Consider the following 113,491-nt stretch of genomic DNA (forward strand, 5'->3'; position numbering starts at 1 on the left):
GTGTGGCCAGGGGATCAGACAAGTCTGATCACTGTCCCCTTTTGGGGCCAATCGGGAACCCCTCCACAAGTGCGGCGCTATAGTAGCAAAGCTTTCGTATGTGTAAAGCCTTTAGACTAACTTTTTCCTAAAGTTTTATGTCGTTAGGCCGATAAAGAGACTGAACTCATGATTTCTGGATGTTTTCTATGCAGGCTGAGGCCATATTGGTCAATGAGTGGCAGCTCGGAGATTCCCTGAGTCAAGCCATTCAAACAGAGAGACGTAGCGACTTTGGCTTAATGTTAGCCATGTTGTCGCAAGACGTCCGGCTGCATGCGGAATTTCAACTGCCAAAACCCGCTGGAGAACAGGAACAGGATCTGCGAGAGCGTTTTGCTCTGCCAGAACCTGAGCAGGCCAAAGCTCAATACAAAGATGCGCAGCGCAGCTGTCGTATCGCCAGTGCCTTCCATCAATCCGGCCTGCCCCAAAGTCGTCTGCAACATTGTCTTGATCCCGACGCCCTGGTGTATGAGGGGAGTCACAGCGCTGCCATGCAACAGGCTCTGGCGAACTGCTCTCCAAGCGTAAAGCGCGAAGATGCTCAGGTTCAGGCAGCAAGGCAGCCTGGTCAGTGGCGTCTCGAGCAGCTGCTGGCGGCTCAGCGTCTGCAGGCGGGAGCATTGGTATAACCAATCAACTCAATCGGTAAATTGGTTATACCAATGTGATCTCCATCAAATCAGCGGCCCACTCTTGAAGGCTATACTCTAGTTTGAATCCCCATCAGTTTTCAGAGGTAACAGATGAGCATTACGAATAAGGGCGCTGGTTGCGATACCTGTGGTTGCTATATGGATATTGGCGCCATCATTGCGGAAGAGGACAACATCCTGACTCTGCCGGTTCAAGGGTCCGATGAGCAGTCTGCAATGGGCTTTTTCGACGACTATGTTCAAAAGGCTAAAGCTCGTTTCGCCGAGGTCGGCACCGACACTCAGTGGGATGCCGAAAATAATGTCCTGACTGGAAAGCTTATCTTCAGCTGCGCGGCGGAGCGCATCATCTTCGAGATGACTCTGGCTGGTTAACAGAGCTCAGAATTGAAAAAGGAGTGCATTGGCACTCCTTTTTTTGTCACAAACCTGCTTAAAGGCAGCACTTCTTGGCTTTCTTACCGCTTCCGCAGGGGCAGAGATCATTTCGTCCCAATTTTACTGCTGGCTGGATCTCCCCACTGTGGTAATACCATCTGGATTCCAGACGGCGGAATCGGGATCGCTCCCACAGCGCCAGGATCTCCTTACCTTGTCGGTACCAGGCTCGAAACTCCACCACCCCTTCATCCTGTTCACAGGGCGGAACATCGGTAATCTGTAAGCCCACAAAGTCACTCTCTTCGCAGCTCTGTTTGAGCACCTGTTCGGTCAGCCCCTGGCGGGTTTCCGGATCATGAGTGGTCAACAGATAACTGGCTTGTGCCGTGACGAAGGCAGAGTAACGGGAACGCATCAACTGTTCAGGGGTTGTGGCGAGTGCCTTACCGAGATGAAAAGGTTGGCAGCAGCGCTCGAAGGGGAGGGGGCCGCCGCAGTGACAAAGGCTCATCGGCTGCGCTTCTCCTGGTCCTGAGTGGTGGCAGGGCGGTACTCTTCGTAGAAAAGCCCCTCCTTGCGCTTGGCGTCCAGGAATCGGTTTACCTTGGTGCGATTGGCAGAATCGCTGATGATGCGCCACTGATCCAAATTGTCTTTCTGGAAGCTCATAATGAATTTGCCGACAAATTCGCTGGCAGGCTGTTCGGTGCTGCGGTCAGGGGTATACACCACCAGATAATAGCCCGCATCAGTCACCGTGCCGTCGGAGACCCGGCGGTTGACCACCCGGTAGTGGACTTTGAGTTCCGCACCACGTTTTTTGATCTTCTTGAACCAGTGTCCGAATCCCTTGGCAATCTGATCCCGGCCGGAGAGCAGGCCCTCCTCTTTGGACGCACTGATCAAGCAGGCACCGTCGCTGTAGAACTGCACCAGGCGATCGGTGTCCAACTCGTTGTAGGCCTGACTGATGTTGTCGTAGACCTGATTAATCTCTTTATTGATGTCGGCCGCGAAGACGGGCAGAGCCGTCACTAGGGTCAACATCAGGGCTAGAATGCGCACGTATCGTGCTCCACCTTTAATACACACCTTTACTATCGCCGTAGGGGGCAAAATCTGTAAAGGTTGAAACCATTACAAAGTTTGACACGAGAGCTCAGACTCACGTGGGCAAATGGTGAGCGGTCAGACCGTCAGTCACTCAACGCCAATTTTGGATTGGGTATACTAACAGAGTTATCACCTTAGCGGAGGCTAATATGCAATCAAACGAGATGGACGAGTTTCTGGATGCTATGGCCGACGTCAAACCCATTGGGAAGCAGGACAAGCACACTCCTTTGCAATCTATGCAGGGACCCACGGAAGCCCAGTTGGCACGAAGGTTTGCAGCCCAAACCGATGGCAGTGGCAACCGCGACGGCGTCAGTGATGAGGGGGTAGAACCTGTCGAACCAGAGGACCCAATTGGCTTTGCACGGGACGGAGTCCAGCACGGCGTCTACAAGAACCTGAGGCTGGGAAAATACCAGGTGGATGCCAGATTGGATCTCCATGGCCTGAGTGTCCCCCAGGCCAAACAGACTTTGTTACAGTTCATCAAGGATTGCCAAAAGGTTGAGGTCAGAACTGCTCTGGTTCTTCACGGAAAAGGATTGCACACCCGTCCTTTTAAAGGTCTGCTCAAGAGCTATGTCGCCCATTGGCTTCCACAGATGCCGGAAGTGCTGGCGTTCCATTCGGCGCTGAGACAGCATGGCGGAAACGGGGCTATCTATCTGCTGCTTAAGAAAGGGGACCGCCAGAAGACGGAAAACCGTGAGCGGCATCAGAAACGCTGAATTGGGTTTATCCATGGCCATGCTATAGTGGCTAACACCGACAGTCAGCAAGCCGCTGAACAGAAAAGAATACCTATGATTTGCGCGATTTATAAAAGTACAAAGAAGCTCGACACCTACCTCTTTATCAACAAGCGGGATGATTTTTCTCAGGTGCCAGAGGCGCTTATGGAGATGTTCGGCAGGCCCGAGTTTGTGATGATTTTGCCTCTGTCCAAACTCGGAAAGTTGGCTCAGGCGGATATTGAGAAGGTACGAGACGGCCTGAGTGACAAGGGATTTTATCTGCAACTGCCTCCTCCGCAGGAGGATTTGTTGAAATCTCACAAAGAGTGGCTTAAGTCACAACAGGAAGAGTGAACCCAAGGTTAGGGAGCGACAATGAAACTCAAATGGCTAGCGACACTGGGTCTGGCGATGGCTTTGCCTCTGCAGGCCGCCGACAAGATGAGCTTCGAGGAGTATGTGGGGCAGTTGAAGAAAGAAGCCGCAGAGCGCAACTTCAGCCAGGGCACCATAGATTCTGCGTTTGCCGGCATCAAGCTGCATAAGCGGGCAATCAAGGCAGACCGCAATCAACCTGAGTTCAAGAAAACCCTGGATACTTACCTGCCACAGGCCGTGCCTGACTGGAAGGTTGCGAAAGCACGAAAGCTGATGAAGCAACACAATGAGCTGTTGCAAAAAGTGGGTAAAGCCTACGGTGTGCAACCCAGGTTCATTGTTGCCCTGTGGGGCATCGAGACCAATTTCGGCAACTACACCGGTAACTTCTCGGTGGTGGGGGCCACGACCTCTCTGGCTTATGAGGGGAGGCGAGAAGCGTTTTTCAAAGACCAGCTGTTTGCCGCACTGACCATTCTCGAAGAGGGGCACATCAGCGCCGATCAGATGAAGGGCTCCTGGGCAGGCGCCATGGGACAATGCCAGTTTATGCCCACCTCATTCCTGGCTTATGCGGTTGATTTTGATGGTGATGGTAAGAAGGATATCTGGAACAACAAGGCCGATGTCTTTGCGTCTGCTGCCAACTACCTGAAACAGGTTGGCTGGCGTGATGATCTGACCTGGGCCAGGCAGGTAACTCTCACTCAGCCGGTGAAGAAGGAGCAGACAGGCCTAAACGTTAAACTGTCCCTGTCTCAATGGCAGGAGCTGGGTGTCCGCCGCTTCGATGGGTCGGACTTGCCGTCCCGGGAGATTCAGGCTTCTCTGGTTCAACCCGATGATGCCGAAGGACGTAGCTACCTGGCCTATGCCAATTACGATGCCCTAATGCGTTGGAACCGAAGTCATTACTTTGTTGCTGCCGTGGGCCACCTGGCAGACAGAATCAAGTTCTCTCAGTAACACCAGAGGGGGCGATGGCCCCCTTTGTTGAGTGCGAACCACTATCTCCGCAGTGGTACCTCTTGGTTGCTCGGGTCATTGCCGGTCAAAATCTGATCTTCATAGATAAACACGCCCTAGTGATATTTTCTGCCATGATCGCTATAATGCCGCGCCCAGTGGGGCGAGGTTGATGAGTAACAGAGGTAGAACGGTGAGCGCAGAGCAACCTTTTTGGCAAAAGCCCTTAACCCAAATGAATGAACAGGAGTGGGAGGCACTCTGTGACGGCTGTGGTAAGTGCTGCCTGAATAAGCTGATCGATGACGATACCGAAGAGGTATACTTCACCAATATCGCCTGCCAGCTGTTGAACGACAAAACCTGTCAATGCAGTCGCTACGATACCCGATTTAATTATGTGCCGGATTGCTACAAGGTCACCCCTGAGAACGTGGGCACCATTGCCTGGTTGCCCACCAGCTGTGCCTACCGCCGTCTCCACGAGGGGCGCGGCTTGCCCAGCTGGCACCCTCTGATCACCGGCAACAAATCCAAGATGCATCAGCAGGGAATGTCGGTGCGTCGCAAGGTGCTCAGTGAGCTGGATGTCGGTCCTGACCCGGATCTTTTTGGTTTCATCGTGGTGTGGCCGCTGGATGATGTGGACTGACAACAACATGAAAAGAAAGGCGTGCTTGGCACGCCTTTTTTGTTTGTGCTCATAGGTAATTCGTTAACTACAAGAACAATTGGCAAAGTCGAAATTGCAAAATTAATTTAATTGAACTTGGTTATTGAATCTCTTTAATATTGCGATCAGTAAAACAGATTTAAATTGCCGCTATTGATCAATTAAATAGATCGGTGTGATTTATTCACTTTGTGATTGTCAGGTAAAGTAAATATGCAAATTATTTCCTTGCCACTGAAATAGATGTATGGCAGGGCGAATACAATATTAATCCCTTCGTTAAATAGTCCATTAATCAGGTTCAATAAGTCACACTTTTTAAGTGCACTCTCTATTATGAGTGTGATATTACTATGCCGCCTAGGTGAGAACAGGGTGATCGCTGTCGCATGTGACTGATACATAAGGGTGTGCCAGTCATGTTGCATGGGTATTTCTCAGTTTTAACATCTCCTGTGCCGTGACAACTTTGTGCCCGGACAGTTTGCCTAGAGCATGTTCAATACTGGTTCTAATCGCGCCAAAAAAATGCCATGAGCAAAAAAATGACACTGGTTGAGTTTCAATCTCGACCGGTGTCGAAATTGAGCTTTGTAGGTTTATTCCAAGAGTGCGAATGAAGTCTTAATTGGGGTTGGAAGTAAATTAATCCAAACGGATGGATCTATGAAAGGAATGAGCTTTAAAGCCAGTTTAATGGCGATGTCTTTGGGTTTGCTGGTTCTGGCTTTGGCGGTCACCAGTGTAATTTCAGCGAGAAATATGAGCCATGCCATCAGCGAGGAGGTTAAGTTCTCCATGGAGCAGGCGGTGAGTCACGAGAGTTCGGCGCTCAAAGAACTGGTGGAGAGAGGGCACCGGGCGGTGGATGGTCTGGCTGAGCTGTTTGATGGCCATCAGAGCTGGGATGAGAATCAGTACCTGTCTGCCTTAAAGGAGGCCGAGCTGGTCACCGGGCTCCCCGGAATGATGCTGGGACTGGAGAGCGGGGAAGGCTACGCATCTCGTGCCTTTAAGGGTTGGCCCCAGGGAGTGTTGCAGCCCAGTCAGGATGTTACCGGCCGCCGCTGGTACCAGGTGGGCCGGTCAGGCAATGACACCCAGGTGACCGATGTCTACTTTGTGCCTGGTGATACTACGCCCTATCTGTCCATAGTGAAGCCGGCCTCTAAAGGAGTGGTGGCCGCCAGCCTGGCGATGAGTGAGTTGGACAAGGTCTTGAGCCAGGTGGAGCTTGCTCCCGGCACCATTGCCATTCTTGCCGAACAGAGCGGCAACATCATTGCCACGACCTCCAAATTTGCTCCGGTACAGACCTCTTTGTCTGCGGTACCCGGTTTGGGTGAGCAGGCAAACCGAGTGTTGGTCAGTGACAGCCTTTATTCCGAATATGTACTTAACGACACCGACAAGCTGGTGATCTCCAATCGGATTCCGCTTCCCGGAGGCAACTCCTGGTATTTCCTGATTGCCGTGGAGAAGGATGTGGTCTACGCATCGGTCTCCGAAGCGAATCAGACGGTGGTACTCACCGGCGTCATCAGCACACTGATCTCCGCTTTGGTGTTGGTGGTGATGCTGAACTACCTCTATCGGCCCATCGTGGCACTGAAAGAGCGGGTGCAGGACTTGGCTGAAGGGGAGGGGGACCTGACCCAGAGGCTGGAGGTGCGCTCCGACGACGATCTAGGAAAGATCTCCAACGGCATCAATACCGTAGTCAGTTCTCTGCAGACCATGATGTTGGAAGTTCGTCAGGTGACTGGCGAGCTGGCCCATGGTGTGGATGTGCTGAAGACCCAGGCGGAAGAGAATGAGGCGATCCTGGCCAGCCACATGTCTGAGACGGATCAGGTGGCGACGGCCATGGAGGAGCTCAATGCCACCGCAGAGACTGTGGCCAGCAGCGCAGCAGAAGCGGCCCAATACACCCGAGAGGCCAACCAGACGGGCGAGCAGTCCAAGGTGATTGTGGCCCAGGCCCAGAGTTCGGTGATCTCTCTGGTGGAAGAGGTGGAAGTGACCGCCGGGAATATTCAGAGCATGAGCGATGAAACTCACAGCATCAACTCCATACTCAAAGTGATTGGTGAGATAGCCGATCAGACCAACTTGCTAGCGCTGAACGCCGCCATTGAGGCGGCCCGGGCTGGCGCACAGGGGCGTGGATTTGCCGTGGTGGCGGAGGAGGTTCGGGCCCTGGCTGGACGGACCCAGCAGAGTACGGCAGAGATCGAAAAAGCTCTGGAGGTGCTACTTCAGGGCTCCAGCAGAGTGGTCACGGCGATGGCTGGAACCAAGAAGACCTGCGAAGAGACCGCCAGTGGTGCCCAGGAGGTGTCTGGCAGCCTTGAGACCATGAGCAGCTTTGTGTCGGACATCAACGATTTGAGTTCTCAAATCGCCACTGCCGCAGAGGAGCAGAGTAGCGTGTCTCAGGAGATCAGCCGTAACATGACCGCCATACGTGAGATGGTGCTCAAGCTGGCCGACAGCGGAAATCAGACCCTGGATGAGGCCAATAGCCTGGCCGCGGTCAACACCCAGCTTCTGGGCATAGTGAGCCGGTTTAAGCTGGACTAGTATTGCTTAGTTTGAGAAAGGGCTGCCCTGAGGCAGCCCTTTTTTTGTTCAGAGGCTAGTGACAACTGCCTCCGCAGCACTCGCCGCCCTTTTTCTTCTCATTCAGCGTAGTCAGCCAGAACAGCAGACAGAGAACCAGATGCACCGCAAAGAGTCCGATGAGCCACTGGGCCATGGAGAGGCCCAGAAAGGACCAGGGTGAGTCACTGCAGTCTCCCGTGGGCATAAACACACTGGGAATCCACTCATGCAGAGGGGCCCAAAGAGGGAAGTTGGGGATGGCGTCACAGGTAGAACCGAACAGAGTCGGGGGAGCGGTCTGCTTGGCATGCAGCGTCAGATTCAGAGACAGGGCCCAGGCTGAGCTGCCTGCCCAACCGAGAAACCCCAAGGTGCGTAGGGGTTTATAGTCGGGACGGATGGCGGTGATCAGAGCCACCAGCATCAGGGCAAACACCGCCAGCCTCACATAGATACAGTAGACGCAGGGCTTGAGATCCATGCCGTACTGGAACACCAGGGCGATCAGCTCCAATGCCAGGGCCGAGGCGGCCAGCAGCAACCAGCTGCGTCGCTCAGAGGTGAATTGTCGGGCTTGGTCCAGCATGGTGACTCCTGAAAAACTTACAAAAAAACGCCCTCAGATTGTGAGGGCGTTTCTATCAGAAGGCAATATGCAGTTCTAAATCATTATCATTTAGTGATGGCCGGCACTGATGGCGCCCGCGGCTGCTTCTGCGACTGAGTGGTGGTTGATCCAATGCATCTCATAGAAGTACTGAGTCAGGTTATCCAGCAAACCGAATTCGATGGTCGCCAGGCCCACAAAGGACATCACTATGGTGTAGGGCAGGGCCAGAATCACCATGCGACCGTAAGACAGGCGGATAAGCGGGGCCAGGGCCGAGGTCAGCAGGAACAGGAAGGCAGCCTGGCCGTTGGGGGTAGCAACGGAGGGCAGGTTGGTACCTGTATTGATGGCCACAGCCAGCATGTCGAACTGGTCTCGGGTGATCTTGCCTTCCAGCAAAGCGGTCTTCACTTCGTTAATGTACACGGTACCCACAAACACGTTGTCGGACACCATGGACAGCAGACCGTTGGCGATAAAGAACATCACCGCCTGAGTCTTACCGGAGTAGGAGAGTACCCAGGTGATCACTGGAGCAAACAGACCCTGCTCGATGATGACGCCTACAATGGCGAAGAATACGGCCAGCAGGGCGGTAAAGGGCAGAGCCTCTTCAAATGCCTTACCCAAGGAGTGCTCATCGATAATGCCATTGAAGGAGGTGGTCAGAATGATCACAGACAGACCAATCAGACCTACGGCCGCCAGGTGCAGTGCCAGGCCAGCCACCAGCCACAGGCCTACCAGACCCTGAATGATCAGCATGGCACGGTCCTTGTTGGTACGGCGCTTATCTTCATACTCGGCGTAATCAACCAGGATCTTGCGAACAGACTCGGGCAGCTCTTCACCGTAACCCACGATCTTGAACTTCTCGACCAGCACACAGGTCAGCAGGCCGGCGGCCAGTACAGGTATGGTCACCGGGGACATGCGCACGAAGAATTCGGCGAAGTTCCAGTTGGACTGGGCGGCGATGATCAGGTTCTGAGGTTCACCGACCATGGTGCATACGCCACCGAGGGCGGTACCCACACCGGCGTGCATCATCAGGTTGCGCAGGAAGCCACGGAACTGTTCCAGGTCGTCCTTGCACAGGTCGTCCTGTTCGTCGTTGTTGTGGTCGTGATCCTGAGTGAAATCCTTACCCGACGCGACCTTGTGGTAGATGGTGTAGAAACCAATGGCTACCGCAATGATTACCGCGATAACGGTCAGGGCATCGAGGAAGGCAGACAGGAAGGCAGAGAAGAAACAGAAGGCTAGAGACAACAAGGCCTTGGAACGGACCTTGGTGACCAGCTTGGTAAAGATGAACAGCAGCAGCTGCTTCATAAAGAAGATACCCGCCACCATAAAGATAAGCAGCAGAATCACTTCCAGGTTGGCTTCCAGCTCATGGAGCACGGTTGCCGGTGAGGTCATGCCTATGGCCACAGCTTCGATGGCCAGTAGGCCGCCGGGCTGAAGCGGGTAGCACTTCAAGGCCATGGCCAGGGTAAAGATGAACTCAATCACCAGCAGCCAGCCGGCGATAAAGGGGTCGATCGCGAAGACAATCGGGTTGATCACCAAAAAGGCGATGATTGCCAATTTGTACCACTTAGGCGCCTGGCCTAAGAAGTTGTGAAAAAAGGCTTGGCGTAGACTTAGTGCCATAGCTCCCTTCCTTACTATTTTATCGATTTTATTGTGGTGTCGCAGACAGATGGGCGATCATACTCGGATTTGTGGTTAACGTTAACTGACACCGAATATCAAAAATCCTTATCATTATTTGATAATGCTAAGGTTCGACCACTTTTTTACAGTTAATCTGGCTGCGAATCCACCGAATAGCATGTTAAAGTTGTGAACGAACTCAATTTAGTTAAATATTTGGGGAGCGGATCGCATTTTTGCATTTGTTCTTTATTTGCTAAGATAATTCAATTACACCTTGTTCAAGAGTCGTAAGGCCCCCGTGACTATGATAATAAAAGCGCAGAGTCCAGCAGGATTTGCCGAAGAGTACATCGTAAAATCCATATGGAACAATAAGTTCGCACCTGGAACCATACTGCCAGCGGAGCGCGAACTGTCCGAGCTGATCGGGGTAACCCGAACCACTTTGAGGGAAGTTTTGCAGCGTCTGGCCAGAGATGGCTGGCTGACGATTCAGCACGGTAAACCGACCCGGGTGAACAATTTCTGGGAGACCTCCGGGCTTAATATCCTGGAAACCATTGCCCGCCTGGACCAGGATGGCGTGCCGGAGCTGATGGATCAACTGCTCTCCGCCCGCACTAATATCAGCGCCATCTATATCCGCTCTGCGGTGCGCTATAACCCGGTGCGTGCTCAGGAAGTCTTGTCTCAGTGGAGCGACATCCATGATGATCCCAGTGCATTCTCCGATTACGACTACAACCTGAACCACTCCCTGGCTATGGCCTCGGACAACCCCATCTACGCCCTGATCCTCAACGGCTTCAAGGGTCTCTACAGCCGGGTTGGCCGATACTACTTCAGTCAGGAAGCGGCCCGGGATCTGGCTCGTAACTACTATAAGGACCTGCTGAAATGCGCCGAGCAGGGGGATGCCGACGAGGTGCCTCACATCGTTCGCAAATATGGCATTGAGTCCGGTAAGTTGTGGATGAGAATTCGCTCCGATATGCCCAAGGATATCGCCGAGTAAGACCGTCGTGGTCTGCCATACAGAAAAAAGCCCGCTTCAGCGGGCTTTTTTGTGGTCAGTCGAACGGTGAATATGGCCTGCAGGCTCCGGTGGGGCTCTGCCGTTACTCTTCGGCTTTGGCCAGGCTTCGGGCAATGATCTCCGTATTGCCGTTCTCCTTCTCCTCCTCCAGGTAGACATCGAACCCCCACAGGCGGTGCAGGTGCTTCATCACCTCCTCCTTGCTGTCAGCCAGGGGGATGCGACTGTGGGGCTGATAGCGGAGAATCAGTGAGCGGTCCCCTCTGACCTTGACGTTCCACACCTGGATATTGGGCTCCAGATTGGAAAGGTTGTACTGGGCGGACAGGTTCTGTCTTAATTCCCGATAGCCCTCATCGTTGTGGATGGCGCCCACCTCCAGGTAACTCTTGCGGTCGTCGTCCTGAACGGTGAAGAACTTGAACTGACGCATTATCTTGGGTGATAGGTATTGAGAGATAAAACTCTCATCCTTGAAGTTATTCATGGCGAAATGCAGGGTGTCCAGCCAGTTGGAGCCGGCGATATCCGGGAACCAGCGTTTGTCCTCCTCGTCCGGGTCCTCGCAGATTCGACGGATGTCCTGGAACATGGCAAAGCCCAGGGCGTAAGGATTGATACCGCTGTAGTAGGGGCTGTTGTATTCCGGCTGCATCACCACATTGGTGTGGCTGTGGAGAAACTCCATGATGAAGCGGTCTGTCACCAGGCCTTCGTCATAGAGGTGATTCATGATGGTGTAGTGCCAGAAGGTGGCCCAGCCCTCGTTCATCACCTGGGTCTGTTTCTGGGGGTAGAAGTACTGGGAGATCTTGCGAACGATGCGCACCACCTCACGTTGCCAGGGCTCCAGAAGCGGCGCATTCTTTTCGATGAAGTAAAGCAGGTTCTCCTGAGGATCGGATGGGAAGCGGGGGGCCTGCTTGTCCTCCTCCTCACTCTGGGTAGCCGGCAGGGTGCGCCACAGATCGTTGACCTGAGACTGCAGGTAGGCTTCCCGCTCTTTGAGACGCGTCTTCTCCTCACGTAAGGAGATCTCGGCGGGGCGCTTGTACCTGTCCACACCCAGGTTCATCAGGGCGTGACAGGAATCCAGCAGTTCCTCAACGGCGTCGATGCCATGGGCCTCTTCGCACTCGGCAATGAAGTTCTTGGCGAATACCAGGTAGTCGATGATGGAGTCAGCATCGGTCCAGGTCTGGAACAGATAATTGCCCTTGAAGAAGCTGTTGTGGCCGTAACAGGCGTGGGCCATCACCAGGGCTTGCATGGTGATGGTGTTCTCCTCCATCAGGTAGGCGATACAGGGGTTGGAGTTGATCACGATCTCGTAGGCCAGGCCCATTTGACCGCGCTTATAATGACGTTCAGTTTCAATGAACTTCTTGCCGAAGGTCCAGTGGGAGTAGCCGATGGGCATGCCGACACTGGCGTAGGCATCCATCATCTGCTCGGCGGAGATCACCTCTATCTGATTGGGGTAGGTGTCCAGCCGGTACAGCGTGGCTACCCGCTCAATCTCTTTGTGATACTGATCCAGAAGGTCAAAGGTCCAGTCTGGTCCGTCTGACAGGGTACGTTTCTCGGTCATCGGTTTCCCCCCAAATGGAATCAGGCCGTCTGTTTTTTAAACAGCTCTTTGAATACCGGGAAGATGTCTTCCACGGAGCGGATGTGTTGCATGGCGAAGTGAGAGTGAACCTGGGCCAGGGTCTCATACTCGCGCCACAGAGTCTGATGGGCCCGGTTGGTGATCTCTATGTAGGTGAAGTAGCGGCAAGTCGGCAGCAGCGACTGATCTAGCAGCTGTCGACACAGGGGCGAATCGTCGGCCCAGTTGTCGCCATCCGAGGCTTGGGCTGCGTAGATGTTCCATTCGTTGGAGGGGTAGCGCTCCTGCTGAATCTCATGCATCAGTTTCAATGCGCTGGAGACTATGGTCCCGCCGGTTTCCTGGCTGTAGAAAAACTCCTGCTCATCCACCTCCTTCGCTTGGGTATGGTGGCGGATGAACACCACGTCCAGCTCTTTATAGGTCCGGGTCAGGAACAGGTAGAGCAGGATGTAGAAGCGTTTGGCGATATCCTTGGTGGCCTGGTCCATGGAGCCGGAGACATCCATCAGGCAGAACATCACCGCCTTGGAGGTGGGCACCGCCTGCTTGGCGAAGTTGGTGTATTTAAGGTCATAGGTGTCCAGGAAAGGCACCGCCTTGATCCGCTTGCGCAGCTCCTCAATCTCCTCCTTAAGCGCCTGGATCTCTTCACTGCTGGAGCCTGGGGTGTTGGTCAGTGCGTCCAGCTTGGCCTCCGCTTCATGCAGGGCACGGCGTTTTCCTGCAGTCATGGCGGTCCGCCTGGCCAGAGACTCCCGCAATGAGCGAACGATGTGAATGTTGGCAGGCTGGCCTTCTGAGGTGATGCCGGCCCTAACGGTTTTGAACTCCACCAGTTTATCCAGAGCGGTCTTCTGCAGGTTAGGAAGCTCAAGATCGTCGAACAGGATATCCAGGTACTCATCCTTGGAGATCTCGAACACGAAGTCGTCGCTGCCTTCCCCGCTGTCAGAGGCCTGGCCCTGACCCGCGCCACCCCCCCCCCCCTGAGGAGGGCGATCGATGCGGTCTCCCCGGTGGAACTGATCGTTACCCGGGTGAACCGTTTGGCGAACCCCTCCGCGACCGGTGTGAAACACCGGTTCGGAGATGTTCTTGGTGGGCAGGGTAATCTTCTCGCCGCTCTCCACATCGGTGACGCTGCGGTTGGTGGCGGCATCGGAGACCGCCTGCTTAATCTGCTTCTTATAGCGACGCAGAAAACGCTGGCGGTTGACCGTGCTTTTGCCCTTGGTGTTGAGGCGCTTGTCGATAAAATGCGTCATAGGCACTCTCCCACCGCATCAGGATGACTTGCGTACCCTCAGGTACCACTCGGAGAGCAGGCGAACCTGCTTGCGGGTGTATCCCTTCTCCATCATGCGGTCGACGAAGTCATCATGCTTCTGCTGTTCGTCCGCAGAGGTTTTGGTGTTGAAGGAGATCACCGGCAACAGATCCTCGGTGTTGGAGAACATCTTCTTCTCGATCACCGTGCGCAGTTTCTCGTAGCTGACCCAGTTAGGGTTCTTACCGGCGTTGTTGGCCCGGGCACGCAGTACAAAGTTGACGATCTCGTTCCGGAAATCCTTGGGATTGCTGATCCCCGCCGGCTTCTCGATCTTCTCAAGTTCCGCATTCAGGGCTGCCCGGTCAAACAGCTGGCCGGTCTCCGGATCGCGGTATTCCTGATCTTGAATCCAGAAGTCGGCATAGGTGACGTAGCGATCGAAGATGTTCTGACCGTACTCGGAGTAGGACTCCAGATAGGCGGTCTGAATCTCCTTGCCGATAAACTCCACATACTTGGGGATCAAGTAGCCTTTCAGGTGTTCCAGATAGCGTTCAGCCATCTCCTGGGGAAACTGCTCGCGCTCGATCTGCTTCTCCAGCACGTAGAACAGGTGCACCGGATTGGCCGCCACCTCGCTGTGGTCGAAGTTGAACACCCGGGAGAGAATCTTGAAGGCGAATCGGGTAGACAGTCCGTTCATCCCCTCATCCACACCAGCGTAGTCTTTGTACTCCTGGTGGGATTTGGCTTTGGGGTCGGTATCCTTGAGGGTTTCGCCGTCGTACACCCGCATCTTGGAGAAGACGGAGGAGTTTTCCGGGTCTTTCAGGCGAGACAGGACACTGAACTGGGCCAAAATATCCAGCACACCCGGGGCGCATTGGGCTTGGCTCAGATCTGAGCTGTCCAGCAGTTTTTCGTAGATCTTCTTCTCTTCCGAGACGCGCAGGCAGTAGGGCACCTTGACGATGTAGACCCGGTCCAGGAAGGCTTCGTTGTTCTTGTTGTTGCGGAAGGTCTGCCACTCCGACTCATTGGAGTGGGCCAGGATGATGCCGGCGAAGGGCAGGGCGGACAGGCCCTCAGTACTGTTGTAGTTGCCCTCTTGGGTGGCGGTCAGCAGTGGGTGCAGCACCTTGATGGGCGCCTTGAACATCTCCACAAACTCCATGATCCCCTGGTTGGCCCGGCACAGGGCGCCGGAATAGGCGTAAGCATCGGCATCGTTCTGGGCGAAATGTTCCAGCTGACGAATGTCGACTTTACCCACCAGAGAGGAGATATCCTGGTTGTTCTCATCGCCAGGCTCGGTCTTGGCGATGGCGATCTGGTCCAGGATGGACGGGTACACCTTGGCCACTTTGAATTTGCTGATGTCACCGCCAAACTCGTGCAGTCGTTTTGCGGCCCAGGGCGACATGATGCTGCGCAGGTAGCGCTTGCTGATGTTGTACTCCTCATCCAGCAGTTTGCCATCCTCTTCCAGGTCAAACAGGCACAGGGGCGAGTCGTTCACCGGGCTGCGCTCACCATTGGCGCTCAGTACATAGATGGGCACCTTGGACATCAATTTCTTCAGCTTTTCTGCCAGAGAGGATTTACCGCCGCCTACGGGCCCCAGCAGGTAGAGAATCTGCTTGGACTCCTCCAGACCCTGTGCCGAGTGCTTGAGGTAGGCGACGATCTGCTCGATCGCCTCTTCCATGCCGTAAAACTCGGAAAAGGCCGGGTATCTGGCCACAACCCGGTTCGAGAAGATGCGTGACAGCCTGGGATCCTTGGCTGTGTCCACCATCTCCGGCTTACCAATGGCTTCCAGCAGGCGCTCGGCGGCGCTGCTGAAGGCGCTGTGATCGGTTTTGCACAGTTCCAGATAGTCCTGGATGCTCATCTCTTCGTCACGGGTACGTTCATAACGTTGCTGATAGTGCTGGAAAATGGTCATCGGTCACCCCCTGAAATCAGTTTTGCCGCGCCGTTGGCTGGGCAGTCATCTCCAACCCTTAGCATTAAGCGTAGACCCAATATTTCTAAATAGGACAGCAAACCATAGATTTTTAAGACGAAATATTTCATGGGTTTAATGGGAAAGGGTCGAAAACTCTCCTCACTTAAGAGTTAGACCCCGGCATGTGAGCAGGGGTTTCAACTGTATACGGCCCAGGTAACGGAATTGCTCAGAAAATTTGTCTGCAGTTGCGCAGAGAATCCCCGCAGAAGCTGCTGTGGGCCTGCTCTGGGCGGGGGACGCCGAGCGCTGGAGTCTGTCATGCAAATGTCATAATTAACCATTAGCAGGTACGTTTGAGCTTTTGTTAAAGTGTCCTCGGTTGGTTACACAGGAAGTAGCGATATGTCGGTGACTCAACACGATCATGTTTCGATAGAGATGATTTCAACCTACGCCAGATGGTGCGGCATTCACAGCAAAGAGCAGTGGCGCGAATACCATCAGCAGAACAGCCGTCCAAGCTGGGTGCCGGATGACCCTGAGAGGTTTTTCTCTCAGTCTGGCGAATGGCAGGGTTGGGACAAGCTCACCTCAGAGCAATGATGGGGAAGAGCGGTTAGCAGAGTAGGGAGCCCGCCGGCTCCTTTGTTGATCTCCAGGCTCAAAAAAGGGAGCCGATTGGCTCCCTCATTGCAATGTTCAGCTGATTAACCAGCGAAGTTCTGGTTGGCAAACTCCCAGTTTACCAGGGCCCAGAAACCCTTCATGTAATCGGGGCGAACGTTGCGGTAGTCGATGTAGTAGGCGTGCTCCCACAGGTCGACGGTCAGCAGAGGAGTCACCCCCTCGTCGGTCAGCGGAGTACCGGCATTGCTGGTGTTGACGATATCCAGGCTGCCATCAGCTTTTTTCACCAACCAGGTCCAGCTGGAGCCGAAGTTGTTGATCGCCATGTCAGTGAACTTGGCCTTGAACGCGTCAAAAGAGCCAAAGGCCGCATTGATGGCGTCAGCAATGGCGCCAGTCGCTTCGCCGCCACCGTTAGGGGACAGGCAGTGCCAGTAGAAAGTGTGATTCCAAATTTGGGCCGCGTTGTTGAATACACCGCCGCTGGAGCTCTTGATGATCTCTTCCAGAGATTTACCGGCGAACTCGGTGCCCTCGATCAGGCCATTCAGCTTAACCACATAGGTGTTGTGGTGCTTGCCATGGTGAAAGTCCAGGGTCTCGGCTGAGATGTGGGGCTCCAGTGCATCCTTAGCGTAAGGCAGTGCAGGTAGTTCGAAAGCCATTTGCGTTCTCCATTTAGCTGATTTAGCTGTTGGTTTTGTTCCGTTTTGACAACATTGTACTCGCTTAACCTGTGACGTGCATCATGATCCCAATTGAATGTTCTAACTGACTTCATCGAAAAAATACATTGGGGTTTGGTTGCACTTTTAATAGAATGAGAATCAAGATCACTACCAGATGTGGTACTCATGGAAACTGTAGAGAAGATTAAGTCACAAATCGCGGAAAATCCCATCATCCTGTATATGAAGGGTTCTCCCAAGCTGCCTAGCTGTGGATTTTCCGCTCAGGCATCCCAGATGCTGGTGAACTGCGGTGAAGCGTTTGCCTACGTGGATATCCTGCAAAACCCCGATATTCGTGCCGAGCTGCCGAAGTACGCCAACTGGCCCACCTTCCCTCAGCTGTGGGTGGAAGGTGAGCTGATCGGTGGCTGTGACATCATCCTTGAGATGGCACGTACCGGTGAGCTGCAAAGCCTGGTTACCGAGACTGCCGCCAAATACAAGGAGCAGGAGGCGGAGTAATCCTCTCCTCAGAACTGCAATAAAAGGGGCGCCATCGGGCGCCCCTTTTGTTGTTTTTAAACGGCTTCCTAGAGAACCATGGCGGCCACCCAGCCAGAGGCGAGCAGCGGCAGGTTGTAGTGCAGGAAGGTGGGGACCACAGAGTCCCAGATATGGTCGTGCTGACCGTCGGCATTAAGGCCGGCAGTGGGCCCCAGGGTGGAGTCTGAAGCCGGGGAACCTGCGTCACCCAGGGCGGCTGCGGTGCCCACCAGGGCGATGATCGCCGGGGTAGAGAAGCCAAAGCCCATAGCCAGGGGCACATAGATGGCGGCGATGATGGGAATGGTGGAGAAGGAGGAGCCAATCCCCATGGTGATGAACAGGCCTACCAGCAGCATCAGGAAGGCGGCCAGAGCCTTGTCTGTGCCAATCATCGCCTGGATGGAGTCTACCAGGGCGGGCACTTCACCGGTGGCCTTAATCACTGCGGCAAAGCCCGCAGCGGCGATCATGATGAACCCGACGGTGGCCATCATTCTGACCCCCTGAGTAAAGAGATCCTGGCTGGAGATCCCCTTGTCCATGCCGCCGAGATTCAGGACCACAAAGCCTGCCAGGGCACCGAAGATCATGGAGTCGGTATAGAGCTGAATGCCCAAAGTGGCGGCGATGGCCACCATTACCACGGCGATACGCAGGCTGCTCAGGGGCTGGTGCTCCACATGTTCACTGCCGTCCAGCTCCTTATCCTGATAGATCCGGGGGGTGCGATAGCTGACGAACATGGCGGTCAGCAACCCAAATACCATCCCCAGTGCCGGAATGAACATGGCGCCCATCAGTTCATCGGCCTGCATCTCCAGGCCGTTGCTGACCAGGTTGGCCATCAGGATGTCCTTGAGGAAGATGCCGCCGAAGCCCACGGGCAAAACCATGTAGGTGGTGACCAGGCCAAAGGTCAGCACACAGGCGATCAGACGGCGATCCAGGTTCAGCTTGTTGAACACGCCCAACAGAGGTGGGATCAGGATGGGAATAAAAGCGATATGAATAGGTACCGCATTTTGTGACGCCACAGACATCAGCAGGATTGCCACCAGCAGGGCGTATTTTACCCCGGTGACCGCCTGATTGTCCGGTTGGCCCCCCAATCGGCCGATGATTCCCCGGGAGAGGCTGTCGGTAATGCCGGTGTGGCTCAGGGCCACGGCGAAGGCGCCCAGCAGGGCGTAACCCAGAGCGATGGTGGCACCGCCACCCAGGCCCGTATTAAAGGCGTCAATAGTCTCTGCCAGACTCATGTTGCCAAGTAGGCCGGCAACCAGGGCGCTGACGGTGAGCGCGATGATCACGTTGACTCTGGCCAGGCTGAGCACCAGGACCAGGAGTACCGCAATGACGACGGCGTTCATTATATTTATTACCTATGGTTGATTGCTGTTTTAAGAGGGAAACGAACCATTTTCAGGTTCACAGGGGAAGTGTCCAGATAAATATGCAGTTCGGGTGCAATTGTGTGACGGAAATCGGGCACCCGGACCGGTGTCAGCCGGCCCGCTTGAGAGATTGCTTGTTCTGGTACATCTGACGGTCCGCTTCGGCGATTAGCTGCTCGGCACTTTTGTCTTCGGCCGGTTCCCAAAGGGCCAGACCTATGCTGGCCACCACGTCCACCTGCTCCACACTGAGCTGATGCTGCAGTTCGTTCATCAGCCTGGAGTGGATGGCTTCGGAACAGGTGTCCTGCTGCAGAGGGCATAGCAGCACAAACTCATCTCCGCCAAGCCGGCCAACCACATCCATGTCACGACTGATGCTGCGCAGCCTCTCGGCCACCTTAATCAACACCCTGTCCCCGAATGAGTGGCCAAAGTTGTCGTTAAAGCGTTTGAAGTTATTGATGTCAATAAAGTAGAGCGCCAATGGAGCGCCGGTGCGGTGCGCGGCAGCCATCAATTGGTCCAGGCGGGCACAGAACTGATGGCGGTTGGCGACGCCGGTGAGGGAGTCGTGGGTGGCCGCATAATAGAGCTCCTTCTCCACCTCATCTTTCTCTATGGCGACGGCGGCCACCGAGCTCATCAGCGACATGAACTCCTGGTCAAACTCGCTGGGCAGGGCGGGTGTATCCAGATAGAGGGCGAAGGTGCCCAGCAGGTTGCCCCGGCTGGAGACCACAGGCAGCGACCAGCAGGCACGAATGCCTGCCATCTTCGCCAGAGGCAGGAACGCTTCCCAGTTGGGGTCGTCGTAGATATCCGGGGTGAACACCTCTTGCTTGAAGAAGGCGGCTTTGCCACAGGACCCCACAGTGGGACCGACGGCGACGCCATCGATGGCGTTGTTGTATTCCTTGGGCAGACTGGGCGCACTCAGAGTGCTGAGGGTTTGGCTGTCCGAATCGTAGGAGAGTACCGACACCCGCACTTCAGGCGTGATCTCCTCTGCCAATCCGATCAGACTGTCCAGGGTCTGCTTGACGCCGCAACCCAGTGCCAGCTGTCGCAAAGCCTGGTTCAGCCCCTGGTGAGCCTTTAAAAGTAGTTGGGCACTCATAGGCAATCGATGTTGCTCTTTTGATAATTATGAGCGCATTGTATCGAAAAATTGTCAAAATTGTTACGGGTGGCAAAAATTTGACGCCGGCTGGTGCTCAGATGGATTGGAAATGGTAGAAGGCGGGAGCAGGGGCGCAATATACGCCCCTGATTTAATTACTCTTCTTTGTCAGACTCTTTGGGTTCGCCACTTTTGATGTTCTCCTCGGGCACCTGCCATCCACCCAGGGACTTCCACTTGTTGACGATGTGACAGAACAACTCGGCGGTACGCTCGGTGTCGTACAGGGCGGAGTGAGCCTGCTTATTGTCAAACTCGACGCCGGCGGTGCGGCACGCCTTGGCCAGTACCGTCTGACCCAGGGCCAGGCCGGAAAGCGTGGCGGTGTCGAAGGTGGCGAAGGGGTGGAAGGGCACCCGCTTGATCTTGGCCCGTTCGATGGCGGCATTGAGGAAGCCGTGATCAAACGCAGCGTTGTGGGCTACGACGATAGAGCGGTGACACCCCGCGGCCTTCTGGGCTTTACGAATTGCCTTGAAGATCTCCTGCAATGCTTCCTTTTCGGAAACGGCCCCGCGAAGCGGGTTGTGGGGATCGATGCCATTGAACTCCAGGGCAGCCGGCTCCAGATTGGCGCCTTCGAAGGGCTCAATATGGAAGTGCAGGGTCTGGGCAGGCTTCAGCCAGCCATCGCTGTCCATTTCAAGGGTGACGGCGGCGATCTCCAGCACAGCGTCGGTGGCGGCATTGAAGCCGGCGGTTTCGATGTCGATCACCACGGGAAAATAGCCGCGGAAGCGGTTAACAAGCAGATTTTCTGGTTTAATAGGGGTCATGCCGCCAGCTTTGTTTCTCTTGGGGGGCGCAATTATCGCAAAGCCCCGGGATAATGCAAAAAAATTGGTTGGCGAAGATTTAATCTAAAGCTTTCTGCCGCGACGCCGATACAGGCGGTAACAGACAACCTCAGGGTAGCCTAAATGCGATTGAGATATGGTGCAGTGATTGTGAGTGCGATGCTCTCCTGTTCCGCCTATGGCGGTGTCAGGAACTATGTGGCATCCATCGATCAGTCGCATTGGAACCTGGAGACGGCCAATCCGCTTCAGTGTACCCTGACCCATACCATTCCCCATTATGGTACCGCCGTGTTTAACAGCAGGGCGGGGCGCTCCACCGATCTCAACTTTATCCTTGAGATGCGGCGAAAGCCTGAGCGAGCCACCCGAGCCAGTTTGCGCTCGGTTGCCCCCTCCTGGCGACCTGGGGTGCCAGCCCGCGCCATTGTGGATGTGACCTATCAGGCTCAGTTCGATGCCGAGGTGCCCAAGCACGCTGCCTGGGTGATGCTCACCGAGCTGGAGCAGGGGATGCAGCCCACTTTTTACTACCAGGACTGGTACAATCCGGTGAATCAGGTGGCGGTGGGTCTGAGCTCGGCCAATTTTCAGAACAGCTATTTTCAGTTTGTTGCCTGCATCGACAGTCTGCTGCCCTACAGCTTCGAAGATATCGCCTATACGGTGCTGAACTTCAGGGACAAGAACGGAGACCTGACCACCGAGTCCCGCCGTAAGCTGGAGCGCATCCGGGAGTACCTCTCCTATGATCCCACCCTGGAACTGGTGCTGATCGATTCCTATACCGACAGCTTCGGCTCCGAGGCATCCAACCTCAAGCTCAGTCATGAGCAGGCGGATAAGCTGAAGCAGTTCTTTGTGGAAGCCGGCATCGAAGCCAACCGCATCGTCAGCCAGGGTCACGGTGAGAAGCGCCATATCGCCAGCAACACCAGTAACCGGGGACGGGCTCAGAACCGCCGGGTGGTGATTCGCATGGAGCGTTAGCGACTTGCGTGTGAAGAAAAAAAGGGCCTGATGGCCCTTTTTTTGTTGGTGTTTTTTTGGGCTTTATGGAGAGAAAAACCCCGGCGAAGTGCCGGGGTTTTGGTTCAGGCGGCCTGGGGACTTAGGCGGCCTGTACGGGCTTGGTGGGTTCCGCTTCTACCGGGTTGGCCTTGAGCTCTTCGGGATCGAAGTCATCCACGTTGATGGTTTCGAGGCGACCGGTTTCGGCGTCGCGAAGCAGCTGAGCCTCATCGGCGGTCAGCACACCCAGCTCCAGTCCCTTGTCGGCCACTTCATGCAGTTTCCAGAAGGGCAGCTTGGTGCCGGCGGCTTTGCACACCTTGTCGAACAGAGGCTCGGCGGCCAGGATGTTGCGCAGAGTCTGCTCCTGGCGGCCCACAGGGTTGTTTTCATGGGCTTCCAGCCACTGGCCGGCAATCAGGCGATCGCGGGCGGCGCAGGGGGTTTGCAGAATCTTGGCCACTTGATGATCCAGCTTGTCGGAGGTGCGCTTCATGGGCAGACCCAGAGGGAACATCAGGAACTTCAGCAGGCCGCCGAAGGCGGGGAAGTTATCCAGCAGTTCCACCAGTGAGGTCTGCAGCTTGAACAGGCTGTCTTCAACGGCCCACTGCATCAGTGGGATGTCGTCGGTCTGACGGCCGTCATCCTGATAACGCTTGAGGGTAGCGGAGGTCAGGTAGAGCTGACTCAGCAGGTCGCCCAGGCGAGCAGAGGTGCGCTCTTTACGCTTGAGGCTGCCACCCAGCATCGCCATGGCCAGATCAGAGAGCAGGGCCAGGTTGGCGCTGAAGCGGTTCATGTGTTGGTAGTAGCGCTTGGTGACATCAGAGTAGGGAGCACTGCTGAATCGGGCGCTGGTCAGGCCGAACCAGATGCTGCGCACCAAGTTGCTGAACACGAAGCCCACATGGCCCCAAACGGCGTTGTCGAAGCTCTCCAGGCTGCGGTCAGCATCCTTATCGAAAGCCGCGTCCATCTCCTTAAGTACATAAGGGTGACAGCGGATGGCGCCCTGACCATAAATCACCAGTGAGCGGGTCAGAATGTTGGCACCCTCTACGGTGATGGCGATGGGAGCGCCTTGATAGCCGCGGCCCAGGTAGTTGTTGGGGCCCAGGCACACGCCCTTACCGCCGTGGATATCCATGGCGTCGATGACACATCTCTGCATGCGGTCGGTCAGGTGCATCTTCACGATGGCGGAGATCACCGAAGGCTTCTCGCCCAGACCCAGGGCAGTGGTGGTCATGGCGTTCACCGCTTCCATCAGGTAGGCATTACCGCCGATGCGCGCCATCGGCTCCTCAATCCCTTCCATCTTACCGATGGGGGTCTTGAACTGGCGACGGATGCGCGAGTAGGAGCCTGTGGCTGCCGCAGCGGTCTTGATGCCACCGGCGGAGTTGGAAGGCAGGGTGATGCCACGGCCGACGGAGAGACACTCAACCAGCATGCGCCAGCCTTTGCCGGCCATTTCGGGGCCGCCGATGATGAAGTCCAGAGGCACGAACACGTCGTTACCCTGGGTCGGACCGTTCTGGAACATGGTGTTGAGCGGGAAGTGGCGGCGGCCGATGATCACACCGTCGATGTTGGTGGGGACCAGGGCGCAGGTGATGCCAATCTCCTCCTCATCGCCGATCAGGCCATCAGGATCACGCAGTTTGAAGGCCAGGCCCAGCACGGTGGCCACAGGGGCCAGGGTGATGTAGCGCTTGTTCCAGGTCAGGCGCATACCCAGCACCTCTTTGCCTTCCCACTCGCCTTTGCAGACGATGCCGTAATCTGGGATGGCACCGGCATCAGAGCCGGCCTCAGGGCTGGTCAGGGCGAAACAGGGCACCTCTTTGCCAACCGCCAGGCGGGGCAGGTAGTGGTCCTTCTGCTCTTCGGTGCCATAGTGTTGCAGCAGCTCACCTGGGCCCAGGGAGTTGGGTACGCCCACGGTGGAGGCCAGTACAGAATCTACGCCGGCCAGCTTCTGCAGAATCTGGGACTGGGCGTAGGGACTGAACTCCAGACCGCCATACTTCTTTTTGATGATCATGGCGAAGAACTTGTTGTCCTTCAGGTATTGCCAAACTTCTGGGGTCAGGTCGGCGTCCTGGTGAGACACGCGGAAGGCGTTCACCATGCGGGACACCTCTTCTACCGGGCCATCCAGGAAAGCTTGTTCCTCGGCACTCAGGCGAGGCATGGGCAATTGATGCATCTTCTTCCAGTCAGGTGCTCCGGAGAACAGGTCCGCGTCCCACCAGGTGGTGCCCGCTTCGATGGCATCCTTTTCGGTCTGGGACATCTCGGGCATCACGGAACGGAACGCCTTCAAAGCGGGCTTGGTCAGCAAGCTCTTACGCAGGGAGGCGACGTTGAACGGGATGGCGATGATGGCGAAGAGGATCCAGGCCAGGGTGCCCACGATGCCAAGGCCGCTGCCAATGGCCAGGGCCGCGGCGGCCACCAGGGTAAACAGGGTCAGTGAGGCGCGCTTGTAGATCAGGCCTCCTAACACCAGGATAGAGGCAATGCTCCAAATTAGGGTAGTCACGTTATTTCTCCTTGTGTCACCTGCCGGGGTACGGACTACCGACAGGTTTGCTCTCTGTCACAGTATATGGTCTGGTCGGACCTCTGTCACATAAAAACTAAACGCATGTTTGAACTTCTTCAAGATCTAATTGCGATTATTTGCGGCAAGGTATAGGGAAAAGAACAGGCTCAGGTGGTGAGCCTTTGAGCAAACGCCGGCCGGGCGGGGTGCGCGAACGTTAAAATCTGGTTATTCTTCGTTGTAATAGAGAATGATACGGGTAAAGCCATGTGTGAATTGCTGGCGATGAGCGCCAATGTACCCACGGACATCGTCTTCAGCTTTACCGGACTGGTGGAGCGGGGCGGTGTCACTGGTCCCCACACCGACGGATGGGGCATCACCTTCTATGAGGGGATGGGCAACCGCACCTTCCGCGATTGTCAGCCCAGCTGTCAGTCTGAGGTGGCCAGCCTGATCAAGGAGTACCCCATCAAGAGCAAGGCGGTGATCAGTCATATCCGCCAGGCGAACCGCGGTCGGGTGTCACTGGAGAATACCCACCCATTCTGCCGGGAGCTGTGGGGGCGTTACTGGACCTTTGCCCACAACGGCCAGCTCAGTGGTTACACCGATAAGATGAAACCCAAACGGTTTCAGCCCGTGGGCAACACCGACAGTGAGCTGGCCTTCTGTTACCTGATGGACAAGCTGGCGGAGCGTTTCCCGGAAAAGCCCAAGGATATGCGGCAGGCATTTCGTTTTATGGCCCAGGAGGCGGCCAAGCTGAGGGAACTGGGGGTGTTCAATATGTTGATCACCGATGGCCGTTATCTGCTGGCCCTGTGCAGCAACAACCTGTGCTGGATCACCCGGCGGGCGCCCTTTGGTGAAGCCAAGCTGATCGATACCGACATGGTGATCGACTTTAAGCAGGAAACCACCGAGAAGGACATAGTGACGGTGATCGCCACCCGGCCCCTGACTCACAATGAGCAGTGGCACACCATGGAGGGGGGTGAGTGGCAGCTGTTTAAGGATGGTTTGCCTGTAGCATCGGGTCGTCCTTGAACTCCAGGGCGGTGAGTTTCAGCTCCGCCTGCACATCTCCATCCTTATACTGAATCAGGCGCGCCATCACCAGGTGGTGCGCCTTGGCCAGCCACAGGTAGGTCTGGCGGCTGCTGCCTTCCCCCCGATCCCGCTCCAGCTTGATGGTTTCCAGGGTGCCGAAGGGCAGGATCAGGGTCTCCTCTCCCAGCACCTTATAGCGGTACTCCTTCTCTATGGCTTTATAGATGATGGGATAGGCCATCTCGGTCTTCCCGGCGGCCACATCCAGCCTCAACTGCTGCTGATAGCTCAGGGGGTCAAACTTGGGCTCGCTCCAGGGCAGCGTCGCTTTCTCATCCCGGTACTGGGCCTGGATGGGGCCCTTATCCGGATTGAAGCGGATCCAGGACTTGAAGTCCGGTCCGGTGCCGGAGCGCTTCATCCGGTACAGGGTCGGGCGCACCAACTCTGACACCATCCTGAATTCGCTGGTTTCGGTGCGGGTATCGGAGAGAAACAGCAGGCCCACCTTACTCTGGTAACCCAGGCGATATTGGCCATCGGTCAACTGCTCCAACTGGTAATAGCCCTCGCCCAGTTCGGAGTCGCCGCGCCACACCTGATAGTCCGCCCGATAGGGCAGCAGGGGATTGGCCTGAACAGCCAGCGCCTGCAGCAGCAGGAAGAGGGGGACTAGGGCTCGCATGGGCACTCCTTATTGGCTCAGTCAGGTTGTGTTGGCGGCTGGTACTAAACGCATTATTTAAAAGGGTAGTTGCCAAAGCAGTTCGGCGAGATCCGGTTGCCACTGGTAGCGATTCATATTGATGCGGCTGCCGTTGACCTCGACCCCCTCCTCCCGCAGACGGTACTGCTGTTCCCGATATCCAGGGGAGTCCTTGGGCAGGGAGATCTTGCCTCCGGCGCCCAGGACCCGGTACCAGGGCAGAGCCATCTCCCTGGGAGCGGTGCGCATCGCCCGGCCCGCCAGTCGGGCCCGGCCGGGCAGCCCCGCCAGATCCGCCAGTTGACCATAGCTGACCACCTTGCCTGCGGGGATCATCAGGCACACCTGCCAGATCCTCTGCTCACCGGTCAGGGGCTTGGGTTCACTCATCTGTCTGCATCCTTCGACGTTGGGGAGAGTCAGTGGCCCAGTTTACTGAATTCATAGACGCTTTTCTTTAAGAGTGCCTGACGGGGCTGCGGGTTCCCCAAGGATCCCTTGGATCTGAGCCCAAGATGGTTATACTGTATATGCGTACAGTATTTTGTTTGGTGCTGAAAATGTTGAAACCCGTTGACTCCCTGCTTAAGCGTGATGACCTGTGGCTGGCCAGCCAGTGGCAGCAGGACAGCTGTGGCATCGCCACAGGTTTTCCCGGCCTGGAACACCGCCTGGCTCGCCAGGGCTGGCCGGACAGAGGCGTGGTGGAGGTGCTGGTGGCTCATCCCGGCAGTGGTGAGGCCCTGCTGCTGCAGAGTCTGGTGACTCCGGCGGAGGATCAGTGGTTGCTGATGATCTGCCCGCCCTTTGTGCCTTATGCGCCGGCCTGGAGCCGGGAGCTGGATCTCTCCCGCCTGCTGTGTCTGACCGACCTGGACCGTAAGGAGCAGCTGTGGGCCGCAGAGCAGGCCCTGGCCAGCGGCAGCTGTCAGCGGGTACTGCTGTGGCTCGATGCCTTGTCGGTGAGTGAGTCACGGCGGCTGCAACTGGCGGCGGAAAAGGGGGAGAGTGTGGCCCTGGTATTTTTGCCATTGGTGCTGGAGCAGGAGAGTCACCCGGTCAGTTTGCGTCTTCAGTTGTCGGTGGCCTCTGGGGGGCACAGCCTGCAGATCCTCAAGCAGCGCGGGGGCTGGCCTCAATCCCCTCAGCCTGTGACTCTGGCCCCCTCAGGTTGGGGGCCACTCCCCGGTAAGGGGAGGGCGACTCTGGTGCAGGGACCCTGGTAATGCTGTGGCTGGGTCTGCACTTTATCGATCTGCAGCTGCACCATCAGGCCAGAACCCTGGAAACGCTGCCCCCCCTGGCCCTGGTGGGCGGCCAGCCCATACAGGTGCTGCAGCTCAATCAGCTGGCCCGGGATGCCGGAGTGGCCCGGGGGCAGAGCCTGGCCACGGCCACCTCCCTGTGTCCGGAGCTGAGGTTGCTGGAACCCATGGGCAATGAGGTGCCTCTCCTGGAGGAGCTGGGGGCCTGGGCTTATGGTTTCAGTGGCCGGGTGGTGCTGGTGCCGCCGGATCGCTTGTTGCTGGAGGCGGGCAGTATGCTGCGGCTCTTTGGCGGCCTGGCTCAGTGGCGTGCGGCCCTTGATCTGAGCCTGGAGACCCTGGGGTTACCTTGCCGTCAGGGGTTGGGACACACGCCTCAGGCGGCGGCCCTGCTGGCCCGCAGTGGAGAGGATGCCAACACGTTGGAGGAGGAGGCGCTCAGGGCTAGCCTGCTGGCTCTGCCTGTGGCTGCCCTGGAGCTGCCCGGGGAGAGCGGAGAGCGGCTGCTGGGGATGGGGATTCGTCAGGCTGAGCAGCTGTACAGGCTGCCCAGGCAGGAGCTGGGACAGCGATTTGGCAGTGAACTGCTGCTCTATCTCTCCCGGCTGTGGGGGGAGTTGCCCGACCCTCGCCGGGAGTATCAGCCCCCACCCGGATTTCGTCAGAAGCTGGTGCTGATGGAGGAGGTGGAGTTGGCTCAGGTGCTGCTGTTTCCCTTGAAGCGAATGCTGGCGGCCCTGGGTGAGTTTCTGCGTCATCGCCAGCTCGCCTGTGACGCCTTTACCCTGACTCTGGTGCACCGTCAGGGGCCGGATCAGACCATAGTGCTGCGTCCGGGGTTTGCAGAGCATCGCAGTGAGCAGCTGTTTAAGTTGGTGCAGCTGAGGTTTGAGCGCCTGACCCTGTATCAGCCTGTGGTGGAGCTGGCACTGAGTGCAGAGCGTTTCAGTGAGCTGGACCCCGATCCCCGGGCCCTGAATGCCCAGGTGCTGACCGGTGGCGATCACAACCCGGCCCGGGAACTGGTGTCTCAGCTGATTGCCCGCCTGGGAGAGTCCAGGGTCAAAGGGGTCGGTTGCGTGGATGAGATTCGTCCGGAGCGGGCCTGGTGCTGGGGCGAGCCGGGGGCACTGGGCTCGGCGGCTCCCCAGAAACCTCGGCCGCCCTGGTTGCTGGAGTCGCCGCAGGAGATTGAACGACGCCGGCTGTGTCTGCGTCAGGGACCGGAGCGGCTGGAGAGTGGCTGGTGGGACGACGCCCCCGTCGCCCGGGACTACTATCTGGCCCAGATCGACGATGGTCGCTGGTGTTGGGTATTTCGGGACGAGTTGGGGTGGTTTATTCATGGCTGGTTCTGAACTGGGCTACGCCGAGCTGCACAGCCTGAGCAACTACAGTTTCCTGCAGGGGGCATCCCATCCTGCAGAGCTGGTGGCTCAGGCGGCCAGCCTGGGTTACAGCGCCATCGCCCTTACCGACGAGTGCTCCCTGGCGGGGATCGTGAAAGGGTGGGAAGCGGCCCGGGAGCACGGCATCAGGCTGATCACCGGCAGTGAGTTTCGTTTTGAGGAGGCCACCCTGGTGGTGCTGGCCCAGAGCCGCCGGGGCTATGGCCAGCTCTCCGCCCTGATCAGCCGGGCCCGTAGACGCAGCCCCAAGGGGGAATACGCTGTCCACTGGGACGACCTGGAGTCCAATCTGGAGGAGTGTTTGCTGCTGGTTAAGCCGGTGGTGGCCACAGAGCGGACGGCCCTGGATTCGGTGATCGCCAGATTGATGCCTCTCTATAAGGGACGGCTGTGGTTGTTGGTGGAGCGCCACTTTACCCCGGATGATGCCGCCGCACTGGCCCTGACAGAGGCCCTGGGGCGCCACTGGTCATTGCCTCTGGTCTGCGCCGGGGGCGTACGGATGCATCGGTCTGACCGTCAGCCTCTGCTGGATCTGCTCTGCTGTGTGCGCCATGGCTGCACCCTGGCCCAGGCTGGTTGGCGGCTGCAGGGCAACCGGGAGGCCCACCTTAAATCCTTGCCGGCCCTGGCGCGCCGCTATCGCCCTCAGTGGCTGGTACAGACCCAGGTGATCGCCAGCCTGTGCCAGTTCGAGTTGGAGGAGCTGCGTTATCAGTATCCGGCCGAGGTGGTGCCCCCGGGGCTCAGTGCCTCCCAGTATCTGCGTCAGCAAACCGAAGAGGGGGCTCGCTGGCGTTATCCCAATGGCGTCCCGGAGCCGGTCTCGGCGCAGATCCAGCGGGAGCTGCAACTCATCGATGAGCTGGAGTATCACTACTTCTTTCTGACCATCTACGACATCGTCCGTTTTGCCCGTTCTCGCAAGATCCTCTATCAGGGGCGGGGCTCGGCGGCCAACTCCGTGGTGTGCTATTGCCTGGGGATCACCGAGGTGGACCCCACTCAGGTCAGCCTGCTGTTCGAGCGCTTTATCTCTAGAGAGCGTAATGAGCCGCCGGACATCGATGTGGACTTTGAGCATCAGCGCCGGGAGGAGGTGATTCAGTATATCTACGGCAAGTATGGCCGGGAGCGGGCTGCCCTGGCCGCCACGGTGATCAGTTACCGCTTCAAGAGCGCGGTGCGGGATGTAGGCAAGGCCCTGGGGTTGGATGAGAGCTATCAGGAGCGGCTGATCAGGCAGGTGGACCGCCGTGATAAGGAGAACTCCTGGCAGAATCAGACTCAGGCGCTGATGAGTGAGGAGGGGCTGCCCAGTGGCGCCGCCGCCCATCTGGTGCCGCTGGTGCAGGCTCTTATCGGCTTTCCCCGTCACCTCTCCCAGCATGTAGGCGGCTTTATCATCTCCCAGGGGCCTCTGGCAGAGATGGTGCCGGTGGAGAACGCTGCCATGGCCGATCGGACGGTGATTCAGTGGGATAAGGACGACCTGGAAGCCCTGGGGCTGCTTAAGGTGGATGTGCTGGCCCTGGGGATGCTTACCGCCATCCGTCGCTGCTTCGACCTGATTGGCCAGTGGCGTGGCCAGCCCTATGGCATGGAGGATGTGCAGCGGGAGCAGCCTCAGGTGTATGACATGCTGTGCCAGGCGGACAGCATAGGGGTATTTCAGATTGAGTCCCGGGCCCAGAGCAATATGCTGCCCAGGTTGCGGCCCAGGAGCTATTACGATCTGGTGATTCAGATCGCCATCGTCCGTCCCGGCCCCATCCAGGGAGATATGGTCCACCCCTATCTGCGCCGCCGTCACGGCCTGGAGCCGGTGAGTTACCCAAGCGAAGCGGTGCGTGAGGTGCTGGAGCGCACTCTGGGGGTACCGATCTTCCAGGAGCAGGTGATCAAGCTGGCCATGGTGGCTGCCGGCTTCTCCGGCGGCGAGGCGGACCGTTTGCGCCGGGCCATGGCCAGTTGGAAACGTCATGGAGAGCTGGACAAGTTTGAAACCAAGCTGTTGTCGGGGATGGCCGAGCGGGGTTACAGCCAGGATTTTGCCCGCCAGGTGTTTAACCAGATCCGCGGCTTTGGCGAGTACGGCTTCCCCGAATCCCACTCCGCCAGTTTCGCTCTGCTGGCCTATGTGTCCGCCTATCTCAAATACCACTACCCGGCGGCTTTCTGCTGCGCCCTGCTCAACAGTCAGCCCATGGGATTCTATACCCCCTCTCAGTTGGTACAGGATGTCAGTCGTCACGGGGTCAGTGTGCTGCCGGTGTCGGTAAACCACAGCAGTTGGGACCACACTCTGGAGTCTGTGGCCGGGGAGGCCGGGCTGCGCCTGGGGTTGAGGCTGATAAAGGGGCTCAACGAGGAGGCGGGGCGCCGGGTGGCCTCACGCCGCCCGTCAGGTGGTTTTCGCGACAGCCAGCAACTGGCTTCACTGACTGGACTGGGACGCCAGGAGCTGGAGCGGCTGGCGGCGGCGGACGCCCTGAAGAGCCTGGCGGGCCACCGCCATCAGGCGCGCTGGCAGCTGGCGGCGGTGGCGGAGCAGTTGCCCCTGTTTGGCGATACCCCGCTGGAGAGCCAGGTAACCCTCTCCCAACCTGAAGCGGAGGAGGAGATGCTCACCGATTTTGCTCAGTTGGGGCTGACCCTGGGGGAGCACCCGATGTCGATGTTGCGCCGCCGTGGTCTGATGAAGGGGCAGGTGAACGCCGAGCAACTGATGGCCTGTCGTCATGGCCAGTTGGTGACCCTGACCGGGGTGGTGGTGGGGCGTCAGCGTCCGGGGACCGCCAGTGGGGTAACCTTCATTACCCTGGAGGATGAAACCGGCAACGCCAATGTTGTGGTGTGGAGTCGGACCGCCCAGGCTCAGCGTCAGCCCTACCTCACGGCAAAACTGATGCAAGTGAGTGGAAAAGTCGAGAAAGGGGAGGGTGTGGTGCACCTGATGGCGGGGCATTTAAGGGACAGAAGTGAGCTCTTTGACAATTTCAGGGTTCAATCTCGAAATTTTCGTTAACAAAATGGGATCATTTTTGATCAGAGCACATTAACTGATAAAAAATTCACCAGAAGGTTTGTAAACGGCGGCAACCTGCGTATACTTGAACTCGATAACGGGCGGTAAGGACCGTCCGTAGGATTGATTGAAAAAGAGTTAGATATGTCTGAACAAGTTACTGGAACAGTTAAGTGGTTTAACGACGAAAAAGGATTTGGCTTCATCTCCCGTGAAGATGGCAAGGATGTGTTCGTACACTTCTCTGCTATCCAGGGCAGTGGACGCCGTACCCTGGTTGAGGGTCAGCAAGTGACCATGACCGTCATTCAAGGCCAGAAAGGTCCTCAAGCTGAGAACGTAAGCGTTATCTAACACTTACCCAAGCAGATTTTCAGGGCCCTTGCCGTTAGGCGAGGGCCTTTTTATTGCCCGAAATTTTTGCAGGCTCCTGCGCCTTTGGGGGCTCCCCCCTATTTGAACCACACTTAATCTCATGCCGGGCCGCATGGGAGTGTGCGATGAGGTGGTTGTTCTATCTTCTGACCCTGGTGTTGGTCAGCCTTTTGGGGGTGTTGGGTTACTTCCAGTATCAGCGCTGGACCCACCCCTATCACGAGATGCAGGTCAACAAGCTGGCTCCCACGCTTGCCCGAACTCTTATCGATTATCAGCCACACCTGGCCCTTGTCTCCCGCCCCGAAGAGACCTACCCGTTTCCCATTCCTCTGGGACAAGTGGGTCCGGCAGAGACCTTGTATGCCGGGCAGAGTCAATATCCCTTCTTCTGCATGACCCAACTGGCGGGGTTGGGCCAGCCGGTGGTGGATAACCACAAAGGCCATGGCGTTCCGGTCTACGAAGAGCGGGGCGGCGTTCAGGGTAGCCGCATCCTTGGCTACAGCCGGGACTGCGGCTTGCCCAGTCAACTCAATTACTACTTTGTCGACATCAGAGGCAAGGTACGCCGTTACGACAGTCAGTTTCCTCCTCCCCCTGAGGCGGTGGCCACCACTGAGATCGAAGGCCAGCGGGTCCCGGAGATCTACCGGGTGGAAAGTGGCACCATCAACAGATACATCTACCATCTCGCCATGCTGGCGACCCCGGATCTTGCTCGTACCGATGCCCCCTGGTGGAACCGCAAGCTTATCTATCAGTTTCATGGCGGCAGCGGCATCGGCTTTCGTCAGGGGCGGGTCAAGCCCTTCAGGCTGGTGAGCAAGCGCCGGGACCAGTTGCGCTCCGGCTATGCGGTGATCACCTCCAGCGGCAACAAAACCAGTTACACCTATAACATGATTCGGGCGGAAGACACCGCTCGTCGGGTAAAGCGTCAGTTCACCAGCCTCTACGGTGAGCCCAGGTACACCATAGGCATCGGCGGCTCAGGAGGTGGCCTGGCTCAGTACCTGATGGCCCAGAATCGTGCACAGGTGTTCGACGGCGCCTTGGCACTCTACGCCTACCCGGACATGGTCACCCAGACACTCTATGGCCTGGATTGCGACCTGCTCAACACCTACTACGCCTTTCGGGCAAACAAGAACCATCGATGGCAGGATTTTGATAACCGGGTTTCCCTGGAAGGGATGAACGCCAAGGCCGGCTTCGACCACAAGGCCCCTTTTCTGGAGCCTTTGAATCAGCTGCTGCACGGACGATGGCCCCGTTGGCCCAAGGGCTCCAGCGAGTGCATCAATGGCTGGTTTGGCCTGGCGGCCCTCATCCACAACCCACATCAGGGGTATATCCGGCCCATGTTCTCAGAACAGGTTCAAATCCAGGGCCACTGGAGTTACTGGGAAGACCTGGTTCAGATCTATGGCCGGGATCCTCAGGGGTACGCCCGCAGTGCCTGGGGTAACATGGGGGTGCAGTATGGATTGCGCTCTCTGGTGAGCGGCGAGATCACTCCGGCCGAGTTCCTCCACCTGAATCGCTACATCGGCAGTTGGCGCCCGCCGCACCGGATGGAAGCGGAATCCATCTGGCTGCCTTTAGGTCACAAGCTACCCCTGTGGCTCTCCCTCTGGGGTAACCACAACATCACCGAAGGCGCCCCGGCCGCCCGGCGTCAGCCAGACCCACTTGCGGTAGAGCGGGCTTACCGCAGTGGCCAGGTGTTCGTGGGCAGCAACCCCCTGCCAGTCATCGATTTGCGTCATTATCTGGAGCCTGAGCTGGATATGCATCACCTGTCTGCGTCCTTCGAGGCCCGGGCACGGATACTGGCCTGGGAGGGACACAGCCGGAACCAGTTGATCTGGGTTTCCCATCAGGATTACACGCCTCTTGCCGAAGCCTTCGAGGCGATGGAGGCCTGGCTCGAGGCCAGGGCCCGGGGGGACTCCAGGCCAGAGTCGCTGAATGATCTCTGTTTTGATGAGAAGGGGGAGGTGATCTATGGTGGCGAAGATGCCTGGAATGGCCCCTGGAATGGCAGGGCTGCCGGGGTGTGCAGCCAGCACTACCCTCACTTCAGCAACTCCAGGGTTCAGGCTGGTGGCCCCTGGCAGGGCAGCGTATTCCAGTGCCAGTTGATTCCGGTGGCTGAGGCCATACATCAAGGGCAGTATGGGGAGCGGGATATGTCCCCCTACTTGGGGAACCTCGAGACGATATTTCCCTCAGGGGTGTGCGATCTGAGCGCAGTGGATGCGCTCAGGCCGTCGGATCTTACTCCGCAGATGGGGTTTTAGTGTCGCAGCTAGCTGGGGATCACGAAGACCGCGATGGCGACACAGTGGCACACGGCGCCGCCCAGGACGCACAGGTGCCAGATGGCATGGGTGTAGGGGGTGCGCTTGGCCACGTAGAAGGCGACGCCGCCGCTGTAACAGAGCCCGCCTATCCACAGCAGATTGAAACCGGCATTGGGCATGGCCTGATACAGTGGGTAGATCACCAGCAGGCACAGCCAGCCCATCACCAGGTAGGTGGTCAGGGCCAGTTTCTTGTAACGATGCACAAAAAACGCCTTGAACAGGATCCCCGCCACGGCCATCCCCCAGATGGTAGCCAGCACCAGGTCCGCCTTCCAGTCGTTCAGGCTGATCACCATCATCGGGGTGTAGGTTCCGGCAATCAGCAGGTAGATGGCACAATGGTCCAGGCGCTTGAACACCTGTTTGGCACCGGGATGGCTGATGGCGTGGTAAAGGGTAGAGAAGAGAAACAGCAGGATCAGGCTGGCACCATAGATGCTGACGCTGGCAATCTCCCAGCCACTGAGGACCGGGATCCCCTTGGTCAGCATCAGGGTCAGGCCGACGATGGCGGCGGCGACACCCAGCCCGTGGGTTACGGCATTGGCGATCTCCTCGCCAGCGGAGTAGGGGTGGACTTGGGTGCTCATCGGGCTCTCTCTGTGACACAGGTCAAACCAGAATATTAACAGTCTGAAGTTGAGCTAACAAGTGTTAGCTCAACTTCATAGGTGGCTGTTTACTCCCACCTAAATCTTACTGAATCACGTTGGCTTGTTGCAGCAAACTGATCAGTTGAGCTTCATCCAGCTCCAGCTCAGGCATGATGCTTTCGATGGTGGTCAGCGCCGCATCGAAGTCTCCCTGCTGATGGATCAGGTAGGCGGCCAGGCCGGCGGCGGTGCGCTGTCCGCCGTTACAATGGACCGCAACGGCTCCTTCAAAACGCTCGATGAAGCGAACCATCTGCTCCAGCTGCACTCGGCTCGGGACCTGGCCACAGGCCACAGGCAGCCAGAGGAAGGGCAGTTTCCAGTCCTGGTAGAGTTGATGATTGTCCTGATCGTCACACAATGAGATCACGGCTTGAAAACGAGCCTTGGCCAGAGCACCCAGTTCATGGGCCCTGGGCTTGCGGATGCCGGCCAGTTTGCCGGGGTGTACCCATCTCGGGGTCAGGTGTACCTCTTGGTTCATGACGCTCTCCCATTCACTTGTGAGATCAGTTTAGGGGGCGTTAGCTGAACAGAAATTAAACGGGGGAGTCGGCTTGAGTACTTACCGGCCCGTCGGTTCAGGAAGAGTTCAGACAGTAACAGTTTGCCGCCAATTTTGTCTCATTTGACTTCAAACTGGGTAAAGTTGGCGACAACTTCGGCGATAGGGGGTTACCGGCGGCGCAGTGCCGCCGGTTTGGGGTTATCCGCGTACTTTCTGTACCAGGTGGAGGCCGCCCACCAGCACGAAGCCGGCCAACAACCCGGTCAGGCCGTTGAGCAGAGTGGGGACAACGGCGGAGACGATCTGGCCGATGGCGGGGATCAGGGCAGTCTCGGCGGCGGCTTCAGAGATCCACTCACTGATCAGGTGCACGCCATGAGTGAGGATGCCGCCGCCCACCAGGAACATGGCGATGGTGCCCACCAAAGAGAGTGACTTCATCAGCTTGGGGGCCGCAGCCAGCAGCAGCCGGCCAGTGCTCTGGCTGACCGAGGAGGGGCGCTGGCTCAGATAGAGGCCGGCATCGTCGATCTTAACGATCACCGCCACCAGGCCGTAGACGCCGATGGTCATCAGCACGGCGATGGTGGCCAGGGTTGACAGTTGGGTGATGAAGGGCGCCGTGGCGACGACGCCCAGGGTGAGCACGATGATCTCCGCCGACAGGATAAAGTCGGTGCGGATGGCGCCTTTGATCTTGGTCTGTTCATACTGGTGCTGATCTTCACCACTGAGATCCTTGGGGGTCTGATGCCCCTCCTTGGAGAGCATCTCCAACACCTTTTCCGCCCCTTCGAAGCAGAGGAACAGGCCCCCCAGCATCAGCAGGGGGGTGATCAACCAGGGGATAAAGGCGCTGATGGCCAGGGCGGCGGGCACCAGTATCCCCTTGTTCATCATTGACCCTTTGGCGACCGCCCATACCACGGGCAGTTCCCGGTCGGCCTTGACGCCGGAGACCTGCTCGGCGTTCACCGCCAGGTCGTCTCCCAGAACGCCGGCGGTTTTCTTGGCGGCGACCTTGCTCATCAGGGCCACATCATCTAGAAGGGTGGCGATATCATCGAGAAGGGTTAGAAGGCTGGCTCCTGCCATGTTGTTGATTTCCTGTTACAAAGTGCAAAGATTCTAAGGCGCCAAGAGTAGTCCTCCTGGCTGTTTTCGGCAAGAGTTCGGCCGGGAATAATTACTCGAATTTGACCTGGCAGACGGCCACGTCGGCCCCTTGATCCTCCAGAAAGCGCATCCAACGCGTCTGGTTGTCCTGCAGTCGGTCTCCCGGTCCCTTGACCTCCAGCCAGCGTGCCTGGTTCTCCCTGGCCATAAACAGGTCGGGGTGGCCGCTGCGATTGCCGCGTAAATCAAACAGCAGCCTCTGGAAACAGGCGTCGAGCAGCGATCTTGGCAGCGTGGCCAGGGCCAGCTCGGCCAGCTCAATGGGGAACCAGTCCCACTGCACCAAGGGGTTGAGTATTCCCTGCTTGTCATCATAGCGCTCCAGCAGCCGTTCAGGCTGCCAATGGCGCAACTCGTTGTCGAGTACTTTGCGGCGGCGCTTTGAAAACTGGGGACGGTACAGGTCTCTGGGTCCCACCTGGTAGGGATTGAGGAAAGCGCCGGGCACCGGCTCAAACAGGGCAGGCCAGATGGCCAGCCCCAGAAGGCCGTTGAGCAGGCTGTTTTCGCAGTAATAGACCTGCCAGCCCTGGGCCTGATGGTGCCTTGCTACCTGAATTTCCACTCGTTCGCCGCTGTTGGCCAGGGTTAACGCCTGTTGCCGTACCTTGTGGGTCGGCAGCGGTGACCAGTGCCAGACCCCCTGGCGCGCCAGTTGCTTGCCCAGTCTGGCACCGACGGTACTCTCCTGTTCATCCTGAGGGGCCTCCAGCATGCGGGTGACCCGATTCAGGGCCTGTTCGGGCTGTTCCCGCTTGAGGGCGATGCGAGCCTGGCGTTCGCGGCTTGGGGGCAGGTCGGTCTGTCCATAGAGGGCCAACGCCCGGGCAAACTGCTCCCTGCGTTCCCACTCCCGGGCGAACAGCAGAACCAGCTTCTGACGTTTGCGCTCAATCTCCGTCCAGGGCAGAGGTTCTGGCAGCTTGGGGGCCAGTTGCAGCAGGGCGTCAGAGTCTCGCTTTTCCAGGTAGTGGTGGCACTCTCTGGCCAGTTCGCCCAGCGAGAGCCAGGCCTCCAGCGCCTCGCGGGAGTCCACCTCCACTCCCTCTGTGGTGATCGAGTAGGTTTCGAAGCGCTGAATACCCAGATCGCTCACCACAAACTGGGCCAGATCCTGATGCAGGTTGCCAAAGTAGAGCAGCTTCAGAGTGTCCAGAATCGCTCGATCCTCCAGAGCCAGCACCCGCAGGCCATGGTTGGGAAGAGGGCGATTCAGAAGGCTGGTCAGCAGCTCGGGTTTGCGCAGTTTAGGGTCAGCATCTGGCATCATCGCCAGCAGCTCCGCTTTTGTGCACAGGCTGGCCAGCTGTGGCCAGGTATCCATTTTGTGCCAGGAAGCGAGTTTGGCCTGAACCAGGGCCTCGGCGCAGTTGCTCAGGTTGGGAATTTCGGCGTAGCTGAGTTTGTCCAGACGGAACAGGGGGCCTTTACGGGAGAGCAGTCTCACCAGCAGGCACTGCTCGGTTGGCTCAAGGGAGTCGAAGCGTTTCAGCCACCGAGTTTCATCAGGGCTGAGCAGGTGTGCGCTGCGACGGCGAACCTCCTCGGTCAGAGTCTGAAAGTTGGTCAGGTAGTAATCGGGCGCCAACTCGGCGCCCGCGGGGGTAACCGGCTTCTCCATGGAGCAAGCTTAGCGGGAAACTAAGGCTGTACAAAGTCTGCGGCGACGAACACCGCTTCGCCGCCCAGATAGGTGGCCAGCACCCGGGTCTGCCAGATCTGAGCGGCAGGTATCTTAAAGTAGTCCCTGTCCACCAGGATGAAATCGGCGGCCTTGCCGGGTTCCAGAGAACCCAGCCGCGTCTCCTGGAAGGCGGCATAGGCGGCGCCCAGGGTAAAGGCGTGCAGCGCTTGCTCCCGGCTCAGGGCCTGCTCCGGGTACCAGCCTGTTGCCGGTTGTCCGTGATGATCTTGACGGGCCACGGCCGCATAGAGCCCCCAGAAGGGGTTGGCTGACTCAATGGGGAAGTCGGAGCCGGCGGCCAGGGGAATGCCTTTTTCCAGCACGGTACGCCAGGCGTAGGCGCCGTGAATCCGCTCTGAGCCCAGGCGGTCCTCCGCCATGTTCATGTCTGAAGTGGCGTGAGTGGGCTGCATGGAGGCGATGATGCCGGCGGATTTGATGGCATCGAAGTCCTCGGGGGCCACCACCTGCAGGTGTTCGATGCGGTTGCGCTGGGACGGGTCGCCAAACTGAGCCATTGCCCTGAGCACCTGCCGGTTACCCCGGTCGCCGATGGCGTGGACGTTGGCCTGGAAGCCTCGGTCGATGACCGCTTTGATGCGTCTTTTCAGCTCAGGCACCGGGTGGATCAGCAGGCCTCGATGTCCCTTCAGGTCGCTGTAGTCATCCAGAAGAGCGGCGCCGCGGCTGCCCAGGGCACCATCCGCGTAGAGTTTGACGGAGCGGGCAATCAGATGATCGCCCTCATAGGGGCCGGCGACCCGGTTTAGGGTTTCCATGTCCGAGAGCATGGCGTAGATCCTCAGGGGCAGGGTGCCGTCGGCATCTTTGGCCTGATACAGGGCCAGGGTGTCATAGCCCACGCCGGCATCGTGGACGCCGGTCAGCCCCAGGCTGGAGAGCTGCTTCAGGGCCACATCCAGGGCGACCCGCTTCTCCTGCTCGGTTCGGGCGGGGATCTTCTCCTCCACCAGGGACATGGCGTTGTCCACCAGAATGCCATCCGCCTTCCCTTTGCTGTTGCGACTGATCTGGCCGCCGTCGGGATCCTTGGTGTTGTCCTTGATCCCCGCAAGGCTGAGGGCCTTGGAGTTGCCCCAACCTGCATGACCATCGACCCGGCGCAGCCATACTGGTTTGTCCTTGATTATGGCGTCCAGATCCTCGGCAGTTGGGAAGGCTCTGTCGGGCCACAGTTCCTGGTTCCAGCCTCGGCCCCGAATCCATTGGGCCTGAGGGTTGGCTTCGGCATAGGCTTTGATCCTGGCCAGGGCGTCGACTTTGCTGGTGGTGCCGGTCAGATTCAGGTCGGATTGCAGGTAGCCCTGGCCCATGATGTGGCCATGGGCGTCGGTAAGACCGGGCAGCAGGGTCATACCTTGTCCGTCCAGTCGGCGGTCCGCCTGGGTGAACGCGCCCCGGGCACCGGTGTCCACCACCTTGCCGTCTTTGACCAACAGGGCACCAAATTGGGTAAGGCCTTTCTGAGTCAGGGTATAGCCGTTGACATTGTCCACCAGCAGGGTGTCGGCACTGGTGGGCAGAGCGAAACATAAGGCCAGGGCTGCTATCAGGGGGCGCATGGCAATTCCTTTTGAATTTAATTACTTATTATGTCTGCGGACAGGGAGACACCCTAGCAGCTTCCTCTGGGCCAACGCAATCTGTCAGAGAGTGCGACCAGAGACCGAATCACGAAAAGCTGTGCTCGCAATTGTTACCTAATTGACGCATATCCATGACTTTTATGTGACAAATGGCCATGTTAACGTAAGGGGCAATATTCTCGAGGGACGGGTGTACATGGACGGTGAAGGACAGGTTTCTGAGGTGAGCAAACTGACCGGCTCGCTTACCGAAACCAAACTGCTGGAGTACTTGGAGGTGATTCGGGTGCTCTTCGCCAACTCCACCGACATGATGTGGGTGCTCTTTGGTGACCGCTTTATTTGGAGTAACGCGGAATCGGCCCGGCAACTGGGCTTCGATGCCCCTGAAGATTTGCTGGGCTTGAGTCCGGCGGACATCTCTCCAGAGCAGCAGCCTGGCGGTATGCCCTCCGGCGAACGAGCCCTGGAGGAGATTCATAGTGCCATCGACCTGGGTCACCACAGGTTTGAGTGGTTCCATCAGCACTGCAACGGCGATCTCATTCCCTGTGAAATCATCCTCACTGCCATCCCTCTGGTAAACGATGTCGCGCTGTTGGCCATCGGCCGCAACCTCAGCCTGGTGAAAGAGGTGGAGCAGAGGCTGAAACGCTCCCAGTTCGTCGATGTGCTTACCGGCCTACCCAACAGACGGGCTTTGGTCAAGTCCCTGGAAACCCAGTTGTCCGAGCGAACCGCGCCACTCAGCCTGGTCTGCATCGGCCTGGATCAGTTCAAACGAATCAACGAGGAGTTTGGTTTCAGAACCGGAGACAAGGTGCTCAAACTGGTAAGCCGGCGCCTGGCAGGCCGAGTGGGAGAGCAGGGGGCGCTCGGCCGGTTCCACGGCGATACCTTTGTGGTTGTCTTGCCGGGAAAAACCCAGGCTGAGGCGCTGCAATGGTCAGAGGCACTGCTGGAGTATCTGTGCGAACCCATCTCCCTGGCCAGTTTTACCCTTGGATTGCAGTGCAGCCTGGGTGTGGCTCATTTCAAGGAGTCGGAGGATGCCCGTACCCTGTTGCAACACGCCGAAAGTGCCATGTTCCAGGCGAAGCACAGTAGTGGACCGAAGCTCTGTTGCTACAGTGCCAGACTGGCGGCGGAGCAGGCCCAGGAGCGAAACCTGGTCAATGAGATCCGAGATGCCCTGGAGCGTAAGGAGTTTTTCCTGGTCTATCAGCCGGTGTTTCATCTGGACAGCGGCCTGATCACCGGTGCCGAAGCCCTGCTCAGGTGGCGCCACCCCCTACGGGGCGTGCTCTCTCCAGATGCCTTCATCGAGCAGGCCGAGCAGAGTGGCCAGATTGTGGAGATGGGTCGTCAGGTGCTGGAGATGGCCAGTGTCCAGATGCGCCGCTGGCTGGATCAGGGGCTGCCTCTTAAGCAGGTGAGCGTCAACATCTCCGTACGTCAGATAGAGCACGGCGATCTGGTGGAATCGATGCTGGATACCCTGGCGCGGCATCGAATCCCTCCAGAGTGCATGGAGGTGGAGGTCACCGAGTCCATGCTGTTGCAGCAGGGGAAGACGATGGCGGCCCAGTTGTGGAAGTTGCGTCAGGCCGGGGTGGCGATTGCCATCGATGACTTCGGTACCGGCTACTCCTCATTTGGTCGCCTGAAAACCCTGCCGGTAGACAGGGTGAAGATCGATCGCAGCTTTGTCCGTGAGCTGGAAAACGATGAGCGGAACGCTTCCATCATTCAGGCGATCATCGCCCTGGCTCACAACCTGGAGATGGTGGTCACGGCCGAGGGGATAGAGACCCAATACCAGTATCAGTTCCTGCGCAGTCAGCGCTGTGAAGCGGGGCAGGGCTACCTCATCAGTCCACCGGTGGCGCCGGTCCGCTTCGAACATCTGGTGCGCCAGCGTTGGCAGCAGTTCTGCCGCACGCCAGTGAAGAGCGATTAAGGGTTCAGCAGGGGCTCGAGGGTGTCGATAACGTGCCTGATCCGGGTGGGGAGGGGCTGGTGACGCCGGTAGACCAGAAAGATCGGTTCACTCACCGGGTTGTCCAGGGTATGGATGTTGACCTTATCCAGCTCGTCATAGGCTTCCACCGCATATTTGGGCAGCACGGTAAAGCTCAGGCCTCGGGCAACCGGTGCCATCAACAATCCAATGTGGTTGCAGAACCCCCTCCTGGGAAACTGGCTTGTCTGCTGAAACTCCTTAAAGTTGGCGCCCAGCAGCATGCTGATGTGGTGATCGCCGTCAGGATGACCGTTGTAGCCAAGGTGCATCAGATCCTCCCAGTGAGGTGTCTCTATCTCCTTGGGCGTGATCAGGTAAAGCGGCTCTTCACCAAAGGGACGGTAGGCCAGATCCGGTTTGTTCCCCTGATGGGTGATCAGCCCAAGGTCGATGTTTCGGTTGAGTATCTCCCGTTCAACTCCCTCGTTAGGCGCGAACATAAACTCGATGGTGAGCTGAGGGTGGGTTTGCTGCATTGAGAGCAGTTCCGGGTAGAGTTTCAGGCCCAAACTGCCCGGGGCGGAGATGCGTATGGGTCCAGAGAAGGGGTTGTCGGTGGCAAGGTGTTGTTCCAGCTCAGACAATTCAGCCAGGGTGCGTTGAGCCTGTTGGTATACATCCCTTCCAGAGCGGGTCAGTTGGAAGCTTTTTCCCTCGCGCTGAAGCAGTGTCTTACCGAAGTGGGACTCCAGTTTACGGATGTGTTGGCTGACTCCGGGTTGGGTCATCGCCAGCTTTTCGGCGGTGCGGGTAAAGTGACCGGTTTCTACCAGGGTGACATAGGTTCGCAGCCAGAGAAGATTCAACATGCTGAGGCGCCTGAATAATTAACTGGCGTTATCATAATGGCTCATAAGTATAACGACAACATTGATGCCGGTTTGCCTAATCGTTGCAATGGGCTCGCTGAGGAGGGAGACGCAACCCCAGGTTGCGGTTTGTCACAGGGGCTAAGAGAGGTGGCGACCCGGGGCACGAAGGAGCCCCCAGGCGTGAAACAGCCGGACACAGGCTCCCTGCGGCCGGCTAAAAAACGATCGCTTATTCGTACTCTGAGGAGTAGGTCTGGGCATAGGAGTGAGAGTACAGCTCAAACAGGTTGCCGAAGGGGTCTTCCAGGTACACCATCTTGTAGGGCTTGCTGTCGTCTTCAGGGTGGTAGCGCATGATGTCCATGTGGACCTTTCCACCAAACTCAAGGGTGCGCTCTATCACGCCTTCAAAGTCATCGGTTTCAAGGCAGAAGTGGAAGATGCCGATGCGAGAGAAATTGACCTCATGCTGCTCCTCTCGGTTTTTCATCTCAAACAGCTCAACACCAATGCCGTCTTTGGTCAGCAGATGGGCAATGTTGAAACCCTCGAAGCCTTCGCCGAACACGGCAATGCACATTCTGCCGATGGCGGTATCACGTTCCTCTATCACTGGGGTGTTGTCCATGACAACTTCCAGTCCGAGAGCCTTGGTGTAGAACTCTACAGCCTTGTTCATTTCCCCGACCATGATGCCGATATGGTTCATTTTCATAACTCTCTCCAACAGGGGGATTGATGCGTCATTTGTTTTGATGGACAGAGTATAAGGAGCTTATTTGAGAACAATAAATTATCCATTATTATGTTTTTAATTATTTCTTGTAATGTTGCCGTTTCCTGTTGGAGGACGATGTCTTCGGGAGCTCCGTCAGATCATTGTTCTACAGAGGTGGGATTATCCTGGCCTTCCGGAGTTTGCCTGACTGACCATCCGCCGCTCCAGCCGGAAGAGTGCTTGGAGCGTCTTCTCAGGGTTTCACCATCCGTTATTCAGCTGGGTATCCGGGGAAACCAGCCCATTTGAGGCCTTGGTCTTGGCGCCAGCCAAGATATGGCGAGTGTTTGAGAGCTCTATCTTATTGTCTGTTAGGCTGTTGGGATAGAGGCTATGGCCTATAGTCATAGCCGCTTGTGGAGAGGTATTTACAGCAGAGGGGCAAAGGTATAGAAGAACTGCTCCACCAGCTTCTTCCACATCGGGCGCTCGGCCCAGCGCACTCCATCGAGGCGATGGCTCTGGTCCAGGTAGCGTTGCAGCAGGTCGCCGAGGTTGCGGCAAAACTCCGGGTCATCCACCGCCAGAGACACCTCGGAATTGAGCAGCAGGCTGCGAATGTCCAGGTTCACCGTGCCGATGATGCAGTGGTCATCATCAATCAGCATCGACTTGGTGTGCAGCAGGCCGCCATTGAAACGGTAGATCACCACCCCGGAGCGCAGCAGCTCGGAGAAGAAGGCGCGGCTGGCCCATTCCACCATAAAGGAGTCGTTTTTGTCCGGGATGATCAGTTTGACCTCGACGCCACTCTGGGCGGCGGTGCGCAGGGCGTCAACCAACTGCTCGCTGGGCACGAAGTAGGGGGAGGTCAGCACGATGCTCTTGCGGGCATGGTAGATGGAGAGCAGCAGCACCTGCTGAATCAAGTTGTCCGGCAGCCCCTGGCCTGAGGGGATCACCTGCACCGAGTGACTGGCGTGGCTGTGATCCGGTTTGGCCTGCAGCCGCTCCGGGTCCATCTCCTCCAGGGTGCGCAGCCCGGTTTCATACTCCCAGTCCCAGGCCTGCAGCGCTTTGAGCGACAGCACCGACGGGCCGGTGATGCGCACCATGATGTCGATCCACTCCCCCACACCGGAGGACTGCTTGAAGTAGCGGCTGTCCACCAGATTCATGGAGCCGGTGTAGGCGATCTCCTGATCGATCACCACAATTTTGCGGTGTTGGCGCAGGTCCATTCTGCGCAAGAACATCCGCAGCGGGTTCACACCCAGGGCTTTGACGATCTCGATGCCGGCGGACTCCATCTTGTAGGCCCACAGGCTGTTGAAAAAATCGCGGCTGCCGGCACCGTCCAGCAACACCCTGACCTGCACCCCTCGTTGGCGGGCTTCGATCAGGGCATCGGCCACCTCGTTGGCCAGGCCGCCGGGATGCCAGATATAGAACTCCAGATGCACCGAGTGTTTGGCCTCGCGGATGTCGACGATGATGCGGCGCAAAATCTCCTGGCAGTTCTCAATCAGTTCCAGATCGTTGCCCATCAGGGCGGGAATCCCCAAGCGGCGCAAACTGAGTTCGTGCAGGGGGCGGGCGTGGGGGCCTTTGGTTTTGCCGACTTCTGCGGCCCGCTGCAGCTTCTGGTACCACTGCTGGAAGGGGATGGTCATGGCGCCGACCCGCCGTTGGCGGTTTTTGCCTATGTTCATCTCGCCGAACAGCAGATAGACGATGACGCCGAACAGGGGAATGATGTAGACGAGCAGCATCCAGGCCAGGGAGACGCCGAAGGGGCGGCGCTTGAGAACGATGCGCAGGGTGACACCAGCCACCAGAATCCAGTAGCCGGCAACCAGGGCCAGGGTTACGAACTGATAAAACTGACTCACATCGTCTGCTAAGTGGCGGTTATGTGTAGCAAATATACACCGAAACTGCGCGGGAAACAGGGGTTTGATTCAGATTTGTGTTTTGTCAGCCGCACACCGGGCTGTACTCGAACTCCACCAGCAGCGGAGTGTGATCCGAACTGGTGAACTCGCTGAGCACCTTGCTGCTGTCGGCAACCGGGGTCAGTTGGCAGCTATAAAGGATGTGATCCAGTGGCTGGCCGAGAAACTGCTTTATCTCAGACTTTTCCTTGTCACTGAACTGCACCTGCTTCAGACCCTGGCGACCGGCCAGGGCGGTCAGCAGCTTCTGCCTCTGGGATGACCAGGTGTTGAAGTCGCCGGCGAAGATCACCGGCCCCTGATGCGCGGCGATGCGCTTCTCCAGATTATCCAGCTGCTGGCGGTAGTCGCTGTTGGTGACAAAGTTGATGCCGTGGATGTTCACCAGCATCAGGCTCTGCTGCTCGTCCATGGCCACCTGGGTCAGCAGTGCAGCCTTGGGGGTGTGGGTAATGGGCTCCGCCGGGGTGGTCAGCTTCAGCCTGGCGCTCAAAATGGGGCTGCCGGTCAGGCTCATCACCCCGGACTGGCTGCCGTCCCGCTTTTGCAGGTTGGCACCGAAGGCGTAGTGAAAGGGCGACAGCACCGGGGCCTGGCTCGGGTCGACGTTCACCTCCTGCAGCGCCAGCAGATCCGGCGTGTACTCATGCTGCATCCGGGCAAACTCCTGTTGCCACTGGTGCTCACCCAGCTGCTTATGGATGTTCCAGGAGATCAGAGAGAAGCGGTGGGGCAGGGGCGCGGGCGCATGGGTGGCGGCGGTGGCCGCAGGCATCACCCAGGCCTGGGTGCCCGGTGGCGGCGCCGACGGGCAGCCGCTGAGTCCCAAGGAGAGCAGGGCCGCTGTGGTCAGTGACAGTGCAATGTGTTTCACCCCAAACCCTCCAGAAGCGTTGACGACGAAAGCACTAATGATCGCCTCTGGTGAGGATTTGGTCAATAGGGCAGCAGCGGATGGTCGGCGTCACAGTTTGCCACCAGCTCTTGCCACTTGGGCTCGCAGCAATGTTCCTTGGGAAAGATGGCGTGGATCATCAACTTGGGCTCCGACACAAAACTGGTGGCCCCCACGGTGTGAAACACGTGCATCCATTGTTCCACCCCGCGCCCGGGAAATTCGGTGGTGGTTACAAAGCCTGTCACATTCATCTGCTTGGAGCCACGCTTGCGCCAATCCTTGGGCACCGATTTTTCCGCCAGTACCCGTTGCAGCAGCTGGCTGGCCCAGGGATCCTGGTACATCAAGATGTCCTGCTGCAGGGTCATCAGCAGGGCACACACCGTGTCTTCCCAGCCAATCAAAAAGGGTTTGAACCCCTGCTCGGTGAAGATGAGATCCACCAGGTTGAAGCTGTCTTTGGCGGCGGTGGCGGGGGCAAAGCGCTTGATCAGGGTCAGCATGCCGCGATTGATCATCCTGGCGTTGCCGTATTGGTCGATGATCATCGCCGGAAAGGGGTCGAAGCCGCGCAGGGTGGCAATCAGGGACTGGCGCAGCCAGTGGTGTTCGTGGGAATCGGGTTTGAGGGTAAAGCTGGTGGGGGCGTATCCGGCGGAGGCAAGCAGGTTGTTGGTTTCTCTGACGTTGAGCTCCAGCAGCTCTGCCAGCTTCTCCACCAGCTCCTGGCCGGGCAGGGATTTGCCCGTTTCCAAAAAGCTGATGTGCCTGAGCGACGAACCCACCTTATGGGCCAGGGTCTCCTGACTCAGGCCGCGGGTTTTCCGCCAAAATTTCAGTAGTCTCCCAAAGGCACCTTTGGGCATGGTCAGTCCTGCTTCATGCATCATCAATCCTTTTTATCCATTGATGCAAAAACCATCACATTTTCTACGGTCAATATTACCTCGGAGGTAATAGATAGACCACTAACTTACCGCCATTATTAAAAAAGTCATTATCTACGGATGGAGATAGGCGGGTATGAGTTACTTTGTTACTGGCGGTACGGGTTTCATTGGCAAGTACATTTTGGCCAACCTGGCCAAGCGGGAAGGGGAGATTTTTATCCTGGTGCGGGAGGGCACTGAGGACAAGTTTCATGAGAACTGCGAACTGCTGAATCTCGACCCCGGCAGGTTCACCATCATCATGGGCGAACTGGCCGAACCCATGCTCGGCGTCAGCGACGTCGACAAAGAAAAGATCCACGGTAAGGTCACCGAATTTATCCACTGCGCGGCGATGTACAACATCACCGCCACAGCCCAGCTCAACCACGACATCAACGTGGGCGGCACCAGAGAGGCCTTGGCCCTGGCCAAGTTTGCCGGCGCCAAGTGTTTTAACCACTTAAGTTCCATCGCCGTTGCCGGCTTCTACCACGGCGTGTTCAACGAACATATGTTCGAGCAGGGCGTGGGCCTGGATGTGAACCCCTACCTCAAGACCAAGTATGACTCCGAAGCCCTGGTGCGGGAGCAGGAGGAGATGGAGTATCGCATCTTCCGCCCCTCGATGGTGATCGGTCACTCCAGGACCGGTGAGATCGATAAGATCGACGGCCCCTACTACCTGTTCAAGACCCTGCAGAAGCTGCGCAACATCCTGCCCAGCTGGATTCCGGCCATCGGCATCAAGGGGGGCGAATTCAACATGGTGCCGGTGGATTACGTGGCCAACGCCATCGACCACATCGTCAATACTCCTGAGACTCAGGGTCAGTGCTACCACCTGGTGGACAACCCTGGGGTGAAGATGATTGAGGCCCTGGATGTGTTCTCCCAGGCCGCCCACGGCTCCCGCCTCTCTGCAGGCATCAGCCCCGGACTGCTGGACTTTATTCCTGCGCCCATGCGCGGTGCGCTGCTGAATCTGCCCACTGTTCGTCACCTTATTGATCAGACCCTGGCCAGCCTCAAGGTGCCGAAAGAGGCGCTCAAGCTGCTGGATCTCAAGACCAAGTTCGATGACTCCAACACCCGCAAGGCCCTGGCGGGCACCGACATCGCCGTACCGCCCCTGCGCGATTACGCCGGTGTGGTGTGGGACTACTGGGAGCGTAACCTAGATCCCAATCGTATGGGCAGCCGCACCCTGGAGCAGCACATCGAAGGCAAGGTGACCGTGGTCACCGGTGCCAGCTCCGGCATCGGCCGTGCCCTGGCCATCCGTCTGGCCAGCGCAGGTGCCAAGGTGATGCTGGTAGCCCGTGGCATGGAGCAGCTGAAAGAGGTGGAGCAGGAGATCCTGGCCGAGGGCGGCGAAGCCTACAGCTACAACTGTGACCTTAATGACCTGGAGCTGTGCGATCAGGTGATTGACCGCATCCATGAGGAACATGGCGCGGTGGACTTGCTGGTGAACAACGCCGGTCGCTCCATCCGTCGTTCGCTGAAGCTCACCTACGATCGTTTCCACGATTTCGAGCGCACCATGCAGCTGAATTACTTCTCGCCAGTGCGCCTGACCATGCGAGCCCTGCCCAAGATGGTGGAAGCCGGTGGCGCTCATGTCATCAACATTTCCACCATCGCCGTACTCGGTGGCAGTGCCCCGCGCTTCTCCGCCTACGTGGCTTCCAAGGCGGCGCTGGATGCCTGGTCCAAGTCCGCCGGTGCCGAGTATTGCGAGCACAACGTGGCCTTCACCAATGTGCACATGCCTCTGGTGCGCACGCCGATGATCGAGTCCTCTCCCATGTACAAGTTTGCCCCGACCCTGAGCCCAGATGAAGCGGTGGCGATGATTGAGGAAGCGATTCTTGAGCAGCATGTAGAGGTGAACACCGCCATCGGCAGTGCCATGCGCGCGGCCAACATTCTGGCGCCTAAGCTGTATGAGCTGCTGATGTCCACCACCTACAAGATGTTCCCGGACACCGCCGCCGCCCAGGGCCTGCCCGAAGAGGAGGTGAAGCCCACCCCAGAGCAGGTGGCTCTGGCGGCGCTGATGTCAGGTAACTACCTGTAATCGAAGCCGACAAACTGTTGTACTGACTTGACACCCGATCGCCCCTGGCCATCGGGTGTCTTGCTGTTGGCCCTTCATATCCTGTGTTAGTCTTTCCAGCACTTAAGTAAGCAGGAACCCTCACAGGGACAGTTCAATGAAGATCTTCAGCAACTTTGAAAGTGGCGCCATCGATGTGGTGAAAGCGGAGTCCAAAGACGACATCCAGCTGACCATCCCCAACGACAACCAGTCCGAGTTCTACCAGTGGTTTCATTTCCGTCTGGAGTCCCAGGTAGGCGAGGAGCACAGCATCAAGCTGATGAACCTGGCCAAGTCCGCCTACCCTGAAGGCTGGGACAACTACCGGGTGGCCGCCTCCTACGACCGCGAGGAGTGGTTCCGCATCCCCGCCGAGTTCGACGGCGACACCATGAGCTTCAAGGTGACCCCGGAGCACAACTCCATCTACTTCGCCTATTTCGCTCCCTACAGCTATGGCCGCCACCAAGACCTGATCCACCACGCCCAATTGCATCCCGAGTGCACCCTGGAAACCCTGGGCCACACCCTGGACGGCAACGACATGAGCCTGCTGACCATCGGCACCCCGGAGCCCGGCAAGAAGATTGTCTGGGTCATCGGTCGTCAGCACCCCGGCGAGACCATGGCCGAGTGGTTCATCGAAGGACTGCTGACCCGCCTGCTGGATGACGAAGACAGCGTGGGCCGCACCCTGCTGGGCAACTCCGTGTTCTACGTGGTGCCCAACATGAACCCGGATGGCTCCATCCGTGGCCACCTGCGCACCAATGCCATCGGCGTAAACCTCAACCGCGAGTGGGCCGAACCGAGCATGGAGCGCAGCCCAGAGGTGTTCCTGGTGCGCCAGAAGATGCTGGAAACCGGCATCGACATGTTCCTGGACGTTCACGGCGACGAAGCGATCCCCTACAACTTCGTTGCCGGCAGCGAAGGCACTCCCTCCTACGGCGAGGAGCGCAAAGCCCTGGAGGATGCCTTCAAGTCCGCCCTGATGGCCATCACCCCGGAGTTTCAGGATGAGTACGGCTACGACAAGGACAAGCCCGGCGAAGCCAACCTCACCGTAGGCTCCAACTGGGTGGCCGAGCAGTTCGACTGCCTCGCCTACACCGTTGAGATGCCATTCAAAGACCACGACTTCGCCCCGGACGAAGACTACGGCTGGTCACCCCAGCGCAGCCATCAGTTCGGCCGCGACACCCTGGCGGCAGTGAATGCCGTGATGGGTGAACTGTAGTTTCCGCCGACACACAATGTGTTAAAGGCCACCCAAAGAGGTGGCCTTTTTTTATCCACGCTTTCAGTGGGTTAGAATGACCATCTGTCGAAAAAATATTCTGAAGCTGGCTCACGAACAGGCAGAGTGACCATTGATAAGATCCCCCTTTAGACAAATTTCATATACATCGATGATGTTTTTGGGGGAGTTAGGTGGAAAACATTATTCTATCGCCGGGTAAATATGTTCAAGGCGATGGCGCCATCAACAACATTGCGTCTTATGCTAAGGCATATTCCTTGGTGCTGGCCGACGACTTTGTCATGGGGCTGACACAGGAGGTGGTGCAGGCCAGTTTTTCTGACAAAGGGCTGGAGGTGGCGTTTGCCCTGTTTGGTGGCGAGTGCACTAAGCATGAAATTGAGCGTCTGAAGGATAAGGCCGAGGCTTGCACCTGCCAGATGATCATCGGCATTGGCGGTGGCAAGGCACTGGATACCGCCAAGGCGGTGGCTCACTTCGCCGGTCTGCCTGTGGTGGTGGTGCCCACCATTGCCTCTACTGATGCGCCGTGCAGCGCCCTGTCGGTGATCTACACCGAAGATGGGGTGTTCGATGAGTACCTGCTGCTGCCGAAAAATCCGGACGTGGTGTTGATGGACACCGGCCTGATTGCCAAGGCGCCCACACGGTTGTTGGTGGCGGGGATGGGCGATGCTCTGGCGACCCATTTCGAAGCCAGGGCGGCGGCCAAGGGCCAGGCTCAGAATCTGGCCGGGGGCGTGCCCACCAACACCGCACTGGCCCTGGCCAAACTCTGTTATGACACCCTGATTAATCAGGGATCCATGGCGTTGGCCGCGTCTGAGGCCGGGGTCACCACCCCGGCGCTGGAGAGCATCGTTGAAGCCAACACCTACCTCAGCGGTATCGGTTTCGAAAGCGGTGGCCTGGGGGCGGCCCACGCCATCCACAACGGCCTGACTCTGATGGAGGAGTGCCATCATCTCTACCACGGCGAGAAGGTGGCCTTCGGTACCCTGGTGCAGTTGGTGATGGAGAATACGCCAAAAGAGGAGATTGCCGAGGTACTCAGCTTCTGCAATACCGTGGGTTTGCCGACTCACTTGTGGCAGCTGGGGATCAAGGAGTTGGATATGGATAAGCTCAAAGCGGTCGCTGAGCTGGCCTGCGCCGACGGTGAGACCATCCACAACATGCCGTTCAAGGTGACGCCGGAGAAGGTATTGGCTGCCATTCTGGCCGCCGACCGTATGGGCCGACGCGGCGTCAGCTGATCACCAGTGATCGTTGTACGGATAGGCGGAGGGGGCGGCTTTCAGGGCCATCAACTTCTCCACCCGCTCCGAGGTGGGCGGATGAGATCTGAGCCAGGCCAGGGGATCCCCCTGGCCTGTTGGGATCAGCAGGCCGCGCCACATGGGAGCCTGCTCGCGGGAGATGGTGAGCAGCGCCGAGGCCAGAGGCTCAGGCGCTCCCAGCAAACTGGCGGCACGTCTGTCCGCATCGAACTCACGAACCCGGGAGAGCGCCAGCTGCAACAGGGCGCATAGGTGAGGGGTAAGCATCAGCAGCAGCAGGGCGCCGACGGACACCGATGCCATGCCAAACAGCATCAGTGGCAGCATGATAAAGGCACCAATCCAGGCCAGGCTCGCCAGCATGCGGCACAGTCCGGTGATCAGCGCCGCCATTCTCAGCAGAAATGCATCACTGTGCGCCAGATGGGCAATCTCATGGGCCAGTACCCCGGCGATCTGGGGGGCGCTGAGACGCCTGAGCAACCCTTCGGAAACCACAATGACGCCATCATGCTGTGTGCCCATGGCGAAAGCGTTGGCGGTCATTGACGGCGACCAGAACACCCTTGGGGGGCACTCCAGCTTTGCCCGCCTGGCCAACTCGGCGACCGCCTGTGTCAGGCCGGGGGCTCCGGTCATACGGGTGACCCTCATCATCCTCAGTTGCCACTGAGTGGGCAGGGTAGGGAGCAACACCGACACGGCGATCAGCAACGTTAATACCAGCCATTCGGTGCCAGGTCCCAGCAGCAGATGGCCACTGAACATCAGCAGCAGGGCCATGCCGCCCAGTAAAAACAGGGTGTGCAGGGCGTTTCTTAGCCGGGATCTCAGCTGTTGTCTCGGATCCATTCTGGCCTCATTTGTCTGCTGCTCTTAGTAAGGGTATAAGGGCGGTCAGGGTGGTTATCAAGTACCCAGTTCCCGGAAGGGATGCACTGATGTACAGATTTGGGGCGAACCACTGCAGTCAGAGGCGATTTTTATTGAAATTGGCGATTTTTCTGTGGTTTAGTTAGCGACCTCAAGAGTGAAGTCCGGTGTCGCTGTATTGGCGAGCCGGTTGGAGAGACAACAAGAGCGATGTTTCGAAAGATATGGTTGCTGATCTGCCTGGTACTGGTTGCCAAGGTGGTGTTCAGTGACCTGAACAGCGGCGCCGAACCCCAGCCCCCGGCCGACCCCAGGCTGACGCAGATCCTGACTTTGTTGGAGCAGGATAAGAGTGACGATGCCTATGAAGCGATCACTTCGGTGTTGCCCGAGGTGGATAACCCGGAGGTGGTGCAGTATCTCTACAAGTTGCGTGCGCACATCGAAGTGGAGCGCCGCCACTTTCACTACGCCGTCCAGTCTCTGATTCAGGCGCAGAAGGCCGGTGATCGCAGCATCAAGACCTCGGCACGCATCGATGAGATCAAGGGCTGGATCGGACGCATGCAGGATGAGCGGGCGATGGCCGAACAGTACCGGGATGCCAGAGATAACGGCATGGCCGGTGAGTTAAAGGGCCAGGTGACCATTCTCTACCTCTATCTGAACGACAACCGCTGGAGCAAATGGTCCGGTAAGGATCGCTTGCAGAACCGTCAGTATCTGCAGCAGGTGACCGACTGGTATGGTCGACGCGCCCAGGAGTATGGCCTGTCAAAGCCCACCTTTAACACTCGATTCTTCTTCCTGACCTCGCCCAAGGGGATCACCAAGGAGTGGCTGCGCTCCAAGAGCTTCTTCAGCGATGCCCAGCATCTGATTGCCCGGCAGCTGGGCTACCGCAATATGGCGCAGTTCGTGGAAGCCAAGGCGCCCACTGGCCAGGTTGCTCTGGTGTTTCACTCCAATGGTGAAGCCCGCTCTTTCGCGCTCTCCTGCAGGAGTAAGGAGAAGGCGCCGCGCTGCCATTATGAGTACGCCATGCTCACCGAAAAGATGGTGCCGGGAGCCCGTCACACCTTTGTTCCTCAAGTGCAGGCCCATGAGATGCTGCACCTGTTCGGCGCCGCCGATCTCTACCGGATTCGTAACGCCCGGGACTACGCCGTGACTGACATCATGAACTACTACAGCGACACCCTGGGCCACGCCACCATCGACCCCATTACTGCCTGGTCCATCGGCTGGGCTGAGGCGCCGAACGCGCCCTTCAAGATTGAAAACAAGGAGAAATGAGTATGGAGATCACCTCCGTAGAACAAAACGCCGTCTTTATGTTCCTGAACCTGAGCTATGCGGTGATCAGCCTGTTTGTCAGCGTGATTGCTCTGGTGATCATCGACAAGTTCGTATTCCGCCGCATCGACTTCATTGAGGAGATCCGCAAGGGCAACCTGGCGGTGGCCATCTTCCAGTCCACCATCCTGCTGTTTGTGGGTTTTGTAGTGTCTTCGGCGATGCACTAACACAGGTTTTCGCCCAGCCTTGCTTGGCTAACCTTTTGATTTTATGACGCTAAACCTGTTTTCGAACGGGCGTGTCTTGTACACTCTCTGCACTGTTGTCCATGGGCAGCCGTGTTGAACAACAACCGGATGAAAGGGAATTCGTTTGTGTTGGGTCTAATACACCGCAATCTATAAGCAAGGAAGTACCGTGAAAAAAGTTCTCACTCTCTTAAGCGCTGTTCTTTACTCTTTCTCCTCCATGGCAGCCTCCATGCCCGATATTGGCGAGGTGGCGCCCGATTATCTGGGACGGGGTAATGATGGTACCGTGGTCCGCGTCTCTGAGCAGCAGGGCAAGATCATGGTGGTGACTTTCTGGGCCTCTTGGTGTCCTCCCTGTCTCAAGGAACTGCCTTTGCTGGAGGGGCTGCAGACCACGGTGGGCACCGAGCAGCTCAAGGTGGTGGCAGTAAACTACCGCGAAGATAAAAAGCAGTACCGCCGCATTAAGAACAAACTGAAAGCGCTGACCTTTACCCTGACCAGTGACAGTAACGGCAAGATTGGTCGTAAGTATGGGGTGGACGGCATTCCCCATATGGTGCTGATTGACCATGAGGGTAACATTGCCAATCGTTGGGTGGGCTACGGTGAAGGCAACATTCAGCAGGTGGTGGATGTCATGAATGAACTGTTGGCTAAGCAACTGGCCGACAGAGAATCGTAAGGGTTCCATTACCGCCGGCGTAAACGCCGGCGGTGTTGTTTTGGGGCTTTAAGAGGAGGTGGGCGCCAAGGGCGACTCGGCTTACTTTGCGCCAGGTCGCAACGATCCACCTTCCAGCCAACGCTGAACCTGAATGACCTCTGCGTCTTTGTCCTGGTCATCTTTGGGTTTGGGAAGATAGATGTCCGGGGCAATCCCGGCAATGTCTACCGGCTGATAGGGCAGCCTCAAGCTGCGTGATGTGGCGTAAAACAGTTCGCGTTTGCCGGAGGGCAGGGCATGGGGCCGTATGTTGGAGTAATCCAGGGCGCCGTAGCTGCTGCGACCCACCAACTTAACCTTGAAGCTTTGTTTAACCCTCAGCAAGAACTGTTCACAGGAGCTGGCGCAGCCACCATCGACTAGTACTGCCACTTTGCTGGGGGCATGGTCGGGACGTTCAGGGGCGGCTTGATAGCTGATGGATTCATCACCCAACTGCACGTATTCGCCGCTTGGGACCCCTTTGAGCCTGGCAATCATCGGCTTCACCATGGTGACGCAGCCGGGGTCGTTGTCCATAAAGCGTTGGCACAGGGTCTCCATCGCCTCGATGTTGACCGGAGTGGAAAGAAACTCCAGCGAGACCTCAGTCGTTTCTCCAGAGAGCAGATAGGGAAGCAGGGCGTTGTAGCTGTCATCGTTGCCGCCGCCATTGCCTCGCACATCGACAATCCAGTTCTCAACGCCTTCAAGCTTGGGTGCGTGCTCCTTTATGAGAGCCTCAAGCGCCTTGCCCTGGGCGTAGCCGAAACTCGGCACCGACCAATACAGGGTTGTTGCGGACAGTCGTTTGACCTGAGGCGACTTGGAGGTCGTGTTACTGGCTTTGTCTGAGGCCTCCCTGTTCAGGGGACGGATGTTGAGGTGACCCGGTCGCCACGCTTTCAGGTAACCTTTGATCAGGGCGTCGCATTCCGCTTCCGTCTGGATTTCGGCGATGGAGTTCTTGGCGTTATTCATCGCCTGGTCAAAGTGGCTTTGGCCATGTCGGGCCAGGTGGTCCGGCGCACCGGTATCGTTGGTCAGCAGAAAATCGGGAAGCGACGCCAAGTCAGTGAGGCATTGTTGTTGCACGGTGGTGGCCTGAGCCAATGAGCAGGTCGCCAGTGTCGTTGCCAGCAGCAGGTACTTCATCCATGACTCCATGAGATTGAACGAGAGGGGAAACCCTTATCAAGAACTGATAAAACTACTGATTAATCAGTGTTATATAAAATGGATCTTGGCTGAAGTGTGAAGAAGACCTGCGTCAGGCGCACTTCTCTGCGTTGATCATCGGTCAATCTCCTACAGATTGGTTCAGGGCGATTGATCTGGTTTATGGGGGGGGAGGTGTAGAACGAATCAGAAGCGCCGGTTTGGCATAACCAGAGGCCGGCGCTTGAGTGCTGAGCGAAATCAGGACTTAGGCTTTGCGGCCTGTCGCTTGGCCTTGGGGACGTAGTTGAGGATGGAGATGGGTACTGCTTTCCTCGGTGCGAACCCTTCAACTTCGCGGCGTTCAATCAGGTGATTCAGCCGGCTTTCGATCATGCACAGATTTTTGAAGTCATCCTTGGAGACCAGAGATACTGCTTCACCCTGGGCACCGGCGCGACCGGTTCGACCGATGCGATGCACATACTCATCGGCGGGGAAGGGCAGGTCGTAGTTGACCACTCGCTCCAGGTTGTCGATGTCGATGCCTCGTGCGGCGACCCCGGTGGCCACCAGGTAACGAATTTTGCCGATTTTAAAGTCGGCCAGGATCTGCTCCCGAACCGCCTGGGTGCGACCACTGTGGATGCAATCTGCTTCGATGCCGCGCTTGGCCAATTGGCTCACCAGCTTTGCGGCGCCGTGTTTGGTTTCGATGAAGATCAGCGCCTGGTTCCAGGGGGTGGTCTGGATCAGGTGGCTCAGCAGGGCCGATTTCTTATCTTTGTCTACGGTGGTCAGCCACTGACTGATGGTGGCTTTGCTCGCCTGACTGGCGGTAATGCTTATCTCAACCGCATCGCTGATGGCACTCTTGGCCAAGGCCCGCACCTTCTTGGAGAGAGTGGCGGAAAACAGCAGCGATTGCCGCTCTGTGGGCAGCTTGGTGACGATGTCGTTGATGTCGTCGATGAAGCCCATATCCAGCATCTTGTCCGCTTCATCCAGCACCAGCATCTCTACTTCATCGAAGTGGATGGCGCGGCGGCTGTACATATCCAACAGCCGTCCTGGCGTGGCCACCAGTACATCAACGCCATCCAGCAGCGCCTGTCGTTGAGGCTCAATGTCGACGCCACCGTACATGGCCATGCATTTCAGTGGCAGGTGACGGCCATAGCGCTCGACACTTTCGGCCACCTGCACCACCAATTCGCGGGTCGGTGCGATGATCAGCGCCCGAACTCGTTTCTTGCGACCACGGCTGCCTTGGCTGAGTTGCTGCAGAATCGGCAGCACAAAGCTGGCGGTCTTGCCGGTGCCGGTTTGCGCGGCAGCAATCAGGTTATCGCCCCTCAGTACGACAGGAATGGCCTTCTGCTGAATAGAAGTAGGCTCGCTGTAACCGGCTTCGGTAACGGCGTCGACAAGTGGGGCGGATAATCCCAGGCTGGAGAATGACATCGGTGGTCTCAATTTGGTGAAACAACTGCGCCGCAAACGGTGGCGGCGCAAGGGGCGGGAAGTATAGCAAAGCCCTCTGGTTCGGGAAATGAGACAGTGGCACTCTGGCGGTCACAAAAAAGCCAGCGGCTGTCAGGCCACTGGCTTGATGCTAAGTCGTCATGACTGTGACGAATTATTTATGAACTTTGCCGAGTCGGCTGGCGCGATCGTCATAGTCCTCTTCGTGACAGCCAATACAGGATTGAACCGGTCTCAACCACGGCTGGCGGGTCTTGCCATCTTCACCGTAGTGGTAGGGGTCTTCTGACGGCGCAGACAGATCAATCCTGAACAGGTGGGAGTTCTTGGGCATGTGACAGTCAGTACAGTCTGCCACTGCGTCATGCATGACACCAAGGCCGTCGTTGAACTTCACGCTTGGGTGACAATCCTGACATTCGGTTTTCAGTGCCTCTTCGTGTCCGGGCTTGTCGCGGAAGTTGGTGGACAGGTGAGGGTTGTGACAGTTGATACACTGGAACATCCGCTTCTTACCTGTGGCGACACCGGTATCCGGGTCATAGCCCAGCAGTGCATCCCCGGCATTACGTCCCTCTTCGAAGTAGTCTTTAACAAAGCCACCGATGGTGTCTCCGCCAAACTTTTCGTCATAAGGGGTCATATAACCTTGGTCATACCAACGCTCGCCGTCTTTGGTGTGACATTCACCACAGGCAATCGGCTCCCCAAAGGCTTGGTTCATTGCCATCAGGTCGGCACGGCTACGGCCCTTGGCATTACGGGTGATGTTGTCCTTACTGGGGCTCTTGGCATGATCGCCACCAGCACCATGACAGGCTTCACACTGTACGCCAGTCAGGGCCCAGGTTCCCTCCATGCCGATCAGATCATCCTGACGGTTGCGGTTACGATGGTCGTCAGGCTCATAGGTGTAGTCGCGCCAGCCGGTGTTGTGGCAGTGGCCACATTTATAAGGCATAGCATCTGTGCCAGCACCCGGCGCGAATGGGACGACCCGAGTCTCGTCCAGAGTTTCCCCTTTCGGCAACACATCAAACATCGCCTTGGTGCCGTTGATCATATAGCCATTCTTGTCGACTAGAATCGCCTGGCGTTGGAAGCCTCCCAGCAAGTAAGTGATGTCGTCCCAGCTTTCTGGGGTGCCTGCGCTGTTCTCAACACCTTCATACAACTCGAAGGCTCCGTCCAGGGAAGTAAAGGGCAGGTCGGGCGCCTGACCATTTTCAACCTTGGTGAACTTCCAAGCATGACCGGTTTCCATCTGGGTGGCCTTGTCCTGGTGACAGCGCACACAGGTTTCGGCACCGACGTAATCCTGCACACTGGCTTTCACTTCCACATCCACCACGGCACGGGCTTCACCGCCCTTACCGTCGCTGATGGTGTATTCCACCTGGGCCAGGCCATAGTCACTGGATACAAACCAAAGCAGGTCATCCTCCACCCGCACCTCACCGGCACCTTGCACGACTTTCGCATCAGCCAGAGACAGGGTATCTCCCTCAGGGTCGCCGGCCTCGGCCAGAACATCGATGGAGGTATCCTCACCGATAACGGCAATCGCCGATATTGCTCCGGGTCCCGGCGGCAGGTTGGGATCCGAATTGTTGTCATTGTCTCCGTTACACCCTGCCAGCAGTGCGATCAGCGCACTGGCGCAAAGAGTCAGAGCACCTCGTTGTGTTATTTGTTGTTTCATCATCATTTCCTCTGCGATTTTATTGTTTCGCAATAGGAAATTTAATTAATACTTCAATGGGAGAGGAGGTCGATTCTGTCCGGTAAATAGTCGATTTCGTACCACTGGGCCAATTCGTGAACTGGATCTGCTGTGTAAGGTCGTTGGTGGAACAAGTGCACTCTTTGGGTGGATGGGCCTATAACTGCAAAGTGGGAATCGCCGGTTTCCATTATAACGGTTTAAGTTAAAAATTCGCTGAAAGTGGCTTGATATATGTCACTGCCCTAGCGGCGCCTAATTAATGCGCAACATTAGTCCAAGTGTCACTCTTGGTGAAATGCCCGGAAACTCTTATAGCAGACCTGGAGGTTACTTACTTTGAGTATAATCAGTGTCGTGCTGGCTATTGAAACAAGAGTTAATATTGGCTTCGTTCTGCCTGCATTGCAGGAATGTCGGCATTGATTAACCAAAATTTTGTTTACGTTCTCCGAGAGAAAAAGTAAAGATGCATTTAAAAAAGAGTCCGCCCAGAGGACGGACTTAACCTCTGGAACAGAGGAGTTCAAAAGTCAGGTTAAACTGATGAAGAAAAATGAAAGGAAATTGCCTCAATGCTCACACACCGAAAGACCATCACTTCATTAAGCTCGATGAATATTCTAATGTGGCAGATGAATATAAACTGGGACATCTGTCACAAGAGAAACCGCAATTGAGACAATTGTATTTTGCGTAAACAGACATAATCAGATGCAATGGCGTCTTATTTTGAATGAAATTGAGTGCCGAAGTGAGTTTTAGCTAAATCTAAATTCTGAGAAGCCTTACAGAAAAACCTTAATGCATAAGGTTATAGTTTGGTCAAAATTACCGGGTACCATGATGTGCGGTTCAAACAGCAGGTGCTGCTAATAAAGTCACTTAAATGGGTAATTCACACAAGCTATAAAAATAAGGAGCGCATCGGTAGATGCAAGCGTTGACGTTCAGTGGTTCATAATCACATATTCTGCGTCTTAAGTGGCCGAGTTGAATCAGGCGCCTAATGGTCTTTTGTGACAGTACCACTTGGGGTAACGACCGGTCATCAGTTTGTCGGCGAGCCGTGATGCGTTCGTATAGCGATTTGATTGCCAGCCTACTCCGTAATTGCACGCTGTTTGCGCGCCCTAACTCAACTCGTTAGGCAAGCATAAATGGCTTGAGAGCTTTGAACACACTTACAAATTGCTGATAAATAATTTTCCAAGCCACTCCGGTGTCAAAGCTTTGAAACTGACCGTTTCAGTGCTTTGACCGGAGAATCTACCCACGTTGTGTTGCGAAGGGGTGTCTATCACATCACTAAAATACCCTGCTCAGTTGCGCTGGTGTTGGAGGATAATAAAGTCATCGATATGATGTATTAATGCCCAGCATAATGGTTCATGTCTCGCCTATACTACGGCGAAAGCGTCCGTAGATGATTAGTTTTGCTGGATCAATTCAACCTTATAGCCATCGGGGTCGGTCACAAAGGCGATGTGGGTCGAACCGCCCAGTACCGGACCCGGTTCGCGGGAGATTTTTCCACCTGCAGCTCGAATTTTATCGCAGGCGATGTAGATATCATTAACGCCTAAGGCAATGTGGCCAAACGCGGTTCCGTGATCGTAATTGGACTCACCCCAGTTGTAGGTCAGTTCAATAACGGCATGCCCTTCGTTCTCTTTGCCGTAGCCAACGAAGGCCAGAGTGTATTTGTAGTCTTTGTTTTCTACCTGACGTAGCAGTTTCATGCCCAGTACATTTGTGTAGAAGGCGATAGATTTATCCAGATTGGCAACGCGAAACATGGTGTGAAGTAGTTGTGCCATAAGGTTCTCACTTAGGTTGTCAGGATGCGTACTTGTTAGTAAAAAGCCAGCAATATTGCGCTGGCTTGGATTTACTCAATGAAGCCGTCGATTTATTCGTACTCAGAGGAGTAGGTTTCGGCGTAGGAGTGAGAATACAGCTCGAACAGGTTGCCGAACGGGTCTTCCAGGTACACCATCTTCGCTGGCTTGCTGTCGTCTTCTGGGTGGTATCGCATGATGTCCATGCGTTGCTTACCGCCATATTGAATAGTTTTTTCGATTACGCCTTCAAAGTCGGTGGTTTCCAGACAGAAGTGGAAGATGCCGATGCGGGAGAAGTCGACTTCGTGACGCTCTTGGCGATCCTTCATTTCGAAGAGTTCAACGCCGATGCCATCAGTGGTCAGAAGGTGGGCGATGTTGAAGCCTTTAAAACCTTCGCCGAATACCTGAATACACATGCGACCAATGGCGGTTTCGCGCTCTTCCAGCACTTCGCTCTTACCCATGACCATCTTTAGGCCCAGTGCTTTAGTGTAAAACTCGATGGCTTTATCCATGTCGGTGACCATGATGCCTACGTGACTCATTTTCATAATATGGTGCTCCAGATTTGCTGTGGTGGAGTTTGTCTTGTTTCGATGTGGACCAGTATAGGGAGAGTGGCAGGAGACGTTAAATTATCAAATGTGATTTTTATAATTACATTTTTTTATTATTTTCGATTTAGATTGGTCTGAATAGCCCTAAGTTCAGTAGACACAGAATGATCGATACTGGCGGCAGAGTCGCCAATGAGATGACTTTTGGAGATGAGCTTTAGAGTCTGTAGAGGGCTTTGGGGCGCGTTTCTCTGTCTGCGCTGTTCTCGTGTCCGGCCGCCAGAGAAGGTATGGGTGTTGCGTATCCCATTTCCAAAAAACCTTGATCTGCTTCACAACATCCCTGTGACGGTGTGTTACCTTAATCCTGAAAATAGAGCAATTGCTCTAAATTGTTTCTTTTGGTTTTCAACCATGTAGACAGAGGTTGGGGAGCAGTGGGGCAGGGGAGCGAGTTTCTCTGCGGATACAGCATCTGACGTCAATGGGGATTGTCCGGGGGGGCCTGGATTGTGAGGGGTTGAAACCAAACAAGGAACAGTCGTGCTAGCTCAGCTGGCTCACTTGATGTTTGAAGGAGAAGGGTATGGAACCCTCAAATCTGACACTGGTCGTCTCCATTATTGTCTACGCCGCCGTCACCTATGCGCTTACCGAAGTGTTCCGGCGCTACCGCTATCTGGGCTTTGCCTTTATCGTCGGCTCCCTGTGCACCTTCCCCCTCTGGGCCGAGAACCGGGATACCTGGTTTGAATGGGCCAAGATCTTCAGCGTATTGGTGCCCATGGTGGTGGTCAGCCTGATGCGCATCGCCGTCTATGAAAAGAAACAGGGGCCGTTCTGGGAGATCTTTAAAAAGCCCTGGACCCTGTGGTTTCTTTTTTTCATCTTGGCACTGAATATCACCGAAGCCTCCATTCATGATTGGCAGCTGGGCAACCCCTGGAATGCCCTGTCCGGTTTCTGTCTGGTGCTGACCATCCCCTTCGTCGGCAAGTTCTGGCGGGTGGAGGACAAGACCTGTGGCGACCTGATTGTGGATTTCCCCCTGGGCTGGTGTTTCCTCTACACCACCTGGAACGCCGCCTTCCTGTTTGGCTGCATTCCCGATGAGTTTGCCGGTGGCTTGGCGATTCTCATCGCCTGCGAGCTCTACTCGGTGTTCGGTCGCCACGACCTCTACATCATGGGGCGTATCTACACCTTGGCGATCTTCGTGGTTCAGTTGGGTTTGACCGACGTTTTCCCCTTTATGGACTCATCCGCCTGGGCCAATCCTGAACTCGCCACCTGGTGGGGCATCATCAATCTGGTTCTGAGCGTGGCTTACGTGTTCTGGTACAACTGGCAGATGTACACAGGGGGCTGCGACACCAAGTTCCGCCACCCAGCCTCGGCGCCACAAGGGGTCTTTACCGACAAGGAGCGCCAGCAGTCCATTGGTGGTTTCTGGTCCCATCTCTATTTCCATCGCGCCTGAGGAGGGGTTATGAGATACCTGAATCGTTTGATGGGGGCGCTGCTGTTGTGGATGTTGGCAGGCAGTGCTTTGGCTGCCGCATTGCCAGAGCAGGGCACCCGGGAGAACTACGACCTAGGCACCTACCAGATCCTGCTGGAGGGCGTGCCCGGAACCGGCGGACTGAGTTACCACATGGAGTTCAATCGAGGTGGCACCGTCTACATAGAGAAAAAGTTCAATGGTGAGGACCTGGCAGAGACCCACCCCTTCACCCGGGTAGGCGACGAGATTCGCATCCTGCCTGTGGGGGATGGGCTCATCAAGGACTTCGATCAGGCCACCCTGACGGTGCTGGACCACGACAACATAGCGGTCAGTCTCAATGTGGCTGGGGAGTCCCTGAAGCTGATGGAGAAGGACACCGAGTTTACCCTCTATCGTTGGTATGAGTTTCAGGCCAAGACCCACATCCTGCTGACGCTGATCATCCTGGTGGCGCTCAATGAGCTGTTCCGTCTGGTGAAGTGGAGTGGCTTTGCCTTCTTCGTCGGCCTGTCGCTGCTGCTGACGGTCTTCGTCTGGCCCTATCAGGGGGTCGCATACTGGTTTAAGTGGGCCAAGATCTACTCGGTAGTGTCGGCGTCGGTGTTCTTCCTGCTGATGCGCTTTACCCCTTTGCACAAGTACACCTTCGCCAAGCTGTTCTGTGTGGGCTTCTTGGCGCTCAATATCGCCGAAGCGGTGGCCCAGGACTTCACCATGGGCTTTACCCCCAACCTGCTGAACGGCGTGGCCGGGGTGCTGTCGATTCTGACCTGCTACTACGGCTGGAAAGGGATCAAGGCGGACGACTCACCTCAGAAGGATATGGTGTGGCCCAAGATGACCGCCCTGTGGATCATCGCCTACGACGTGTGGAACTTCGTCTACGTCTACCTGAACTTCCCGGCATCTGCCTCGGCTCAGCTGATGGTGATTGTGGCGGCCACCATTCCGGCGCTGCTCATCAAGGAGGGCACCTGGCTACAAGCCAGGGCCTACACCCTGGCGGCCTGGTTCATGTTCTACTTCACCTTCACCGAGTTCTACGAACGAAACCTGTGGATCTTCCCAAGAAACGATGTGCTGACCTACTCACTGGCGCTGCTGAGTTTGGTGCTCAATATTGCCTGTGTGGTTCAGCTGTGGGAGTTCCGCAAACAGCGTCTGGCGCAGCAACAGCCCGCAGCGGCTTGATGTTGGTTTGACCAAGGAAAAGGCCGCCTGATTGGGCGGCCTTGACGATCTTGTGGTCTGGCTTAGCTGTCGGTGCTCTCGCTGGCAGCGTCATCCTGAGAGAAGCTGTCTCTGAAGGCTTGCAGCCCTTCATGCATCAGGCTCTGGGTCAGGTCCACATTATCCTTAATGTCGCCATCGAGTACCTGCAGACCATCGAGAATGCCGCGGGCTTCATTGATGCCCTTGTCTGCTGCCTCGCCGATGACACCGATAAAACCGTCGATCTGTTCATCCAGGGAGAGGTCGGCGTTCTGTTGCTGGTAGGTTTCAAAGAACTGAGTGGCAAAGCCCACGATACGGTCTGCGGTGGCTTGTGGTGAGTAGTCGATGCCTTCCTCCAGACCTTTCTGGGTGGCATTCTCTCCCAGGGTCGGCGCCAGATGCTCGTCTATGGCTTCGACGGCAGCGCGGTAGAGCAGGGCCATGGACTCCTGACCTGAGCTCAGGCTGACCTTTTCCATGGCAGAAGCAATGTTGGCGTTGGTCATCGCCTTGGCCGCCTGGGCCGGGCTCTTGCTTCTTGCGACCTCAGAGACGGTCTGGCCGTGATTGCTGCCATCGGCAGACTTGTTGCGGGCGACCTGAGAGACCTCTGCCCCATGATTGCGAACTTCCATCAATTCATACCTCGACTAGGATGCTTTCACTCTATTATCGACCAATTATTGAACCGCTTTAATGGGTCAAGTGCTCAGAAGTGCCATTGCAGATACAAGGTATTGTAATTGCTGCCCCCTTTGATGCGCCCAAAGGCAGAGGAGCTTTCAAAGATGGAGCTGCGGTGGTGAATGCTCCAGCCGAACCACACCTGTTCCAGCGCAGCGCTTTGGAACAGATCGCCCAGATTGAGATCGAATGAGAAGTCCAGATAGTTCATAAGCTTGGATGGACGATACCCCTTTTCCTCCAGGTCGCTGCGCTCGATGTAAGTGGGCCGGCTGACGTAGGAAAGCCCTTCGGCCACACCAAAGCGCCAGCGTAGGGGCCAGTCGATGGTGTAGTAGGCCTTGATCGCCACAACGCCCTCATAACTGGTCTTTTGCACCTCTGAGCTATGGTGGTACACCGCGCCTGGGGTGAAGTAGAGGTCAATGGGCAGGCCAAACAGGGTGTCGGTCAGGGGGATGCCGTAGAACACCGAAGTGAGCTGATTGTTGTAGGGATCCTCCTCCCAGTCGAAGCCCAGGATCTCTCCCAGGTTGGAGGGGGTGGCCCAGCCGTGGGCGACGCGAAGGTAATGGCCCTTGAACTGATCGCGGGAGAAATGCAGGCCGTTGCTATCGGGCTCGGGAAAGAAGGCGATACCCGCATAGCTTTCCAGGGTGAAGCGCTTGTCCAGGGTGGGCAGGTCGCCTGCGCCTTCTCCGAGCATGGAACCTTCCAGCTTGCCGATGAAATAGAGGTTGCTGATCAGATGCCAGGAGAGATCGACGCCTGCGCTGATACCGATGTCAGAGCGTCCCCCGCCGGTGCCCAGGGCGTAGTAGTGCTCGACAAATTCGCGGCTGCGCCAGTCCAGTTGCATCCTGGGCTGGAAGGTGAAAGATCCATATTGATGGTCAAACCCATAGCGCAGGTGGCCATAACTGCGGCCGTGGCTGTCACTGAGAAGTTCGGTGTCGATGAAGTGGCCGGGCTGTGGGATGTAACGATAGCGGCCACCCAGGTCGAAGCTGTCCTCCTGGATGTCGTTCTGAAACTCCCTGGGGATGTCGAAGAAGCGAAACCGGGTAAACAGGGTGGCCTGGTGTTGATCCTGCTGCCACAGGTGATAGCCGGCTTCCAGTCCATGCAGATAGAACTCATCCCCATGGAAGAACATCAGCGGCACGATGTCGGCAACCTGGTCTACCTCGGTGGCATAAGGGATGTCCGCGTAACGTACGCCGATGGCGATGCCCCAGTCCAGTTGTGGACCACTGCCGGGAACGGCCAAAGTCAGGCCACTGTATAAAAGGGCCACTGTGCCCATCAACTTCTTCATAGGTGCCAGATTTCACGTCTTTTTGTTCCTTATAACCAGCATAAACCCTATGAGTGAAAAAAAACTGAAAAAAATTTGGCGGGCAAATAATAGGGATCAGCAGGGCAGGGCGGTCGTCGCAAACCCTTGGGGTGGCTGGTTTGGACGTCTATACGGCCGCTGTTGGAAATCCACCAAAAGAATGACTGTGGGTTTTCACACACATTTTTCCCTCTTGAAAGCGCCGTGATCTCTGGCACAATCTCAATCCGTGGCATGGTTATCATGCCTCCAAACCAAGGTGCGAACGGGATTTACCCCCAGCGCATAACAGGGAACGCGGTGAGAATCCGCGGCTGTACCTGCAACTGTAATCAGAGCGACCCTCAAAACGCCACTGGGAAACCGGGAAGGAGAGGGTTGGGATGCTGAGAGCCAGGAGACCTACCTCGGTTTGCTGATTTGACTCAAGCGGGTTTCTTGAGCAGATAGCCTGAACGAACAATTTGGAGTATCAAGGTAAGCCACAGGCTTGCCCTCTGAGTCGTACCCATCTGGCTTACGTCTGTTGTATGCGTGCGATCCACAGGATCGTACCGACCTCTCCTAGAGAGCATTCCCGCGCTTTTAAAACTCTAACTCAAAGGAAACACCATGAGTTTAAAAACGCGCTTCTCCCTGGTTGCCCTGGCTTTGGGCGCCGCCTTCTCCGCCTCAGCGACCGAGGACGTGATAGTGGTCACCGGTGACCGCTTCGATTCGGCTCCTGAGCAGCAGCTGACCATCATCAATACCATTGAGCGGGTTGAGATTGAGAAGATCAGCCCCACCTCTGTGGCCGATCTCCTTGAGCGCCTGCCGGGCGTCAGCGTCACCCGCAATGGCGGTGCGGGCCAGAATGCCAATATCAGCATTCGCGGTGCCAACTCCGATCATGTGCTGGTGCTGGTTGATGGCATTCGCATCAACTCCGCCACCCTGGGTTCGGTCAGCTTCTCCAGCCTCTCTCCCGAGCAGATTGAGCGCATCGAAGTGGTGAAAGGTCCCCGCGCTTCCGTGTGGGGCAGTGACGCCATCGGCGGTGTTATCCAGATCTTTACCCGCAAGCTGGACCAAGGCCAGTGGTATGCCGGTGCCGCAGTGGGCAGCGATGCCTATGGACGCCTGGCGGCAGGTGTTGGCGTTGGCCATGGCGATGGTCGCACCAGCCTGACCCTATCTTCCGAGCAGAACGATGGTTTTGATGCCAAGCGTGATGGCGAGGATGACGATGATGGCTTTGATCGCATTACCGCCGGCATCAGCGGTGAGCAGACCCTGAACAATCAGTGGCAGCTGCACTGGGTGGGTCAGTACAACACCGGCAACAACGAATACGACAGCTCCTACGGGGGCAACGAAGCGGACTTCGACAACTTCTTCTGGAACCTGGGTGCCCAGTACAACCAGGGCGATTACACCAGCAAGCTGACTGTGGGCCAGGCTCGCGATTACAACGACAACTTCCGTGATGGCAGCCCAGATCACAGCATCTACGAGACCCGTCGGGAGCAGCTGAGCTGGAGCAACCAGTATCTGGCCAGCGATGTGTTGACCCTGATTGGCGGTGTGGATTTCTATAACGAGTCTGTTGGTGGTGATTACGATCAGGATGAGCGTGACGTCTTGGGCGTTTATGCCCTGGCCCGCGCCGACCTTAATGCCTGGCTGCTGGAAGCCTCGGTGCGCTACGATGATGTGGAGAATATCGATTCTGAGACCTCCTACAACCTCAGCGCCGCCTACCGGTTCGGCAATGGCTGGCGACTGACCGCAGGCCATGGTACTGCCTTTCGGGTTCCCACCTTTAACGACCTCTACTGGCCAGGTTCGGGTAATCCGGGTCTGCGTTCAGAGACGGCGAGCAATAGCGACCTGACCCTGAGCTACTCCGGCGACGGCTATAACGCCTACCTGAGCGTGTTCCGCAATGACGTGGAAGACCTAATTCAGTGGGCACCTACCGAAGAGCTGAATGAAGCAGGCTGGCCCATTTGGAAGCCTGATAACATCGCCGAAGCCCAGTTGGAGGGGGTGGAGCTGAGTGTTAACTTCACCACATCTGGCCTGGATCACCAAGTAGCCTACACCTACCTGGATGCCGAAGATAAGCAGAAGGATGAGCAGTTGGTGGGGCGCAGTGAGCACGAGTTCGATTATTCGGCTTCCTACGCCTGGACCCAGTGGGACCTGACTCTGGACTACCACTACCAGGGTAAGCGCAAGGATAAGGGTGATAACTTCCTCGACCCTTACCACAAGGTGGACCTGAGCCTGGGGTACGAGTTCTCTGATAACTGGAAAGTGCGCCTGAAGGCCAATAACCTGTTGGATGAGGAGATCGTCTCCAATGGTGAATACTATGGTCCAGGTGCCGAGTGGTTCCTGAGCGTCAGCTACACCCAGTTCTAACCCAAAACGCGGGCCGCTCTGCGGCCCGCCGGAGGCAGCGCCATGTTTAAGGCATTTGACGACTTACCCCGCAACCCTCAGCCACCCCTGCAACTGGAGGTGGAGAACCTGGGCTGGGGCGATGGCCGCCGAACCATACTTTCCGGGATCAGCTTCAACATATTCCAGGGAGAGTTTGTGGGTCTGCTCGGCCCCAACGGCGTCGGCAAATCCACCTTGCTTCGCTGCCTCTATCGTTACCTCGACCCCACCAGTGGCCGCGTGTTGCTGGGGGGCCGAGACACCCAGACAATGAGTCGCCGCCAGTTTGCCCGAGAGGTGGCGGTGGTGACCCAACACCTGCCCAGCGGATTTTCGATGACCGTGCGTCAATTTCTGACCACGGGCCTGTTGGCCCAGAGTAACTGGTGGCAAAGGTTGGATCGTCGCAAAGAGCGCATCCAGATTGAGGAGATGCTGGAGCGGGTGCAATTGACCGAGATGGCTGATCGCCATTTCGAACTGCTCTCCGGCGGTGAGCGTCAGCGGGTGCTCATCGCCCGCGCCCTGTTGCAGCAACCCAAACTGCTGCTGCTGGATGAGCCCACCAACCATCTGGACATTCGTTACCAGATTGACACCCTCAAGCTGCTTCGTGGCTTGGGGGTTACCGTGGTGGCCTCCATTCATGATCTGAACCTGGCCAGTGCCTACTGCGATCGCCTGTTGTTGCTGCACGAAGGGCGGCTGGCCGCCTTCGGCGAACCTGGTCAGGTACTGACCCAGAAACAGATCGCCCAGACCTACGGCGTGGATGCTCGCATCGACCCCCATCCTCAGGGCACTCACCCCAGAATTACCTACGACTACCACAATAGCGACTATGCCCTTGCTTAAACCCGGGCAGCTGATGCTGCTGCTCTTGCCCCTGCTGCTGATCTCTCCTCTGGTGGCCGTGGCCACCGGCTCCGCCGATATTGCTCCCTATGATGTGGCCCAGGCGGTGGGCCGCGCCCTCACCGGCGAGGCGGCCCAGGGTCTGTCAGATCGCATCATCATTGAACTGCGACTGCCACGGGTGTTGCTGGCCATGCTGTGCGGCGCCGGTCTGGCGGTGTCAGGTTCTGTGCTTCAGAGCGTTACCCGTAATCCCCTGGCCGATCCTTATCTGTTCGGCATCTCCGCCGGCTCCACTCTGGGCGCGGTTCTGGCCCTGACCCTGGGAGTGGCCGGGCTCGGTTTGCCTGTGTGCGCCTTCCTGGGATCGCTGATCGCCGTGGCGGTGGTGATGGTGATGGCCAGAGACGGTCAGGTTGAGGGGCTGATCCTGGCCGGTGTGGCCATCTCGTTCCTGCTCTCCTCCTTGGCTAACTTGGCGCTCTATTTCGGCGACAGCCAGGCGATTCAGGCGGTGCTGTTCTGGAGCCTGGGCAGCTTCAGCCGGGCCACCTGGGCCACCCTGTGGATCCCCGGGTTGGTGGTGCTGGTGTCCCTGGTGATCATCCATCAGTTTCAGCGGCCTCTTCAGGCCTTGATGGCGGGGGACGAAAGCGCTCACACCCAAGGAGTGGCGGTAGCGCCGCTGCGCCTGGGCATGTTGTTGTTGACCGCGCTGATTACCGCGTCCCTGGTGGCTTATTGCGGTGGCATCGGCTTTGTCGGCCTGATGGTGCCCCACATAGTACGGATGCTTATCGGAGCGGCCAGCGGTGCCACCATAGTGGCCACCGCGGCGTTCGGGGCAGTGATGATGGTGTGGGTGGACCTGCTCGCCCGTCAGCTCCTTGGCAATCAGGAGTTGCCGGTTGGGGTGGTGACCGCCATCCTCGGCAGCTGCTTCTTTATCGCTTTGTTGATTAACCGGCGCAGGAGGCTGGCATGAAACAGTTGATCACTGGCGGTGCCCGCTCCGGTAAGAGTGCCCTGGCACAGGCCCGCGCCCTTGAGTGGCAACAGCAAACCGATGGCAAGGTGGTGGTGATCGCCACCGCCACCGCCGAGGGCCAGGAGATGGCTCAGCGCATCGCTCATCACCAGTCTCGCCGTCCCAAGAATTGGCAACTGCTGGAAGCACCCAGGAACCTGGGGGATCTATTGGCACAGCACAGCCAACCTAACACCCTGATTATGGTGGATTGCCTGACTCTGTGGCTCTCCAATGAGTTGTTCGGCGGCGACTGGCCCGGGGCCAAAGAGGCGCTGCTCGATACCCTTCCCAGCCTGCCGGGCCCGCTGATCCTCATTGGCAATGAGGTGGGGCAGGGGGTGGTGCCCCTGGGAGAGGGCAATCGTCGTTTCGTGGATGAGTGCGGCTGGCTGCAGCAGCATCTCTCCCCGTTGATGGACAGAGTCACCCTGACCCTTGCCGGTTTGCCCCTGGAACTGAAGGAGTGTCCATGAGAGCTCTGGTGTTGTTGATTATGTTCATGGCCCTGCCGGCTCAGGCGATGCGCCTGGTGGCCCTCTCCCCCCATTCGGTGGAGATGCTGTTTGAGCTCGGCGCTGGGGAGGAGATCCTGGCGACGGTGGATTACGCCGATTACCCGGAAGCGGCCAAGGCGATCCCCCGCATCGGCCGCTACGATCATATGAACCTCGAGCGTCTGTTGGAACTGCAGCCGGAACTGGTGGTGATCTCCTTTGAAGACACCTCGGCCCCCATCATCGAGCGGCTGCAAACCCTGGGGATTCCCATGTTCGACAGCAGCGTCACCAGCGTCGACGAGGTGGCCGATAAGCTTGAATCTCTGGGCGTGGCCATCGGCCGGGAGGCTCAGGGACAAAAGAGTGCGGAAGCGTTTCGTACCCGGCTGGCACAGCTGCGTCAGCAATACAGCCAGGGCGAGCCGGTGAAGGTGTTCTACCAGGTGTGGCCTGAGCCCCTGACCACGGTCTCCGGAGGCTGGATGAACGGCATCCTCGCCGATTGCGGCGCCAGGAACATCTTTGATGACGGCACCGCCGATTACCCCCAGGTGGCCATGGAGCAGGTGCTGGTCCGGATGCCTGAGCTCATCCTCAAGCCCCAGTATCACGGCAACAGTAACCAGGAGGCAGTGGCCTGGGAAAGCTGGCCTGAGATCCCTGCGGTCAAGCAGGGGCATGTTATTCAGATCCAGGGGGACCTGGTTCACCGCACCGGCCCGCGCGTGCTCGACGGCATGGCCATGGTGTGTCAGCTGGTCGATAAGGTTCGTCGGGAGTCGGCGCAATGATTCATCTCTATCTCGGCGGCGCCCGCAGTGGCAAATCCACTCTGGCGGAGGAGCGTGCCTGTCTCTGGTCGGGGCAGGTGATCTACGTGGCCACTGCCCGCAGTCATCCCTCCATGGCTGAGCGCATTGAGCAGCATCGCAGCCGTCGCCCAAGTAACTGGCAATGCATTGAGGAGCCTCTGGCACTGGCTGAGCTCATTGCCCGGGCCGATGCAGGCCAGCTTCTGCTTATCGACTGCCTGACCCTGTGGCTGACCAACCAGATGATGGCCGGGTTGGATCTCAGTCAGGCCCGCGATCAACTGGTCACTGCCCTGGACTCGACGTCGGCGGAGGTGGTGCTGGTGAGTACCGAGGTGGGTCAGGGGCTGATTCCCGATGACCCCATGAGCCGAGACTTTGTGGCTGCTGCCGGTGAGCTGCATCAGGCCATCGCCCGGGTGGCGCAGACCGTCACCTTTAGTCAGGCGGGCCACCCGATCGTGTTGAAGGAGACCCGCCGATGAAAACCCTGTTGACCCTGGTGCGTCACGGTCGCCCCGAGCTGGCCGACCGGCTGTTGGGCCGCACCGATCCTGGCCTGACGCCCCATGGTTGGCATCAGATGCAGCAAAGTTGCCAGGAGCTGAAGGTGGACGCCATCTTCACTTCCCCCCTGTCGCGCTGCGCCGATTTTGCCCAGGCCCTGGGCCGGGAGCGTCAGCTGCCCGTTGAGATCGAGCCCAGGCTCCAGGAGCTGGACTTTGGTCAATGGGACGGTCTGGATTTTCAAACCCTGTGGCAAAGCACCGATGGTGCGTTCGAACTCTATTGGCAGGAACCTTGGCAGGAAACACCTCCTGGCGGTGAGTCCACCGAATCGCTGCAAAATCGGGTGGAACAGGCGCTGCTTGAGCACGGAACCCGCCACAAAGGCAAAAGCTTGCTGCTGGTCACCCACGCCGGGGTGATGCGTCTGGTGCTGGCCTGGCTGCTGGAGGGCAGCCGTCAGGGCAATGCCCACCTGAGCCGTGTGACCCTAGGGCATGCGGCGCGAATTACCCTGAGCCTGTACCAGGATGAGCAGGGCCAGGTGTGGCCCCAACTGGTGGAGCTGTATAACCCCCAGGAGGCCTTATGAGCACAGCACCGCAAACCATCGTTTTCAACATTCTCAACGGGGCCGCAACCCAGTTGCCTGAGCTGCACAACCTCAGTGATGCCGGTGCGGGCAAAAACCTGATGCACCTGACGCCGACCCGGGACTCGGAGCTGATCTGCTTCGGCGAAGCGCTGACACCGCTGACCTCGCCGCCGGCGCCTACGCCCTTGACCGCCAAAGGCCTGCTGGGCAACGGTGGCATCAGTCCGGCGGTGCTGACTCGGGGGCTGTTGCAATTGCTGGCATCCAACGGGTTCAGGGTGGCGTTTCGCAGTTTCAATTTCGGCGTAGCGACCCCAAAGGTGGGCCACAGTGGCTGGCTGGCGTCGGTCCGTCACCTGGGCGGAGTCGAGGCCAACACCGATGCACTGATTGAGGGTCACCTTCTTCCCGAGCTGCTGAGTCAGGCGGAGCAGGGCCACATCAGCGTCCTGGCTGAGTGCGGCGTGGGCGGCACTACCTTCTCCACCCTGTGGCTCAGGCTGCTGACCGGATTGGGACTGACCCCGGCGGGCAGCACCAAGGACAGCGCCAAGCTGATGCAGAAACAGACGCTGCTCTCCCAGCTGGAGCAGGAGTATCGCCAGCTCAGCCAAGGATTCTGTGTCGACACCCTGCTGGCCAATGAGAGATTCCATGATGCCATTCAGCGGGCGGTCTATCAGACCCTGCATCACTGGCCTGAGGGGCTGCCTCTGCCGAGACTGGCCGGGGGGATGATGTTTGTGGCGCCGCTGCTGGCGGCCCACCAGAGTCGGCCGACGTTGAGCGGGTCGGTGGACACCACCCGCTGGGTCCTCTCCGGAGAGGGCGAGAAGGTACTGGGGCATCTGCCCGGGCAGTGGCAGCTTCGCCTTAACCGCACAGACTTTAATCAGAGCCGTCACCACTGTCTTAACCTGTATGAACAGGGATTGGTGGTGGAGGGCTGTGGCCTGGGCGGTTGTCTGGTGTTGGCAGAGCAGTTGGGCCTGTCTCAGGCCGAGATCATCGACGGGCTGGACAGGGCCGTCATCGAACACATGAACCGATTCGGGTAACAGCATGAGTGGATTCAAACTGATGGTGCAGGGCACCACCAGCGATGCAGGTAAAAGTGTCATGGTGGCCGGTTTGTGCCGGGTTCTGGCGAGGCGGGGGATCAAGGTTGCGCCCTTCAAGCCACAAAACATGGCACTCAACAGTGCGGTCACCGCCGAGGGCGGCGAGATTGGCCGAGCCCAGGCGGTTCAGGCCCAGGCCTGTGGCCTGGAGCCCAGCGTGCTGATGAACCCGGTGCTGCTCAAACCCAATACAGATACCGGTGCCCAGGTGATTGTCCGGGGTAAGGCGCTTACCGACATGGACGCCCGGGAGTACCACGAAAACAAGCCCAAGCTGATGCAGATGGTGCTGGATACCTTCGAGGAGCTGGGCCAGGGCTATCAGGCCCGCCTGGTTGAGGGGGCCGGCAGCCCGGCAGAGATCAACCTGCGTGAACATGACATCGCCAACATGGGCTTTGCCGAGGCGTCTGACTGCCCTGTGGTGATCGTGGCCGACATCGATCGGGGCGGTGTGTTTGCCCACCTCTATGGCACCTTCGAACTGCTGTCCGACACCGAGAAGGCCAGGGTCAAGGGTTTTATCATCAACCGTTTCCGCGGTGACCCCAGCCTGCTCGATTCCGGCCTGGCTTGGCTGGAGCAGAAGACCGGTGTCCCGGTTCTCGGCGTGGTGCCCTACCTGCGCGGTCTGTATCTGGAGGCGGAGGATGCCATCAATGTGCAGCAGACCGATGAGGACGCCCGATTCAAGGTGGTGGTGCCCGGGTTGCCGCGCATCTCCAATCACACGGATTTTGATGCCCTGCGGTTGCACCCCAAGGTGGACCTGACCTTTGTCCGTCCCGGCAACGACCTGCCTGCGGCGGATCTCATCATTCTGCCCGGCTCCAAGAGCACCCGGGGCGATCTTCAGGCGCTGAGGGATCAGGGCTGGGATCGCCAGATTGCCCGCCACCTGCGCTTCGGTGGCAAGGTGATCGGCATCTGCGGCGGCTACCAGATGCTGGGTCAGCGCATCGAGGATCCCGACGGCGTCGAAGGGGCGCCCGGCAGCAGCGACGGCCTGGGTTATCTGGACCTGGTCACCGTACTCACCGGCGACAAGCGCCTGACCCGGGTGCAGGGCAGCCTGTCTCTGGAAGGCGAGAGTGCCCCGGTGACCGGCTACGAGATCCACGCCGGCCGCAGTCAGGTGACCGCCAGCCAGCCTTTCGTGCTGGCCGGTGAGGCCGACGGGGCCATCGACCCTGGTAACCAGATCCTCGGTGGTTACCTGCACGGGCTGTTCGATGAACCCCAGGCCTGCAACCTGCTGCTGCGCTGGGCCGGGCTGGAGGCGCAGCACGCCCAGGCCCAGGATATGGACGCCTTGCGAGAACAGGGGATCGATCGCCTCGCCGATTGCCTGGAACAGTATCTGGATCTGGACAAAGTGTTTGCCGGTCTTAAGGGGTGGCAGTCATGACCCGTTACAGCTGCCCGGCACTGTTGGTGACGGCTCCGGCCAGTGACAGTGGCAAGACCACTGTGGTGGCCGCCATGGCCCGTTACTGGCGCAATCGGGGTAAGAGGGTGCGGGTGTTCAAGACCGGACCGGATTTTATCGACCCCATCTTCCATGAGGTCGCCAGCGGCCAGCCTGCCTATCAGCTGGATTTGGGGATGATGGGGGAGGCCGCCTGTCGCCGTCACCTGGCCGCGGCCGCCGCCGAAGCCGACCTGATCCTCATCGAAGGGGTGATGGGGATGTTCGACGGTCGCAGCTCCAGTGCCGATCTGGCCAGCCTGTTTGGGGTGCCCGCCATGGCGGTGATCCCGGCGGCCAAGATGGCTCAGACCTTTGGCGCCATCGCCTGCGGCCTGGCCCATTACCGCGAAGACGTCACTCTGTTCGGGGTGGTGGCCAACAAGGTGGGCAGCGCGGGCCATGCCCTGATGCTGGAAGAGAGTCTGCCGGAGGAGATCGCCTTCTGCGGCTGGCTGCCCCGGGATGAGAGCCTGGCATTGCCGGACAGACACCTGGGACTGGTGCAGGCCCGCGAGCTGCCCGATCTGGATGCCTGGCTGGATGCCGCCGCAGCCAAATTGGGCGAGAGCTGCAACATGCCCCTGCCTGAACCCGTACTCTTCGAGCCTGTTCCTGAAGACCCTGTGCTGAAGATGGTGGGGCGGCCCCTGACGGGACGCACCATTGCTGTAGCCGATGATGCTGCCTTCGCTTTTATCTACCGGGACAACCTGGCGCTGTTGACCAGGCTCGGCGCCGAGCTGGTGCACTTCTCGCCCCTGACCGATGAGCTGCCCCAGTGCCACGCCCTTTATCTGCCGGGGGGCTACCCGGAGCTCCATGGTCCGGCTCTCACCGCCAATACCCTTCTAATGCAACAGATCCGCGACTTTGCCGATGCCGGTCATCCGGTGGTGGCCGAATGTGGCGGCATGCTCTATCTGCTCGAGCACCTGACCGATAAATGGGGGGAGGGCACAGAGATGCTGGGCGTCCTCCCCGGCAGCGCCCAGATGCAGTCGCGTCTGCAGGGAATCGGCATGCTCAGTGCCGAAATCCAGGGCTTCACCCTTCGCGGTCATTGCTTCCACTACTCCAGCAGCGAGATACAACTTGAGCCCATCGCCACTGCGACCCAGCCCGGGCGTGTGAAAGTGGCCGAGCCCGTTTACCAGCTTGGGGGCGTTGTGGCCTCCTATGTCCACTGGTACTTCCCATCGGCGCCGGCCCTGGTGGCCAACTGGTTTTTAGGGGAGCACCCATGAACCCCAAGTTGATCCTGACCGCCCTGGGGTTTCTGACCCGGCTGAGGATGCCCGCCTGGGTGCCCTTCGACCCGGACAGTGTGGCCCGCTCCGCCCGCTGGTTTGCCCTCATCGGTTTGTTGTTGGGCGCTATAGCCGCAGGGGCTTTGTCTGTGTTGACGCCCTGGTTGGGCCAGCCACTGGCGGTGGTGTCGGTGCTGGTTCTGCTGCTGCTGATCACCGGTGCCTTCCATGAAGATGGTCTGGCGGACACCTTCGACGGCTTCTGGGGCGGCTGGGAACGGGATCGCAAGCTGGCGATCATGAAGGACAGTCAGATAGGCACCTACGGGGTGTTGGCCCTCATTGGCGCCCTGGCCATCAAGGCGGTGGCCCTGACTCAGCTGCACCTGGGACTGGCCATGGTGGCGCTGTTGGTGAGTCATGCTGGCAGCCGGGCGGTGGCCGGACTGGTGCCGGTACTGCTGCCCTACGCCAGAACCGGGCAGGGCAGTAAGACCCCACAACGCCAGCACTCGCCGGGCTTCGGCGACCAGCTGGCGCTGATGATCTGCGCTGCCCTGCCGCTGCTGATGCTGCCTTATGAGGCGGCGGCGGTGTTGGCGCTGGTGTGGAGTGGTGTCTTTGCTCTGATGACCTGGCTGATGCATCGCCACATCCAGGGCTATACCGGCGATACCCTGGGCGCCACCCAGCAGCTGACCGAGTGTGCCACCCTCATCGCCCTGGTGGCCATGATGAATCAGGGCTGGCTCTGATGAAGCAACTGCTGAACATCACCGTCAATCCCGCCCCGGGCCACCTGTTGAAAGATTGGTCCGAGGCCAGAGAGTGGCTCAGTCGCTGGTCTTTCGACGGCTTCGAATACGCCCCTCATGGGCTCTGGGCCAAAGAGAGTGTGCCGGCGGATCTGGCCGGCGGTTTGCACCTGACCTTCTTTCCCATACTGACGCCGTTCTGGCGCCAGGACTGGCCACAACTGCTCAAGATCTTCGGCGATCGCCAGACCGTAGAGCACTTCTACGGCGGACTGGAGCCCCAGTGCCTGGTGGATACTTATGTGCATCAGCTGAATCTGGCGGCGGATCTGAATATCCCCTACGTGGTGTTCCATCCGGTCACCTGTGACATGGACAACCTGTTCACTCAGGCCTTTCCCTGGCACTGGCGCGAGACCCTGGAGGTGTGCGCCGAGTTGCTCAACGCCGCCCTGGCCCAAAGCCGCTACAAGGGCAAACTGCTGTTCGAGAACCTTTGGTGGCCCGGCAGTTTCCGCCTGGACGATCGCCAGGAGTACGACACTCTGCGTCAACTGGTGAACCATGATAACTGCGGCCTGTGTTTCGACAGCGGTCATCGCATGGCCACCAATACCACCCTCAGAAACGAATCTGACGGCGTCGCCTGGCTGGTGCAGGAGCTCAAGCGGTTGGATCTCAGTCAGGAGATCCACGCATTGCATCTGAACTGCAGCCTCAGCGGCGATTACATCGAGCAGGCAAAACGTCGCAGCGAGCCCTACAAGGGCTGCGCCGATTTCTGGTACGAGCTGGAGGTGGCGCTGAAACACGTCAGCACCATCGACGGTCACCACCCCTTTACTCAGGCGAATCTGCGTCCCCTGGTGGAGGCCTGTGAGCCTGACCATCTGGTGCACGAACTGGCCCAGCACTCGTTGCAGGGTTGGGGCGAGGCCATCGAACAACAACGAACCCTGGTACTCCCATGCTAGACCCTCAGCCACTGTGGCTTACCCTGATGATCCCCATCCTGGCTCTGCTGTTGGACCGCCTGTTGGGCGAGCCACGCCGCTTTCACCCTTTGGTGGGGCTGGGCCGACTGATCTCCTGGCTTGAGCGCCGCCTCTACCGTCCCAACACTGAGCGGGGCGTGCTGGCGGTGGCGTTGCTGCTTCTGCCCCTGGGACTGCTGCTACTGTGGCCGCTGCCCTGGTGGGCTCAGGTGCTGGTGCTCTATCTGGTGTTGGGGAATCGCAGCCTCGGCGAGCATGGGCAGGCGGTGGCCGATGCCCTCAAAGCCGATGATCTGCCCCTGGCCAGGGAGCGGGTGGGTTATATGGTCAGCCGTAAGACCGCCGGACTCAGTGACACCCAGGTGGCGGCGGCCACCATGGAATCTGTGCTGGAAAATGGCAACGACGCGGTGTTTGGTGCGCTGCTGTGGTTTTTGATTGCCGGGGTGCCTGGTGCAGTGGCGTTTCGCATCGTCAACACCCTGGACGCCCGTTGGGGCTACAAGAGTCCCCGTTATTTGAACTTCGGCTGGGCCGCGGCCCGCCTGGATGACCTGATGGGCTGGCTTCCCGGGCGGTTAACCGTACTCACTTACGCTCTGCAGGGTCACACCGGGCAGGCGATGCGCTGTGCCCGCGAACAGGGCAGGCAGTGCGCCAGCCCCAATGGCGGCCCGGTGATGGCGGCCGGAGCCGCGGCCCTGCAGGTGACCCTGGGCGGCGCCGCCCAGTACGATGGCTACAGCTGCGAGAAACCTCAATTGGGGTCGGGACCGGCGCCCACCGGTGAGTCGGTGCAGCGCGCGGTCAACCTGGTGGACAGGGGCGCCTGGGCCTGGGCAGTGCTGTGTGCCCTGACCGGTTTGCTGCTCTGGGGAGGCTTGTGATGACTGAGCTGAGATCGATAACGCCCTCGGCTCTGCACCATGGTGGTCGGCTACGTCAGGCCGCCGAAGAGTATGGCATCCCCTTCGAGAAGTGGCTGGATCTTTCCACCGGCGTCAGTCCCTGGACCTATCCGGTCGGCGAGATGCCGGTGGCTAGCTGGAACCGGCTGCCCGAGTGTGAAGATGGCCTGGAAGCGGCCGCCCGTAGCTATTATGGCTGCCCATCGCTGTTGCCGGTGGCCGGTTCTCAGGCGGCAATCCAGGCCATACCCAAGCTTTGGCGTGGGCGCATGGAGAGCCAGGGGCGTTGGCAATCCGGCCTCAAAGTTCTTTTACCCAGGGTCGGGTACAAGGAGCACCAGAAAGCCTGGCAGCGCGCCGGTTGGCAGGTGGTTCATTATGAGGGTCACCCGGGCGAAGTCCTGGCCCCGGAGATCGCTGCCTTGGTGGTGATCAACCCCAATAACCCTACCGCAGAGGTTCAGGAAAAGGGGTCATTATTGGCCTGGCACCAACAGCTGCTGTGCCGTCATGGCCTGCTGCTGGTGGATGAGGCGTTCGCCGATGTGGAACCGGCCGAGAGCCTGTCACCCTTGTGCCCTCAGCCTGGTCTGGTGGTGCTGCGTTCCATCGGTAAGTTCTTTGGTCTGGCAGGAATCCGCGCCGGCTTTGTTCTGGCCGAACCCTGGCTGTTGGCACAGCTGACCGATGAGCTGGGGCCCTGGACCCTGGCGGGACCCAGTCGTATCGCCTGTCGCCGAGCGTTGGAGGATAAGGAGTGGCAGGCGCGGCAAGCTGAGCGGCTGACGTTGGCCTCAAATCGCTTGCACCAACAGCTCAAACCCCTGGGGGGCAGACTCTGTGGTACCGGATTGTTTCAGACCCTCTATCACCCCAGGGCGGCGATTTGGCACAAACAGTTGTGTGGTGAAGGGATCTTGGTGCGGCTGACCGATGAGGGGGATGGGCTGAGATTTGGTCTGCCCCTGGATGAGAGTCAGTGGCAACGCCTGGCCGAGGCGCTGCCACTGCTGATCACTTATTCGTGAGGCAATCGGCTGGCCGCTTCTGGCCAGTGCTTCTTGATCTCTGAGTCGATGTAGGCCTTCTTCTCGGCGGTGAGTTTCTCCATGTCGAGCCCCACCGCCGCCTGGACCGCCTCTTTGCTGGAGAGATCCGGGTAGCTCACCTTCTCCACCTTGAGGCGAAGCAGGATCTCACCCAGTTGAGCCCGGGCCTGTTTCGCCTGAGACAGGGCGGTGGTCAGAAGCTCCACCCCCTCTTTAGGATTATGGGCATATAGTCCGTGGGAGGAGACGGCAAAGTCCCAACGCCACTGGCTGTGACGGATGCTCATCAGCGGCTCATCCATAAAGTACCATTCGGCGCCGGCATCCCAGGCCGCCTTGGCCTCGTAGTGGGCCTTGACCAGCAGCATCTCCACTTCGGTCCGCAGCGTGTCGATCTTCTCTTTGTTCACCCTCAGGGCCGCCTCTACGCCGGCCTTGCTGTCGTGGCAGCCGGCACAGGCCTGATCGAAACGATCCAGGGCGTTGCCTACCCGGTGCTCACTGAAGCTCTTGCCGTTTTCACCCTGCTCCTGAGGCATGTGGCAGGTGATGCAGGTGGCTCCCTCCTTGGCGTGGTGGCTTCGGCTCCAGTGCTCAAACTCCGGGTGCCTGGCCTTGAGCATCGGGGTGCGGGAGATGGGGTGGGACCACTCATAGAAACGACGTGTGTCGTAGTAGCGCTCAATGTCATCGGCGGTGCTGCCGAAGATCCAGGGAATGTTGACCTTGTTGTTGGCTTCCGGCTGGAAGTAGTAGGTGACATGACATTGGCCACAGGTCTGGGCACCCTGCATGGCGGCGTTCTGTTCGTTGAAGGGCAGGCTGACCTTGGCCATCGCCTTCTGGGCATGGGGGCGGCTCAGGGTCAGCTTGGTGGAATCGGTTTCATGGCAATCGCTGCAGCCGACGGTGTTGCCCATCTCGGTGCCCAGGTCGGTGAAGTTCTTGCCAGAGAACCCCTCTTCACCCAGCTTGGCCATCATCCTGGGTACATCCGGCCCTTTGCAGGTCCAGCAACTGGCGGACATCCCCTTCTGGCCCTGTGCAGGCGCTACCCCGGTTCTCAGGGTTTGTGCCACGTCTGAGATGGCGAAGCGATGCCCCCTGGGGCTGTGAAACTCTTTTGCGTAGGCACTGCCTGCCCAGAGCACCACCAGTTGGGGGCGCTGAGCCAGCATATCCTCACGCTCGCCCTGGCTTTCCGTGGTCTGCCAGGACTGGTACTCCAGGGGAGCGCGCTCCTTCCAGAAGCTATTGGGGACGGCGTCGGCGGCGTGCAGGCTAAAGCTCAGGGCCGACAGCAGCAGGGGAGTGATGATGCGCATGGGGTTCTCGTTATCTTCTTCTGATTATCTGTAAATTTAGTCGAGGGTGCAGGCCTCGCCTGCACCCACTTCGCTTATCCGGGGCGTCCGTCCAGCCTGGGCTTGCTCAGCATGCCGGTATAGTGCCACAGGAACAAGCCGAAAGCGGCGGTCCACAGGCTGGCGGCCAGCCAGTGCCAGACGACGGTGTTCTCCGGCCAGAGGATGGGACCAAAGGCGCGAATCAGGGCCGCGGCCAGGATCATCATAAATCCAGGTGCCATGGCCGGGCCTTCATAGATGTTGCGGCCGGTATGCCCCAGGGAGACCCGCGAGATCATCGACAGACACATGCCGCCGATGGCGCCCACCCCCACCAGATGCAGCATTTGACGCTCCACATGGGGATTATCCAGGAACAGGGCCATCCCCAGCAGGGCCAGGGCGATGCACAGGTAGCTCAGGTGCAGCGACCACAACATGGGCTCTTTCAGGGTTTTGTGGGGGAACCAACGGGCCTGACGTACCAGTTGCAGAGCACCTGCGGCCACCAGCAGAGCCTGCAGCGCCACGCCGCTCAGGGTATGGGTGACCGAGTTGACGGCCAGTACCGCCAGGGCGATAAACAGCGGCCAGTCCAGATAGGGCAGGGGAGAGGGCTTGCCCCTCTTGATGCGGATGGCGGTGAAGAACGGCACCACCCGGCCACCCACGAAGGTGATCATCAGTGCCATCCACCAGATCATCGCCTGCCACAGGGTGGTGGAGAGCACCATGTCTCTCTGGTAGAGGGCGTAGTAGCTGTAGAGGTTGGCACCGGTGGCCAACAGCAGCAGCAGAGGGAAACCCAGGTTGCGCCACTGATGGACCTTGATGATGGAGTGGCCAATCTTGGCGGCGGTGATCAGCAGGAAGCCGGCGTCGGCCACGGCGGGCAACCACAGGGGAATGGCGGTGGGCAGCATCAGGCTGACCCGTGCCACTAGCCACAGCAAGAACACTAGGGCCAGGGGCCAACCCTTGAGGCCAGGCTGATTGGTCCAGTTCTGGGTGGCGGTCAGCAGGAACCCGGCGACGATGGCCATGGCGAACCCGAACAGCATCTCATGAGGGTGCCACCAGATGGGGATCACCGGGGTAAAGAAGCTGGGGCTCAGAATCGGCGATTGCCCGGGCAGGTACCAGACCAGCAACCACAAGGGGATCAGCAACGCGGCAGCGGCGGCGCCGGCGAGGAACATGGGACGAAATCCAAGCCGGAACAGTGCCGGAGTTGGGTCTTTGAAGTTGGGATCATCGATATTGAGCATAGGGTCACCTGCAAAATTGGGTGTCATTCAGGGCGGTCTTTGGAGAGGGGCTAACTCAAACTCTAAAGGTGCATTCAAAATGACAGTTATACTTTAGTGAAATACTCGGGAATGCTCAAGAGCTGTCTGAAGCGCTCAGGCAAAGTGTGAACTGGTTCACCAAGTGCCTATTACTTAAGGGGTAAATACGCCGACACTCCCTTCAGTTTGGTCAACAAAAGGAGTGTTGTCTTTTGGGGTATTGCAATAGTTCGGTGATCTAAATTCATACTGATTTTGTATAAGAGGGTGATATTTGGTGGAAAAGTGACCGAATTGGGGCCATGTTATAGGCTTAGGGAGTAGGAAAGGCGCAAGAGATGGCGCCTCAGTTAGGGAAGCAGAACCATGACTCATGTATTTACTCACCCCGATGACGTGAAACAACGTGTCCACATCGAACTGCCGCTGGTGGCCATCGCCGGCATCCTCACCTTGATGTTTCCGACCTGGGTGGACAATCCACACTGGTCGCTGATTCTGTTTTGTTCCGCCCTGGGATTGTGCTGCTTTCGCATGACCTATCAGATCTTGAGGTTGATCCCCTACCTCAATACCGAAATTCAGGTGGACCCGGTGGGCTTTACCCTTACCAGTGCCGATGGCAACTTTATCCGTCATCTCTGGCAGGAGGTGGATGATGCCTACTACGATCGGACTTCCCAGGTGATGGTGGTGGAGGATGCCAGGCAGCAACCGCTGTTTGTGGTGTCGGAGCAGATCAACGATTTCCCTGATCTGGAAAAGGCGATACGCCAGCACGCCTTGATCTGCCTGTAAAAAAACAGGGGAGCTGTCTGCTCCCCTGACCTCTCTAGGGCTTGATGTAGACATAGCCCTCTTCAGACTGCAGTCGGATTATCTCCAGGGTGCCTGAGGGGACAAACTCCACTCCGGCCAATACCTGATCCTTGCTGAGTTCTCTGAATCGCAACGTGGAGGCGCAGAAGCGGAACTGCACGCCCTTCTCCATCAATGCCTCCACTCGGGGCGCGTAGGCTTTATTATCCCTGTCCGTTTCCCCCTTGAGCAGGAAGTCCACTCCGCCGGCATAGGCGACCAGAGTGATGTTCATCTCCGGGTTGAGCCGCAGATGATCCTGAGCCATGTACAGGGCGAAGCGCCCCTGAGTGGGGTCATCGATATGGAAAACCACTTTGGTTGGCTGGGCGATGGCCGCCATGGGAAGCATCAGAATGAGTAGGGTGGCTCGGACAATGTTCATGGTGTTTCCTCCCTCCGGAATCGGGGCAGATGGAAGGTCACAATTAACTCTAGGTAGAGTCCGAGTTCACAGCAAGGCGCAGTGGCAAAAATCGAAGCGGACCTGGATCACGCCCTGAAGCACTCGCCAAAATCACTTCAACTTTCCACAGTGTTTCCCTCAAAGCCAGTTTCTACAATGGCCCCAGCAAGGGAGCCATACGTGCCGCAGCCAACTGGCCGCGAAGGGAACCGGATGAGAGATCCGGGCTGTACCCGCAACTGTAATCGGCCCTACCAACAGGTAGCGCACCGCTGAAACGCCACTGGCTCAGGCCGGGAAGGGCAGCGGAGCGCGAGTCGTAAGCCAGGAGACCTGCCCTTGCTGTCGTGCTGGATCCCGGGGCGGGCCTACCCCTGGAGCAGTCGGTCTCGCCCTGACGCCAGCAACAGTTCCGGACCTTGGCCGTCCACAGTGCCCCTGGGCACGAAAGGAAATTCACCTCCATGAAACCCCTTAAGATTGCGGCCGCCGCCGCTCTTCTTAGCGCCAACCTGTCTGCGGCGCCTCTCAGTGAGACTGACCACTCCAGTGCCATTGTCCTGGCCGCTTTTGGCACCAGCTATGATTCCGCCCTGAGCTCACTTTTGCAGATTCAACGGGATGTGCAGGCTGCCTACCCGGAGACGCCGGTGCACTTTGCCTTTACCTCCAACATCATCCGCAAACGCTGGCAGGCCCGTCGTGATGATGCCGAGTACCGGGCTGCCCACCCCGAGGTCCCGGAATCTCTCTATTCGGTGAAGAACGTGCTGGGCACCCTGGCGGATCTTCAGGATCAGGGCTACCGCGACATCGTGGTTCAGACCACTTTGCTGACCCATGGCGAGGAGTTCACCGACCTGCTGGCCTACACCGATGCCCTGGCCGGCATCGACACCGTCAAGGCCAGGTGGAAGCCGTTCAACCGCATCGCAGTGGGCCGTCCGCTGATGGGCAGTTGGGGTCCGCAGTTCGAGTATCGGCAAGATCTCGCCAGGCTGGCTGAGTCGCTGTCGGCGGACGTGGCGATGGCGAAAGAACAGGGCGCGGCCCTGGTCTACATGGGGCATGGCAATGACCATCTTTCCACCGGCCTCTACTACGAACTCGAGGAGCTGATGAGTCAGCAGTATCCCGGCGTCAGCATCTATGTGGGCCTGGTGGAGGGGCACCCCGACTTCGGCCGTCTTAAATCGCGACTGGCCGAGGATGGCATCACCAAGGTGGTGCTCAAGCCGATGATGGTGGTGGCAGGAGACCATGCCACCAATGACATGGCCGGCGAGGAGGAGGATTCATGGAAGGTTCAGCTTCAGGGCGCGGGCATCGAGGTGACTCCGGTGCTTAAGGGGCTGGGCGAGACGCCTCAGGTGCGTCAACGCTACCTGGCACACCTGGCCGACGCTGCAGACGCAGCGGGCATTGTATTGAACTGATCCCGTCGCCGGGCTGCAGGTCAGCCCGGCATTTTGGAGAGCCATGATGACCATTGAACCCAGCCCGGTGCTGGAAGGGGCCAAACTGACGCGCACCTTTGGAACGCGCAGGGCCGTGAATGATGTCAGCTTCTCACTCGTTTCTGGCGAGTTTTGTGCTTTGTTGGGGCCCAACGGCGCCGGCAAGACCACGCTGATCAAGATGCTGACCGGGCTGTTGCAACCGGACGGTGGCGAAATCCGCTATATGGGTGAGCCCTACAGCAGCGATCGACTGGCTCTGAAGCGCCTGATTGGGGTGGTGCCTCAGCACAACAACCTGGACCGCGAGCTTAGCTGCGCCGAGAACCTTAGGGTGCATGGGCTGCTGTATGGCATGCGGGGCCAGCAGCTGAGTTCGGCCATCGATCGCAGCCTGGCCTTTGCCGAGCTGATGGAACAGAGGGAGGTGACCGCCGACAAGCTCTCCGGCGGGATGAAGCGGCGGCTGGTGATTGCCCGCGCCCTGATGCACAGGCCCAGGATTCTGTTTCTCGATGAGCCCAGTGTCGGGTTGGACCCCCACAGTCGCCGCAGCATGTGGCAGTTTCTTAGCCGCATCAATAGGGCCCAGGAGTGCACCATTTTGCTGACCACCCACTACCTGGAGGAGGCGGAGCGACTGGCAAACCGGGTGCTGTTTATCGATAAGGGCAGGGTCATTGCCGATGGTGACGTAACCAGTCTGACCCAGACCCTGGGCCCCTTCGTCCTGGAGCGGGTAGGGGAGGGCAATTGGGTGGAGTTTTTCGACAGCAGGGAGTTGGCTCTCGCCCGCCTGGGAGAGATCGAGGAGTCCGGCAGCGTGCGTCCCACCACCCTGGAGGATGCGTTTTTACAGATGACAGGCACTCGGTTAGTGACCCATGGTTGATGGCATTGTAGGAATCTATTATCGGGAAGTGCGGGTGCTGTCCCGCAAACTGCCTCGGGTGGTGCTGGCGGCGGCGGTGCCCCCCTTCCTCTACCTGATGGCGTTTGGCTTTGGGGTGGGCAAGGACTCTGTGGTTCAGGGGACAGATTACCTGAGCTTCCTGCTGCCTGGACTGCTGGCCATGGCCAGCATGAACCAGAGTTACAACATCGCCACGGAGATCAACATCAGCCGCTTCTACCTGAAGATCTTCGAGGAGTTTCTGCTGGCGCCGGTGCAGCGCTGGCAGGTACTGGCGGCGGAAACCCTTTATGGTGTGACCCGGGGGATGATCCCGGTGGCGATCATCATGGTCTACGCGGCATTGTGTGGCATTCAGCTCAGTTTTGGCCTGGGGTTCTGGCTTTCCCTGCTGTTTCACCTGGCGGCCTTCGCCCAGATAGGTTTCATCGTGGCACTGAAGATGAAAAACCACAGAGATCAGGCGTCGATGAACGCCTTTGTCATCACCCCGATGATGTTTCTCTCCGGCACCTTCTTCCCTGTGGAGCAGATGCCGCAGCTGATTCAGTGGGCCGCGGCGCTTTCGCCCCTGACCTACAGCGCCGATCTGCTGCGCCACGCCTTGTTGGGGCAGAGTCTGGACCTGGTCTCCATGGGGATACTGGCGGGGCTCAATCTGGTGTTGGCGATGGTGGCGCTGCACACCCTGAAGAGGATGGAGCCTTGAGACTCCTCAGCCTGGCAATACTGCTGCTGGCTTGCGCCGCAGCCACCCTGGCCGGCCCCCAATGGCTGAATCCGTTGCAGCTGGATGAGGTGGGCAGAGGGATCTTGGTGGAGCTGCGGCTGCCCAGGGTGCTGTTTGCCGCCCTTATCGGCGCCATGCTGGGGCTCGCCGGCAGTGTCTATCAGCTGACCCTGAAAAACCCCCTGGCGGACAGCTTTACCACAGGTGCCGCGTCCTCTTCGGCGCTGGGGGCGGTGCTGGCCATCGCCCTGGGCGTGCCGGGTCACTGGGTGGCCCTGTGCGCCTTTGCCACCGGATTGGGCGGCCTTGGCTTGGTGTATCGCCTGTCCCAGACCCGGGGACGCATCAACCCCATTACCATGATTTTGGCCGGCGTGGTGATGAACATTGTCGCCTCCGCCATCATCAGCTTCTCCAAGTACTACTTCGAGGACTCCCTCAATGCCATCGTCTACTGGCTGATGGGAGGGATCTTTCTGGTGAGCTGGGACAGGCTGCTGCTGTGTGCCGTGCTGTTGACCGGGGTATACCTCTTCCTCAGCCGCCGGGCGCAGGCACTGAACCTGCTCAGCTTGGATGAGGCCTCAGCCCAGAGTCTGGGGGTCAATGTGAAGCGGTTGCGCAGCTGGGCCTTTGTCTTTTCCACCTTGATGGTGGCGGTGGCGGTGAGCTTCTCCGGCATCATCGGCTTCGTCGGGCTGATCGTGCCTCATGTGGCCCGCAGTCTGTTTGGCAGCGACATGAAGCTGAACCTGTTCTATTCGGCGCTGATGGGCAGTGGCCTGCTGGTGGCCTCCGACGCCCTGTCCCGCACGGTGATCCCCGGCGGCGCCGAGCTGCCGGTGGGGATCATCACCGCCATCTTAGGCGGCGGATTCTTCTTCTATCTGCTTCAAACCCGTCGCGAGGCACTGTGGCATGGCTGAGATCCTACTGACTCAATTGTCGTTTCATCGTTCCGGTTTCCAGCTTGAGCTCGACCATCTGGTGATTGCCCCGGGAGAGAAGGTGGCCCTGATGGGGGAGAACGGCTGCGGCAAAAGCACCCTGTTGTCCCTGATGACCGGCCTAGCCCAGCCCCGGGTGGGCAGCATCGCCTATGACGGCCGCGAATTGGCGGCGATCCCCTTCAATGAGCGGGCTAAAACCTTCTCCCTGCTGGCCCAATTCTCCGAGGTCTCCTTCCCCTTGACCGTGGAGGAGGTGGCCTTGATGGGGCGTTTCGCTCACTTGGGGCCTCAGGGCTACAGCCAGGAGGACAGGGCGCTGAGCTGCGCCAACCTGGAGCGGGTGGACATGCTGAGGTATCGCCATCGCAGTTACGGAGAGCTGTCCGGCGGCGAGCAGAGGCGGGTGATGCTGGCCCGGGTGCTGAACCAGCAGACGCCGGTGATTTTCCTGGATGAACCCAGTGCCAGCCTGGATGTACGCCATACCCTGGAGATCTTTGCCCATCTGGCCAGCCTGGATGCCACCGTGGTGACCGCGGTGCACGACATCAACCTGGCCTATGACCATTTCGATCGCTTCCTGTTTTTCAAGCAGGGGAAATTGTTGTTTGACGTGCCCCGAGCAGGGGTGACCCCGGAAATATTATCAGAGGTGTACCATGTATCGGTGTCTGTGGATTCTCGCGCTTTTGCTTTTCGCCGCCACCGCCCAGGCCTATCAGCGGGTGGTGCTGCTGGCTCCGGCGGCGGGGGATCTGTTTCAGCGGTTGGATCAGTCCCACAAGGTGGTGGGCGTCACCCGCTCCAACGAGGATTTTCCCCATGCCCTCAAGGTAGGCAGCCACATCAAACCCAACCTGGAGTTGGTGCGCAGCCTTAAGCCGGACCTGATTGTGCTGGGCTCAGAGCGCTTTTTCAGCTCAGAGATGCAGAGCCTGGTTGGGGCGGAGACTCTGATCTATAACCCGGTGACTCTGGACGGGGTGCTCAGTGGGGTGGCGGAGTTGGGCCAGGCCCTGGAGTGTCAGCCCAGGGCTGCCAAGCTTGTTGCCGAGCTCAGCGCCTTGCGAGCGCAACTGCGACCTGTGCCCCGTGCCCCCGGGGTGATCTTCGAGGTGACCGAGATGCCACTGACCATCGCCGGCAGAGGCAACATTGTCGCCGACATCATCAAGGCCGCCGGGGGAGAGTTGTTGGCCCCCTCCAGTCGCAAGCTGATCAAGTTCAGTCCGGAAGCGGTGTTGATGAATCGCCCGGAACTCTACCTCTATCAGGTGGGCCCGATGAACCGCAGTCCGTCAAAGCCTTTAAGCCGGCCCCACTACGCCAGGCTCAAGGCGAAGGAGCTGGCGGTGGATCAGCTCGCGTTTTCCCGGGCCAATGGTCACTCTTTCGATCTGGCCCTTGCGCTTAACCGCCTGTTTTTGGGCGAAGAGTCTTCGCTGAAGGCGGACCTTTAAGCAATACCCGGCTGAAACAGGCTGATCAGCGTCACATTCAGCTTCACGGGCAAAAATCACTTCAACTTTCCACAGTGTTTCTGGCGGACGGGCTCTCTAGACTGGGCACAGTTCCAGGGGCCCGCAAAAGGGCGGCCTGTCTCAGTTATTCGAGCCAGGCAGGGGGAACCGGATCGAAATTCCGGGCTGTACCCGCAACTGTAGTCAGCATCGCTGAAAGCCAGAATACCCACCTCGAACCTTGACGCTAAACGCCAGGCGGGCCTACCCGGCAGTAGTGAGAGATCATTGCACCCGCCCCCCTGTCGTTGAGCTTCCAAAGAATTTTGTGGAATGCTTCAAGTGACCAATACCCAACAATCGCCATCCGCCGCCGGGGTCACCCGAATCCGCAAGAGCCGCCACCGGGGTGAGCTCAGGCGGGGCTACACAACAGGCGCCTGCGCAACTGCCGCGTCCCTGGCTGCCCTGCAGTGGTTGTGTGGTGGCGAATCCTCTGCACCTGAGCGGGTCACCATCCAGCTGCCCATTGGCGAGCAGGCCAGTTTCGACGTCATACCTCACAGCCTCGAGCCGGGCCGCGCCTGCTGTGCGGTGATCAAGGATGCGGGCGACGATCCAGATTGCACCCACGGAGCGGCCATCACCGCGACCGTGGCGCTGGAAGAGCAGCCGGGGATCCGCTTCGAAGCGGGAGAGGGGCTAGCCGTTGTGACCCTGCCCGGGTTGGAACTGGCGGTGGGGGAGCCGGCCATCAACCCGGTGCCCCGCAAGATGATGCGTGAGCACCTGCTGCCTCTGCTTCAGCAATTCGGGCTGTCCGGGGTGCGGGTGTCCATCAGCGTCCCCGGCGGGGAGGTCCTGGCAGAACAAACCATAGGTCGGCGCCTGGGCCTCGTTGGTGGCCTGTCCATCCTGGGCACCAGAGGCACGGTCAATCCCTACTCCACCTCTGCCTACGCCGCATCGGTTCGCCAGAGTATCCAGGTGGCCCGGGCTCAGGGGCTGGAACAGGTGGTGTTGACCACCGGCAGCCGCACCGAGAAGGCGGCCATGTCGCACCATCCGGATCTTACTGACACCGCCTTTATTCAGGTGGGGGATTTTACCGGTGTGGGCCTACGCGCCGGCGCCCGCTACGGGGTTCGGCGGCTGGAGCTGGTGACCATGATCGGCAAGCTGTGCAAGCTGGTCTCAGGCACCATGATGACCCACGTCAGCGGCCGCCCCATCGACTTTGAGCTGATGGCCAGCCTGGCTACAGACCACTGCCAGGACAAGGTGGTCATTGACCAGATTCGTCAGGCCAATACCGGCCGTCACATTCTGGAACGGGTTCGCGGGGTGTTACCCCAATCTTATCTGCAATCTCTCTGCGCCGAGGCTGCCCGCCACTGCGCCGAGTACTCCCACAACGCCTTTTCGGTAAGTGTTCGCCTGGTGGACTTCGACGGTTCCACCCTGGCCTGCGCCTGCCATGGAGAGCTCCAATGAGTGCCATGCAACAACTGACCGCCCAGGGGCGGCAAATCGAGTCTGACTCCTTCGCCATCATCGATCAGGAGGTGGCACACATGGGGGGACACCCCTTCACCCCGGGCCAGTGGAATGTGGTGCGACGCGCCATCCACACCACGGGAGACTTTGAGTTCAGGGAGTTGTTCCAGTTTTCCCGGGACGCGGTGGAAGCCGGCGTCCAGGCGCTGCGCCGTGGCTGCAACATCATCTCCGACGTCACCATGATCACCGCCGGCGTCAGTCCGGTGCGCAGCGAGCGTTTCGGCGTCACCTGCCAGTGCTTCATCAGCCACCCCCAGGTGATCGACCGTGCCAGGGAGCAGGGGATCACCAGAGCCATCGAATCCATGCGCTTCGCCCGGGAGCAGGGGCTGCTCGATGGCGCCATCGTCGGTGTGGGCAACGCCCCCACCGCCCTGTTTGAAGTGCTTCGCATGGTCGAGGCCGGCGAGGCCAAACCCGCCCTGATCATCGGCATCCCCGTGGGCTTTGTCCGTGCCGACGAATCCAAAGATGCCCTGGTGGCCCAGAGCGGGGTGCCCTACATTGCCTCTGTGGGCCGCAAAGGGGGCAGCCCCCTGGTGGTGTCCACCCTGCATGCCCTGATGGTGGAGGCGGCACAGTGACAGGGCGCATCCGGGTTATCGGTGTCGGCGACGATGGCTGCCTCAGCCTGACCAGCCGCGCCATCAATGCGGTGGCCGAGGCCGAGGTGCTGGCCGGTGCCGGCCGCCATCTGGCGTTCTTTCCCCAGTTTCAGGGGGAGCGGCTGACACTGACCACCCCTATCGAGGGCTACCTGCAGGCCATCGCCGAGTCGGCCCAGCAGAGGGATGTCTGTGTGCTGGCCTCCGGCGATCCCATGTTCTTCGGCATCGGCAGCCGCATCAAAACCTTCCTCGAAGGCCTGGAGCAGCCTCCGGAGCTGGAGATTATCCCCAGCCTCAGTGCCATGCAGCTGGCCTGTGCCCGACTCGGCTGGGCCAGTCAGGAGACCGACCTGCTGTCGGTGCATGGCCGCCCCCTGACCGGTTTGGTGGCCAGGCTTCAGCAGGGCGAGCGTTTCGTCCTGCTCACCGATGCCGAGCACAACCCCAGGAGAATCGCCGAGCACCTGCTGGAGTTCGGTGAAACCCATTGGCGGATTCATTTGTGCGAAGCCTTGGGCGGGGTCAACGAGCGAGTGCGCAGCTTCGACATTGAGCAGCTGGTACAAGGGAAGGCCGAGCCTGTTCAGCCTCTGAATCTGATGATGCTGGAGCGCACCGACGCCTTGCGTTGGGGCGGGTATCCCGGTCACTGCCCGGATGACGCCTACGCCAAACGCACCCCGGACAGGGGGCTGATCACCAAGGCGCCGGTTCGGGCGGTGGCGGTGGCCAACCTCAGGGTTCAGCCGGATTCCGTGGTCTGGGATCTCGGCGCCGGTTCCGGCTCCATCGGCATCGAAGCCGCCAAGCAGGCCTGGCAGGGCCAGGTGTACGCGGTGGAGTGCAACGACCAATGTTATCCCACCCTGGAGGCAAATCGGCGTGCCCACAGGGTGGACAACCTCACCTTAATCAAGGGGCGGGCGCCCCAGGCTTTGGAGTCTCTGCCTGACCCAGATGCGGTGTTTTGTGGCGGCAGCCGCGGGGAGATGGCGGCGATCTTCAAGTTGGCCCTGGCCAGGCTCAAGCCGGGCGGCCGGCTGGTGTTCAGTGCGGTCACCCTGGAGAGCCTAAGCGAGCTGCACCAGTTGTGCCGTGACGCCGGCGTTGATGCTCAGGTGCTGATGCTCACTGCCGCCCACGGTCAGAGCCTGGCGCACTACACCCGATACCAGGGGGATAACCCCATTCATCTGTTTACCATTGAAAAGAGGGCCGAAGGCCAATGAACAAAACGGGAAAACTCTACGCCATTGGTGTTGGCCCAGGCGCCGGCGATCTGATGACTCTGCGCAGCCTGCGCCTGATGCAGTCGCTGGATGTGATCGCCATTCCTGAAAAGAACAAGGGCCAGGCAGACTCCTTTGCCTGGGCCATTGCACAGCAGGAGCTGGATACCGAGAGCATGCGCGGTGAAGCGCTCTACCTGTGGTTTCCCATGACTCGTGATGTCTCCATCACCGTCCCCGCCTGGGAGGCGGCCGCCGAGGCCCTGGTCAGTCGACTGCAGGCGGGGCTGGACGTGGGCTTCATCACCGAGGGGGACCCATCGGTATTCAGCACCTGGGCCTACCTTCAGGAGGAGCTGGCAGAGCGCCTGCCCAACCTGCAGGTGGAGGTGGTGCCTGCGGTAAGCTCCATTACTGCGGTGCCTGCGGCAACCACCATCCCTCTGGCCGATGGCGAGGAGCGTTTCTGTGTGGTGCCTGCGACCTACGGCATCGAAATGCTGCCGAGGCTGATTGAGGAGTTCGACACCCTCATCCTCATCAAGGCCGGGCGTATGGTTAAGCCGCTGATTGAGATGCTGGAGCCCATGGGGCTGCTGCACTGCGCCACCTATGTATCTCACGCCACCGGCGAAAATCAGCAGGTGTACCGGGATCTTCGAGAGGTGCCCGAGGAGCATCGCTACTTCGCCATGGTTCAGCTCTCCATTCGCGGCCGTAAGGGCATTTTGCGTCGGGGCCAGCAATGACCCGGATTGCCATCCATGCCATCACCCGCAAAGGCGCAGAGCTGGGGCAGAAGCTGACTGCTCAGTTGCCCGGGGCGCGTTTGTTTGTGCTGGACAGGCAGGGAGATTGGGGCGGCGAGCAGGCGCTCAACCTGCCGCTGGCGGAACACCTTCAGCAGCAGTTTGGCTCCTACGACCAGCACCTGTTCCTGTTCAGTGCCGGCATTGCCACCCGCATGTTGGCACCGCTGCTTCAGGACAAACGTCAGGACCCCGGCGTGGTGTGCATCGACGAAAATGCCCATTTTGCCATCCCCCTGCTCGGTGGCCATCGAGGCGGTGCCAACCAGATGGCAATTCGGGTTGCCACGCTGTTAGGCGCCACCGCCACCCTCACCACGGCCTCTGACAGCTCTGGGCTGATCTCAGTCGACACCTTGGGTGAGCCCTTTGGTTGGCAGTTGGATCCCGCCTGCGAAGGCGACCTGACTCAGGTGGCCAGCGCCGTGGTCAACCATCGTCCCACCCTCATCTGGCAGCAGGGGGGCGAGAAAGGGTGGTGGCAGGGGCAGGAGCGCATGCCCGAGCATCTCAAGGTCAGCGAGTCGGCCGAGTTGCCGCCTGTGGGCGCCATGGACGCGGCGGTGGTGATCAGCCGCAGCCGCACACTGCCCAAGCTGACCCTGCCGGCTGCGATTTGGCGCCCCAGGGATCTGGTGCTGGGCATCGGTTGCGATCGCAACACCCCGCAGCAGGTGATAGAGCAGGGCATCGAGGCTTTTTTGCATGCCAATAACCTTCACCCGCAATCCGTAGCGCGCTTCGCGTCCATCGACCTTAAGGCCGATGAAGTGGGGATCCTGGCTATGGCAAAACATGTCGAGCGGCCCTTCGAATGTTTCAGCGCCGACGCCCTCAGAGACGTCAAGGGAATTGAAAACCCATCGGACACCGTCCTGCGCTGCATCGGGGTGTCGTCCGTTGCCGAAGCCGCCTGCCTGCACAGCAGTGGCTCTGACAAGTTGCTGGTGCCCAAATTCAAATACCGGGGGCAGGGCTACAACCTGACCCTGGCCGCCTGTGTCATCCCCTTTGAGGAGCCCCTGGTTCGCAGGACACTGAAGAATTTTTTCTCCGGACCTTCACGCACCCGTGCCAGCCACAAAGGCCTGGCCAGCGGCGGGGCGCCCAAACCCGTGCGCCATTACCGCCACCATCTGGTGGTGTGCGAGGGCGGCCGCTGCCAGCAGTCCGGTGCCGAGGGTTTGGCCCATCAACTGCGGCAGATCCTCAAGGAGATGAACCTCTCCAAGGGCCAAAACCGCATCAAGGTGACCCGAAGTCATTGCGCAGGCGCCTGTCGACAGCGTGCCACGGCGGTGATCTACGCCAGAGGTGCGGATGTCAATCACAGCCAGTGGCTGCAATCCCTGGAAGGGTTCTCCAAAGAGCAGTGGCAAAGGGTGTTCCAGGCCCTCTCCAAAGGGCAGGCCCTGGCCGAGGTGGTGCCTGCCCAGTGCCTGGCCACCATGGAACCCTGCCCATGATTCCCCGGGCACCGGCAAACTCATTGAACTGCGGCCTGTTGAATGTCAGCGGTCCGCACTGAGAAATAAACCTGATTTGAGGAGGCACCACCATGAGTGGTCACCTGAGTATTGTGGGCATCGGCCCCGGCTCCCTGGAGCTGTTAACCCCCATGGCGTCTCTGGCCATCAAAGAGGCCGATCTGGTCGTGGGCTATAAGCCTTACCTGGATATGGTTCGTCCCCTGCTGGTATGTCAGGAAACCAGCGCCAGTGGCATGACCCGGGAGGTGGACAGAGCCACCCTGGCGGTCGAGGCCGCCTTGTCCGGCAGGCGGGTGGCCATCATCTCCAGCGGCGATGCGGGGATCTACGCCATGGGCCCGCTGGTGTATGAATTGCTGGCTGAGAAGGGCTGGCGGGGCAATGACGATCTGCCGGTACAGATGATCCCAGGCGTCACCGCGGCCAACTCCTGCGCGTCTCTGGTTGGGGTGCCCCTGGGCCATGATGCCTGCACCATCTCCCTGTCGGACCTGCTGACCCCCTGGAGTCTGATTCGTCAGCGCATCGAGGGGGCGGCCATGGCGGATTTTGCCATCACCTTCTACAACCCCAGATCCCGCCGCCGTACCCAACAGATCATCGAAGCGCAGCAGATCCTGCTCAAGCACCGCAGCGGCGATACCCCGGTTGCCGTTGTGGACAACGCCTATCGACCGGAGCAATCGGTGCAGCTCTCCACCCTGGACAGCTTTACCGATCTGGAGTTCGGCATGACCGCCGCCGTGGTGGTGGGCAACAGCCAGAGCTACCGCTTTGCCGATCTGATCGTCACCCCTCGGGGTTACAGCAAAAAATATGACTTGAACGATGGCTCGGTGAAGGCGGGCCAGAAGCGGGGACGCTCCCTGGACGAAACTCAACTGGAGGTATCAGCATGACCGTATTTTTCATTGGCGCCGGCCCAGGCGATCCGGATCTTATTACCGTCAAGGGTGCCCGCCTGGTGGAGTCCTGCCCTGTGGTGCTCTACACCGGCTCTCTGGTGCCCAAGGAGGTGGTGGCCCGTGCCCGGGAAGATGCCCTGGTGCTCAGCTCCGAAGAGATGGATCTGGATGAGATCATCCAGGTGTGCGTCGATGCCCACGACAAGGGGCAGGACGTGGCCCGGGTCCAGACCGGGGATCTCTCCATCTACAGCTCCCTGGCAGAGACCACCCGCAGGCTGGATAAGCTGAACATCGACTGGAAGGTGGTGCCTGGAGTGAGCTCGTTCCAGGCGTCGGCGGCGGCGCTGGGTCAGGAGCTGACCTTGCCTGAGCAGTGCCAGACCATTATCCTCAGCCGGGCCTCCGGTCGTACTCCGGTGCCGGAGAAGGAGAACCTCAAGTCTCTGGCCGAGCATGAGGCTACTTTGTGTCTATTCCTCTCCGCCAGCCTGATCCGCAAGGTGGCCCGGGAGCTCAAGGAGATCTACCCGGGAAGCTGGCCGGTGGCGGTGGTGGAGAAAGCTTCCCACCCCGAACAGCGCATCTTGCGCGGCACCCTGGACACCATAGTGGATCAGGTAGAGGGCGCCGGGATCCGTGCCACGGCGATGATCATCGTCTCCAAGGTGCTGGATACCACAGAGTTTCGCGACTCGCGCCTCTACGCCGCCGAGTTTACCCATGGTTTTCGCCGGGCGCGGATCAGCGAGGCGGAGGTCAGCCATGACTAAGCCGGGGAAGGTCTACCTGGTGGGGGCCGGCCCGGGTGACCCTGGCCTGCTGACTCGCCGCGCCCATGAACTGATGGGCCTGTGTGACGTGGTCTGCTATGACCTGCTTATTGATGCGGCGGTGCTCTCTCTGGTGCCTGCGGGTACCACCATGATCCCGGTGGGGTACCGGGGTTATTGTGGCACCAGCATCGAGTATGGCATGCACCCTGAAGTGGTGGAGCAGGCAATGGCCGGGCGCAGTGTGCTGCGCCTCAAGGCCGGCGATCCCTTCATCTTTGGCCGTGCCACCGAAGAGTGTCGCTGTCTGCAGCACCATGGCATCGACTACGAGGTGGTGCCCGGCATCAGCTCGGCATTGGGGGCGGCCGCCTATGCAGGTTTTCCGCTGACCAGTAATGGCATGGCGTCCGACGTCACCTTCGCCAGCGGTCACAGGGCATCCACCACCATTGGCAACTGGGCGGCGATGGGTCAGAGCTCCGGCACCTTGGTGCTCTATATGGGGGCGAAAAAACTGGCTCAACATGCCAGAGAGCTGATAGAGAGAGGCAGGGATCCCTGCACGCCAGTGGCGGTGATTTCGGCGGCCACCAGTCATAAGCAGCGGATGATTACCGCCGAACTGAATGAGATCGGCGAGCGCATTGCCGACTTCGGCAACGGCGATCCCATGCTGGTGGTAATGGGGCAGGTGGTGTCCTTGTCTGAAGAGTTGGACTGGCGAGGCGCACTGCCTCTCAGCGGTGTACAGGTATTGGATTGCGGAGGTGACACTGCGTTGGTGGACTCGTTGAGGCATCAGGGCGCAGTGGTGGTTCAGGCGCCTCAGATTGAGTTGAGTTACACACTGGATGATGCAGGCTGGCAACGGCTGCTGGCCGCCAGGGAGTTGTGGCTGGACAGCCGGGAAGCGGCCGAGAGTCTGTATCACCTCTGTCTGGAACAGCAACTGGATTGCCGTCATTGGCATTGGCGGTTGTCGGGCACTGAGCAGGCCTGCGCCTGGATGGCGCAACAGGGACTTTTCATCAAGCAGATGGAGAAGCCAGCTTCAGAGGCGCTGAGCATCACCAAGTATGCCTCTGAAGGCCTGTGCCTGCGTAAGGTCCGTTTGATCGAGCCGGTGTACCCTTTGGTTCAGGCTTCCACGGTCACCGTTGAGGAGGAGAAGGCGTTCCACTATCTGGTGGAGCATGATCTTTTGAGTGCGGATGCTCTGGTGTTCAGCGGCTGCTATAGGGTGCGAGCAGAGGAGCAGCGCCTTGGCTTCAGGGTCAACGAATCGGCCCCGCAAGCCAGACGCGTGGCAGCCTGAACTCTTACGCGGACTGTTGCTGCGGCATCAGTTCGCGCATCTCCTCCAATCGCCACACCTGGCCATTGTCCGGTAGAGGAGGCGCGCCGCTCCAGGGCGAGAGCCCCCATGCCAGGCTCAGGGCGATCTTGAGCCACTCCCCGTGCCCCACCACCAGAATGCGCGTATCTCCGTGCATTTCCCGCATTTCAGTCCAAAATGCACCGATGCGACAGGCGACTGCGGAGGCGGCTTCAGAGCCTGGAATGGCCATGCAGTCCTGCTGATCCCTGCCGGTGTAGGCTTGCCACCACTTTGGATGAGTTGTCCTGTCCAGCCCTTGCAGAGCGCCAAAGCAGCGCTCATTTAACAGGGGAGAGGTCAGCACAGGCACACAGAGGGAGAGATTGGCCAGTTCGGCGCTGTCCCTGGCTCGCTTGAGTTCGCTGCAGTAGATCAACTGCGGAGAATGGGGGGCGGCCAGACGACCGCTTTCGTAAGCCTGTTTCTTGCCAGTGTCTGTAAGCGGGCTGTCAAAAGTGCCTTGCAGGGTGCCCAGATCATTCCACTGGGTTCTGCCGTGTCGGCAGTAGATAAGGGACATTTGTGGTCTCCAACTTCAGACCCGACAGTACACCAGTCCCTGGTGTGTGAAGACAATGTTACTTTCCACAGTAGTTTTCCATTGGTGACTCAGCTCTCACAGTGTTTCGAGAGAGCAGTTGTCCAAATCATGAGTTTCGCATCAAACTTTTCACCAAATCCGTGATGAGAGATGTTTTGTTATCGACAGGTAGCGTTTTCTGGCTGCAAAACAGACAATCGAGCCTGATTTAGTGAAAATATGTGACAAATGCCAGTTCCATTTGAGTCTGTAATCAGTAAGATGATTTGTGAACTTAACTACAATTCTACGGTGTTAGGTTCATTATCATTTCCCTGCAAAAGGCGGCGTCTCATCAGCGCTGCCTTTTTTTATCTGCGCTGCAGCCCGCACCAGTGTTGAGTTTGTGTGTTCAGAATTCCCAATGTTTATATCGCAAGTTTCTAATGCGCTCGTGGATGGACTGAGAGGGCAGGATGGTGCGATTACATTGTAATTTAATTACAATATTCTGGTTAAAAGCCAAGCGTTCCGCAAAGTGAAAACACGAAACGTTAACACTAAACTCCCTCGATTCAGTGATACCGTCTATTTTCTATGGCTTGGATGTAAGTTCTCTTTATAAGGCAAATAAAGCTGGGTTTGTTCAATGGCCCGGCCTCGTCCAAAGTCCGATTCAATGTTTGCTCAACACCTGGGCGCCGCTCAGTTGTGCGGCCTGTGGTGGCAATCCGGTCAGACACAGCGCCATGCCTTCGGAGCCCCCCTTTGCAACGGAACACTCTGTTGCACAGGCATTCAAGAGGTACTCTTATGTAAGGCAATAGGAGAAGTTGAATACTCTGGTGTTCGCGCATCGGTTTCGGAGATTGGGCTCAAAATGGCAGAGAGCGGTGGACTGAAGGGCAGACCATGGCCAATCAGGGAGGGGGATTATGGAGCTTGTGGATTTTTTGTGTGCGGAAGAAGCCGGGAGGTGGCGCCCCATCAACGATGGCGTGATGGGGGGCGTGTCTCAAAGCCAGATGGTGGCCACCGAGCAGGGGTGCTGTTTTGAAGGTGTAGTCTCCCTGGAAAATGGCGGAGGCTTTGCCTCCATGCGTCGTCCCCTGGTATTGCCTGAGGGTTGCCGGGCCCTGAGGTTGACGCTCAGGGGGGACGGCAACAGCTATCAACTCAGGCTGAAGATGGATGGCTTATGCGACGGGGTGCTCTACGTAGCCGGGTTTGCCACTCAGCCGGGCAGGGACGAGGTGATAGAACTGCCCCTGAGCGAGTTCGAGCCGAGGTTTCGCGGTCGCACCGTTGCCGGAGCCGAACCTCTGGATGAGAACAGGGTCGAGCAGCTTGGGTTGCTGATGGGGCAGGGCCAAAGTGGTCCCTTTGCCCTCAATCTGTATCAATTGACGGCAGTGAGTCAGCTTCAGAGCAGCTGAGCGCAAGCTCGGACAAGTCCCTGCTGTTTTTGATGTTTTTTTATGCAAGAGGATTGTTCCTTTTCTCAAACTCGGTAGTGTAAATAGAGAAAGGCACTGATAGCCACGCCATGGAGGGCATATGAGAAACTATCAGTTGACCCCGGACCAGCGCCGCCTGTTTTCCAGGCAGGGCCTGTTGCGTTTGCCCGGGTCATTCCCACCCCAACTTGTGCATCGCTGGCGACAGGTAGCATCGCATCTTGAGCAGCAGGCTCTGGAGGCCCACAGTCAAGGTGTGCATGGCAGGGATTTCTGCGTCATCGAAGACCCTGTGGGACCCAGGCTGATGCGCTACGATAACCTGCTTAGCTACGCCACCGAACTGGTGCTGGATACCCTGGCCTGCCCGGCGATGATGGCGCTGGCCAGGGAGTTGTGCGGGCCGGGCGCCGTCCCGCTGAACCTCGGCCTGTTCTACAAGCATCAGCACCCCCACCCGGTGATCAATTGGCATCAGGGCGCGCAGCACGACCGTCGTTTTCCCTACCTCAATGTTGGCCTCTACCTGGATGACGCGGACGCAGGAGATGGCTGCCTGAGGTATGTGCCGGGCACTCAGCATGGACTCCAGTCCATCGAATCCCTAGTCGAGCATTATGGCTGGCATCCCCCCGGCGTGGTGGAGCAGCCTGCCAGAGCCGGAGACATTCTGGTGCAGGACATGATGATTCTCCACGGCTCTCCACCCAGACGTTCCGAAGGGGTGCGCCGCACCCTCTATGTTGAGGTTCGTCCTTGGCAGGCGGTGATGGAAAGCGGTTCCCAATCTGGCCAATGGGCTGAGCTGAGGCGCCGCTGGATGAGTCAGGTGTTGGCCCGGGCCGATGAAGAGGACTGGCCCGTCGACTGGGAGCACTATCCCCGGGCCGGCCAGTCGATTTCGGAGCTGGCGTCCGAGATAGAGAGCGGCTGGGAGCCGTCACTGCCCGGGGTCTGTGCCAGTCGCGACCTCTATCACCCCGAGTACCCTGTTCCCTCCGATCTGCGGCGTCAGAGGCGGCAAGACGAGGGGGGCTCGCGAGCGGAACCTAACTTCACTCGCTAGCTGCATTTGGGGTGGTCATGACCAGACTGGGTTGCTGAACGGCTCTCTATGGGCTGTATTGCGTTGATATACCAACGGTTTGGTCTACGCTTAAAGGAAACAGGGACGTAAAGGGAGGTGTCTATGAGCGTGGATGCTTTTGCTGTCATTGGCGGTATCGCCATCGGCTGTCTCTTTGCTTTGATTCTGTGTAATGCGCTGGCGCTCAAGGCCAAAGTGCAGAGTAGGGCAGAGACCGGCAGGGATACCGGGATACGGCAACACCTGGAGGAGTATCGGCGCCAGCTGCATCAGGTCAGTGCCGAGAACCAGAGGCTGAGGCAACGAGTTCAGGAGCTGGAGTATGAGGTAGAGCCGCTTCGCCAGCCCGGAAAAGGGTTCAGAGGTGATCCGCTGGATGCCTCTTTCAGGGTCAAATCTGTCAGATAAGAAGAAGGGGCCGGACGGCCCCTTTTTCATCTACAGTTTGAACTGATTTATCAGCCGGTTCAATGTGTCTGATTGCTGAGCCATCGCTTCTCCTGCGGAAGCGGCGTTGTGGGTTCTCTGGCTGGTTTCCGACACGATGTCGTTGATGGTGTTTACGTTCTTATTGATCTCATTGGACACCGCCGATTGCTCGCTGGCAGCACTGGCGATCTGCATGTTCATCTCGGTAATGCTGTTGACCGCTTCGCTGATCTGTCCCAGAGCCCGATCGGCACTGCTGGCCAGGGCGACACACTGTTCAGAGGTGTTGCGGCTGTCGTCCATGACCGACACGGCCCTGGCGGACTGACCCTGCAACTGCTCGATCATCTGCTGGATCTCCTGGGTCGACGCCTGGGTGCGACTGGCCAGGGTGCGTACCTCATCGGCCACAACCGCAAAGCCCCGCCCCTGATCCCCAGCCCGGGCCGCTTCAATGGCGGCGTTCAAGGCCAGCAGGTTGGTCTGTTCTGCTATGTTGCGTATCACCTCCAGTACCCCGTCTATTCGACCTGTCTCCTGTTCGAGATCCTTGATTACGGTAACGGCACCGTCGATTTCCGAGGAGAGCCGATGGATGCTGTCGGACACCGAGGAGACCACCTCTTTGCCTCCTTCCGTAGCCTTATTGGCGTTTTGCGCAGAATCCGCGGCCAGGGTGGCATTCTGAGCCACCTCCTCTACGGTAGCGCTCATCTGGTTCATCGCCGTGGCCGCCTGCTCCGTCTCCTGCAGCTGTTTGCTCATGCCGAGCTGGCTCTCACTGGTGATGGACGCCAGCTCCTGAGCGGAGCTGTCCAGCTGGCCCGCAACACCGGTGACCTCACTGATGGTGTTGTGGACCTTGGCGGCAAAGCGGTTGAAGGCGCGGGCCAGATCAGCCAGTTCGTCGTGGCCCTTGTCATCGAGCCTCAGAGTGAGATCGCCATCCCCGTCGGCGATGTTGGCCATGGTGGCGGTAGTGGCTTCGATGGGCTGGGTGATGCCTCGGCCGATGAACCAGGCAACCGCGATGCCGATGGCCAATGCCGCCAGCCCTGACAGGAGTATGGTGTTCCGCATCTGGGTCATCATCGCCAGGTTTTCGCTGCGATCCATCACCACCTCAAGCACACCCATGGGCTTGCCGGAGTAATCATTGATGTTGTGCAGGTAGACAGCCACGGGTTGGCCATTGAGATCGGTTTGAACCACCTGAGGCTGGCCGTCGAAGGCCAGCGCCAGTTGAGCGTCTGCGCCCAGGCGCAGATCGCCAAGAGTCGAACCAAAAGGCTTCCAGGCATCGCCATCCGGCAGGTGCAGGGCGATCTCGACCCCGTGGGTCTGTTTAAAGCGGTCGAAGAAGGCCTGGCCGAACGAGAGTCCGAACTCTACGGAGCCCTGGTGCTGGCCCTGGTGGGACACGGGCACCACGCCGCGGATGCCAATTCCGGCGACCCCTCGCTCCAGACCCATGACAGGTTGTTTCCTGGCATTGGTTTCTACCACGGTATGGCGAAAGGAGGAGAGATCATCGCCAAACTTGGCGGGCTTGTGTACCCGCAGGAAGGAGGTGGCCGGCGGGTTATGGAACTGGAACTGGCGGGCGCCGTACTGCTGTTTCATCACTTTGAAGATGGGCAGGGTGGTCTCGGCCAGAGTCTGCCTGTCCTGCTCGGCAAAGGCTTGTTGAAACTGCGGCGTCAGCGACACCACGGTAGCCAGCGCCTGGGCCAGGCGTCCGGAAGCATTGAGCTCGGTAGTGGCGGTTTCGTTGAGCTCCTCAAGCTGCCTGAGCTCGGCAGAGTCTATGGCCTGGGAGAATTGGACGATGATTAGCGGGAGGATAAAGGCCATCAACAGCGAGACCAGCAGGCTGATGCCGATGATGATGCGATTTTTGATGTTGGGCTTTCTTAACATGAACGACTCCGACAGACCTGCAGGCGTGGCAGCGCTTTCAGGGACTCAGGGTTAGCTTCTATTTATGGCTCCAGATTAGCGAGATACGGTGACTGGGGTTTGAGAGCAACAGCATGTTTCCTTAAAGTTTTTAATTGGTTTATTCAAAGTGGGATCCCTGGCCAAAATCCAATGGGACGGGAGCAGATTCTCTTCTCAGAAGGGGGCTTGAATGATACTTGGCGACGTCGGGGCTGGGCTTCGGCAAACTGATTGATTCAGAAGTTATTTGATTGGAAATTGTGCAAGGTCCGAGGGTCACATACACTGAGGTCAGGTGTGATGATCATTTGCCATGAAAGGAGTTCAGATGAATCAGTTTTTATATAAGCTTCGACCACTTAGGCCGGAGATGTTAAGTCAGGGGCCAACCCCTCAGGAGGCCAGTGCCGTGGAGGCCCATTTCGCCTATCTCAGCCGGCTCAAGGATGAGGGGAAAGTGGCAATGGCCGGGCGCACCCTGACTGAAGACCAGCACACCTTTGGCCTGGTGATCGTGTTGGCTGAGACTCAGGAGGAAGCCCAGAAACTGATGGAGTTCGACCCTGCCGTTTCAGAAGGGGTGATGGGGGCCGAACTCTTCCCGTTCCGTGTTGCCTTGTGGGGCGACGATCCTCGTTAGTGTTACCGTAATTAACCGGGCCAGAGCAGAAACAGTCCCATGCCTGTGGCGATGGCCACCAGGGCATTGGCGCCAAGCCTGGTGAGTACCGCAACCAGTAAGCCACAAACCAGATAGGGGTCGTGCCAGTGAAGGTCGATGCTCTGATCCCTGATGAAGATCAGCGGGGCGGCGAGGGCGCTCAATACTGCCGGGGCGCTATAGCTGAGCAGATGCTGGCTGCGTCGTCCCAGGCGTACGGGCAGTTTGGGCTCCAAAAACAGATAGCGGCTGGCAAATACCAGCACGGCACAAGAGAGAAGAGTTAACCAGATCACCCCTTGTCCTCCATCAGAGTTTCCCCGGTAAGATTGGCAAATACAGCGCCAGCCACCATGCCTGACAGCGAGGCGATCAGCAGCCCCATGGGCCAAGCCAATGCTTCCGCCAGTACCGCCAGGGGCATGGCCACCAAAACGCAGATCCAGTGAGATCGACGCCTGAGACCGGGCGTCACCAGAGCTATGAAGATGGCGGCGATGGCGAAATCCAGCCCCGAGGTATCGAATGAGTGAAGCTGCTGGCTCAGCAGCACCCCGGCCAGGGTAGCCAGGTTCCAGCCGAGATAAAAACTCAGCCCACCACCGAGCATGTACCAGGGGCTCTCCGCCTCCTCCTTGCCTGGATGAGCGATGGCGAACAGCTCATCGGTTAGCAGAAATCCCAGAGTCAGCCGCCACTTCAGCGACAAGACACTCACCTTGCGTCTCATGGTCATGGAGTAGAGCAGGTGCCTGGAGGTGATGAGGGCGGTGGTGGCCAGGATGGCGCCGACTCCGGCACCGGTTTTCAGCAGGCCGATGATCGCAATCTGCGCCGCCCCGGCAAAAATGATTGCCGACAGCCCCTGGCTCTGAAGCGGGCTGAGGCCGGCATCCATGGCCAGAGATCCCACCAGCAGACCCCAGGGCAGCACCGCCAGGGTAAGCGGGCTCATGGCCAGAGCGCCTTTCAAGAGTTGCGATCGGCGACGGACCTGCCGATAGGCTTGGGGCTGTTGCGACATGCATCGGTTCCTGTGGTTCAGATTCGGGGATTCTGGCTGTTGCCAGACCATGAGCGGGCATAAACTCCGGGCGGGACGCCCACCACTCGCTTGAAGTGACGGCTGAAGTGGCTCTGGTCGTAGAAACCGCAATCCAGCCCTGCCTTCAGTGGCGTCAGTCCCATGCGGATCAACCCGGTGGCCATACGGATCCTGGCCTGTAACTGGTAGGCGTGGGGCGGAAGGCCAAACTCTTTGCGAAACTGCCTGAGCAGGTGGAAGGGGCTCAGGCCTGCCACTGTGGCCAGGCGTTCCAGGTCCACATCCTCGGCACAGTGGGCATCCAGGTACTCCTTGGCCAACAGCAGTTGAGGCCTTGGACTCCGCTGTTCGGCCACCCTCTGACGGCCATGGCGGCTCATCAGTTGGACCATCACTGAATAGAGCAGGGATTGCCTGAGCAGGGCGCTGGACTCAGATTTGAAGGCATCGAAGGTCAGCTTGAGCTGCCCGGCCAGGGTGGGGTCCCGCACCACGGGTTCGCAGAAGTAGGGCGCGCCCGGATAGCCAAGTTCTTTGCTCAATGCTTCAAACTGCTCGGGGGTGGGGTACATGGCCTGATAGGACCAGCCTCCCTCGGTGGCGGCGCAACCATTGTGCACCTCATCGGCGTTCACCAGGATGATGGTATGAGTGGGCGCCACATGATTGCCGCCACTGCGAAAAAAACGTTGGGCGCCGGTTTCGATGATGCCAACGGTATAGCCTTCATGGGTATGACGGGAGAAGTTCTGCTTGTGGTAACGAGCATGCAGCAGTTCCAGACCTCCCAGGTCCGGACAGTGTCGATACTCTGCCTGCTCTTTGCTCATTGCTTGTCTCACTGATGACGGCCAACCAGTGTAACCGAGATGGTGATGATGGCTTGTACAAAATTGCCGTTGTCTCTCGGGGCTGTCCCATACAGCGAAGACTGGGTTCAGTGACCTCGGCGCGGCTCGGTGAGCCAGACTGCGATGGTTACAGAGAGCATGGTCGTAGTAGGATATCGGCGAGAATCAACCCTATTGGGAGCCGGTGAGCTCATGAAACAGTCCCTAGTCCATGTTGCCCTGGTGGTGCGTGATTACGATGAAGCCCTGGAGTTTTACGTCGGTAAGCTCAACTTCGAACTCATCGAGGACAGCTATCAGCCCGAGCAGGAGTACGGCATGGTGGCGGTGTTCGAAGATCTCTACGGTAACCGGTGGGATCTGCTCCAGCTCAATGACGATCACCCCATGGCCCTCCGCCAAGGCTAACCGGACAAAAAAGGCCTACAGACTCTTTTTTGTCTCCTCAATCAGCCGTTGCCATTGAGGGTACGCCATAAAGCTCTTGCTCAAGTTGCCCCAGGGCGCCATTGCCTCACCTTGCAGAGCCAGGCTGTCTTCGGCTCCTGTGTGCAGCAGGTAGAGATAGTAGAAGGCTGAGGCGCGATAGTTTGCGGCGCAGTGGATCAGTACATCTTTGTCCTCGTTGGCATCCATCACCTTTAGGAATTGCTGGACATCCTTCACGGTCGGCTGCTTCCAGTCCACACCGATGTGGGCGTACTCCATGCCCGCCTCGGTCACCAGCTTGCCCTCATTCTCCAGACCCGTTGGATTTCCCGCAGGGATCAGATTGATCACCAGATCCACTCCGGCTTGCTTCAGAGCTGGAAACTGCTGCGGAAGGGGCAGGCCTGAGGTGATCACCCGTTCAGAGGGAAATTGGACCGCTTTGACCTCTGCCAGTGCCTCGGGCTGGATGGCGGCGTGTGCCCCGGCGGATGCCAGCAGAGTGCCCAGGACTACTTTTTTGATCATCTGTTTATCCTCCAGAGTGTTAATCACAACTTACCTCAGTCCTTTAAGCCGGCAATGGGGAAAGTGTCAGCATCTGTTAAAGGCCGCAGGACTCAGATCACGCCCCGGCGTTTCTCCTTGGCACAATACGTGCGAAAGAGCGCTTCGACTTGGGGCCACGTCTATCTGCGTCGAAGCAGGGGAGGGTATCGGTCAGGGCATGGTGATAACCGCAACCATCCTAAGGATTATCCGAGTTGCTGCTTGTCTGCAGGTGATTAATTTACAGCCACTTTCCTCTGCGGAGTAGGGGATAAAGCCGGTGGATGCTGGTGTATTCCAAATAGGCTATCAACCCATAGAAATAAATCATAATGCACCGTTCTGGCCTGGGAAAAGGGCTGTGTTAGTCTGCTGTTATATCGATGTTTGTTCAGTGAAAGTGCCGATGAAGCTGTTTACCGATGACCGCAAGCTGTCCATTCTCCACAAGGGTGAGGACCTGGTGCCTCCGGGGTCCATGTTGAGCCAGATAGCCTTTGCTCCCATGCGAGAGCCGTTGGACAGAGAGGTGGTGGCCTATTTGGAAGCGACTATGGGAATTCGCTTTCCTTTGTTGATACTGGATTTTCTGGAGCAGTGTGGTGGCTATGAAGCCAGCACCAAATATGTCTATCCCAGTGCGCTGGGTAAGGCGTTCAAACCGGTCGGCATCGAATTGCGTTGCCCGGACCGTCATTGTTTCTTTGATCTGTCCTGCTTTCAGCAGCCGGATCTGAACCCGTTCGCCACTCTGGCAGCCTGTCTTCCTGCCGACTTTGTTCAGGACCATGAGCTGCTTCTGCGCAAGATGATTCCCCTGGCCTGGGACAACGGGTTCCTGCTGTGTCTGGATTTCAGCCGCAACCCCTGCGAGCCGGCCATCGCCTTTGTGGATCCCAAGGCTCCGGTGATTCACCCTATGTTCCTCGATTTTATCGATTTCGTGCTCAGAATCGGTTATCTCGAACACTGAGATTGAAACGTGAACAAGCCCGGCACTGCCGGGCTTGTTTGATCCACTGTTGCCAAGGTTACAGGTTGGGCTTGTAGTCAAAGCCCGCCTGGGCCTGCGCATCGGTGAAGCTGTTGATGGGCTGCTTGCGGTTCAGCATGGCGTTTATCAGGGAGCCGGGGAACATCTGGATGCCGTTGTTGAACTCTTCCACGTTACGGTTGAAGATGCGGATGGCGGCGCCAACCTGCTCCTGCTGCTCGGAGATCTCCGCCATCACCTTGAGGTAGGTGTCGGAGGCTTTCAGGATCCGGATAGGCTTCCACGGCCACCCTCAGACCCTGCAGAAGCCCTGCGGTGTGCTTCTCTGCCTGTGCCAGTTTGGCCGCATCCACTCCCCCCTGACCCAGCTCGTTGATGGCCGTCACCCGTTTGTTGTGGCTCATGAAACTCCTTTCAACGTGCTTCGGAGTGGGGTGGGACGGTTTAACGCTTTGAGGAGGCGACAATAATACCTAAAAACTACTGTAACTAAACAAGAAATGTAAATACCACTCAGCCGGAAATTCAAAACCGGGCGTTCGCCTTGATTGGTGCCGAAAATCCCGGCAGTTGAGTAAAATGGGTGAAGTGGTCTGATGAAATCGGTCCCGCTGATGCAGTAGAGTGGTCCCCCACATACCTCCTTTGAACCCCAGGCAATAGGACACCCGTCATGACATCCATCACCATCCGCGGCAATGAGTTGAGCTATCTGGACAAGGGCCAGGGCCCAGTGCTGCTGTTCGGCCACAGCTACCTGTGGGACGCGGCCATGTGGGCCCCGCAGATAGAAGCCCTGAGTCAGCACTACCGCTGCATCGTACCGGACCTCTGGGGACACGGCGCGTCCGGTGCCATTCCTGCCGAGACGCGCAACCTCAAGGGCATCGCCGAAGATATGCTGGCACTGATGGATGCCCTGGAAGTGGAGCGTTTCTCCATCGTCGGGTTGTCCGTGGGGGGCATGTGGGCCACCGAGTTGGCGCAACTGGCGCCCAGCCGCATTCAGAGCCTGGTGCTGATGGACACCTTTGTGGGCCTGGAGCCGGAAGTGACCCACAAGAAATACTTTGCCATGCTGGCGGCCATCGAAGAGACCCGTCAGGTGTCGGCGCCGCTGCTGGATCAGATTGTGCCGCTGTTCTTTGCAACTGACGTGGCAGAGCGCCACCCGGAATTGGCACAAGGGTTCCGTGACAGTCTGGCGAATCTGCCGGAGTCCCGTATCGATGACATCGTTCGCATGGGCCGCATCATCTTCGGTCGCCGGGATCAGGTGGACTATCTGGCCAAGCTGGCGCTGCCGGTACTGATCATGGTGGGCCAGGAGGACAGGGCACGCACCGTGCTGGAGAGCTATCTGATGCTGGATGAGATCATCGGTGCCCAGATGGTGGAGATCCCCAAGGCGGGTCACATCTCCACCCTGGAGAATCCGGAGTTTGTAAACCGACACCTGTCGGCGTTTTTTGAGCGGGTGTATGGCTGAGCATAAGCCATCTGTATACGGCTGCCTGCGCAGGCAGGTGTTCTATAAGCAATTCCTAATAAGGCCACCCTGCGGGGTGGCTAAACAGGTGAGGTGTGTCTCCGTCCTGGTTGATTGAGTCTTTACCCGTCAAACGATCATTTTATGGAATACCATTCAATGGCCGTTTGGGCGCCAGTAGCGGTCACCCAGTGTCTATGAAAATCGGGGCTATTCACATCCGCGATGGCGAGTCCATAAAAGCAAAGTGATAATGACCGTTGCTGTGGGTGTACCGTCTGGGCTGCTAAAGGGGGTCGGTGACTAACGTTGCACTGGATGCCGGTTTTGAAAGTCCGAGCGCATTCATTCAAGCATTTCGAACTGTAACCGGTAAAACGCCAAGTCACTTTCTTAGTTGAGATGGAGGATCAATGTCACCCTTGTGCCTGAAGTCGCCGTCCTAAAGTTCTTTAAAGATGTCTCAGTTGGGCACTATGCTTACGCCAGTAATAAGACGGGCTAATTGCATAACATTAGAACATCATCCAGCGAGCCGGTCTCTTTCCGCCTCTAGTAATGCCCGTTTCCGCTCCAATCCCCAGCGGTATCCGCCAAGACTTCCGTCTCCTCGCAAGACCCGATGGCAAGGAATAAGCACGCCGATACGGTTTTTTGCACAAGCTGACGCAACCGCCCGAACAGCCTTGGGCTTGTCGATTTTCTTAGCCACCTCGCTATAGCTAAGAACATCACCTTCTCGGATGCTCAACAGAAATTTCCATACCTTCATTTGAAAGGCTGTGCCTCGCATATCAAGTGGCAAGTCGGGTCTTGGGGCCCCTTTACTAATATGCTGATTCAATGCTTCCATCCAGGCATCAAGTTCAGGAGCATCTTGCGCAGGAGAGGTGCTTAATTCAGCTTTAGGAAATTCCGCCTCTAGGTTGGAGATCAGAGACGTTTCATTTTCACCGAATTGAACAAAACAGACTCCTTTATCCGTCGCTGCCATGGCCATTAGACCCAGTGCTGTGGTTCGACACGCGTAGGTGATGGTCTCGCCAGCACCGCCTGCGCGATAGGCCTTGGGCGTCATCCCAATATTTCGGGTCGCTTCGCCGTAGACACGGCTAATGGAGCCAAATCCGGAGGAGAAAATTGCATCAGTTACGCTGTCACCTTCCTTCAAGGATTGCTTGAAATGTCGCATTCGAACAGCGTCTTGATAGGCCTTAGGTGAAACGCCAAAGGCTTCTTTGAATACTCTTTGTAGCCTTGATGGAGACAGTCCTGCTAACTCAGCCAAGCTAGCCAGTGTTAGCCGTTCATTAGCATGCTCCTCAATATGGCGGGCGACCTCCACTAATCGAGCTACCCGTGGAGTGCCGTCCGTAGCTTGGCAACGCTTGCAAGGCCTGAAACCAGCCAACATGGCGCATTCAATAGTTGGAAAAAATCTTAGGTTTTCGGGCTTGGCTAGGCGAGCGGAGCAGGATGGTTGGCAGAATACGCCCGTTGTGATAACGCCATAGAAAAACAGTCCATCGAAGGACTTATCCCTTGCCTGTATTGCTACTCGCATTAGCTGTTCTGATGGCATCGACATGACGTAACCCTTTACTGGAATTTGACAATACTAGTTGAACTGAGTTCGCGAAGCGTGTCCATCCGATTATTGCTGAGTAATTTCAAACCAAGCAATTTGTTGCGTTCGGACACCTTGTGCCAGACCAAGCAGCGAAATTGAATTAGAGCGCAATAATCGGATGTTTTGAGTTTTGATCACTCGCTAAGCTGCTTACAACATGTATGAACTTGGGACAGGTACTCACTATGATATCTACGATAAACACATCTATGGGCGCTCGTGAATGGGTAATGTTGGTCGCTCTATCCATCCTGTGGGGAGGGTCATTTTTCTTCGTCGGTATAGCTGTAGCAGATCTGCCGCCACTTACAATTGTTTTGCTCAGGGTAGGAATCGCTGCCATAGCGTTATGGAGCATCGCGTTGGTCATGGGGCTGCGCCCACCAAAGAGCTTGGGAGTTTTGGCGGCATTTTTGGGAATGGGGTTGTTGAACAATGTCATTCCCTTTGTCCTTATCGTTTGGGGGCAAACTCAAATTGCGTCTGGACTGGCATCGATCCTTAATGCTGCAACTCCGATATTCACTGTAGTTGTCGCTAGCATGTTACTACCTGACGAGCGTGCCAAGCCCTTGAAAATTTTAGGAGTAGTGATTGGTTTTACTGGAGTAGTTGTGATGATCGGTCTACCCGCTATCGATGGCGACAACAGCTTGCTAGCACAACTCGCTATCATTGCTGCAACTGTGTCCTATGCGTTTGCCGGCGTGTATGGCCGCCGATTCAAGGCAATGGCTATAAACCCCATAATTACTGCTGCTGGCCAGGTCACTGCATCAGCGCTCGTGTTGGCGCCTATCGTACTGATCATAGACGGTCCTCTTGATTTTGCAGTGCCCAGCATGGGGACATGGAGAGCCATCGTTGGGCTTGCTGTCCTCTCTACAGCTGTCGCTTATGTTCTCTATTTCAAAATATTGGAGTCGGCAGGAGCCACCAATCTGCTATTGGTTACATTGTTGGTTCCCGTCTCGGCGATACTGCTCGGATTACTGTTCCTCAACGAATCATTGGAGGCTGTCCATTT

107 protein-coding genes and 3 riboswitches (1 of these 110 only partly in view) are annotated in these 113,491 nt (G+C 58.1%); of the genes, 64 read left to right on the top strand and 43 right to left on the bottom strand.

Going from position 1 to position 113,491, the window contains the following annotated elements; translation table 11 throughout:
• Positions 1-188: 188 nt before the first annotated feature.
• Both G505_RS22095 and G505_RS22100 read left to right on the top strand, forming a co-directional pair.
• Positions 189-674 (top strand): VC2046/SO_2500 family protein, encoded by a 486-nt coding sequence (locus tag G505_RS22095; protein ID WP_169628234.1) that lies wholly within the window; start codon positions 189-191, stop codon positions 672-674.
• Positions 675-788: 114 nt separating this feature from the next.
• On the top strand, positions 789-1,073 hold the full coding sequence (locus tag G505_RS22100; protein ID WP_084644081.1) for a DUF406 family protein: 285 nt from the start codon (positions 789-791) through the stop codon (positions 1,071-1,073).
• A gap of 58 nt (positions 1,074-1,131) precedes the next feature.
• Here G505_RS22100 and G505_RS0119365 read toward each other — a convergent pair whose 3' ends face one another.
• Both G505_RS0119365 and G505_RS0119370 read right to left on the bottom strand, forming a co-directional pair.
• Entirely contained in the window at positions 1,132-1,590 is a 459-nt protein-coding gene (locus tag G505_RS0119365) for a YchJ family protein (RefSeq protein WP_028111030.1), read from the bottom strand.
• Positions 1,587-2,144 (bottom strand): YybH family protein, encoded by a 558-nt coding sequence (locus tag G505_RS0119370; RefSeq protein WP_035385590.1) that lies wholly within the window; start codon positions 2,142-2,144, stop codon positions 1,587-1,589. Before G505_RS0119370 ends, G505_RS0119365 begins: the two co-directional genes overlap by 4 nt.
• Before the next feature lie 197 nt (positions 2,145-2,341).
• Here G505_RS0119370 and smrA point away from each other — a divergent pair, with 197 nt between their 5' ends.
• From smrA to G505_RS0119395, 5 genes are all read left to right on the top strand, one after another.
• Positions 2,342-2,923 (top strand): DNA endonuclease SmrA, encoded by a 582-nt coding sequence (gene smrA, locus G505_RS0119375; protein ID WP_028111032.1) that lies wholly within the window; start codon positions 2,342-2,344, stop codon positions 2,921-2,923.
• 75 nt (positions 2,924-2,998) lie between these two features.
• The gene (locus tag G505_RS0119380) at positions 2,999-3,283 is read left to right on the top strand and encodes a YcgL domain-containing protein (protein WP_028111033.1); all 285 of its coding nucleotides are present in this window, start codon (positions 2,999-3,001) and stop codon (positions 3,281-3,283) included.
• 21 nt (positions 3,284-3,304) lie between these two features.
• On the top strand, positions 3,305-4,273 hold the full coding sequence (locus tag G505_RS0119385; RefSeq protein WP_028111034.1) for a lytic murein transglycosylase: 969 nt from the start codon (positions 3,305-3,307) through the stop codon (positions 4,271-4,273).
• Between the two features lie 172 nt (positions 4,274-4,445).
• Complete coding sequence (locus G505_RS0119390) at positions 4,446-4,925, top strand: YcgN family cysteine cluster protein (protein ID WP_051216500.1); 480 nt, start codon at positions 4,446-4,448, stop codon at positions 4,923-4,925.
• Between the two features lie 783 nt (positions 4,926-5,708).
• Positions 5,709-7,529: a methyl-accepting chemotaxis protein gene (locus G505_RS0119395; RefSeq protein WP_051216502.1), complete on the top strand. Its 1,821-nt coding sequence runs from the start codon at positions 5,709-5,711 to the stop codon at positions 7,527-7,529.
• A 55-nt stretch (positions 7,530-7,584) separates the two neighbouring features.
• Here the strand turns inward: G505_RS0119395 and dsbB are convergent, their stop codons facing one another.
• Positions 7,585-8,136, bottom strand: a complete 552-nt coding sequence (gene dsbB / locus G505_RS0119400) for a disulfide bond formation protein DsbB (protein ID WP_035385592.1) — start codon at positions 8,134-8,136, stop codon at positions 7,585-7,587.
• Positions 8,137-8,226: 90 nt separating this feature from the next.
• Positions 8,227-9,819, bottom strand: a complete 1,593-nt coding sequence (gene nhaB / locus G505_RS0119405) for a sodium/proton antiporter NhaB (protein WP_028111038.1) — start codon at positions 9,817-9,819, stop codon at positions 8,227-8,229.
• A 310-nt stretch (positions 9,820-10,129) separates the two neighbouring features.
• Here nhaB and fadR point away from each other — a divergent pair, with 310 nt between their 5' ends.
• Positions 10,130-10,840 carry a fatty acid metabolism transcriptional regulator FadR gene (fadR, locus tag G505_RS0119410; RefSeq protein WP_028111039.1) on the top strand — a complete coding sequence of 237 codons (711 nt, stop codon included), beginning with the start codon at positions 10,130-10,132 and terminating at the stop codon, positions 10,838-10,840.
• A gap of 103 nt (positions 10,841-10,943) precedes the next feature.
• Here the strand turns inward: fadR and G505_RS0119415 are convergent, their stop codons facing one another.
• Genes G505_RS0119415 through G505_RS0119425 form a run of 3 tightly spaced genes read right to left on the bottom strand, consistent with a single transcriptional unit; the run spans position 10,944 to position 15,694 of the window.
• On the bottom strand, positions 10,944-12,452 hold the full coding sequence (locus tag G505_RS0119415; protein WP_035385593.1) for a SpoVR family protein: 1,509 nt from the start codon (positions 12,450-12,452) through the stop codon (positions 10,944-10,946).
• A 20-nt stretch (positions 12,453-12,472) separates the two neighbouring features.
• Entirely contained in the window at positions 12,473-13,741 is a 1,269-nt protein-coding gene (locus G505_RS0119420) for a YeaH/YhbH family protein (protein WP_028111041.1), read from the bottom strand.
• A gap of 18 nt (positions 13,742-13,759) precedes the next feature.
• Positions 13,760-15,694: a PrkA family serine protein kinase gene (locus tag G505_RS0119425; protein WP_028111042.1), complete on the bottom strand. Its 1,935-nt coding sequence runs from the start codon at positions 15,692-15,694 to the stop codon at positions 13,760-13,762.
• A 408-nt stretch (positions 15,695-16,102) separates the two neighbouring features.
• Between G505_RS0119425 and G505_RS0119430 the strand changes: the two genes are divergently transcribed.
• Entirely contained in the window at positions 16,103-16,303 is a 201-nt protein-coding gene (locus G505_RS0119430; protein WP_028111043.1) for a hypothetical protein, read from the top strand.
• 104 nt (positions 16,304-16,407) lie between these two features.
• Here the strand turns inward: G505_RS0119430 and sodB are convergent, their stop codons facing one another.
• Positions 16,408-16,992 (bottom strand): superoxide dismutase [Fe], encoded by a 585-nt coding sequence (gene sodB, locus G505_RS0119435; protein ID WP_028111044.1) that lies wholly within the window; start codon positions 16,990-16,992, stop codon positions 16,408-16,410.
• Between the two features lie 189 nt (positions 16,993-17,181).
• Here sodB and G505_RS0119440 point away from each other — a divergent pair, with 189 nt between their 5' ends.
• Positions 17,182-17,520, top strand: coding sequence for a Grx4 family monothiol glutaredoxin (locus G505_RS0119440; RefSeq protein WP_028111045.1), 339 nt, complete (start codon positions 17,182-17,184; stop codon positions 17,518-17,520).
• Positions 17,521-17,588: 68 nt separating this feature from the next.
• Here G505_RS0119440 and G505_RS0119445 read toward each other — a convergent pair whose 3' ends face one another.
• From G505_RS0119445 to rnt, 3 genes are all read right to left on the bottom strand, one after another.
• Positions 17,589-18,914, bottom strand: coding sequence for a Na+/H+ antiporter family protein (locus G505_RS0119445; RefSeq protein WP_028111046.1), 1,326 nt, complete (start codon positions 18,912-18,914; stop codon positions 17,589-17,591).
• Between the two features lie 133 nt (positions 18,915-19,047).
• Positions 19,048-20,058, bottom strand: coding sequence for a sensor domain-containing diguanylate cyclase (locus G505_RS0119450; RefSeq protein WP_028111047.1), 1,011 nt, complete (start codon positions 20,056-20,058; stop codon positions 19,048-19,050).
• A 158-nt stretch (positions 20,059-20,216) separates the two neighbouring features.
• Positions 20,217-20,897 carry a ribonuclease T gene (gene rnt, locus G505_RS0119455; protein WP_028111048.1) on the bottom strand — a complete coding sequence of 227 codons (681 nt, stop codon included), beginning with the start codon at positions 20,895-20,897 and terminating at the stop codon, positions 20,217-20,219.
• A 144-nt stretch (positions 20,898-21,041) separates the two neighbouring features.
• On the opposite strand from rnt, the gene G505_RS0119460 reads away from it, so the two are divergent.
• The gene (locus G505_RS0119460; protein WP_035385594.1) at positions 21,042-21,908 is read left to right on the top strand and encodes a flagellar protein MotY; all 867 of its coding nucleotides are present in this window, start codon (positions 21,042-21,044) and stop codon (positions 21,906-21,908) included.
• Between the two features lie 121 nt (positions 21,909-22,029).
• On the opposite strand, the gene fadE is transcribed toward G505_RS0119460, so the two are convergent.
• Positions 22,030-24,480, bottom strand: coding sequence for an acyl-CoA dehydrogenase FadE (gene fadE, locus G505_RS0119465; RefSeq protein ID WP_028111050.1), 2,451 nt, complete (start codon positions 24,478-24,480; stop codon positions 22,030-22,032).
• A gap of 270 nt (positions 24,481-24,750) precedes the next feature.
• Here fadE and G505_RS0119470 point away from each other — a divergent pair, with 270 nt between their 5' ends.
• Positions 24,751-25,533: a class II glutamine amidotransferase gene (locus tag G505_RS0119470; RefSeq protein ID WP_028111051.1), complete on the top strand. Its 783-nt coding sequence runs from the start codon at positions 24,751-24,753 to the stop codon at positions 25,531-25,533.
• Here G505_RS0119470 and G505_RS0119475 read toward each other — a convergent pair.
• A complete protein-coding gene (locus tag G505_RS0119475; RefSeq protein WP_028111052.1) occupies positions 25,496-26,221 on the bottom strand; it encodes a DUF3108 domain-containing protein in 726 nt (241 codons plus the stop codon). The two genes, G505_RS0119470 and G505_RS0119475, sit on opposite strands and share 38 nt — an antisense overlap.
• Positions 26,222-26,278: 57 nt before the next feature.
• The gene (locus G505_RS0119480; RefSeq protein ID WP_028111053.1) at positions 26,279-26,632 is read right to left on the bottom strand and encodes an MGMT family protein; all 354 of its coding nucleotides are present in this window, start codon (positions 26,630-26,632) and stop codon (positions 26,279-26,281) included.
• Positions 26,633-26,802: 170 nt separating this feature from the next.
• On the opposite strand from G505_RS0119480, the gene imuA reads away from it, so the two are divergent.
• From imuA to G505_RS0119505, 5 genes are all read left to right on the top strand, one after another.
• A complete protein-coding gene (gene imuA / locus G505_RS22105) occupies positions 26,803-27,468 on the top strand; it encodes a translesion DNA synthesis-associated protein ImuA (protein WP_051216503.1) in 666 nt (221 codons plus the stop codon).
• Positions 27,468-28,865 carry a Y-family DNA polymerase gene (locus G505_RS22590; protein ID WP_028111054.1) on the top strand — a complete coding sequence of 466 codons (1,398 nt, stop codon included), beginning with the start codon at positions 27,468-27,470 and terminating at the stop codon, positions 28,863-28,865. The genes imuA and G505_RS22590 overlap by 1 nt, the downstream gene beginning before the upstream one ends.
• On the top strand, positions 28,852-31,944 hold the full coding sequence (locus G505_RS0119495; protein ID WP_028111055.1) for an error-prone DNA polymerase: 3,093 nt from the start codon (positions 28,852-28,854) through the stop codon (positions 31,942-31,944). Before G505_RS22590 ends, G505_RS0119495 begins: the two co-directional genes overlap by 14 nt.
• 144 nt (positions 31,945-32,088) lie before the next feature.
• Complete coding sequence (locus tag G505_RS0119500; RefSeq protein WP_028111056.1) at positions 32,089-32,298, top strand: cold-shock protein; 210 nt, start codon at positions 32,089-32,091, stop codon at positions 32,296-32,298.
• Positions 32,299-32,444: 146 nt separating this feature from the next.
• Positions 32,445-34,625 (top strand): DUF6351 family protein, encoded by a 2,181-nt coding sequence (locus tag G505_RS0119505; RefSeq protein WP_028111057.1) that lies wholly within the window; start codon positions 32,445-32,447, stop codon positions 34,623-34,625.
• An 8-nt stretch (positions 34,626-34,633) separates the two neighbouring features.
• Here the strand turns inward: G505_RS0119505 and trhA are convergent, their stop codons facing one another.
• From trhA to G505_RS0119530, 5 genes are all read right to left on the bottom strand, one after another.
• Positions 34,634-35,281, bottom strand: coding sequence for a PAQR family membrane homeostasis protein TrhA (gene trhA, locus G505_RS0119510; RefSeq protein ID WP_051216506.1), 648 nt, complete (start codon positions 35,279-35,281; stop codon positions 34,634-34,636).
• A gap of 106 nt (positions 35,282-35,387) precedes the next feature.
• Positions 35,388-35,828, bottom strand: a complete 441-nt coding sequence (locus G505_RS0119515) for a protein-tyrosine phosphatase family protein (RefSeq protein ID WP_028111059.1) — start codon at positions 35,826-35,828, stop codon at positions 35,388-35,390.
• A 222-nt stretch (positions 35,829-36,050) separates the two neighbouring features.
• Entirely contained in the window at positions 36,051-36,947 is an 897-nt protein-coding gene (locus tag G505_RS0119520; RefSeq protein ID WP_028111060.1) for a DUF808 domain-containing protein, read from the bottom strand.
• Between the two features lie 91 nt (positions 36,948-37,038).
• Positions 37,039-38,649: a VRR-NUC domain-containing protein gene (locus G505_RS22115; RefSeq protein WP_051216508.1), complete on the bottom strand. Its 1,611-nt coding sequence runs from the start codon at positions 38,647-38,649 to the stop codon at positions 37,039-37,041.
• Positions 38,650-38,669: 20 nt separating this feature from the next.
• Entirely contained in the window at positions 38,670-40,295 is a 1,626-nt protein-coding gene (locus G505_RS0119530) for an amidohydrolase (protein WP_028111061.1), read from the bottom strand.
• Between the two features lie 247 nt (positions 40,296-40,542).
• On the opposite strand from G505_RS0119530, the gene G505_RS22120 reads away from it, so the two are divergent.
• Complete coding sequence (locus G505_RS22120; RefSeq protein WP_169628235.1) at positions 40,543-42,279, top strand: putative bifunctional diguanylate cyclase/phosphodiesterase; 1,737 nt, start codon at positions 40,543-40,545, stop codon at positions 42,277-42,279.
• Here G505_RS22120 and G505_RS0119540 read toward each other — a convergent pair.
• From G505_RS0119540 to G505_RS0119560, 5 genes are all read right to left on the bottom strand, one after another.
• A complete protein-coding gene (locus G505_RS0119540) occupies positions 42,276-43,151 on the bottom strand; it encodes a LysR family transcriptional regulator (RefSeq protein WP_028111062.1) in 876 nt (291 codons plus the stop codon). The genes G505_RS22120 and G505_RS0119540 overlap by 4 nt on opposite strands.
• Before the next feature lie 232 nt (positions 43,152-43,383).
• On the bottom strand, positions 43,384-43,869 hold the full coding sequence (locus tag G505_RS0119545) for a VOC family protein (protein ID WP_028111063.1): 486 nt from the start codon (positions 43,867-43,869) through the stop codon (positions 43,384-43,386).
• A 431-nt stretch (positions 43,870-44,300) separates the two neighbouring features.
• A complete protein-coding gene (gene cls / locus G505_RS0119550) occupies positions 44,301-45,764 on the bottom strand; it encodes a cardiolipin synthase (RefSeq protein WP_028111064.1) in 1,464 nt (487 codons plus the stop codon).
• An 85-nt stretch (positions 45,765-45,849) separates the two neighbouring features.
• Positions 45,850-46,701 carry an endonuclease/exonuclease/phosphatase family protein gene (locus tag G505_RS0119555; protein WP_028111065.1) on the bottom strand — a complete coding sequence of 284 codons (852 nt, stop codon included), beginning with the start codon at positions 46,699-46,701 and terminating at the stop codon, positions 45,850-45,852.
• Positions 46,702-46,763: 62 nt separating this feature from the next.
• A complete protein-coding gene (locus tag G505_RS0119560) occupies positions 46,764-47,612 on the bottom strand; it encodes a helix-turn-helix domain-containing protein (RefSeq protein WP_028111066.1) in 849 nt (282 codons plus the stop codon).
• A gap of 136 nt (positions 47,613-47,748) precedes the next feature.
• Between G505_RS0119560 and G505_RS0119565 the strand changes: the two genes are divergently transcribed.
• The 3 genes from G505_RS0119565 (at position 47,749) to G505_RS0119575 (ending at position 52,278) form a co-directional block, all read left to right on the top strand.
• Complete coding sequence (locus G505_RS0119565) at positions 47,749-49,737, top strand: SDR family oxidoreductase (RefSeq protein WP_028111067.1); 1,989 nt, start codon at positions 47,749-47,751, stop codon at positions 49,735-49,737.
• 136 nt (positions 49,738-49,873) lie between these two features.
• Positions 49,874-50,998 carry a M14 family metallopeptidase gene (locus G505_RS0119570; RefSeq protein WP_028111068.1) on the top strand — a complete coding sequence of 375 codons (1,125 nt, stop codon included), beginning with the start codon at positions 49,874-49,876 and terminating at the stop codon, positions 50,996-50,998.
• Between the two features lie 194 nt (positions 50,999-51,192).
• Positions 51,193-52,278, top strand: a complete 1,086-nt coding sequence (locus tag G505_RS0119575; protein ID WP_028111069.1) for a glycerol dehydrogenase — start codon at positions 51,193-51,195, stop codon at positions 52,276-52,278.
• Here G505_RS0119575 and G505_RS22125 read toward each other — a convergent pair whose 3' ends face one another.
• Complete coding sequence (locus G505_RS22125) at positions 52,279-53,154, bottom strand: zinc metalloprotease HtpX (protein ID WP_051216512.1); 876 nt, start codon at positions 53,152-53,154, stop codon at positions 52,279-52,281.
• 231 nt (positions 53,155-53,385) lie between these two features.
• Between G505_RS22125 and G505_RS0119585 the strand changes: the two genes are divergently transcribed.
• From G505_RS0119585 to G505_RS22130, 3 genes are all read left to right on the top strand, one after another.
• Complete coding sequence (locus G505_RS0119585) at positions 53,386-54,471, top strand: hypothetical protein (protein ID WP_028111070.1); 1,086 nt, start codon at positions 53,386-53,388, stop codon at positions 54,469-54,471.
• Between the two features lie 2 nt (positions 54,472-54,473).
• Complete coding sequence (locus G505_RS0119590) at positions 54,474-54,701, top strand: DUF350 domain-containing protein (protein ID WP_051216514.1); 228 nt, start codon at positions 54,474-54,476, stop codon at positions 54,699-54,701.
• Positions 54,702-54,891: 190 nt separating this feature from the next.
• Complete coding sequence (locus tag G505_RS22130) at positions 54,892-55,410, top strand: TlpA family protein disulfide reductase (protein ID WP_035385595.1); 519 nt, start codon at positions 54,892-54,894, stop codon at positions 55,408-55,410.
• A gap of 81 nt (positions 55,411-55,491) precedes the next feature.
• Here the strand turns inward: G505_RS22130 and G505_RS0119600 are convergent, their stop codons facing one another.
• The 5 genes from G505_RS0119600 to G505_RS0119620 form a co-directional block, all read right to left on the bottom strand.
• Positions 55,492-56,586 carry a S41 family peptidase gene (locus G505_RS0119600; RefSeq protein ID WP_028111072.1) on the bottom strand — a complete coding sequence of 365 codons (1,095 nt, stop codon included), beginning with the start codon at positions 56,584-56,586 and terminating at the stop codon, positions 55,492-55,494.
• 264 nt (positions 56,587-56,850) lie between these two features.
• Positions 56,851-58,053, bottom strand: coding sequence for a DEAD/DEAH box helicase (locus G505_RS0119605; protein ID WP_028111073.1), 1,203 nt, complete (start codon positions 58,051-58,053; stop codon positions 56,851-56,853).
• Positions 58,054-58,228: 175 nt separating this feature from the next.
• Entirely contained in the window at positions 58,229-59,776 is a 1,548-nt protein-coding gene (locus G505_RS0119610; protein WP_028111074.1) for an Ig-like domain-containing protein, read from the bottom strand.
• A gap of 1,451 nt (positions 59,777-61,227) precedes the next feature.
• Entirely contained in the window at positions 61,228-61,617 is a 390-nt protein-coding gene (gene gloA, locus G505_RS0119615; protein WP_028111075.1) for a lactoylglutathione lyase, read from the bottom strand.
• Positions 61,618-61,709: 92 nt separating this feature from the next.
• Positions 61,710-62,195, bottom strand: coding sequence for a VOC family protein (locus tag G505_RS0119620; RefSeq protein WP_028111076.1), 486 nt, complete (start codon positions 62,193-62,195; stop codon positions 61,710-61,712).
• Between the two features lie 592 nt (positions 62,196-62,787).
• On the opposite strand from G505_RS0119620, the gene G505_RS22135 reads away from it, so the two are divergent.
• Together G505_RS22135 and G505_RS0119630 are read left to right on the top strand one after the other, a co-directional pair.
• Positions 62,788-63,681, top strand: coding sequence for a DUF5692 family protein (locus G505_RS22135; protein WP_051216518.1), 894 nt, complete (start codon positions 62,788-62,790; stop codon positions 63,679-63,681).
• A 9-nt stretch (positions 63,682-63,690) separates the two neighbouring features.
• The gene (locus tag G505_RS0119630; RefSeq protein WP_028111077.1) at positions 63,691-64,899 is read left to right on the top strand and encodes a DUF5692 family protein; all 1,209 of its coding nucleotides are present in this window, start codon (positions 63,691-63,693) and stop codon (positions 64,897-64,899) included.
• 62 nt (positions 64,900-64,961) lie between these two features.
• Here G505_RS0119630 and G505_RS0119635 read toward each other — a convergent pair whose 3' ends face one another.
• Both G505_RS0119635 and G505_RS0119640 read right to left on the bottom strand, forming a co-directional pair.
• Positions 64,962-65,558 carry a DUF5610 domain-containing protein gene (locus G505_RS0119635; protein WP_028111078.1) on the bottom strand — a complete coding sequence of 199 codons (597 nt, stop codon included), beginning with the start codon at positions 65,556-65,558 and terminating at the stop codon, positions 64,962-64,964.
• A gap of 74 nt (positions 65,559-65,632) precedes the next feature.
• Positions 65,633-66,925 carry a MipA/OmpV family protein gene (locus G505_RS0119640; protein ID WP_028111079.1) on the bottom strand — a complete coding sequence of 431 codons (1,293 nt, stop codon included), beginning with the start codon at positions 66,923-66,925 and terminating at the stop codon, positions 65,633-65,635.
• Positions 66,926-67,186: 261 nt separating this feature from the next.
• Positions 67,187-67,370, top strand: a riboswitch (cobalamin riboswitch).
• A gap of 188 nt (positions 67,371-67,558) precedes the next feature.
• Here G505_RS0119640 and G505_RS0119645 point away from each other — a divergent pair.
• From G505_RS0119645 to cobD, 14 genes are read left to right on the top strand one after another with little or no spacing between them, the layout of a single operon-like run.
• Entirely contained in the window at positions 67,559-69,355 is a 1,797-nt protein-coding gene (locus G505_RS0119645; protein WP_028111080.1) for a TonB-dependent receptor domain-containing protein, read from the top strand.
• 42 nt (positions 69,356-69,397) lie between these two features.
• Positions 69,398-70,231: an ABC transporter ATP-binding protein gene (locus G505_RS0119650; protein ID WP_051216520.1), complete on the top strand. Its 834-nt coding sequence runs from the start codon at positions 69,398-69,400 to the stop codon at positions 70,229-70,231.
• 13 nt (positions 70,232-70,244) lie between these two features.
• A complete protein-coding gene (locus G505_RS0119655) occupies positions 70,245-71,216 on the top strand; it encodes a FecCD family ABC transporter permease (protein WP_245568407.1) in 972 nt (323 codons plus the stop codon).
• A complete protein-coding gene (cobU, locus tag G505_RS0119660) occupies positions 71,213-71,734 on the top strand; it encodes a bifunctional adenosylcobinamide kinase/adenosylcobinamide-phosphate guanylyltransferase (protein WP_028111083.1) in 522 nt (173 codons plus the stop codon). Before G505_RS0119655 ends, cobU (G505_RS0119660) begins: the two co-directional genes overlap by 4 nt.
• Positions 71,731-72,549 carry a cobalamin-binding protein gene (locus G505_RS0119665; RefSeq protein ID WP_035385596.1) on the top strand — a complete coding sequence of 273 codons (819 nt, stop codon included), beginning with the start codon at positions 71,731-71,733 and terminating at the stop codon, positions 72,547-72,549. Before cobU (G505_RS0119660) ends, G505_RS0119665 begins: the two co-directional genes overlap by 4 nt.
• The gene (gene cobU, locus G505_RS0119670) at positions 72,546-73,055 is read left to right on the top strand and encodes a bifunctional adenosylcobinamide kinase/adenosylcobinamide-phosphate guanylyltransferase (protein WP_028111085.1); all 510 of its coding nucleotides are present in this window, start codon (positions 72,546-72,548) and stop codon (positions 73,053-73,055) included. The genes G505_RS0119665 and cobU (G505_RS0119670) overlap by 4 nt, the downstream gene beginning before the upstream one ends.
• On the top strand, positions 73,052-73,669 hold the full coding sequence (locus tag G505_RS22140) for a histidine phosphatase family protein (RefSeq protein ID WP_035385597.1): 618 nt from the start codon (positions 73,052-73,054) through the stop codon (positions 73,667-73,669). The genes cobU (G505_RS0119670) and G505_RS22140 overlap by 4 nt, the downstream gene beginning before the upstream one ends.
• Entirely contained in the window at positions 73,666-74,730 is a 1,065-nt protein-coding gene (locus tag G505_RS0119680; RefSeq protein ID WP_028111086.1) for a nicotinate-nucleotide--dimethylbenzimidazole phosphoribosyltransferase family protein, read from the top strand. Before G505_RS22140 ends, G505_RS0119680 begins: the two co-directional genes overlap by 4 nt.
• Positions 74,731-74,734: 4 nt before the next feature.
• A complete protein-coding gene (locus tag G505_RS0119685; protein ID WP_035385598.1) occupies positions 74,735-76,201 on the top strand; it encodes a cobyric acid synthase in 1,467 nt (488 codons plus the stop codon).
• On the top strand, positions 76,198-77,508 hold the full coding sequence (locus G505_RS0119690; protein WP_035385599.1) for a cobyrinic acid a,c-diamide synthase CobB: 1,311 nt from the start codon (positions 76,198-76,200) through the stop codon (positions 77,506-77,508). The genes G505_RS0119685 and G505_RS0119690 overlap by 4 nt, the downstream gene beginning before the upstream one ends.
• Positions 77,505-78,266 (top strand): adenosylcobinamide-GDP ribazoletransferase, encoded by a 762-nt coding sequence (gene cobS, locus G505_RS0119695; RefSeq protein ID WP_028111089.1) that lies wholly within the window; start codon positions 77,505-77,507, stop codon positions 78,264-78,266. The genes G505_RS0119690 and cobS overlap by 4 nt, the downstream gene beginning before the upstream one ends.
• Positions 78,266-79,240, top strand: a complete 975-nt coding sequence (locus G505_RS0119700; protein WP_028111090.1) for a TIM barrel protein — start codon at positions 78,266-78,268, stop codon at positions 79,238-79,240. The genes cobS and G505_RS0119700 overlap by 1 nt, the downstream gene beginning before the upstream one ends.
• Positions 79,234-80,148, top strand: coding sequence for an adenosylcobinamide-phosphate synthase CbiB (gene cbiB, locus G505_RS0119705; RefSeq protein ID WP_051216522.1), 915 nt, complete (start codon positions 79,234-79,236; stop codon positions 80,146-80,148). Before G505_RS0119700 ends, cbiB begins: the two co-directional genes overlap by 7 nt.
• A complete protein-coding gene (gene cobD / locus G505_RS22145; protein ID WP_035385600.1) occupies positions 80,148-81,197 on the top strand; it encodes a threonine-phosphate decarboxylase CobD in 1,050 nt (349 codons plus the stop codon). Before cbiB ends, cobD begins: the two co-directional genes overlap by 1 nt.
• Here the strand turns inward: cobD and G505_RS0119715 are convergent.
• Entirely contained in the window at positions 81,188-82,543 is a 1,356-nt protein-coding gene (locus G505_RS0119715) for an ammonia-forming cytochrome c nitrite reductase subunit c552 (RefSeq protein WP_028111092.1), read from the bottom strand. The genes cobD and G505_RS0119715 overlap by 10 nt on opposite strands.
• A 74-nt stretch (positions 82,544-82,617) precedes the next feature.
• Positions 82,618-83,832, bottom strand: coding sequence for an NnrS family protein (locus G505_RS0119720; protein ID WP_028111093.1), 1,215 nt, complete (start codon positions 83,830-83,832; stop codon positions 82,618-82,620).
• A 387-nt stretch (positions 83,833-84,219) separates the two neighbouring features.
• On the opposite strand from G505_RS0119720, the gene G505_RS0119725 reads away from it, so the two are divergent.
• On the top strand, positions 84,220-84,651 hold the full coding sequence (locus G505_RS0119725) for a hypothetical protein (RefSeq protein WP_028111094.1): 432 nt from the start codon (positions 84,220-84,222) through the stop codon (positions 84,649-84,651).
• Positions 84,652-84,685: 34 nt separating this feature from the next.
• Here the strand turns inward: G505_RS0119725 and G505_RS0119730 are convergent, their stop codons facing one another.
• A complete protein-coding gene (locus G505_RS0119730) occupies positions 84,686-85,096 on the bottom strand; it encodes a DsrE family protein (protein WP_028111095.1) in 411 nt (136 codons plus the stop codon).
• A 173-nt stretch (positions 85,097-85,269) separates the two neighbouring features.
• Positions 85,270-85,472, top strand: a riboswitch (cobalamin riboswitch).
• A gap of 109 nt (positions 85,473-85,581) precedes the next feature.
• Between G505_RS0119730 and G505_RS0119735 the strand changes: the two genes are divergently transcribed.
• The 14 genes from G505_RS0119735 (at position 85,582) to cobA (ending at position 99,319) form a co-directional block, all read left to right on the top strand.
• A complete protein-coding gene (locus G505_RS0119735) occupies positions 85,582-86,553 on the top strand; it encodes a sirohydrochlorin cobaltochelatase (protein ID WP_028111096.1) in 972 nt (323 codons plus the stop codon).
• Positions 86,554-86,599: 46 nt separating this feature from the next.
• Positions 86,600-87,466: an ABC transporter ATP-binding protein gene (locus G505_RS0119740; RefSeq protein WP_028111097.1), complete on the top strand. Its 867-nt coding sequence runs from the start codon at positions 86,600-86,602 to the stop codon at positions 87,464-87,466.
• Positions 87,459-88,196 (top strand): ABC transporter permease, encoded by a 738-nt coding sequence (locus G505_RS0119745; RefSeq protein ID WP_028111098.1) that lies wholly within the window; start codon positions 87,459-87,461, stop codon positions 88,194-88,196. Before G505_RS0119740 ends, G505_RS0119745 begins: the two co-directional genes overlap by 8 nt.
• Entirely contained in the window at positions 88,193-89,143 is a 951-nt protein-coding gene (locus G505_RS0119750) for a FecCD family ABC transporter permease (RefSeq protein WP_028111099.1), read from the top strand. Before G505_RS0119745 ends, G505_RS0119750 begins: the two co-directional genes overlap by 4 nt.
• Complete coding sequence (locus tag G505_RS22150) at positions 89,136-90,047, top strand: ABC transporter ATP-binding protein (RefSeq protein WP_051216524.1); 912 nt, start codon at positions 89,136-89,138, stop codon at positions 90,045-90,047. The genes G505_RS0119750 and G505_RS22150 overlap by 8 nt, the downstream gene beginning before the upstream one ends.
• On the top strand, positions 89,935-90,627 hold the full coding sequence (locus G505_RS22595) for an ABC transporter substrate-binding protein (protein ID WP_169628236.1): 693 nt from the start codon (positions 89,935-89,937) through the stop codon (positions 90,625-90,627). The genes G505_RS22150 and G505_RS22595 overlap by 113 nt, the downstream gene beginning before the upstream one ends.
• A 102-nt stretch (positions 90,628-90,729) precedes the next feature.
• Positions 90,730-90,878, top strand: a riboswitch (cobalamin riboswitch).
• 91 nt (positions 90,879-90,969) lie between these two features.
• The gene (locus G505_RS0119765; protein WP_245568408.1) at positions 90,970-92,121 is read left to right on the top strand and encodes a cobalt-precorrin-5B (C(1))-methyltransferase; all 1,152 of its coding nucleotides are present in this window, start codon (positions 90,970-90,972) and stop codon (positions 92,119-92,121) included.
• Positions 92,118-92,771, top strand: coding sequence for a precorrin-8X methylmutase (locus tag G505_RS0119770; RefSeq protein WP_028111102.1), 654 nt, complete (start codon positions 92,118-92,120; stop codon positions 92,769-92,771). The genes G505_RS0119765 and G505_RS0119770 overlap by 4 nt, the downstream gene beginning before the upstream one ends.
• Positions 92,768-94,024: a bifunctional cobalt-precorrin-7 (C(5))-methyltransferase/cobalt-precorrin-6B (C(15))-methyltransferase gene (locus tag G505_RS0119775; protein ID WP_028111103.1), complete on the top strand. Its 1,257-nt coding sequence runs from the start codon at positions 92,768-92,770 to the stop codon at positions 94,022-94,024. Before G505_RS0119770 ends, G505_RS0119775 begins: the two co-directional genes overlap by 4 nt.
• Entirely contained in the window at positions 94,021-94,773 is a 753-nt protein-coding gene (gene cobI / locus G505_RS0119780) for a precorrin-2 C(20)-methyltransferase (protein WP_028111104.1), read from the top strand. The genes G505_RS0119775 and cobI overlap by 4 nt, the downstream gene beginning before the upstream one ends.
• The gene (locus G505_RS0119785) at positions 94,770-96,299 is read left to right on the top strand and encodes a cobalamin biosynthesis protein (RefSeq protein WP_028111105.1); all 1,530 of its coding nucleotides are present in this window, start codon (positions 94,770-94,772) and stop codon (positions 96,297-96,299) included. The genes cobI and G505_RS0119785 overlap by 4 nt, the downstream gene beginning before the upstream one ends.
• 92 nt (positions 96,300-96,391) lie before the next feature.
• On the top strand, positions 96,392-97,222 hold the full coding sequence (gene cobJ / locus G505_RS0119790; protein WP_028111106.1) for a precorrin-3B C(17)-methyltransferase: 831 nt from the start codon (positions 96,392-96,394) through the stop codon (positions 97,220-97,222).
• Complete coding sequence (gene cobM, locus G505_RS0119795; protein ID WP_028111107.1) at positions 97,219-98,001, top strand: precorrin-4 C(11)-methyltransferase; 783 nt, start codon at positions 97,219-97,221, stop codon at positions 97,999-98,001. Before cobJ ends, cobM begins: the two co-directional genes overlap by 4 nt.
• Complete coding sequence (gene cobA, locus G505_RS22600; RefSeq protein ID WP_051216528.1) at positions 97,994-99,319, top strand: uroporphyrinogen-III C-methyltransferase; 1,326 nt, start codon at positions 97,994-97,996, stop codon at positions 99,317-99,319. The genes cobM and cobA overlap by 8 nt, the downstream gene beginning before the upstream one ends.
• Positions 99,320-99,323: 4 nt before the next feature.
• Here cobA and G505_RS0119805 read toward each other — a convergent pair whose 3' ends face one another.
• On the bottom strand, positions 99,324-99,902 hold the full coding sequence (locus G505_RS0119805) for a histidine phosphatase family protein (protein ID WP_028111108.1): 579 nt from the start codon (positions 99,900-99,902) through the stop codon (positions 99,324-99,326).
• A gap of 935 nt (positions 99,903-100,837) precedes the next feature.
• Between G505_RS0119805 and G505_RS22165 the strand changes: the two genes are divergently transcribed.
• The 3 genes from G505_RS22165 to G505_RS0119820 all read left to right on the top strand — a co-directional run bounded on the left by G505_RS22165 (position 100,838) and on the right by G505_RS0119820 (position 102,854).
• Positions 100,838-101,338 (top strand): CIA30 family protein, encoded by a 501-nt coding sequence (locus G505_RS22165; RefSeq protein ID WP_051216531.1) that lies wholly within the window; start codon positions 100,838-100,840, stop codon positions 101,336-101,338.
• A gap of 121 nt (positions 101,339-101,459) precedes the next feature.
• Entirely contained in the window at positions 101,460-102,425 is a 966-nt protein-coding gene (locus tag G505_RS22170; RefSeq protein ID WP_051216533.1) for a phytanoyl-CoA dioxygenase family protein, read from the top strand.
• Between the two features lie 123 nt (positions 102,426-102,548).
• A complete protein-coding gene (locus G505_RS0119820) occupies positions 102,549-102,854 on the top strand; it encodes a hypothetical protein (RefSeq protein WP_028111109.1) in 306 nt (101 codons plus the stop codon).
• 30 nt (positions 102,855-102,884) lie between these two features.
• Here the strand turns inward: G505_RS0119820 and G505_RS0119825 are convergent, their stop codons facing one another.
• A complete protein-coding gene (locus tag G505_RS0119825; RefSeq protein WP_028111110.1) occupies positions 102,885-104,795 on the bottom strand; it encodes a methyl-accepting chemotaxis protein in 1,911 nt (636 codons plus the stop codon).
• Between the two features lie 349 nt (positions 104,796-105,144).
• Between G505_RS0119825 and G505_RS0119830 the strand changes: the two genes are divergently transcribed.
• On the top strand, positions 105,145-105,456 hold the full coding sequence (locus tag G505_RS0119830) for a YciI family protein (RefSeq protein ID WP_051216535.1): 312 nt from the start codon (positions 105,145-105,147) through the stop codon (positions 105,454-105,456).
• Positions 105,457-105,467: 11 nt separating this feature from the next.
• On the opposite strand, the gene G505_RS0119835 is transcribed toward G505_RS0119830, so the two are convergent.
• Genes G505_RS0119835 through G505_RS0119845 form a run of 3 tightly spaced genes read right to left on the bottom strand, consistent with a single transcriptional unit; the run spans position 105,468 to position 107,352 of the window.
• On the bottom strand, positions 105,468-105,773 hold the full coding sequence (locus G505_RS0119835; RefSeq protein WP_028111112.1) for an AzlD domain-containing protein: 306 nt from the start codon (positions 105,771-105,773) through the stop codon (positions 105,468-105,470).
• On the bottom strand, positions 105,770-106,501 hold the full coding sequence (locus G505_RS0119840) for an AzlC family ABC transporter permease (RefSeq protein ID WP_028111113.1): 732 nt from the start codon (positions 106,499-106,501) through the stop codon (positions 105,770-105,772). Before G505_RS0119840 ends, G505_RS0119835 begins: the two co-directional genes overlap by 4 nt.
• Positions 106,502-106,518: 17 nt before the next feature.
• Positions 106,519-107,352 (bottom strand): AraC family transcriptional regulator, encoded by an 834-nt coding sequence (locus G505_RS0119845; protein ID WP_028111114.1) that lies wholly within the window; start codon positions 107,350-107,352, stop codon positions 106,519-106,521.
• Between the two features lie 213 nt (positions 107,353-107,565).
• On the opposite strand from G505_RS0119845, the gene G505_RS0119850 reads away from it, so the two are divergent.
• Positions 107,566-107,781 (top strand): VOC family protein, encoded by a 216-nt coding sequence (locus tag G505_RS0119850; protein ID WP_028111115.1) that lies wholly within the window; start codon positions 107,566-107,568, stop codon positions 107,779-107,781.
• A 15-nt stretch (positions 107,782-107,796) separates the two neighbouring features.
• On the opposite strand, the gene G505_RS0119855 is transcribed toward G505_RS0119850, so the two are convergent.
• The gene (locus tag G505_RS0119855) at positions 107,797-108,330 is read right to left on the bottom strand and encodes a protein tyrosine phosphatase family protein (protein WP_028111116.1); all 534 of its coding nucleotides are present in this window, start codon (positions 108,328-108,330) and stop codon (positions 107,797-107,799) included.
• A 427-nt stretch (positions 108,331-108,757) separates the two neighbouring features.
• Here G505_RS0119855 and G505_RS0119860 point away from each other — a divergent pair, with 427 nt between their 5' ends.
• The gene (locus G505_RS0119860; protein WP_028111117.1) at positions 108,758-109,324 is read left to right on the top strand and encodes an SMI1/KNR4 family protein; all 567 of its coding nucleotides are present in this window, start codon (positions 108,758-108,760) and stop codon (positions 109,322-109,324) included.
• Between the two features lie 58 nt (positions 109,325-109,382).
• Here the strand turns inward: G505_RS0119860 and G505_RS23400 are convergent, their stop codons facing one another.
• Positions 109,383-109,580, bottom strand: coding sequence for a LemA family protein (locus tag G505_RS23400; RefSeq protein WP_028111118.1), 198 nt, complete (start codon positions 109,578-109,580; stop codon positions 109,383-109,385).
• Positions 109,581-110,018: 438 nt separating this feature from the next.
• Here G505_RS23400 and G505_RS0119870 point away from each other — a divergent pair, with 438 nt between their 5' ends.
• Together G505_RS0119870 and G505_RS23515 are read left to right on the top strand one after the other, a co-directional pair.
• Positions 110,019-110,834 carry an alpha/beta fold hydrolase gene (locus tag G505_RS0119870; protein WP_028111119.1) on the top strand — a complete coding sequence of 272 codons (816 nt, stop codon included), beginning with the start codon at positions 110,019-110,021 and terminating at the stop codon, positions 110,832-110,834.
• Positions 110,835-111,133: 299 nt separating this feature from the next.
• The gene (locus tag G505_RS23515; RefSeq protein ID WP_084644085.1) at positions 111,134-111,235 is read left to right on the top strand and encodes a helix-turn-helix domain-containing protein; all 102 of its coding nucleotides are present in this window, start codon (positions 111,134-111,136) and stop codon (positions 111,233-111,235) included.
• 122 nt (positions 111,236-111,357) lie between these two features.
• Here the strand turns inward: G505_RS23515 and ada are convergent, their stop codons facing one another.
• Positions 111,358-112,422: a bifunctional DNA-binding transcriptional regulator/O6-methylguanine-DNA methyltransferase Ada gene (gene ada, locus G505_RS0119875; protein WP_028111120.1), complete on the bottom strand. Its 1,065-nt coding sequence runs from the start codon at positions 112,420-112,422 to the stop codon at positions 111,358-111,360.
• Positions 112,423-112,649: 227 nt separating this feature from the next.
• Here ada and G505_RS0119880 point away from each other — a divergent pair, with 227 nt between their 5' ends.
• Positions 112,650-113,491 carry the 5' portion of a DMT family transporter gene (locus tag G505_RS0119880; protein ID WP_028111121.1) on the top strand. The gene runs 82 nt beyond the window's last position, so 842 of the gene's 924 nt are visible here — the first part of the coding sequence; it begins with the start codon at positions 112,650-112,652; the stop codon falls past the right edge of the window.

Origin of the sequence: Ferrimonas futtsuensis DSM 18154 (assembly GCF_000422645.1) — a bacterium.
GTDB lineage: Bacteria > Pseudomonadota > Gammaproteobacteria > Enterobacterales > Shewanellaceae > Ferrimonas > Ferrimonas futtsuensis.

Excerpts from the sequence above, each read along its gene's own strand:
- G505_RS22095 (WP_169628234.1), top strand. The coding sequence starts at position 189 with ATGCAGGCTGAGGCCATATTGGTCAATGAGTGGCAGCTCGGAGATTCC.
- G505_RS22100 (WP_084644081.1), top strand. The coding sequence starts at position 789 with ATGAGCATTACGAATAAGGGCGCTGGTTGCGATACCTGTGGTTGCTAT.
- G505_RS0119365 (WP_028111030.1), bottom strand. The coding sequence starts at position 1,590 with ATGAGCCTTTGTCACTGCGGCGGCCCCCTCCCCTTCGAGCGCTGCTGC.
- smrA (WP_028111032.1), top strand. The coding sequence starts at position 2,342 with ATGCAATCAAACGAGATGGACGAGTTTCTGGATGCTATGGCCGACGTC.
- G505_RS0119380 (WP_028111033.1), top strand. The coding sequence starts at position 2,999 with ATGATTTGCGCGATTTATAAAAGTACAAAGAAGCTCGACACCTACCTC.
- G505_RS0119385 (WP_028111034.1), top strand. The coding sequence starts at position 3,305 with ATGAAACTCAAATGGCTAGCGACACTGGGTCTGGCGATGGCTTTGCCT.
- G505_RS0119390 (WP_051216500.1), top strand. The coding sequence starts at position 4,446 with ATGAGTAACAGAGGTAGAACGGTGAGCGCAGAGCAACCTTTTTGGCAA.
- G505_RS0119395 (WP_051216502.1), top strand. The coding sequence starts at position 5,709 with ATGAGCCATGCCATCAGCGAGGAGGTTAAGTTCTCCATGGAGCAGGCG.
- dsbB (WP_035385592.1), bottom strand. The coding sequence starts at position 8,136 with ATGCTGGACCAAGCCCGACAATTCACCTCTGAGCGACGCAGCTGGTTG.
- nhaB (WP_028111038.1), bottom strand. The coding sequence starts at position 9,819 with ATGGCACTAAGTCTACGCCAAGCCTTTTTTCACAACTTCTTAGGCCAG.
- fadR (WP_028111039.1), top strand. The coding sequence starts at position 10,130 with ATGATAATAAAAGCGCAGAGTCCAGCAGGATTTGCCGAAGAGTACATC.
- G505_RS0119415 (WP_035385593.1), bottom strand. The coding sequence starts at position 12,452 with ATGACCGAGAAACGTACCCTGTCAGACGGACCAGACTGGACCTTTGAC.
- G505_RS0119420 (WP_028111041.1), bottom strand. The coding sequence starts at position 13,741 with ATGACGCATTTTATCGACAAGCGCCTCAACACCAAGGGCAAAAGCACG.
- G505_RS0119425 (WP_028111042.1), bottom strand. The coding sequence starts at position 15,694 with ATGACCATTTTCCAGCACTATCAGCAACGTTATGAACGTACCCGTGAC.
- G505_RS0119430 (WP_028111043.1), top strand. The coding sequence starts at position 16,103 with ATGTCGGTGACTCAACACGATCATGTTTCGATAGAGATGATTTCAACC.
- sodB (WP_028111044.1), bottom strand. The coding sequence starts at position 16,992 with ATGGCTTTCGAACTACCTGCACTGCCTTACGCTAAGGATGCACTGGAG.
- G505_RS0119440 (WP_028111045.1), top strand. The coding sequence starts at position 17,182 with ATGGAAACTGTAGAGAAGATTAAGTCACAAATCGCGGAAAATCCCATC.
- G505_RS0119445 (WP_028111046.1), bottom strand. The coding sequence starts at position 18,914 with ATGAACGCCGTCGTCATTGCGGTACTCCTGGTCCTGGTGCTCAGCCTG.
- G505_RS0119450 (WP_028111047.1), bottom strand. The coding sequence starts at position 20,058 with ATGAGTGCCCAACTACTTTTAAAGGCTCACCAGGGGCTGAACCAGGCT.
- rnt (WP_028111048.1), bottom strand. The coding sequence starts at position 20,897 with ATGACCCCTATTAAACCAGAAAATCTGCTTGTTAACCGCTTCCGCGGC.
- G505_RS0119460 (WP_035385594.1), top strand. The coding sequence starts at position 21,042 with ATGCGATTGAGATATGGTGCAGTGATTGTGAGTGCGATGCTCTCCTGT.
- G505_RS0119470 (WP_028111051.1), top strand. The coding sequence starts at position 24,751 with ATGTGTGAATTGCTGGCGATGAGCGCCAATGTACCCACGGACATCGTC.
- G505_RS0119475 (WP_028111052.1), bottom strand. The coding sequence starts at position 26,221 with ATGCGAGCCCTAGTCCCCCTCTTCCTGCTGCTGCAGGCGCTGGCTGTT.
- G505_RS0119480 (WP_028111053.1), bottom strand. The coding sequence starts at position 26,632 with ATGAGTGAACCCAAGCCCCTGACCGGTGAGCAGAGGATCTGGCAGGTG.
- imuA (WP_051216503.1), top strand. The coding sequence starts at position 26,803 with ATGTTGAAACCCGTTGACTCCCTGCTTAAGCGTGATGACCTGTGGCTG.
- G505_RS22590 (WP_028111054.1), top strand. The coding sequence starts at position 27,468 with ATGCTGTGGCTGGGTCTGCACTTTATCGATCTGCAGCTGCACCATCAG.
- G505_RS0119495 (WP_028111055.1), top strand. The coding sequence starts at position 28,852 with ATGGCTGGTTCTGAACTGGGCTACGCCGAGCTGCACAGCCTGAGCAAC.
- G505_RS0119500 (WP_028111056.1), top strand. The coding sequence starts at position 32,089 with ATGTCTGAACAAGTTACTGGAACAGTTAAGTGGTTTAACGACGAAAAA.
- G505_RS0119505 (WP_028111057.1), top strand. The coding sequence starts at position 32,445 with ATGAGGTGGTTGTTCTATCTTCTGACCCTGGTGTTGGTCAGCCTTTTG.
- trhA (WP_051216506.1), bottom strand. The coding sequence starts at position 35,281 with ATGAGCACCCAAGTCCACCCCTACTCCGCTGGCGAGGAGATCGCCAAT.
- G505_RS0119515 (WP_028111059.1), bottom strand. The coding sequence starts at position 35,828 with ATGAACCAAGAGGTACACCTGACCCCGAGATGGGTACACCCCGGCAAA.
- G505_RS0119520 (WP_028111060.1), bottom strand. The coding sequence starts at position 36,947 with ATGGCAGGAGCCAGCCTTCTAACCCTTCTCGATGATATCGCCACCCTT.
- G505_RS22115 (WP_051216508.1), bottom strand. The coding sequence starts at position 38,649 with ATGGAGAAGCCGGTTACCCCCGCGGGCGCCGAGTTGGCGCCCGATTAC.
- G505_RS0119530 (WP_028111061.1), bottom strand. The coding sequence starts at position 40,295 with ATGCGCCCCCTGATAGCAGCCCTGGCCTTATGTTTCGCTCTGCCCACC.
- G505_RS0119540 (WP_028111062.1), bottom strand. The coding sequence starts at position 43,151 with ATGTTGAATCTTCTCTGGCTGCGAACCTATGTCACCCTGGTAGAAACC.
- G505_RS0119545 (WP_028111063.1), bottom strand. The coding sequence starts at position 43,869 with ATGAAAATGAACCATATCGGCATCATGGTCGGGGAAATGAACAAGGCT.
- G505_RS0119560 (WP_028111066.1), bottom strand. The coding sequence starts at position 47,612 with ATGCATGAAGCAGGACTGACCATGCCCAAAGGTGCCTTTGGGAGACTA.
- G505_RS0119565 (WP_028111067.1), top strand. The coding sequence starts at position 47,749 with ATGAGTTACTTTGTTACTGGCGGTACGGGTTTCATTGGCAAGTACATT.
- G505_RS0119570 (WP_028111068.1), top strand. The coding sequence starts at position 49,874 with ATGAAGATCTTCAGCAACTTTGAAAGTGGCGCCATCGATGTGGTGAAA.
- G505_RS22125 (WP_051216512.1), bottom strand. The coding sequence starts at position 53,154 with ATGGATCCGAGACAACAGCTGAGATCCCGGCTAAGAAACGCCCTGCAC.
- G505_RS0119585 (WP_028111070.1), top strand. The coding sequence starts at position 53,386 with ATGTTTCGAAAGATATGGTTGCTGATCTGCCTGGTACTGGTTGCCAAG.
- G505_RS0119590 (WP_051216514.1), top strand. The coding sequence starts at position 54,474 with ATGGAGATCACCTCCGTAGAACAAAACGCCGTCTTTATGTTCCTGAAC.
- G505_RS0119600 (WP_028111072.1), bottom strand. The coding sequence starts at position 56,586 with ATGAAGTACCTGCTGCTGGCAACGACACTGGCGACCTGCTCATTGGCT.
- G505_RS0119605 (WP_028111073.1), bottom strand. The coding sequence starts at position 58,053 with ATGTCATTCTCCAGCCTGGGATTATCCGCCCCACTTGTCGACGCCGTT.
- G505_RS0119610 (WP_028111074.1), bottom strand. The coding sequence starts at position 59,776 with ATGAAACAACAAATAACACAACGAGGTGCTCTGACTCTTTGCGCCAGT.
- gloA (WP_028111075.1), bottom strand. The coding sequence starts at position 61,617 with ATGGCACAACTACTTCACACCATGTTTCGCGTTGCCAATCTGGATAAA.
- G505_RS0119620 (WP_028111076.1), bottom strand. The coding sequence starts at position 62,195 with ATGAAAATGAGTCACGTAGGCATCATGGTCACCGACATGGATAAAGCC.
- G505_RS22135 (WP_051216518.1), top strand. The coding sequence starts at position 62,788 with ATGGAACCCTCAAATCTGACACTGGTCGTCTCCATTATTGTCTACGCC.
- G505_RS0119630 (WP_028111077.1), top strand. The coding sequence starts at position 63,691 with ATGAGATACCTGAATCGTTTGATGGGGGCGCTGCTGTTGTGGATGTTG.
- G505_RS0119635 (WP_028111078.1), bottom strand. The coding sequence starts at position 65,558 with ATGGAAGTTCGCAATCATGGGGCAGAGGTCTCTCAGGTCGCCCGCAAC.
- G505_RS0119640 (WP_028111079.1), bottom strand. The coding sequence starts at position 66,925 with ATGAAGAAGTTGATGGGCACAGTGGCCCTTTTATACAGTGGCCTGACT.
- G505_RS0119645 (WP_028111080.1), top strand. The coding sequence starts at position 67,559 with ATGAGTTTAAAAACGCGCTTCTCCCTGGTTGCCCTGGCTTTGGGCGCC.
- G505_RS0119650 (WP_051216520.1), top strand. The coding sequence starts at position 69,398 with ATGTTTAAGGCATTTGACGACTTACCCCGCAACCCTCAGCCACCCCTG.
- G505_RS0119655 (WP_245568407.1), top strand. The coding sequence starts at position 70,245 with ATGCTGCTGCTCTTGCCCCTGCTGCTGATCTCTCCTCTGGTGGCCGTG.
- cobU (WP_028111083.1), top strand. The coding sequence starts at position 71,213 with ATGAAACAGTTGATCACTGGCGGTGCCCGCTCCGGTAAGAGTGCCCTG.
- G505_RS0119665 (WP_035385596.1), top strand. The coding sequence starts at position 71,731 with ATGAGAGCTCTGGTGTTGTTGATTATGTTCATGGCCCTGCCGGCTCAG.
- cobU (WP_028111085.1), top strand. The coding sequence starts at position 72,546 with ATGATTCATCTCTATCTCGGCGGCGCCCGCAGTGGCAAATCCACTCTG.
- G505_RS22140 (WP_035385597.1), top strand. The coding sequence starts at position 73,052 with ATGAAAACCCTGTTGACCCTGGTGCGTCACGGTCGCCCCGAGCTGGCC.
- G505_RS0119680 (WP_028111086.1), top strand. The coding sequence starts at position 73,666 with ATGAGCACAGCACCGCAAACCATCGTTTTCAACATTCTCAACGGGGCC.
- G505_RS0119685 (WP_035385598.1), top strand. The coding sequence starts at position 74,735 with ATGAGTGGATTCAAACTGATGGTGCAGGGCACCACCAGCGATGCAGGT.
- G505_RS0119690 (WP_035385599.1), top strand. The coding sequence starts at position 76,198 with ATGACCCGTTACAGCTGCCCGGCACTGTTGGTGACGGCTCCGGCCAGT.
- cobS (WP_028111089.1), top strand. The coding sequence starts at position 77,505 with ATGAACCCCAAGTTGATCCTGACCGCCCTGGGGTTTCTGACCCGGCTG.
- G505_RS0119700 (WP_028111090.1), top strand. The coding sequence starts at position 78,266 with ATGAAGCAACTGCTGAACATCACCGTCAATCCCGCCCCGGGCCACCTG.
- cbiB (WP_051216522.1), top strand. The coding sequence starts at position 79,234 with ATGCTAGACCCTCAGCCACTGTGGCTTACCCTGATGATCCCCATCCTG.
- cobD (WP_035385600.1), top strand. The coding sequence starts at position 80,148 with ATGACTGAGCTGAGATCGATAACGCCCTCGGCTCTGCACCATGGTGGT.
- G505_RS0119715 (WP_028111092.1), bottom strand. The coding sequence starts at position 82,543 with ATGCGCATCATCACTCCCCTGCTGCTGTCGGCCCTGAGCTTTAGCCTG.
- G505_RS0119720 (WP_028111093.1), bottom strand. The coding sequence starts at position 83,832 with ATGCTCAATATCGATGATCCCAACTTCAAAGACCCAACTCCGGCACTG.
- G505_RS0119725 (WP_028111094.1), top strand. The coding sequence starts at position 84,220 with ATGACTCATGTATTTACTCACCCCGATGACGTGAAACAACGTGTCCAC.
- G505_RS0119730 (WP_028111095.1), bottom strand. The coding sequence starts at position 85,096 with ATGAACATTGTCCGAGCCACCCTACTCATTCTGATGCTTCCCATGGCG.
- G505_RS0119735 (WP_028111096.1), top strand. The coding sequence starts at position 85,582 with ATGAAACCCCTTAAGATTGCGGCCGCCGCCGCTCTTCTTAGCGCCAAC.
- G505_RS0119740 (WP_028111097.1), top strand. The coding sequence starts at position 86,600 with ATGACCATTGAACCCAGCCCGGTGCTGGAAGGGGCCAAACTGACGCGC.
- G505_RS0119745 (WP_028111098.1), top strand. The coding sequence starts at position 87,459 with ATGGTTGATGGCATTGTAGGAATCTATTATCGGGAAGTGCGGGTGCTG.
- G505_RS22150 (WP_051216524.1), top strand. The coding sequence starts at position 89,136 with ATGGCTGAGATCCTACTGACTCAATTGTCGTTTCATCGTTCCGGTTTC.
- G505_RS0119770 (WP_028111102.1), top strand. The coding sequence starts at position 92,118 with ATGAGTGCCATGCAACAACTGACCGCCCAGGGGCGGCAAATCGAGTCT.
- cobI (WP_028111104.1), top strand. The coding sequence starts at position 94,021 with ATGAACAAAACGGGAAAACTCTACGCCATTGGTGTTGGCCCAGGCGCC.
- G505_RS0119785 (WP_028111105.1), top strand. The coding sequence starts at position 94,770 with ATGACCCGGATTGCCATCCATGCCATCACCCGCAAAGGCGCAGAGCTG.
- cobJ (WP_028111106.1), top strand. The coding sequence starts at position 96,392 with ATGAGTGGTCACCTGAGTATTGTGGGCATCGGCCCCGGCTCCCTGGAG.
- cobM (WP_028111107.1), top strand. The coding sequence starts at position 97,219 with ATGACCGTATTTTTCATTGGCGCCGGCCCAGGCGATCCGGATCTTATT.
- cobA (WP_051216528.1), top strand. The coding sequence starts at position 97,994 with ATGACTAAGCCGGGGAAGGTCTACCTGGTGGGGGCCGGCCCGGGTGAC.
- G505_RS0119805 (WP_028111108.1), bottom strand. The coding sequence starts at position 99,902 with ATGTCCCTTATCTACTGCCGACACGGCAGAACCCAGTGGAATGATCTG.
- G505_RS22165 (WP_051216531.1), top strand. The coding sequence starts at position 100,838 with ATGGAGCTTGTGGATTTTTTGTGTGCGGAAGAAGCCGGGAGGTGGCGC.
- G505_RS22170 (WP_051216533.1), top strand. The coding sequence starts at position 101,460 with ATGAGAAACTATCAGTTGACCCCGGACCAGCGCCGCCTGTTTTCCAGG.
- G505_RS0119820 (WP_028111109.1), top strand. The coding sequence starts at position 102,549 with ATGAGCGTGGATGCTTTTGCTGTCATTGGCGGTATCGCCATCGGCTGT.
- G505_RS0119825 (WP_028111110.1), bottom strand. The coding sequence starts at position 104,795 with ATGTTAAGAAAGCCCAACATCAAAAATCGCATCATCATCGGCATCAGC.
- G505_RS0119830 (WP_051216535.1), top strand. The coding sequence starts at position 105,145 with ATGAATCAGTTTTTATATAAGCTTCGACCACTTAGGCCGGAGATGTTA.
- G505_RS0119840 (WP_028111113.1), bottom strand. The coding sequence starts at position 106,501 with ATGTCGCAACAGCCCCAAGCCTATCGGCAGGTCCGTCGCCGATCGCAA.
- G505_RS0119845 (WP_028111114.1), bottom strand. The coding sequence starts at position 107,352 with ATGAGCAAAGAGCAGGCAGAGTATCGACACTGTCCGGACCTGGGAGGT.
- G505_RS0119850 (WP_028111115.1), top strand. The coding sequence starts at position 107,566 with ATGAAACAGTCCCTAGTCCATGTTGCCCTGGTGGTGCGTGATTACGAT.
- G505_RS0119855 (WP_028111116.1), bottom strand. The coding sequence starts at position 108,330 with ATGATCAAAAAAGTAGTCCTGGGCACTCTGCTGGCATCCGCCGGGGCA.
- G505_RS0119860 (WP_028111117.1), top strand. The coding sequence starts at position 108,758 with ATGAAGCTGTTTACCGATGACCGCAAGCTGTCCATTCTCCACAAGGGT.
- G505_RS23400 (WP_028111118.1), bottom strand. The coding sequence starts at position 109,580 with ATGGCGGAGATCTCCGAGCAGCAGGAGCAGGTTGGCGCCGCCATCCGC.
- G505_RS0119870 (WP_028111119.1), top strand. The coding sequence starts at position 110,019 with ATGACATCCATCACCATCCGCGGCAATGAGTTGAGCTATCTGGACAAG.
- ada (WP_028111120.1), bottom strand. The coding sequence starts at position 112,422 with ATGTCGATGCCATCAGAACAGCTAATGCGAGTAGCAATACAGGCAAGG.